General features: G+C 50.6%; 114 protein-coding genes, 1 tRNA gene and 1 pseudogene (2 of these 116 cut by a window edge). 48 read left to right on the forward strand and 68 right to left on the reverse strand.

Features of this window, described 5'->3' with window-relative positions; all coding sequences use genetic code 11:
- From rplF to AB1E22_RS07655, 19 genes are all read right to left on the reverse strand, one after another.
- A protein-coding gene (gene rplF, locus AB1E22_RS07565; protein WP_367594781.1) for a 50S ribosomal protein L6 crosses the window boundary here: on the reverse strand, nt 1-284 show its 5' portion. It extends 250 nt beyond the left edge of the window; only the first 284 of its 534 coding nucleotides appear in the window; the start codon lies at nt 282-284; the stop codon falls past the left edge of the window.
- Nucleotides 285-297: 13 nt separating this feature from the next.
- Entirely contained in the window at nt 298-690 is a 393-nt protein-coding gene (gene rpsH, locus AB1E22_RS07570; protein WP_034461770.1) for a 30S ribosomal protein S8, read from the reverse strand.
- 30 nt (nt 691-720) lie between these two features.
- Nucleotides 721-1,026 carry a 30S ribosomal protein S14 gene (gene rpsN / locus AB1E22_RS07575; RefSeq protein WP_034499021.1) on the reverse strand — a complete coding sequence of 102 codons (306 nt, stop codon included), beginning with the start codon at nt 1,024-1,026 and terminating at the stop codon, nt 721-723.
- A gap of 13 nt (nt 1,027-1,039) precedes the next feature.
- Entirely contained in the window at nt 1,040-1,579 is a 540-nt protein-coding gene (rplE, locus tag AB1E22_RS07580) for a 50S ribosomal protein L5 (protein WP_064561109.1), read from the reverse strand.
- Between the two features lie 14 nt (nt 1,580-1,593).
- The gene (gene rplX / locus AB1E22_RS07585) at nt 1,594-1,908 is read right to left on the reverse strand and encodes a 50S ribosomal protein L24 (protein ID WP_367594782.1); all 315 of its coding nucleotides are present in this window, start codon (nt 1,906-1,908) and stop codon (nt 1,594-1,596) included.
- A 10-nt stretch (nt 1,909-1,918) separates the two neighbouring features.
- Nucleotides 1,919-2,290 (reverse strand): 50S ribosomal protein L14, encoded by a 372-nt coding sequence (gene rplN, locus AB1E22_RS07590; RefSeq protein ID WP_008457164.1) that lies wholly within the window; start codon nt 2,288-2,290, stop codon nt 1,919-1,921.
- A gap of 166 nt (nt 2,291-2,456) precedes the next feature.
- Nucleotides 2,457-2,711: a 30S ribosomal protein S17 gene (gene rpsQ, locus AB1E22_RS07595; RefSeq protein WP_367594783.1), complete on the reverse strand. Its 255-nt coding sequence runs from the start codon at nt 2,709-2,711 to the stop codon at nt 2,457-2,459.
- Nucleotides 2,711-2,902, reverse strand: a complete 192-nt coding sequence (rpmC, locus tag AB1E22_RS07600) for a 50S ribosomal protein L29 (RefSeq protein WP_008457158.1) — start codon at nt 2,900-2,902, stop codon at nt 2,711-2,713. Before rpmC ends, rpsQ begins: the two co-directional genes overlap by 1 nt.
- On the reverse strand, nt 2,902-3,312 hold the full coding sequence (gene rplP / locus AB1E22_RS07605) for a 50S ribosomal protein L16 (protein WP_008927134.1): 411 nt from the start codon (nt 3,310-3,312) through the stop codon (nt 2,902-2,904). The genes rpmC and rplP overlap by 1 nt, the downstream gene beginning before the upstream one ends.
- Nucleotides 3,313-3,324: 12 nt before the next feature.
- Entirely contained in the window at nt 3,325-4,026 is a 702-nt protein-coding gene (gene rpsC, locus AB1E22_RS07610; protein ID WP_000529945.1) for a 30S ribosomal protein S3, read from the reverse strand.
- A gap of 17 nt (nt 4,027-4,043) precedes the next feature.
- Nucleotides 4,044-4,376: a 50S ribosomal protein L22 gene (gene rplV, locus AB1E22_RS07615; protein WP_183273267.1), complete on the reverse strand. Its 333-nt coding sequence runs from the start codon at nt 4,374-4,376 to the stop codon at nt 4,044-4,046.
- A 13-nt stretch (nt 4,377-4,389) separates the two neighbouring features.
- The gene (rpsS, locus tag AB1E22_RS07620) at nt 4,390-4,668 is read right to left on the reverse strand and encodes a 30S ribosomal protein S19 (protein ID WP_001138115.1); all 279 of its coding nucleotides are present in this window, start codon (nt 4,666-4,668) and stop codon (nt 4,390-4,392) included.
- Nucleotides 4,669-4,684: 16 nt separating this feature from the next.
- Nucleotides 4,685-5,506 (reverse strand): 50S ribosomal protein L2, encoded by an 822-nt coding sequence (rplB, locus tag AB1E22_RS07625; protein ID WP_000301869.1) that lies wholly within the window; start codon nt 5,504-5,506, stop codon nt 4,685-4,687.
- A 17-nt stretch (nt 5,507-5,523) separates the two neighbouring features.
- Nucleotides 5,524-5,826, reverse strand: a complete 303-nt coding sequence (gene rplW, locus AB1E22_RS07630; protein WP_367594784.1) for a 50S ribosomal protein L23 — start codon at nt 5,824-5,826, stop codon at nt 5,524-5,526.
- Complete coding sequence (rplD, locus tag AB1E22_RS07635; RefSeq protein ID WP_034461782.1) at nt 5,823-6,428, reverse strand: 50S ribosomal protein L4; 606 nt, start codon at nt 6,426-6,428, stop codon at nt 5,823-5,825. Before rplD ends, rplW begins: the two co-directional genes overlap by 4 nt.
- Nucleotides 6,429-6,438: 10 nt before the next feature.
- On the reverse strand, nt 6,439-7,068 hold the full coding sequence (gene rplC / locus AB1E22_RS07640) for a 50S ribosomal protein L3 (RefSeq protein ID WP_034461783.1): 630 nt from the start codon (nt 7,066-7,068) through the stop codon (nt 6,439-6,441).
- Between the two features lie 31 nt (nt 7,069-7,099).
- Nucleotides 7,100-7,411, reverse strand: coding sequence for a 30S ribosomal protein S10 (gene rpsJ, locus AB1E22_RS07645; RefSeq protein ID WP_034461784.1), 312 nt, complete (start codon nt 7,409-7,411; stop codon nt 7,100-7,102).
- A 245-nt stretch (nt 7,412-7,656) separates the two neighbouring features.
- Nucleotides 7,657-8,031: a hypothetical protein gene (locus AB1E22_RS07650; RefSeq protein ID WP_367594785.1), complete on the reverse strand. Its 375-nt coding sequence runs from the start codon at nt 8,029-8,031 to the stop codon at nt 7,657-7,659.
- Between the two features lie 4 nt (nt 8,032-8,035).
- Nucleotides 8,036-9,586: an AAA family ATPase gene (locus AB1E22_RS07655; RefSeq protein ID WP_367594786.1), complete on the reverse strand. Its 1,551-nt coding sequence runs from the start codon at nt 9,584-9,586 to the stop codon at nt 8,036-8,038.
- Nucleotides 9,587-9,772: 186 nt separating this feature from the next.
- Here AB1E22_RS07655 and AB1E22_RS07660 point away from each other — a divergent pair, with 186 nt between their 5' ends.
- From AB1E22_RS07660 to AB1E22_RS07715, 12 genes are read left to right on the forward strand one after another with little or no spacing between them, the layout of a single operon-like run.
- Nucleotides 9,773-10,588 carry a type II secretion system protein N gene (locus tag AB1E22_RS07660; protein WP_367594787.1) on the forward strand — a complete coding sequence of 272 codons (816 nt, stop codon included), beginning with the start codon at nt 9,773-9,775 and terminating at the stop codon, nt 10,586-10,588.
- A 1-nt stretch (nt 10,589) separates the two neighbouring features.
- Nucleotides 10,590-12,581, forward strand: coding sequence for a type II secretion system secretin GspD (gspD, locus tag AB1E22_RS07665; protein ID WP_367594788.1), 1,992 nt, complete (start codon nt 10,590-10,592; stop codon nt 12,579-12,581).
- A gap of 15 nt (nt 12,582-12,596) precedes the next feature.
- Nucleotides 12,597-14,105: a type II secretion system ATPase GspE gene (gene gspE, locus AB1E22_RS07670; protein WP_367594789.1), complete on the forward strand. Its 1,509-nt coding sequence runs from the start codon at nt 12,597-12,599 to the stop codon at nt 14,103-14,105.
- Nucleotides 14,102-15,313, forward strand: a complete 1,212-nt coding sequence (gene gspF / locus AB1E22_RS07675; protein WP_367594790.1) for a type II secretion system inner membrane protein GspF — start codon at nt 14,102-14,104, stop codon at nt 15,311-15,313. Before gspE ends, gspF begins: the two co-directional genes overlap by 4 nt.
- An 11-nt stretch (nt 15,314-15,324) precedes the next feature.
- Complete coding sequence (gspG, locus tag AB1E22_RS07680; protein WP_367594791.1) at nt 15,325-15,768, forward strand: type II secretion system major pseudopilin GspG; 444 nt, start codon at nt 15,325-15,327, stop codon at nt 15,766-15,768.
- Between the two features lie 4 nt (nt 15,769-15,772).
- The gene (gspH, locus tag AB1E22_RS07685) at nt 15,773-16,279 is read left to right on the forward strand and encodes a type II secretion system minor pseudopilin GspH (protein ID WP_367594792.1); all 507 of its coding nucleotides are present in this window, start codon (nt 15,773-15,775) and stop codon (nt 16,277-16,279) included.
- The gene (gspI, locus tag AB1E22_RS07690; protein WP_367594793.1) at nt 16,279-16,659 is read left to right on the forward strand and encodes a type II secretion system minor pseudopilin GspI; all 381 of its coding nucleotides are present in this window, start codon (nt 16,279-16,281) and stop codon (nt 16,657-16,659) included. Before gspH ends, gspI begins: the two co-directional genes overlap by 1 nt.
- The gene (gene gspJ, locus AB1E22_RS07695; protein ID WP_367594794.1) at nt 16,656-17,264 is read left to right on the forward strand and encodes a type II secretion system minor pseudopilin GspJ; all 609 of its coding nucleotides are present in this window, start codon (nt 16,656-16,658) and stop codon (nt 17,262-17,264) included. Before gspI ends, gspJ begins: the two co-directional genes overlap by 4 nt.
- A complete protein-coding gene (gspK, locus tag AB1E22_RS07700) occupies nt 17,261-18,265 on the forward strand; it encodes a type II secretion system minor pseudopilin GspK (protein WP_367594795.1) in 1,005 nt (334 codons plus the stop codon). The genes gspJ and gspK overlap by 4 nt, the downstream gene beginning before the upstream one ends.
- Nucleotides 18,266-19,393, forward strand: a complete 1,128-nt coding sequence (gene gspL / locus AB1E22_RS07705; protein ID WP_367594796.1) for a type II secretion system protein GspL — start codon at nt 18,266-18,268, stop codon at nt 19,391-19,393.
- The gene (gspM, locus tag AB1E22_RS07710) at nt 19,386-19,862 is read left to right on the forward strand and encodes a type II secretion system protein GspM (RefSeq protein WP_367594797.1); all 477 of its coding nucleotides are present in this window, start codon (nt 19,386-19,388) and stop codon (nt 19,860-19,862) included. The genes gspL and gspM overlap by 8 nt, the downstream gene beginning before the upstream one ends.
- On the forward strand, nt 19,855-20,643 hold the full coding sequence (locus tag AB1E22_RS07715) for a prepilin peptidase (protein ID WP_367594798.1): 789 nt from the start codon (nt 19,855-19,857) through the stop codon (nt 20,641-20,643). The genes gspM and AB1E22_RS07715 overlap by 8 nt, the downstream gene beginning before the upstream one ends.
- Before the next feature lie 39 nt (nt 20,644-20,682).
- Here AB1E22_RS07715 and bfr read toward each other — a convergent pair whose 3' ends face one another.
- The 11 genes from bfr to fkpA form a co-directional block, all read right to left on the reverse strand.
- Nucleotides 20,683-21,156 carry a bacterioferritin gene (bfr, locus tag AB1E22_RS07720; protein ID WP_367594799.1) on the reverse strand — a complete coding sequence of 158 codons (474 nt, stop codon included), beginning with the start codon at nt 21,154-21,156 and terminating at the stop codon, nt 20,683-20,685.
- A gap of 71 nt (nt 21,157-21,227) precedes the next feature.
- On the reverse strand, nt 21,228-21,422 hold the full coding sequence (gene bfd, locus AB1E22_RS07725) for a bacterioferritin-associated ferredoxin (protein WP_183273264.1): 195 nt from the start codon (nt 21,420-21,422) through the stop codon (nt 21,228-21,230).
- Nucleotides 21,423-21,571: 149 nt separating this feature from the next.
- Complete coding sequence (tuf, locus tag AB1E22_RS07730) at nt 21,572-22,756, reverse strand: elongation factor Tu (protein WP_367594800.1); 1,185 nt, start codon at nt 22,754-22,756, stop codon at nt 21,572-21,574.
- 73 nt (nt 22,757-22,829) lie between these two features.
- Nucleotides 22,830-24,944, reverse strand: a complete 2,115-nt coding sequence (gene fusA / locus AB1E22_RS07735) for an elongation factor G (protein WP_367594801.1) — start codon at nt 24,942-24,944, stop codon at nt 22,830-22,832.
- Between the two features lie 93 nt (nt 24,945-25,037).
- The gene (rpsG, locus tag AB1E22_RS07740; protein WP_008457106.1) at nt 25,038-25,508 is read right to left on the reverse strand and encodes a 30S ribosomal protein S7; all 471 of its coding nucleotides are present in this window, start codon (nt 25,506-25,508) and stop codon (nt 25,038-25,040) included.
- 91 nt (nt 25,509-25,599) lie between these two features.
- Complete coding sequence (gene rpsL, locus AB1E22_RS07745) at nt 25,600-25,974, reverse strand: 30S ribosomal protein S12 (RefSeq protein ID WP_003023654.1); 375 nt, start codon at nt 25,972-25,974, stop codon at nt 25,600-25,602.
- Nucleotides 25,975-26,099: 125 nt separating this feature from the next.
- The gene (gene tusB, locus AB1E22_RS07750; RefSeq protein WP_367594802.1) at nt 26,100-26,387 is read right to left on the reverse strand and encodes a sulfurtransferase complex subunit TusB; all 288 of its coding nucleotides are present in this window, start codon (nt 26,385-26,387) and stop codon (nt 26,100-26,102) included.
- A 6-nt stretch (nt 26,388-26,393) separates the two neighbouring features.
- Nucleotides 26,394-26,753, reverse strand: coding sequence for a sulfurtransferase complex subunit TusC (tusC, locus tag AB1E22_RS07755; RefSeq protein ID WP_367594803.1), 360 nt, complete (start codon nt 26,751-26,753; stop codon nt 26,394-26,396).
- Entirely contained in the window at nt 26,753-27,139 is a 387-nt protein-coding gene (gene tusD, locus AB1E22_RS07760) for a sulfurtransferase complex subunit TusD (protein ID WP_367594804.1), read from the reverse strand. The genes tusC and tusD overlap by 1 nt, the downstream gene beginning before the upstream one ends.
- On the reverse strand, nt 27,139-27,861 hold the full coding sequence (locus AB1E22_RS07765) for a helix-turn-helix transcriptional regulator (RefSeq protein ID WP_034460202.1): 723 nt from the start codon (nt 27,859-27,861) through the stop codon (nt 27,139-27,141). Before AB1E22_RS07765 ends, tusD begins: the two co-directional genes overlap by 1 nt.
- A 178-nt stretch (nt 27,862-28,039) precedes the next feature.
- A complete protein-coding gene (fkpA, locus tag AB1E22_RS07770; protein ID WP_367594805.1) occupies nt 28,040-28,858 on the reverse strand; it encodes an FKBP-type peptidyl-prolyl cis-trans isomerase in 819 nt (272 codons plus the stop codon).
- A 227-nt stretch (nt 28,859-29,085) separates the two neighbouring features.
- Between fkpA and AB1E22_RS07775 the strand changes: the two genes are divergently transcribed.
- The gene (locus AB1E22_RS07775; protein WP_183272346.1) at nt 29,086-29,304 is read left to right on the forward strand and encodes a protein SlyX; all 219 of its coding nucleotides are present in this window, start codon (nt 29,086-29,088) and stop codon (nt 29,302-29,304) included.
- Nucleotides 29,305-29,385: 81 nt separating this feature from the next.
- Here AB1E22_RS07775 and slyD read toward each other — a convergent pair whose 3' ends face one another.
- The 4 genes from slyD to kefG form a co-directional block, all read right to left on the reverse strand.
- The gene (gene slyD, locus AB1E22_RS07780) at nt 29,386-29,970 is read right to left on the reverse strand and encodes a peptidylprolyl isomerase (protein ID WP_367594806.1); all 585 of its coding nucleotides are present in this window, start codon (nt 29,968-29,970) and stop codon (nt 29,386-29,388) included.
- A 99-nt stretch (nt 29,971-30,069) separates the two neighbouring features.
- Nucleotides 30,070-30,270: a YheV family putative zinc ribbon protein gene (locus tag AB1E22_RS07785; RefSeq protein WP_367594807.1), complete on the reverse strand. Its 201-nt coding sequence runs from the start codon at nt 30,268-30,270 to the stop codon at nt 30,070-30,072.
- A gap of 14 nt (nt 30,271-30,284) precedes the next feature.
- On the reverse strand, nt 30,285-32,093 hold the full coding sequence (gene kefB / locus AB1E22_RS07790) for a glutathione-regulated potassium-efflux system protein KefB (RefSeq protein ID WP_367594808.1): 1,809 nt from the start codon (nt 32,091-32,093) through the stop codon (nt 30,285-30,287).
- Nucleotides 32,093-32,647: a glutathione-regulated potassium-efflux system ancillary protein KefG gene (kefG, locus tag AB1E22_RS07795; protein WP_367594809.1), complete on the reverse strand. Its 555-nt coding sequence runs from the start codon at nt 32,645-32,647 to the stop codon at nt 32,093-32,095. Before kefG ends, kefB begins: the two co-directional genes overlap by 1 nt.
- A gap of 122 nt (nt 32,648-32,769) precedes the next feature.
- Here kefG and AB1E22_RS07800 point away from each other — a divergent pair, with 122 nt between their 5' ends.
- Nucleotides 32,770-34,674: an ABC transporter ATP-binding protein gene (locus AB1E22_RS07800; protein ID WP_367594810.1), complete on the forward strand. Its 1,905-nt coding sequence runs from the start codon at nt 32,770-32,772 to the stop codon at nt 34,672-34,674.
- Nucleotides 34,675-34,718: 44 nt separating this feature from the next.
- On the opposite strand, the gene AB1E22_RS07805 is transcribed toward AB1E22_RS07800, so the two are convergent.
- Nucleotides 34,719-35,318, reverse strand: a complete 600-nt coding sequence (locus AB1E22_RS07805; protein WP_367594811.1) for a LysE family translocator — start codon at nt 35,316-35,318, stop codon at nt 34,719-34,721.
- A gap of 62 nt (nt 35,319-35,380) precedes the next feature.
- On the opposite strand from AB1E22_RS07805, the gene AB1E22_RS07810 reads away from it, so the two are divergent.
- The 3 genes from AB1E22_RS07810 (at nt 35,381) to AB1E22_RS07820 (ending at nt 37,639) form a co-directional block, all read left to right on the forward strand.
- On the forward strand, nt 35,381-36,397 hold the full coding sequence (locus AB1E22_RS07810; RefSeq protein WP_367594812.1) for a hydrolase: 1,017 nt from the start codon (nt 35,381-35,383) through the stop codon (nt 36,395-36,397).
- Nucleotide 36,398: 1 nt separating this feature from the next.
- The gene (locus tag AB1E22_RS07815) at nt 36,399-36,617 is read left to right on the forward strand and encodes a YheU family protein (protein WP_034460225.1); all 219 of its coding nucleotides are present in this window, start codon (nt 36,399-36,401) and stop codon (nt 36,615-36,617) included.
- Nucleotides 36,618-36,757: 140 nt separating this feature from the next.
- Nucleotides 36,758-37,639: a phosphoribulokinase gene (locus AB1E22_RS07820; RefSeq protein ID WP_367594813.1), complete on the forward strand. Its 882-nt coding sequence runs from the start codon at nt 36,758-36,760 to the stop codon at nt 37,637-37,639.
- Between the two features lie 21 nt (nt 37,640-37,660).
- Here the strand turns inward: AB1E22_RS07820 and AB1E22_RS07825 are convergent, their stop codons facing one another.
- Nucleotides 37,661-38,065, reverse strand: coding sequence for an OsmC family protein (locus tag AB1E22_RS07825; protein ID WP_367594814.1), 405 nt, complete (start codon nt 38,063-38,065; stop codon nt 37,661-37,663).
- 314 nt (nt 38,066-38,379) lie between these two features.
- Here AB1E22_RS07825 and crp point away from each other — a divergent pair, with 314 nt between their 5' ends.
- Together crp and AB1E22_RS07835 are read left to right on the forward strand one after the other, a co-directional pair.
- On the forward strand, nt 38,380-39,012 hold the full coding sequence (gene crp / locus AB1E22_RS07830) for a cAMP-activated global transcriptional regulator CRP (RefSeq protein WP_003852956.1): 633 nt from the start codon (nt 38,380-38,382) through the stop codon (nt 39,010-39,012).
- 188 nt (nt 39,013-39,200) lie between these two features.
- On the forward strand, nt 39,201-41,285 hold the full coding sequence (locus tag AB1E22_RS07835; protein WP_367594815.1) for a YccS/YhfK family putative transporter: 2,085 nt from the start codon (nt 39,201-39,203) through the stop codon (nt 41,283-41,285).
- Nucleotides 41,286-41,382: 97 nt separating this feature from the next.
- On the opposite strand, the gene argD is transcribed toward AB1E22_RS07835, so the two are convergent.
- From argD to ppiA, 4 genes are all read right to left on the reverse strand, one after another.
- On the reverse strand, nt 41,383-42,603 hold the full coding sequence (gene argD, locus AB1E22_RS07840; protein WP_367594816.1) for a bifunctional acetylornithine/succinyldiaminopimelate transaminase: 1,221 nt from the start codon (nt 42,601-42,603) through the stop codon (nt 41,383-41,385).
- Nucleotides 42,604-42,692: 89 nt separating this feature from the next.
- Nucleotides 42,693-43,256, reverse strand: coding sequence for an aminodeoxychorismate synthase component 2 (pabA, locus tag AB1E22_RS07845; RefSeq protein ID WP_367594817.1), 564 nt, complete (start codon nt 43,254-43,256; stop codon nt 42,693-42,695).
- Between the two features lie 33 nt (nt 43,257-43,289).
- Nucleotides 43,290-43,892, reverse strand: a complete 603-nt coding sequence (locus AB1E22_RS07850; protein ID WP_367594818.1) for a putative adenosine monophosphate-protein transferase Fic — start codon at nt 43,890-43,892, stop codon at nt 43,290-43,292.
- Between the two features lie 107 nt (nt 43,893-43,999).
- Entirely contained in the window at nt 44,000-44,572 is a 573-nt protein-coding gene (gene ppiA / locus AB1E22_RS07855) for a peptidylprolyl isomerase A (protein WP_367594819.1), read from the reverse strand.
- A 279-nt stretch (nt 44,573-44,851) separates the two neighbouring features.
- Here ppiA and tsgA point away from each other — a divergent pair, with 279 nt between their 5' ends.
- A complete protein-coding gene (gene tsgA / locus AB1E22_RS07860; protein ID WP_367594820.1) occupies nt 44,852-46,036 on the forward strand; it encodes an MFS transporter TsgA in 1,185 nt (394 codons plus the stop codon).
- A 77-nt stretch (nt 46,037-46,113) separates the two neighbouring features.
- Here the strand turns inward: tsgA and AB1E22_RS07865 are convergent, their stop codons facing one another.
- A complete protein-coding gene (locus tag AB1E22_RS07865; protein WP_367594821.1) occupies nt 46,114-47,394 on the reverse strand; it encodes a cytosine deaminase in 1,281 nt (426 codons plus the stop codon).
- 230 nt (nt 47,395-47,624) lie between these two features.
- Here AB1E22_RS07865 and nirB point away from each other — a divergent pair, with 230 nt between their 5' ends.
- From nirB to AB1E22_RS07890, 5 genes are all read left to right on the forward strand, one after another.
- On the forward strand, nt 47,625-50,177 hold the full coding sequence (nirB, locus tag AB1E22_RS07870) for a nitrite reductase large subunit NirB (protein WP_367594822.1): 2,553 nt from the start codon (nt 47,625-47,627) through the stop codon (nt 50,175-50,177).
- Nucleotides 50,174-50,500, forward strand: coding sequence for a nitrite reductase small subunit NirD (gene nirD, locus AB1E22_RS07875; RefSeq protein WP_367594823.1), 327 nt, complete (start codon nt 50,174-50,176; stop codon nt 50,498-50,500). Before nirB ends, nirD begins: the two co-directional genes overlap by 4 nt.
- A gap of 161 nt (nt 50,501-50,661) precedes the next feature.
- Complete coding sequence (gene nirC, locus AB1E22_RS07880) at nt 50,662-51,468, forward strand: nitrite transporter NirC (protein ID WP_367594824.1); 807 nt, start codon at nt 50,662-50,664, stop codon at nt 51,466-51,468.
- 19 nt (nt 51,469-51,487) lie between these two features.
- Nucleotides 51,488-52,861, forward strand: coding sequence for a siroheme synthase CysG (gene cysG / locus AB1E22_RS07885; RefSeq protein WP_367594825.1), 1,374 nt, complete (start codon nt 51,488-51,490; stop codon nt 52,859-52,861).
- A gap of 194 nt (nt 52,862-53,055) precedes the next feature.
- Nucleotides 53,056-53,235 (forward strand): YhfL family protein, encoded by a 180-nt coding sequence (locus AB1E22_RS07890; RefSeq protein WP_367594826.1) that lies wholly within the window; start codon nt 53,056-53,058, stop codon nt 53,233-53,235.
- A 102-nt stretch (nt 53,236-53,337) separates the two neighbouring features.
- Here AB1E22_RS07890 and trpS read toward each other — a convergent pair whose 3' ends face one another.
- The 12 genes from trpS to pilM form a co-directional block, all read right to left on the reverse strand.
- Nucleotides 53,338-54,342 (reverse strand): tryptophan--tRNA ligase, encoded by a 1,005-nt coding sequence (trpS, locus tag AB1E22_RS07895; RefSeq protein ID WP_367594827.1) that lies wholly within the window; start codon nt 54,340-54,342, stop codon nt 53,338-53,340.
- Entirely contained in the window at nt 54,335-55,048 is a 714-nt protein-coding gene (locus tag AB1E22_RS07900; protein ID WP_367594828.1) for a phosphoglycolate phosphatase, read from the reverse strand. The genes trpS and AB1E22_RS07900 overlap by 8 nt, the downstream gene beginning before the upstream one ends.
- Nucleotides 55,041-55,718, reverse strand: coding sequence for a ribulose-phosphate 3-epimerase (gene rpe, locus AB1E22_RS07905; RefSeq protein WP_367594829.1), 678 nt, complete (start codon nt 55,716-55,718; stop codon nt 55,041-55,043). The genes AB1E22_RS07900 and rpe overlap by 8 nt, the downstream gene beginning before the upstream one ends.
- 45 nt (nt 55,719-55,763) lie before the next feature.
- The gene (dam, locus tag AB1E22_RS07910) at nt 55,764-56,582 is read right to left on the reverse strand and encodes an adenine-specific DNA-methyltransferase (protein ID WP_367594830.1); all 819 of its coding nucleotides are present in this window, start codon (nt 56,580-56,582) and stop codon (nt 55,764-55,766) included.
- Between the two features lie 64 nt (nt 56,583-56,646).
- On the reverse strand, nt 56,647-57,984 hold the full coding sequence (gene damX, locus AB1E22_RS07915; protein ID WP_367594831.1) for a cell division protein DamX: 1,338 nt from the start codon (nt 57,982-57,984) through the stop codon (nt 56,647-56,649).
- A gap of 97 nt (nt 57,985-58,081) precedes the next feature.
- Nucleotides 58,082-59,170 carry a 3-dehydroquinate synthase gene (gene aroB, locus AB1E22_RS07920; RefSeq protein ID WP_367594832.1) on the reverse strand — a complete coding sequence of 363 codons (1,089 nt, stop codon included), beginning with the start codon at nt 59,168-59,170 and terminating at the stop codon, nt 58,082-58,084.
- A 59-nt stretch (nt 59,171-59,229) separates the two neighbouring features.
- A complete protein-coding gene (gene aroK / locus AB1E22_RS07925) occupies nt 59,230-59,751 on the reverse strand; it encodes a shikimate kinase AroK (protein ID WP_064542836.1) in 522 nt (173 codons plus the stop codon).
- Between the two features lie 319 nt (nt 59,752-60,070).
- Nucleotides 60,071-61,336: a type IV pilus secretin PilQ gene (gene pilQ, locus AB1E22_RS07930; protein ID WP_367594833.1), complete on the reverse strand. Its 1,266-nt coding sequence runs from the start codon at nt 61,334-61,336 to the stop codon at nt 60,071-60,073.
- Nucleotides 61,257-61,661 (reverse strand): HofP DNA utilization family protein, encoded by a 405-nt coding sequence (locus AB1E22_RS07935; RefSeq protein WP_367594834.1) that lies wholly within the window; start codon nt 61,659-61,661, stop codon nt 61,257-61,259. The genes pilQ and AB1E22_RS07935 overlap by 80 nt, the downstream gene beginning before the upstream one ends.
- Nucleotides 61,651-62,118 carry a hypothetical protein gene (locus tag AB1E22_RS07940; protein WP_367594835.1) on the reverse strand — a complete coding sequence of 156 codons (468 nt, stop codon included), beginning with the start codon at nt 62,116-62,118 and terminating at the stop codon, nt 61,651-61,653. Before AB1E22_RS07940 ends, AB1E22_RS07935 begins: the two co-directional genes overlap by 11 nt.
- Nucleotides 62,102-62,656 (reverse strand): PilN domain-containing protein, encoded by a 555-nt coding sequence (locus tag AB1E22_RS07945; RefSeq protein WP_367594836.1) that lies wholly within the window; start codon nt 62,654-62,656, stop codon nt 62,102-62,104. Before AB1E22_RS07945 ends, AB1E22_RS07940 begins: the two co-directional genes overlap by 17 nt.
- Nucleotides 62,653-63,477, reverse strand: coding sequence for a type IV pilus biogenesis protein PilM (gene pilM / locus AB1E22_RS07950; protein WP_367594837.1), 825 nt, complete (start codon nt 63,475-63,477; stop codon nt 62,653-62,655). Before pilM ends, AB1E22_RS07945 begins: the two co-directional genes overlap by 4 nt.
- 119 nt (nt 63,478-63,596) lie before the next feature.
- Here pilM and mrcA point away from each other — a divergent pair, with 119 nt between their 5' ends.
- On the forward strand, nt 63,597-66,149 hold the full coding sequence (mrcA, locus tag AB1E22_RS07955; RefSeq protein WP_367594838.1) for a peptidoglycan glycosyltransferase/peptidoglycan DD-transpeptidase MrcA: 2,553 nt from the start codon (nt 63,597-63,599) through the stop codon (nt 66,147-66,149).
- Nucleotides 66,150-66,196: 47 nt separating this feature from the next.
- On the opposite strand, the gene nudE is transcribed toward mrcA, so the two are convergent.
- Nucleotides 66,197-66,757 (reverse strand): ADP compounds hydrolase NudE, encoded by a 561-nt coding sequence (gene nudE, locus AB1E22_RS07960; RefSeq protein ID WP_367594839.1) that lies wholly within the window; start codon nt 66,755-66,757, stop codon nt 66,197-66,199.
- A 328-nt stretch (nt 66,758-67,085) separates the two neighbouring features.
- On the opposite strand from nudE, the gene AB1E22_RS07965 reads away from it, so the two are divergent.
- From AB1E22_RS07965 to AB1E22_RS08000, 8 genes are all read left to right on the forward strand, one after another.
- Nucleotides 67,086-69,227 (forward strand): intracellular growth attenuator family protein, encoded by a 2,142-nt coding sequence (locus tag AB1E22_RS07965; RefSeq protein WP_367594840.1) that lies wholly within the window; start codon nt 67,086-67,088, stop codon nt 69,225-69,227.
- 60 nt (nt 69,228-69,287) lie between these two features.
- Entirely contained in the window at nt 69,288-69,968 is a 681-nt protein-coding gene (gene yrfG, locus AB1E22_RS07970) for a GMP/IMP nucleotidase (protein ID WP_367594841.1), read from the forward strand.
- Nucleotides 69,968-70,369, forward strand: coding sequence for a ribosome-associated heat shock protein Hsp15 (gene hslR, locus AB1E22_RS07975; protein ID WP_367594842.1), 402 nt, complete (start codon nt 69,968-69,970; stop codon nt 70,367-70,369). The genes yrfG and hslR overlap by 1 nt, the downstream gene beginning before the upstream one ends.
- A 149-nt stretch (nt 70,370-70,518) precedes the next feature.
- On the forward strand, nt 70,519-71,397 hold the full coding sequence (hslO, locus tag AB1E22_RS07980) for an Hsp33 family molecular chaperone HslO (protein ID WP_367594843.1): 879 nt from the start codon (nt 70,519-70,521) through the stop codon (nt 71,395-71,397).
- Nucleotides 71,398-71,680: 283 nt separating this feature from the next.
- The gene (gene pckA, locus AB1E22_RS07985) at nt 71,681-73,300 is read left to right on the forward strand and encodes a phosphoenolpyruvate carboxykinase (ATP) (RefSeq protein ID WP_367594844.1); all 1,620 of its coding nucleotides are present in this window, start codon (nt 71,681-71,683) and stop codon (nt 73,298-73,300) included.
- 508 nt (nt 73,301-73,808) lie between these two features.
- Nucleotides 73,809-74,186: a hypothetical protein gene (locus tag AB1E22_RS07990; RefSeq protein WP_367594845.1), complete on the forward strand. Its 378-nt coding sequence runs from the start codon at nt 73,809-73,811 to the stop codon at nt 74,184-74,186.
- A gap of 24 nt (nt 74,187-74,210) precedes the next feature.
- A complete protein-coding gene (locus AB1E22_RS07995) occupies nt 74,211-74,399 on the forward strand; it encodes a hypothetical protein (protein ID WP_367594846.1) in 189 nt (62 codons plus the stop codon).
- 17 nt (nt 74,400-74,416) lie between these two features.
- A complete protein-coding gene (locus tag AB1E22_RS08000) occupies nt 74,417-75,301 on the forward strand; it encodes a hypothetical protein (protein ID WP_367594847.1) in 885 nt (294 codons plus the stop codon).
- Between the two features lie 66 nt (nt 75,302-75,367).
- Here the strand turns inward: AB1E22_RS08000 and envZ are convergent, their stop codons facing one another.
- Complete coding sequence (gene envZ / locus AB1E22_RS08005; RefSeq protein ID WP_367594848.1) at nt 75,368-76,720, reverse strand: two-component system sensor histidine kinase EnvZ; 1,353 nt, start codon at nt 76,718-76,720, stop codon at nt 75,368-75,370.
- Entirely contained in the window at nt 76,717-77,436 is a 720-nt protein-coding gene (ompR, locus tag AB1E22_RS08010; protein WP_001157751.1) for an osmolarity response regulator transcription factor OmpR, read from the reverse strand. The genes envZ and ompR overlap by 4 nt, the downstream gene beginning before the upstream one ends.
- A gap of 236 nt (nt 77,437-77,672) precedes the next feature.
- On the opposite strand from ompR, the gene greB reads away from it, so the two are divergent.
- The 5 genes from greB (at nt 77,673) to feoC (ending at nt 83,927) form a co-directional block, all read left to right on the forward strand.
- Nucleotides 77,673-78,146, forward strand: a complete 474-nt coding sequence (gene greB, locus AB1E22_RS08015; protein ID WP_034499154.1) for a transcription elongation factor GreB — start codon at nt 77,673-77,675, stop codon at nt 78,144-78,146.
- Nucleotides 78,147-78,267: 121 nt separating this feature from the next.
- A complete protein-coding gene (locus AB1E22_RS08020) occupies nt 78,268-80,598 on the forward strand; it encodes a Tex family protein (RefSeq protein ID WP_367594849.1) in 2,331 nt (776 codons plus the stop codon).
- Between the two features lie 474 nt (nt 80,599-81,072).
- Nucleotides 81,073-81,297 (forward strand): ferrous iron transporter A, encoded by a 225-nt coding sequence (gene feoA, locus AB1E22_RS08025; protein WP_367594850.1) that lies wholly within the window; start codon nt 81,073-81,075, stop codon nt 81,295-81,297.
- A 57-nt stretch (nt 81,298-81,354) separates the two neighbouring features.
- Nucleotides 81,355-83,676, forward strand: a complete 2,322-nt coding sequence (gene feoB, locus AB1E22_RS08030; protein ID WP_367594851.1) for a Fe(2+) transporter permease subunit FeoB — start codon at nt 81,355-81,357, stop codon at nt 83,674-83,676.
- Nucleotides 83,677-83,684: 8 nt separating this feature from the next.
- Complete coding sequence (feoC, locus tag AB1E22_RS08035) at nt 83,685-83,927, forward strand: [Fe-S]-dependent transcriptional repressor FeoC (protein ID WP_367594852.1); 243 nt, start codon at nt 83,685-83,687, stop codon at nt 83,925-83,927.
- Between the two features lie 85 nt (nt 83,928-84,012).
- Here the strand turns inward: feoC and bioH are convergent, their stop codons facing one another.
- The gene (bioH, locus tag AB1E22_RS08040) at nt 84,013-84,789 is read right to left on the reverse strand and encodes a pimeloyl-ACP methyl ester esterase BioH (RefSeq protein WP_367594853.1); all 777 of its coding nucleotides are present in this window, start codon (nt 84,787-84,789) and stop codon (nt 84,013-84,015) included.
- A gap of 38 nt (nt 84,790-84,827) precedes the next feature.
- On the opposite strand from bioH, the gene gntX reads away from it, so the two are divergent.
- A complete protein-coding gene (gene gntX, locus AB1E22_RS08045; RefSeq protein ID WP_367594854.1) occupies nt 84,828-85,511 on the forward strand; it encodes a DNA utilization protein GntX in 684 nt (227 codons plus the stop codon).
- 58 nt (nt 85,512-85,569) lie between these two features.
- Complete coding sequence (gene nfuA / locus AB1E22_RS08050; RefSeq protein ID WP_124025182.1) at nt 85,570-86,145, forward strand: Fe-S biogenesis protein NfuA; 576 nt, start codon at nt 85,570-85,572, stop codon at nt 86,143-86,145.
- A 167-nt stretch (nt 86,146-86,312) separates the two neighbouring features.
- Here nfuA and malQ read toward each other — a convergent pair whose 3' ends face one another.
- Nucleotides 86,313-88,394, reverse strand: coding sequence for a 4-alpha-glucanotransferase (gene malQ, locus AB1E22_RS08055; RefSeq protein WP_367594855.1), 2,082 nt, complete (start codon nt 88,392-88,394; stop codon nt 86,313-86,315).
- Nucleotides 88,395-88,403: 9 nt separating this feature from the next.
- Complete coding sequence (gene malP / locus AB1E22_RS08060; protein WP_367594856.1) at nt 88,404-90,806, reverse strand: maltodextrin phosphorylase; 2,403 nt, start codon at nt 90,804-90,806, stop codon at nt 88,404-88,406.
- 378 nt (nt 90,807-91,184) lie between these two features.
- Between malP and malT the strand changes: the two genes are divergently transcribed.
- The gene (gene malT, locus AB1E22_RS08065) at nt 91,185-93,893 is read left to right on the forward strand and encodes an HTH-type transcriptional regulator MalT (protein ID WP_367594857.1); all 2,709 of its coding nucleotides are present in this window, start codon (nt 91,185-91,187) and stop codon (nt 93,891-93,893) included.
- 42 nt (nt 93,894-93,935) lie between these two features.
- On the opposite strand, the pseudogene AB1E22_RS08070 reads toward malT, so the two are convergent.
- Nucleotides 93,936-95,131: pseudogene (locus AB1E22_RS08070) on the reverse strand (IS481 family transposase).
- A gap of 209 nt (nt 95,132-95,340) precedes the next feature.
- Entirely contained in the window at nt 95,341-96,849 is a 1,509-nt protein-coding gene (gene glpD / locus AB1E22_RS08075) for a glycerol-3-phosphate dehydrogenase (protein ID WP_367594858.1), read from the reverse strand.
- Nucleotides 96,850-97,043: 194 nt separating this feature from the next.
- On the opposite strand from glpD, the gene glpE reads away from it, so the two are divergent.
- Genes glpE through AB1E22_RS08090 form a run of 3 tightly spaced genes read left to right on the forward strand, consistent with a single transcriptional unit; the run spans nt 97,044 to nt 99,039 of the window.
- A complete protein-coding gene (gene glpE / locus AB1E22_RS08080) occupies nt 97,044-97,373 on the forward strand; it encodes a thiosulfate sulfurtransferase GlpE (protein WP_367594859.1) in 330 nt (109 codons plus the stop codon).
- A 54-nt stretch (nt 97,374-97,427) separates the two neighbouring features.
- Nucleotides 97,428-98,258: a rhomboid family intramembrane serine protease GlpG gene (glpG, locus tag AB1E22_RS08085; protein WP_367594860.1), complete on the forward strand. Its 831-nt coding sequence runs from the start codon at nt 97,428-97,430 to the stop codon at nt 98,256-98,258.
- A 22-nt stretch (nt 98,259-98,280) separates the two neighbouring features.
- Nucleotides 98,281-99,039, forward strand: coding sequence for a DeoR/GlpR family transcriptional regulator (locus tag AB1E22_RS08090; RefSeq protein WP_367594861.1), 759 nt, complete (start codon nt 98,281-98,283; stop codon nt 99,037-99,039).
- A 522-nt stretch (nt 99,040-99,561) separates the two neighbouring features.
- On the opposite strand, the gene glgP is transcribed toward AB1E22_RS08090, so the two are convergent.
- The 6 genes from glgP to asd all read right to left on the reverse strand — a co-directional run bounded on the left by glgP (nt 99,562) and on the right by asd (nt 110,367).
- A complete protein-coding gene (gene glgP, locus AB1E22_RS08095) occupies nt 99,562-102,009 on the reverse strand; it encodes a glycogen phosphorylase (protein WP_367594862.1) in 2,448 nt (815 codons plus the stop codon).
- A 22-nt stretch (nt 102,010-102,031) separates the two neighbouring features.
- The gene (glgA, locus tag AB1E22_RS08100; protein ID WP_367594863.1) at nt 102,032-103,465 is read right to left on the reverse strand and encodes a glycogen synthase GlgA; all 1,434 of its coding nucleotides are present in this window, start codon (nt 103,463-103,465) and stop codon (nt 102,032-102,034) included.
- 107 nt (nt 103,466-103,572) lie between these two features.
- A complete protein-coding gene (gene glgC / locus AB1E22_RS08105) occupies nt 103,573-104,856 on the reverse strand; it encodes a glucose-1-phosphate adenylyltransferase (protein ID WP_367594864.1) in 1,284 nt (427 codons plus the stop codon).
- Nucleotides 104,857-104,870: 14 nt separating this feature from the next.
- Nucleotides 104,871-106,853 (reverse strand): glycogen debranching protein GlgX, encoded by a 1,983-nt coding sequence (gene glgX / locus AB1E22_RS08110; RefSeq protein ID WP_367594865.1) that lies wholly within the window; start codon nt 106,851-106,853, stop codon nt 104,871-104,873.
- Nucleotides 106,850-109,039: a 1,4-alpha-glucan branching enzyme gene (gene glgB, locus AB1E22_RS08115; protein WP_367594866.1), complete on the reverse strand. Its 2,190-nt coding sequence runs from the start codon at nt 109,037-109,039 to the stop codon at nt 106,850-106,852. The genes glgX and glgB overlap by 4 nt, the downstream gene beginning before the upstream one ends.
- A 221-nt stretch (nt 109,040-109,260) precedes the next feature.
- Nucleotides 109,261-110,367 (reverse strand): aspartate-semialdehyde dehydrogenase, encoded by a 1,107-nt coding sequence (asd, locus tag AB1E22_RS08120; protein ID WP_367594867.1) that lies wholly within the window; start codon nt 110,365-110,367, stop codon nt 109,261-109,263.
- Nucleotides 110,368-110,509: 142 nt separating this feature from the next.
- Here asd and AB1E22_RS08125 point away from each other — a divergent pair, with 142 nt between their 5' ends.
- Nucleotides 110,510-111,103 (forward strand): YhgN family NAAT transporter, encoded by a 594-nt coding sequence (locus AB1E22_RS08125; RefSeq protein ID WP_367594868.1) that lies wholly within the window; start codon nt 110,510-110,512, stop codon nt 111,101-111,103.
- A 77-nt stretch (nt 111,104-111,180) separates the two neighbouring features.
- On the opposite strand, the gene yicI is transcribed toward AB1E22_RS08125, so the two are convergent.
- The gene (yicI, locus tag AB1E22_RS08130; protein WP_367594869.1) at nt 111,181-113,505 is read right to left on the reverse strand and encodes an alpha-xylosidase; all 2,325 of its coding nucleotides are present in this window, start codon (nt 113,503-113,505) and stop codon (nt 111,181-111,183) included.
- A gap of 282 nt (nt 113,506-113,787) precedes the next feature.
- Here yicI and AB1E22_RS08135 point away from each other — a divergent pair.
- Both AB1E22_RS08135 and AB1E22_RS08140 read left to right on the forward strand, forming a co-directional pair.
- Nucleotides 113,788-113,882, forward strand: a tRNA-Sec gene (locus AB1E22_RS08135).
- A 121-nt stretch (nt 113,883-114,003) separates the two neighbouring features.
- Nucleotides 114,004-115,343: the 5' portion of an AAA family ATPase gene (locus AB1E22_RS08140; protein WP_367594870.1), read on the forward strand. It continues 22 nt past the right edge of the window; 1,340 of the gene's 1,362 nt are visible here — the first part of the coding sequence; the start codon lies at nt 114,004-114,006; the stop codon falls past the right edge of the window.

The following is a 115,343-nucleotide window of genomic DNA, read 5'->3' on the forward strand; positions in this document are numbered from 1 at the left end:
CGATAACCTACACCAACCAGCTGCAGCTTCTTAGTGAAGCCTTCGGTAACACCGATAACCATTGCATTCAACAGCGCACGAGTGGTACCCGCTTGGGCCCACGCGTTTGCAAAACCTTCGCGCGGAGCGAAAGTAAGTGCATTATCAGCGTGTTTAACTTCAACAGCATCGTTGATTGTACGAGTCAGCTCGCCGTTTTTACCTTTGATCGAAATAACCTGACCGTTGAGTTTTACCTCTACGCCAGCAGGAATAACGACCGGTGCTTTAGCAACACGAGACATTTTATTCCTCCAATTAGGCTACGTAGCAGATAATTTCGCCACCAAGACCAGCTTGGCGCGCTGCACGATCAGTCATAACACCTTTAGAGGTAGAAACGACAGCAATACCCATACCGGCCATAACTTTAGGCAGCTCATCTTTTTTCTTATAGATGCGCAGACCTGGGCGGCTGACTCGCTGAATGCTCTCTACCACAGCCTTGCCCTGGAAATACTTAAGAGTCAGTTCCAGTTCAGGCTTGATGTCGCCTTCAATTTTAAAATCTTCAATATAGCCTTCTTCTTTCAGCACGTTGGCAATTGCCAATTTCAGCTTGGAGGAAGGCATGGTGACCGCAACTTTATTCGCGGCTTGACCGTTACGGATACGGGTCAGCATATCCGCGATCGGATCTTGCATGCTCATCTGTCTTTACTCCCGTGATTCAATTGGATATTACCAGCTAGCCTTTTTCAAGCCAGGTACTTCACCGCGCATAGCGGCTTCACGAAGCTTAATACGGCTCAACCCGAATTTGCCCACATAACCATGCGGACGACCAGTTTGGCGGCAGCGGTTACGCTGACGGGACGGGCTGGAATCACGCGGCAGAGACTGCAGCTTAAGAACCGCATCCCAACGATCTTCGTCGGATGAGTTCACACCAGAGATGATAGCTTTCAATTCCTCGCGTTTAGCGCGGTATTTGTCGGCCAGTTTCACGCGAACGACTTCGCGTGCTTTCATCGATTGCTTAGCCATTAGTAACCCTACCTTACTTACGGAATGGGAAGTTAAAGGCAGCCAGCAGAGCACGGCCTTCATCATCAGATTTCGCAGTAGTGGTAATGGTAATATCCAAACCACGAACGCGATCGACTTTGTCATAATCGATTTCTGGGAAGATGATCTGCTCACGGACACCCATGCTGTAGTTACCACGGCCATCGAATGACTTAGCGGACAAGCCACGGAAGTCACGGATACGTGGTACAGCAATGGTGATCAGGCGCTCAAAGAACTCCCACATGCGTTCGCCACGCAGAGTTACTTTACAGCCGATCGGATAGCCCTGACGGATTTTGAAGCCTGCAACTGATTTGCGTGCTTTGGTGATCAACGGCTTTTGACCGGAGATTGCTGTCAGATCAGCTGCTGCGTTATCCAGCAGTTTCTTGTCAGCGATCGCTTCACCAACACCCATGTTCAGGGTGATCTTCTCGACCCGAGGGACTTGCATGACAGAATTGTAGTTAAACTCAGTCATGAGTTTTTTAACTACTTCGTCTTTGTAGTAATCATGCAGTTTCGCCATCGTACTACTCCAAATTACTTGATAGTTTCGCTGTTAGATTTGAAGAAACGGACTTTTTTGCCCTCTTCGAATCTAAAGCCTACACGGTCAGCCTTGCCGGTTGCCGCATTGAAGATTGCAACGTTAGAAACTTGAATAGCAGCTTCTTTTTCAACGATGCCACCTGGTTGGTTCAGGGCCGGAACCGGCTTCTGATGTTTCTTAACCAGGTTGATACCTTCAACAATGAGCTTGCCGGAAGACAAGACATTCTTAACTTTACCGCGCTTACCTTTATCTTTACCGGTTAACACGATAACTTCGTCATCACGACGGATTTTAGCTGCCATGATTCGCTCCTTAGAGTACTTCTGGTGCCAGAGAGATAATTTTCATGAACTTCTCATTACGCAGTTCACGAGTTACCGGCCCAAAAATACGCGTGCCGATTGGCTGCTCGCTGTTATTGTTTAAAATAACGCATGCATTACCATCGAAGCGAATGACAGAACCGTCCGGGCGACGAACACCCTTCTTGGTGCGCACCACTACCGCTTTCAGGACATCGCCTTTCTTCACCTTACCACGTGGAATTGCTTCCTTGATGGTAATTTTGATGATGTCGCCGACGCCTGCGTAGCGACGGTGCGAGCCACCCAGAACCTTGATACACATTACGCGACGTGCGCCGGAGTTGTCGGCCACGGTCAGCATAGTCTGTTCTTGGATCATTTCAGTGCTCCGCTAATGTCAACTACTACTTCGGGACCCATAATTAGGTCGTTAAAAAGCCCCATAAACGAGGGCGCGGCATTATAACACCGGTTCCTGAATATGGGTAGAAAAAATAAACGGCTCATTTACTGAGCCGTTTATTCGTTAGAGAAAGCTTACTGTATTACAGAACCGCTTTCACTACAACGCGAACAAGCGTCCAGGACTTAGTCTTGGACAGTGGACGGCATTCGCGGATTTCAACCACGTCACCGATACCACATTCGTTGTTCTCGTCATGTACGTGCAGTTTGGTCGTACGTTTGATGAACTTACCGTAAATCGGGTGTTTCACCACGCGTTCGATGGCAACAACAATGGATTTCTCCATTTTATCGCTGACAACGCGACCTTGCAGAGTACGGATTTTATCGGTCATTACGCACCCGCCTTCTGAGTCAATAAAGTCTTAACACGAGCAACATCACGACGCACTTGCTTCAGCAGGTGAGTCTGTTGCAGTTGGCCACTTGCCGCTTGCATGCGCAGGTTGAACTGCTCACGCAGCAGGTTCAGCAGCTCGGTGTTCAGCTCTTCAACACTCTTTTCACGCAGCTCTTTTGCTTTCATTACATCACCGTCTTAGTTACAAAGGTGGTTTTGATCGGCAGTTTCGCTGCTGCCAGCTTGAATGCTTCACGGGCCAGCTCTTCTGGTACGCCGTCCATTTCATACAGGACTTTGCCAGGCTGAATCAAGGCAACCCAATACTCTACGTTGCCTTTACCTTTACCCATACGCACTTCAAGCGGCTTTTCGGTGATCGGTTTGTCCGGGAATACACGGATCCAGATCTTACCCTGACGCTTAACTGCACGGGTCATTGCACGACGTGCTGCTTCGATCTGACGTGCAGTCAGACGACCACGGCCAACAGCTTTCAGACCGAAAGTGCCGAAGCTAACATCCGTACCGGCAGCCAGACCACGGTTGCGGCCTTTGTGCACTTTACGGAATTTTGTACGCTTTGGTTGTAACATCAGCGACTCTCCTTACTTACGGCCTTTACGCTGCTGCTTTTTAGGTTGAGCAGCCGGTTTTTCCGGTTGTTCAACAGCAGCCATCCCACCCAGGATCTCACCTTTGAAGATCCACACTTTAACGCCGATTACACCATAAGTGGTGTGCGCTTCAGAGGTGTTGTAGTCAATGTCAGCACGCAGAGTGTGCAACGGCACGCGACCTTCACGGTACCATTCGGTACGTGCGATCTCGGCGCCGCCCAGACGGCCGCTAACTTCAACTTTGATACCTTTAGCGCCCAGACGCATGGCGTTCTGTACAGCACGCTTCATAGCACGACGGAACATAACGCGACGTTCCAGCTGAGAAGTGATGCTGTCAGCAACCAGTTTTGCGTCCAGTTCAGGCTTACGAACTTCGGCGATATTGATCTGTGCAGGAACGCCAGCGATATCCGCTACGACCTTGCGCAGTTTTTCTACGTCTTCGCCTTTCTTACCGATAACGATGCCAGGGCGAGCAGTGTGAATAGTCACACGGATGCTCTTAGCTGGACGCTCGATTACGATACGAGATACAGACGCCTTCGCCAGTTCCTTAGTCAGGTACTGACGAACTTTAAAATCGCTGTCCAGGTTGTCAGCGAATTCTTTGGTGTTCGCAAACCAAGTAGAGTTCCATGGTTTTACAATACCCAGGCGAATACCATTAGGATGTACTTTCTGACCCATTGCTAGTCTCCAGAGTCTCAGCGATCGGACACAACCACAGTAATGTGGCTGGTGCGCTTCAGGATGCGATCTGCACGACCTTTTGCACGCGGCATAATGCGCTTCATGCTTGGGCCTGCGTCTACGAAGATTTTCGCGACTTTCAGATCGTCAATGTCAGCGCCATCGTTGTGTTCAGCGTTAGCAATGGCAGATTCCAGAACTTTCTTGACCAATACAGCCGCTTTCTTGTTGGTGTAGGTCAAAATTTCCAGTGCCTGCGACACTTTCTTACCGCGAATAAGGTCAGCAACAAGGCGAACCTTTTGAGCAGAAGAACGAGCGTGGCGATGTTGAGCTAAAGTTTCCATCTCTTCCTCCTACTTATTTCTTCTTGGCTTTTTTATCAGCAGCGTGACCGCGATAAGTACGTGTCGGTGCAAATTCACCCAGTTTGTGACCGACCATTTCGTCGGAAACAAATACCGGAACATGCTGACGACCATTATGGACAGCGATGGTCAAACCGATCATGTTAGGAAAGATCGTTGAACGACGGGACCAAGTGCGCAGGGGCTTCTTGTCACCGCTTTCCACCGCTTTCTCTACCTTCTTCAGCAAGTGCAGGTCAATAAAAGGACCTTTCTTGAGAGAACGTGGCATGGCTTATCCTCTAAAATTATTTGCTACGGCGACGTACGATGAATTTATCAGTACGCTTGTTGCTGCGGGTCTTCTTACCTTTGGTCTGAACGCCCCACGGAGTTACCGGGTGCTTACCAAAGTTACGACCTTCACCACCACCGTGTGGGTGGTCGACTGGGTTCATCGCAGTACCGCGAACGGTAGGACGAACACCACGCCAGCGAGCAGCACCCGCTTTACCCAGAACGCGCAGCATATGCTCAGCATTGCCAACTTCGCCCAGTGTTGCGCGGCAGTCAGCTTCAACTTTACGCATTTCACCAGAACGCAGACGCAGGGTAACGTAAGCACCATCACGTGCAACGATCTGCACATAGGTACCAGCGGAACGTGCCAGCTGACCGCCTTTACCTGGTTTCATTTCTACGTTATGAACAGTAGAACCAACCGGGATGTTGCGCATCGGCAGGGTGTTACCAGCTTTGATTGCAGCATCAACGCCAGATTGAATCTGGTCGCCAGCTTTCAGGCCTTTAGGGGCCAGGATGTAACGGCGTTCGCCATCTTTGTACAGAACCAGCGCGATGTTCGCGGAACGGTTCGGATCGTACTCAAGACGCTCAACAACAGCTGGGATACCGTCTTTGTTGCGTTTAAAGTCAACAATACGATAAGCCTGCTTGTGACCACCACCAATGTGACGAGTGGTGATACGGCCATTGTTGTTACGGCCACCGGATTTGCTGTTTTTTTCAACCAGCGGAGCAAAAGGTTTGCCCTTATGCAGCTCAGGGTTGACCACTTTAACTACGTGGCGACGACCCGGAGATGTCGGTTTACATTTAACAACTGCCATTGTTTTTCTCCTCCGACTTACTCAGCGCCGCCGACGAAGTCCAGATTCTGGCCTTCCTTCAGGGTGACGTAAGCTTTTTTCCAGTCGCTACGACGACCGATACGCTGTCCATGACGCTTAGTTTTACCTTTAACTACCAAGGTATTAACGTCTTTAACTTCAACTTCGAACAGTTTCTCAACAGCAGCTACGATCTCTGCTTTGGTCGCGTCTTTTGCAACTTTGAGAACGATGGTGTTAGTTTTTTCCATCGCCATAGATGCTTTTTCAGATACGTGCGGCGCGCGCAGTACTTTCAGCAGACGTTCTTCACGGATCATGCCAGCATCTCCTCAACTTGCTTAACTGCATCAGCAGTCATAACGACTTTGTCGAAGGCGATCAGGCTAACTGGGTCGATTGTTGCTGCATCGCGCACGTCAACCTTATGCAGGTTACGCGCAGCCAGGAACAGATTCTCATCCAGTTCGCCAGTTACGATCAGCACATCTTCCAGAGCCATGTCTTTCAGTTTCTGAGCAAGCAGCTTAGTTTTAGGCGCTTCAACAGAGAACTGTTCGACAACGATCAGACGATCCTGACGTACCAGTTCGGACAGAATGCTTTTCAGCGCTCCGCGGTACATCTTTTTGTTAACTTTTTGACTGTGGTCCTGCGGGCGAGCAGCGAAGGTTACGCCACCGGAACGCCAGATCGGGCTCTTAATAGAACCTGAACGCGCACGGCCGGTACCTTTCTGGCGCCACGGCTTTTTACCGGAACCAGTTACTTCAGCACGGGTCTTCTGAGCACGAGTACCTTGACGGGCACCAGCTGCATAAGCAACTACAACCTGGTGTACCAGCGCTTCGTTGAAATCACGACCGAAGGTAGTTTCGGAAACAGTCAGCGCGCTTTGCGCGTCTTTCAATACTAATTCCATTGCTATCTCCTCACGCCTTCACAGCTGGTTTAACGATAAGGTCGCTACCGGTTGCACCCGGAACAGCACCCTTAACCAGCAGCAGGTTGCGCTCAGCGTCAACGCGTACTACGTCCAGGCTCTGAACGGTTACACGTTCGTTGCCCAGTTGGCCTGCCATTTTCTTGCCTTTGAACACTTTGCCCGGAGTCTGGTTCTGACCGATAGAACCCGGAACGCGGTGAGACAAGGAGTTACCGTGGGTAGCGTCCTGGGTACGGAAGTTCCAGCGCTTAACGGTACCTGCGAAACCTTTACCTTTAGAGGTGCCAGTTACGTCAACTTTTTTGACTTCAGCAAACAGCTCAACGCTAATGTCTTGACCTACAGTGAACTCTTCGCCTTCAGCAAGACGGAATTCCCACAGGCCACGGCCAGCTTCTACGCCAGCTTTAGCGAAGTGACCAGCTTCCGGCTTAGTTACACGGCTAGCTTTTTTAGCGCCAGTGGTAACTTGAACAGCACGGTAGCCGTCGTTAGCCAGGTCTTTAACCTGAGTAACACGGTTTGCTTCTACTTCGATCACGGTTACTGGGATAGAAACGCCGTCTTCTGTGAAGATACGGGTCATACCCACTTTTTTACCGACTAAACCAATCATTGTTTCAACCTCTCAATCGTCAATGACCTGATTAACCCAGGCTGATCTGCACGTCTACACCAGCAGCCAGATCCAGACGCATCAGAGCATCAACGGTTTTCTCAGTTGGCTCAACGATGTCAACCAGACGCTTATGAGTGCGAATTTCGTACTGATCACGCGCGTCTTTGTTGACGTGCGGAGAGATCAGAACGGTAAAGCGCTCTTTGCGGGTCGGCAGCGGGATCGGACCACGTACTTGCGCACCAGTGCGCTTAGCAGTCTCGACGATTTCCGCAGTTGATTGATCGATCAGACGATGATCAAACGCTTTAAGGCGGATACGGATTCTTTGGCTCTGCATGAGACCATAGCTCCAATTATTTTATAGACGAAAAAAATCACTACTCACACCCATTACGATTGATGGGGGAGTGTAATCGTTCATACATAGTTCCCCAATTGGGAACATTGTCGACAGTAACTTCACTGTCAGGTTCATATCGAACCAGCCGTCAATTAAGACAGGCCCGCGCATTATACGTATTTGGTACGTTGATGCAAGCTAAATGCCACGTTTAAGTAGCTTCAATACTGTTTACGGAGAGATTATTTGTCTTTCATTTCGTCAAGCGCTCTCTGTACATTTAACCGCAGGGCTTCATTCTCTGCTGTTCCGGATTCATTCGTGCTTTCTACTGGCGCATCTGCAGTGTCATCGGGAATTTCTTCTGACGGTAAAGAGGCATCATCAGACTCACCTGGGTTTTCTACTTCAACCTCTGCTACCGGTAGCGGCTGCTTTCTGAATACATAGCGCTGGTTTGAAATTTTAAAATCACTTTCTTTCACAACGTCTGGCTCTTCTTTTATAGAGGCGAAACGTTGCAGCCAGTAGTAATGCCCATAATACCCACCAGCCAGACCAGCGATGAGTGCGCAAATACTCAGTGAAAAAGCAGCGATATTAAATAAACGATTCATACTGTTACCTTACTAACGATGCAGGAATAGTATTGTTGCCCTCTGCTGTATTTTGAGCGGGAATATTTTGCATAACCACAGGGCTTTGTTTCGATACCTGCATTAATTTTATCAAGGTTGATTTCCCCGCTACGCCATCGGCATAGAGGTGGTTTTGTTTCTGAAAAAGTTTTACTTTCTCCGTGACCACAGGCGTCCACTCTCCTTTTGTCGAGAGGGGCACATTAAGCACGCGACTTAATAGAGTATCTAGCCACATCACCGTTTCCTGCTCGCTTTTGGAATTGATTAAATTTGTCATACCAGGCGCAGGTTTCCACAGCAGCGTGTACTCCCCTTTCCACATGGTTTCAAACCAACTACGTTTTACAGTCCAGGTGGACTGATGAATCAAAAGATCCAACGTATTTTCGTTTGCACTGATCACCACCGCATACACAGACTGAGTTCCTGCCGTTAACCTGGCTATCCAAGGTAAGTCCTGCTGTTCCAGATTTTTTAATGATGACTTACCTGACACGCATTCCAGTTCAGCCCTTGAAGCCTGATCACACCATGCTTCTTCCACGGAGACGTCATACCCCCAAACGTTAAAAAGTTTGATTAGCCCGTCTTGACTCGTAGTTTGTTGCGCAAAAATATCGGGTTCTTTTACAACCGCTTTAGCCGCAGGAAGTGGCTTAAGAAGCCAGGAAGGGATAGGTAGCGCTGGCTCTATTACACCGAATAAAGACCACCCCAACCCAGAGCCAAGCATTGCATAGATCAATAACACCCCACTACAGCGCAGGCCTTTACGCCACCTACCCATCACCTCTGAGATGATTGTCTTTTCCTGTTGCTGACTAAGGGGGCCATTGCTTCCTTCACCAATGAGTTCTTTCACCCTATCAGCTACTCGCTGCATCCCTCTTAGATTACCGTTTGTCAGTTTGAGTATCCGCTCGGTAAACGCAATGCTAAATACAGATAGTTTGTTTTCTTCAAAGGCGAGACATGAGGACATAAAGAGATGACATTCTTCAACAGTCGGAACCGGCATTTTGACGTGAGCTAGTTTAAGGCCAAGGAGATTCTTATCGCGTCTAAGTTCTTCATCTCCAACCAAAAGCAATGCAATTTCTGCCTCAGTACAGGATATAACCTGCATAAATTGAGCCACAAAGCTCACAAGACTTTTGCCCATTAAATGTGCGTTTTCGAGTACCAGTAAAACAGGACTCGCTGATTTCATACAGAGAGAAAGGGTCTCACCCCATTCAGATGAATGGTTAAAATGTCGAAATGGCAAAGTCTGTGTCCACTTATTGTTATTTGCTAAAGACAAACTTGCAGAACCCTTACCCCAACTTGCCACAATAAAAATCGCTGCATTACCTGGATAATTCTCAATAAGTTGACGAACAAGCGTGGACTTCCCCCCTCCAGCAACACCGCTGATAAAAGCGATTCTTTCCCTAAAAAGCTTTTGAATTAAATAAGTAATGGTGTTTTTATTATCTAATTCAATCCTATATATATTTGTAGAAGTAATTTTTTTGGATTCCGATTCCATAAGAAGTATACCACAGACATTATTTGTTAAAAATTCCAGGTGAAGTTATTACTAGCTAAAATTGGGGTTTGGCAATTACCTTAACACCATTAAAAAACATTGAATAGATAACATGAGAATTATATTATGCCATAGTCTATGTTCATGACAACGATTTCCAAATGTTAATAATGGGTAATATCTATCGTGCCAGCAGGGCTGCTTTCTAATCTATACAAGTATAGAATTTATTTATTATACACATGGTTAATAGCTGCTTGCATTTTTATAGCAGGCATCAATTTCACAACCTACATCAATAATATTCACACAATGAATGCAATACAGGAAATAATAAACAAAGCGAATAAAAAAAACTCGCCAATTGATAATCCCATATTCCCGCTTGCAGAAAAAATCACGGTACCTATTAAGGAAATAGAAAACACTCATTCACAAAACACCAATTTAAACATCACACTCAATGCTATTATCATGAGTAGTTCCACAGCAAAATCTCTGGCAACAATTACCAGTCCTCAGGGGCAAAAAAACTACCATGAAAATGATAAACTTGATGGATTTAATTCAGCTATCATTCGTAAAATATCTTCGAACAGTGTAACAATTGAAAATGAAAACCATTTAGAAGAATTAGTGCTATTAGCAGAAACCAAAGAACATGTCATATTGCACGAAAAAATGGATTTTCCAGAAAAACAGGTAAAAAAAACATTATCAGATTTTTTCGTGATCAATAGTATTTATGAAAATGGAGAGATCATTGGCCTACGCATCCGTCCCAAAAAGGATGGAGAACAATTAATAAAATCAAAGTTACTACCGAGCGACATTGTTATAAAAATAAATAACACCTTGTTAAATAATGAGAATGCCGTTGCACTAGCTACCCAGGAGCTCGAAACTTCAGACACAGCCCAGTTCACAGTGTCTCGGAACAATCAGGACATGCTGATTAAAATATCAGTACAAGAATTAATTGCTATGACGGATCAAAATTAAAATGAAATTTCCCGCCCTACGCCTGGCTTATACCCTGGCTACTGCATTATTCATTTATGGCCAATCGACTTCACCTGTATCAGCAGAGCAATATACGGCCAATTTCAAAGACGCGAACATCCGTGAGTTTGTTGATGCCGTGAGTCAAAACACCGGGAAAACAATTCTTATTGACCCTGCGGTAAATGGAACAATTTCTGTTCGCAGCTACGATATTTTCAATGAAGATGAATACTATCAATTTTTCCTGAGCGTATTGGATTTATACGGTTTTTCAGTTGTTACCCTTGATAATGGATTAATAAAGGTAGTGCCATCCGCCTCGCTAAAAACATCACCAGGATCTATCAGAGACAATTCACGCCCGGGTATTGGCGATGAAATCGTCACCCGTGTGGTTACCCTTCAAAATGTTCCTGCCAGAGAACTTGCCCCTTTGTTACGCCAAATGGCCGATGGTGGCTCTGTGGGAAATGTAGTGAATTACGATCCCTCCAACGTCCTGATTATTACCGGTAGAGCCTCACTGGTTAATCGATTGCTGGAAGTCGTCAAACGTGTTGATGTTATGGGTAGCCAGCAGCAACAAGTCATTCATCTGAAATATGCATCTGCGGTGGATCTTGCGGATGTCATCAATGATTTGGTCCGCGAAGAATCGAAAGAGCAACCTGCTCAAATCTTACTACCTAAATTGGTTGCAGATAAACGAACCAACTCACTCATTGTCAGTGGACCAGATAAAGTCCGCCAACGTGCAATAACGCTTATCGACAAATTGGACCGCGAACAACCTAACGAGGGGAATACACGCGTTTTCTACCTAAAGTATGCAAAAGCAGAAAAACTGGTTGAAGCTTTAACCGGCATTTCGGAAAAACTTAAAGACGATAAGAAACCGACCCAACAAACCACCACACCCGAAAATGACTTGTCTATTACGGCTGATGAGCAAACCAACTCGCTGATCATCACGGCCGATCAGAACATCATGCAGCAGCTAGAAGATGTCATTGGTAAATTAGATATACGTCGCGCTCAGGTACTCGTAGAAGCCATTATTGTCGAGGTCCAGGACGGCAACGGGATGAACCTTGGTGTGCAATGGGCAAATAGTCAGGTGGGCGGCCAACAGTTTACCTCGACCGGATTACCGATCTTTAACGCAGCCCAGGGCAGGAAGCAATATGAAAAAGAGGGTGGAATAACCAGCAACAACCCAATTTACAGCGCGCTTGGCAGCTTCAATGGGCTTGCTGCTGGCTTTTTTGATGGCGACTGGAGTGTTCTACTCACTGCACTTTCCAGTAACAGTAAGAACGATATTCTCTCCACACCCAGCATTGTGACGCTGGATAACAAAGAGGCGTCGTTCAATGTCGGCCAGGATGTACCAGTGTTATCTGGTTCCCAAACAACGTCAGGGGATAACGTATTTAATACTGTGGATCGTAAGACCGTGGGTACCAAGCTGAAAGTAACCCCACAAATCAACGAAGGTGATGCGGTGCTAATGGAGATTGAGCAAGAAGTTTCCAGTGTAGATAACACATCCACCTCATCGACCCTTGGCCCAACCTTTAACACACGAACAATTCAGAATGCCGTGCTGGTAAAAAGCGGTGAAACTGTTGTTTTAGGTGGTTTAATTGACGACGCAACAAAAGAGCAGGTTTCCAAAGTGCCATTGCTGGGTGATATCCCCCTCATTGGCCAACTGTTCCGCTACACCTCAACCGATAAAAATAAACGCAACCTAATGGTGTTTATTCGCCCAACCATTATCAGAAATGACGACGTCTATCGCTCGCTATCTAAAGATAAATACACTCGTTTCCAGTCTCTTCAGAAGGAGCGCATTGAGAAACACACCACTGGCGTTGTCGATGCCGAAAGTCGCCCGGTTTTGAACGATATTGATTTCAAGTCCCCATCCTCTGGCTCAACAGCACCGGTTAAAACTTCCGGGCCGCGTAACCCATTTAGTGGCTGAATAAAGGATCAGAACATGCGACCGGAAGTCGAATCAGCCAGGAGCGAAAACGCACTGTTTTCCTATATAACAGCACGCAAACATGGCGTTACCGTTGAAAATGGAGAGTTATTCTATCTACGAGGTACACCACTCGACATCCTGCTTGAAGCAAGAACATTAGCGCAGCAATGTCATCGCTTTACGGCGCTGGATACTGAAGCATTCGAGGCAAAAATCGAACAACTGTTCCATCAAAGCTCAGGGGAGTCGCAACAAATTGCCCAGGATATCGATCAGGATATTGACTTGATGTCCCTGACGGAGGAGATCCCTGACAACGAAGACCTGCTTTCTGACGATAATAACGCCCCGGTAATCCGGCTTATCAACGCCATCCTGAGCGAAGCGGTGAAAGAAGGCGCATCGGATATTCACGTCGAAACCTTCGAAAAGACCCTGTCAATCCGCTTCAGGATTGACGGCGTTCTACGCTCGATTTTACAGCCCAGTAAAAAACTGGCCCCGCTACTACTCTCCCGTATAAAAGTAATGGCAAAGCTGGATATAGCGGAAAAACGGCTCCCACAAGATGGTCGAATAACGCTACGTCTTGGGCGGCGTAACATTGACGTGCGTGTCTCAACGCTCCCCTCTCAATATGGAGAGCGCGCTGTTTTACGTTTGCTGGATAAAAGTAATTTGCGCCTGTCTTTAAATAGCCTCGGGCTGTCGGCTCATGATGAGCAAAATCTGGCACAACTAATCAACCAGCCACACGGCATTCTTCTTGTTACCGGGCCGACGGGTTCAGGGAAAAGTACCACTTTATATGCCCTTCTTTCCGCGCTTAATAGCCCGGAACGCAACATTCTAACCGTTGAAGATCCTATTGAGTACGAACTCGAAGGTGTAGGGCAAACGCAGGTGAACAGTCGGGTGGACATGTCTTTCGCCCGAGGATTAAGAGCGATTTTGCGCCAGGATCCTGACATCGTTATGGTGGGGGAAATTCGAGATAATGAAACGGCACAAATTGCCGTACAGGCCTCATTAACCGGCCATCTGGTGCTTTCAACTTTACACACTAATAGCGCCAGTGGAGCGGTGACGCGTCTGCGAGATATGGGCGTTGAACCCTTCCTGCTCTCGTCTTCGCTAATAGGTGTTATCGCTCAGCGCCTTGTTCGCAGGCTCTGCCCGGAATGCCGTATGCAAAAAACGATTGCAGACCATCAACTTTCTGCATTCCAGAACAGAATCCCACAGCCAAAGCTAATCTGGTCAGCTCAGGGCTGCCCGACCTGTCGTCACACCGGTTACCAGGGGCGAATGGGCATTCATGAAATTATGGTTGTGACACCGGAAATCAGAGCTGCCATTCATAACAACACCGACGAACAAAGTATCGAAACGCTTCTGCGCCAGCAATGTCATAGCCTGCTCGATAATGGCCTCGATAAAGTCATTGCGGGTGAAACCAGCCTGGAAGAGGTCATGCGCGTGACTGCGCAGCGCCAGCAGCAAGAGATACAAAGCGAATGAGATTCTCATGGCAAGCACAGGATGCTGAAGGAAAAACCAGCAAAGGAATGCTGGAGGCAGAGAATGCACGTGAAGTTCGTCAGTGGCTACGATCGCAAGGACTGTTTCCTCAGTCAATTAACGAAAAGAAGTCATTGTCTTACGGTAATCCTCTGGTGACTAAACGGCGCGTCAAAATAAGCGGCGGCGAACTAGCCTTATTTACGAGGCAGCTCGCCACGCTCACCAGTGCAGCCCTGCCACTGGAAGAGTCCCTTGCGGTGATCGCCCGGCAAAACAGTAATGCCAGGTTCGCAACCATCATTCGCGACATTCGTGAACGTGTAACCGAAGGACATTCTCTTTCGCATGCCTTGATGGGTTACTCAAAAATCTTCGATACGATTTACTGCACACTCGTCAAGGCCGGTGAACAAAGTGGTCTGCTCGGTACCGTGCTCGAAAAGCTCGCTGACTACAACGAAATCCGCCAGCAAATGCGCAGCAAGCTGACACAAGCATTGATCTATCCCGTCATGCTTTCGTCCGTTGCGATTATCGTCGTGACCATTCTCTTGACCACCGTCGTGCCTAAAGTTGTTGAGCAATTTATCCATATGAAACAACAACTCCCACTTTCAACACGCACGCTTCTGGCTATCAGCGATGCTTTGCGGAATCAGGGGCCATGGGCCCTGGCATTGGTTGCACTACTTTCAACCGCCTATGTTTTCTGGCTGAAAAAACCCTCAAACCGCCACCTGATACATAAAAAGTTAATGAGCGTATTTCCGGGACATATCCTGATTTGCACGATTAATAGTGCGCGATACGTGCGAACGCTGAGCATCCTGCAATCCAGCGGTGTTCCACTCCTGGACAGCATGACCATTGCAGCAGAAGGGATTACCAACCTCGAAATACGTCAGCGTTTATTTGACGCGGCGGACAGGGTGCGCCAGGGCAGCGGTTTTCACGCCTCGCTTGAAAGAGCAAACCTCTTCCCGCCGATGATGCTTTACATGATCGCATCAGGGGAAAAAAGCGGCCAGCTCAGCGCACTGATGGAACGAGCCGCAGACAACCAGGACAAGCTTCTGCAAAACCGCATCGCAATAGCCCTGGCGCTGTTCGAACCGGCGCTCATTATTACCATGGCCTGTGTCGTGCTGTTCATCGTCGTCTCAGTCCTGCAACCCATTCTTCAACTCAATACTCTTGTTAGTTAAGGACAACACAAATGCAAAATCCTCGTACCCACGCCCAACGCGGTTTCACTCTGTTAGAACTGATGGTGGTCATTGTCATTTTAGGCGTGCTGGCAAGTCTCGTGGTACCCAATCTGATGGGTAACAAAGAACGCGCTGATAAGCAAAAAGCCGTCAGCGATATTGTGGCATTAGAGAACGCTCTGGATATGTACAAACTTGACAACCATCGCTACCCAACCACTTCGCAGGGTCTGGACGCACTGGTGACCAAGCCCACCACCAACCCATTACCGGCAAACTATAACAACGAAGGTTACATCAAGCGTTTGCCAACCGATCCATGGGGAAATGCCTATTTGCTGGTAAGCCCTGGTGAGCATGGGCAAATTGACGTGCTTTCTTCCGGCCCGGATGGTGAAGCGGGTACCGAGGACGATCTCAATAACTGGCAGTTGGATAAAACCAAAAAATAGCCCTATGAAAGCGGTCAAGGGATTCACGTTACTGGAAGTGATGCTGGTACTGGTTATTCTGGCGGCCACGGCCAGCCTCGTCATGATGTCATCCGGTTTCAGCCAGGGAGAACAGCGCTCGGCTGCAAATACAGCAGAGCGATTTAATACCCAACTGGAATACGCCTGGGACTGGACAACTTATCAGGGAAAACCTGTAGGTATCTTAATGACGGAACAGGGTTGGCAGGTGTTAACCATGGAAACGAACGGCAAAGGTAAAATCCATTGGGAGCCATTAGCTAACGCCAGAAAACAGATATTAAATGGGGAGTGGCATGATTCATGGCTCGTTACTTTGCAACCCCAGGGCGTTGCTGGCAACTCATCTCCGCAAATAATCCTTTTGCCCGATGGGGAGATAACACCTTTTACTCTCAAGATTGTCGAACGTGAAGAGCGCACCCCGCTGGTTACCATCCAGTCCAGCGGTGTATTGCCGCTGGCTATCAGCAATGGAGAAGCCCCCTGATGGCCACCAAACAATCCGGAATGACGCTTCTTGAAGTTCTGCTGGCACTGAGTATTTTTGCCGCCGCCTCAATGGCACTGATGTCGGCAATCGGCGGCCAGACTAATGCGACAATGCGTATTTCAGAACGCGCTCTCGCAGGCTGGATTGCAGATAACTACCTTAGCGAACAGGAATTATTATCTCTTCCTGTCAGCGCTGAAAACGATAAACAGCAAGGAGCTGTGGAAATGGCAAGCCAGTCATGGAATTGGGCAAGCGCCGTTTCACTTGATGAGAGAACAGGGATGCATCAGCAGACCATTCAGGTTTTTCAGAGTAATGGACAATTCTACACTCTGAGCCGCTATAGCCCCGTCGTTGTCTCGAGCAATAAATGAAAAAATCAGCACAGAGCGGGTTTACTCTGCTGGAAGTGATAGTCGCTCTGATAATCTTTTCTTTACTCAGCTTTGCGGCATGGCAGTTACTCTCCGTTGCGCTCAAAAGTAATACGCAGAATAAAGCGTATACGCAACGATTCAGCCGCTTACAACGTGCTGTCAGCATCTTTAGTAATGATGCTATTCAAGCAATCCCCCGACGCTCAAGAAGTACTGGGCAGGCACTGTTCGCGGCTGAAAACAGCTTAATATTCACCACGCAAAACTGGAGTAATACTTTCAACGGCTGTTGTACCCCGGATATCCAGACGGTGCACTGGTATCTGCAGGACGGCACGCTCTACCGCGCAGTGCGCACCAGCCCTGACACAGATGAAGAACCGAACCAGGTCGCCCTGCTGAACAACGTCAGCGCCTTTTCTCTCCGTACATTTTCTGGCGGAGTCTGGAGTGAAGCCATCACCAGCAGCAATCTACCTGATGCCATAGAGTTGTCATTAACGCTGACTGACTACGGAACAGTGCGCCGCGTTTATCTATTTCCAGCCCCCTGGCCGGTCTTTGACAACAGTAAACCTCAAACCGAGGCGAGCAAATCATGACGGCAAAACAAAAAGGCATGGCGCTGCTAATTGTATTGATGATTCTGGCCATCATGGCAGCACTCGCTGCTGAAATGACACTGCGTTTTCAAACGGACATGCAGCGCAGCGAGTTGCAGACGGTACGGCTGGAGCAACAGTGGGCTTTGCGCGCAGCCGAAGAGAGCGCCGCCGCGATCCTGAAACAAGATCTCGCTGATAACCCTCATATGACGTCCGACGAGCAATACTGGGCTCAGCCACAAATGCTGAACTTTGATACAGGTGTTACGGTAAATGCGCAGCTCAGGGACGATCAGACTTGTTATAACCTCAATGCGTTAGCGGATGTTCCTCAAGAACCTCAAACACCCACCCCCTACAACGTTAAAGTGTTTGAAGAGCTACTCAAATCGGAAGGTGTTAATAATGCACAAGCCGCTGCATTAATTGACGCCATCGCCGACTTTATTGACGAAGATAATCATTCGCGGCGCTTCGGCGCTGAGGACGAATACTACCGCAATGCCAAAACCGCTCATCGCACTGCGGGGCAACCGCTGTTTTCAATTTCAGAGTTGAAGCAAATTAAGGGCATGACACCCGAACTTTATCGCCAACTCGCACCTGTACTGTGTGTATTACCCGGTAAAGAGATCCAAATTAACCCCAATAATCTGACAGAGGTTCAGGCCCCGTTGCTGGCCGCATTATTTATCGATCAGCTCAGTGTCGAGAATGCCAAAGAGCTTATCTCGGAGCGCCCAAAGGGTGGTTGGCGCGCTCCCGCACATCTTTTCCAACAGATGGAAAAACAGTTCCCGACAGCCGGAAAAGAATATGCCGAAGTCAAAACACTATTGGTAATGCATAGCAAATTCTTCTCTCTCAATAGCACTGCAATCGTCGGGGACTACTCACAATCAATGCAAAGCCGTTTTTATTACGATCGGGAAACGTCGAAATTGAGCCTCTTTTCACGTCGTTTTTTTATTATGGATGAATCAGGAAGGATGCCATAAATGGCAGAAATAATGGTAATTCGCGCTCTTTTCAACGCAGGGGAATACGAGCAGTTATCCCATGAAAACACTCAGACACTGCGATTTAAGTCCGATATGCTTTCTGAACTGAATGGGCTGCCGGGGGCTGATAACCTAACGCTTTTTATCTCGCCGTCGCAAATTCTGTTCAGAAAGCTTATTTTGCCCAATGCTGGTTACAAAATAACTAACCAGTCCATTGCCTGGCTCGCAGAAGAATCAATGATAGCCGACAGTGAATCACTGCACTGGACAGTGCTTGCGCATAGCAAAGAGGCCGTTCACGTCGCGGGCATTAATATTGCTGAACTTGAGAAAATAATGCTCCCCCTAACTGCTGCGGGCTTACAGATAACATCGGTTTTACCCAATGGGTTACACCTGCCCTATGAAGAAAATTGCTGGAGCGCCGAAAAAGATAATGAAGGTTGGTTAGTCAGGTTTAACGAATATCAGCTAGCCCATATTGATGAAGCCTGGTTCATACACCTGATAAACGAGCACGCACCCGAAACCATAATTACCAGCGAATTGTTACCCACAGCCTTCGATAGTATTAAATCTATTGATGGGCAGCATTGCTACGATATTGCGACAATGTCGCACATCAATCTTCTTAGTGGAGCGCTAAAGCCTAAGCCCCCAGCCAGGCGAGTAAGTAAAAAACTAAGCCTCATTTTGTGGAGCGCTCTTGGCCTGGCGCTGTTGTGTTTTTTCTCTTTAAAGGCTCTAACGATAGGGCAATTATCGAACCAGGCCCATGAAATTAATGCACGAATTCAGACCACCTGGCAGCAATACTTCCCCAATGACAAACACAATAACAACTACAAGTTCTATCTGAATCAGAAAATTAAAGACAGTTATCCAGATGCGATGACCCAGCTCAGCCATCTGCATGCTGCCATAAAACTCTCTCCAGGCATCCGCATTGTCAGCATGGATTACAATCTCAGAAAACGCTCTTTTGACCTTGAAGTGCAAGCGGATTCACTTTCTGCACTCGATGTATTAATGCGCAATAGCGAGGCTGATTTTATGTTCACACAGCGCACCGACGATACAGCTCCGGGCGTCTACCACCTAAGGAGTGAAAAACATGATTAAGACCTGGTGGCTAAGCAAAAATCAGCGTGAACAACGACTGCTTCTCGCCGGAGGTGTGTTTTTTGCGTTGGTTTTTTTCTGGTATGGCGTGGTAGTCCCGCTCAACAACACCATCAGTAGACAACTGCAAGAAAATCGAAAGCTCTCTGAAAGTCTGGTGTGGATAACAACAGAAACAGAAAGCCAAGGATTGGTCAAAATAAAAGTACTTCCTACAGACATGGAAAAAGTGGTGATGGATAGCGCCCTCAAAGCTCAATTAACCATCACGATTCAGGCCCATGATGATGACCAACTCACCGTGACACCCTTTTCCCTTCCCACCGACAAGCTTGTGTTGTGGCTTGACGATCTCAAAACAAACTGGGGGTTACAGCCATGCGAAATGCAACTGGCTGCAGAGCCAGAAAATAACAGCAACCTGGCTGTAAAAAAACTGGTTTTGCAAAAGGCAGGAAGCAATGGATAGCTTAGTATTATCTGGATGGGGCTTTTCGCTGTGGATGGGGCTGCTCGGGTTAATCTCAGGTAGCTTTATGAATGTCGTGATTTACCGCTTACCCATAATGCTTGACACAAAAGAGACATCCAGCGGTGATATCAATTTGTGGCTACCCAATTCTTTTTGTCCCGAATGTCATCATTCGCTACGCTGGTTTGACAACATCCCGCTTCTGAGCTGGCTACTTCTTCGTGGGCGCTGCCGATATTGCAACGCAACAATCTCCTGGCGTTATTCTGTCATTGAGTTCGTGTGTGCGCTAGGTTTTGCTATGTTAGCCATATTATTCCCCTCACCAACAACCGCTTTATCCTTAGCTATATTCTTCTGGTTTGTACTCGCACTCAGTGCGATTGATCTCAAGGTACTCTTGCTACCCGATCTACTCACTCTGCCACTGCTATGGTTAGGATTAATTTACAACAGTCTTTATGGAACCATTCCCCTTGAAGATGGCGTATACGGAGTCGTTGCTGGGTATCTGGCGCTCTGGATAATTTACTGGGGCTTTCGGCTCACTACGGGTAGGGAAGGCATGGGGTATGGAGATTTCAAAATGCTCGCAGCTATCGGTGCATGGTGTGGCTGGCAAGCGTTACCGCCGGTAGTATTGATAGCGGCCTTCGTTGGGATCTTCATTTCTTTGATACGAATCTTGATGCACAAAGCAGCAGATAAAACACTCCCTTTTGGCCCCTGTCTGGCCTGTGCGGGCATGATTGTTTTAGGCTGGCTGAATCTCACATGAGAGCAAAAAAGAGAGGCCAGGCCTCTCTTTGCCTGAATATTACTCTTCTTTGATTTGTGACTGAATATAGTTCTGCAAACCAATTTTAGAGATCAGATCCAGTTCTGTTTCCAACCAGTCGATGTGATGCTCTTCTTCAGCAAGGATTTGGATCATCATGTCCCGACTGACATAGTCATGAACGGTATCCGCGTAAGCAATCGCTTCACGCAAATCTTTAGCGCCTTCCAGTTCTAGTCTAAGGTCGGACTGAAGCATTTCTTCGACATCTTCGCCAATCTGAAGTCTGCCTAAATCTTGCAGGTTAGGAATGCCTTCAAGGAATAAAATACGCTCGATATACTTATCGGCGTGTTTCATTTCATCAATGGATTCGTGGTATTCAACGTCGTTGAGGCGCATTAAGCCCCAGTTTTTGAACATTCTCGCATGGAGAAAATACTGATTGATCGCGACAAGCTCGTTTCCCAATAATTTATTGAGATAATTTATTATCTTAATATCACCTTTCATTTTTACTCCCTCCGCTTCCACTACATGAAGCGTAGATGTAGCACGGAGTAAGTCAAAAAAAAGTGACTGTATTAAGCAATCTCTTTAAATTCTGGGATCTGCAATAGCTCTTCTTGCATGATTTCTCTCGCCGCGCGAACGCACTTACCACATTGGTTTCCCACTGGCACAAACTTGCGAAGCTGCTGGAAAGATTGTGGATGGAACTGGCGCACTGCCTGCCGAATTTTTTTATCACTTACACCATTACACAGACAAACGTACATATGCACTCCCGTTCAAATTACGCGCAAAGTGTAAATGAGAATAGTTATGATTACAATAGCACAGACATGTTGGTTCAGGTTGTAAGCGGTAAAAATTACAAAAAAAAAGAGCGCCGAAGCGCTCTTTTTTCATACTAAGGTATCAGCGATTAAGCGATAACTTTAGCAACAACGCCCGCACCTACAGTACGGCCGCCTTCACGGATTGCGAAACGCAGACCGTCGTCCATCGCGATTGGGTGGATCAGGGTTACAACCATCTGGATGTTGTCGCCCGGCATTACCATCTCTACGCCTTCTGGCAGTTCGATGGTGCCAGTCACGTCAGTTGTACGGAAGTAGAACTGTGGACGGTAGCCTTTGAAGAACGGAGTATGACGGCCGCCTTCATCTTTGGACAGGATATAAACTTCAGATTCGAACTTGGTGTGTGGCTTGATTGAGCCCGGCTTAGCCAGTACCTGACCACGTTCGATTTCTTCACGTTTGATACCACGCAGCAGAACACCTACGTTCTCACCAGCACGGCCTTCGTCCAGCAGTTTGCGGAACATTTCAACGCCAGTACAGGTTGATTTCGCTGTATCTTTGATACCAACGATTTCAACTTCTTCGCCAACTTTAACGATACCGCGCTCTACACGACCGGTAACAACGGTACCACGACCGGAGATGGAGAATACGTCTTCGATTGGCAGCAGGAATGGCTTATCAATCGCACGCTCTGGCTCAGGGATGTAAGAATCCAGGTGACCTGCCAGTTCGATGATTTTCGCTTCCCACTCTGCTTCGCCTTCCAGCGCTTTCAGAGCTGAACCACGAACGATTGGCGTATCGTCGCCCGGGAAGTCGTACTGAGACAGAAGTTCACGAACTTCCATTTCAACCAGTTCCAGCAGCTCTTCGTCATCAACCATGTCACATTTGTTCAGGAACACGATGATGAAAGGAACGCCAACCTGACGACCCAGCAGGATGTGCTCACGGGTCTGTGGCATCGGGCCATCAGTCGCAGCAACAACCAGGATAGCGCCGTCCATCTGAGCAGCACCGGTGATCATGTTTTTAACGTAGTCGGCGTGCCCTGGGCAGTCAACGTGCGCGTAGTGGCGAGTCGGGGTGTCATATTCAACGTGGGAAGTGTTGATGGTGATACCACGAGCTTTTTCTTCTGGCGCGTTATCGATCTGGTCGAATGCACGAGCAGAACCACCGTAGGTTTTAGCCAGAACGGTAGTGATTGCTGCAGTCAGGGTAGTTTTACCATGGTCAACGTGGCCGATAGTACCGACGTTGACGTGCGGTTTTGTACGTTCAAATTTTTCTTTAGACACGGCTATATTCCTTACTGTTGTGCTCTCACCGCAAGGAGAGAGCACGGGATCAATGTTTTTTAAAACCCTGGGCTTATTTACCGCGGGCTTCGATTACGGCCTGAGCAACGTTGTTAGGCGCATCATCATACTTCAGGAATTCCATGGAGTAAGATGCACGACCTTTGGTCAGGGAACGCAGTTGGGTTGCGTAACCGAACATTTCAGACAACGGAACTTCAGCGTGAATCTGAACGCCAGTAGCGTTAGATTCCTGGCCTTTCAGCTGACCACGACGACGGCTAAGGTCACCGATAACGTCACCAGTGTTCTCTTCCGGAGTTTCAACTTCAACCTTCATGATAGGCTCAAGCAGAACTGGTTTTGCTTTCTTAAAGCCATCTTTGAAGGCAATAGAAGCGGCCAGTTTAAACGCCAGTTCGGAGGAGTCAACGTCGTGGTAAGAACCGAAGTGCAGACGCACACCGAGATCTACTACTGGGTAACCCGCCAGAGGACCAGACTTCAGCTGCTCCTGGATGCCTTTATCAACGGCAGGGATGTATTCGCCAGGAATTACACCACCTTTGATGTCGTTGATGAACTCGTAACCTTTCGGATTTGAGCCCGGCTCCAGTGGGTACATGTCGATAACAACATGACCGTACTGACCACGACCACCAGACTGCTTAGCGTGTTTACCTTCAACATCAGTAACTTTCGCGCGAATCGCTTCACGGTAAGCAACCTGAGGTTTACCAACGTTAGCTTCAACGTTGAATTCACGTTTCATACGGTCAACGATGATGTCGAGGTGCAGTTCACCCATACCAGCGATGATGGTCTGGTTAGATTCTTCATCAGTCCATACGCGGAATGATGGATCTTCTTTAGCCAGACGCCCCAGAGCCAGACCCATTTTTTCTTGGTCAGCTTTGGTTTTTGGTTCTACAGCGATGGAGATTACCGGTTCAGGGAATTCCATACGCTCCAGAATGATCACGTTGTCCGGATCACAGATGGTGTCACCTGTAGTCACGTCTTTCAGACCGATTGCCGCTGCGATATCGCCCGCGCGAACTTCTTTGATCTCTTCACGTTTGTTAGCGTGCATCTGAACGATACGACCAAAACGCTCACGAGCCGATTTCACTGGGTTATAAACGGTATCACCGGAGTTAACCACGCCAGAGTACACGCGGAAGAACGTCAGGTTACCAACGAACGGGTCGGTTGCAATTTTGAATGCCAGAGCAGCAAACGGCTCTTCATCACTTGCATGACGCTCAGATGGAGTGTCTTTACCGTCGTCCAGCATACCGTTAATTGCAGGTACGTCTGTTGGTGCTGGCAGGTAATCAATTACCGCATCCAGCATTGCCTGTACGCCTTTGTTCTTGAACGCAGAACCACAGGTAACCAGAATGATTTCGTTGTTCAGAACGCGTTGACGCAGAGCTGTTTTAACTTCTTCCTCGGTCAGCTCTTCGCCGCCCAAGTATTTTTCCATCAGCTCTTCAGATGCTTCTGCTGCAGACTCAATCAGGTTCTGGTGCCATTCTTCAGCCAGGTCGACCATATCAGCAGGGATATCTTCGTATTCGAAGGTAACGCCCTGATCTGCATCGTTCCAGTTGATAGCTTTCATTTTCACCAGGTCAACAACACCGGTGAAACCTTCTTCAGCACCAATCGCCAACTGAAGCGGAACAGCGTTCGCGCCCAGGCGGGATTTAATCTGGCCTACAACTTTCAGGAAGTTAGCACCCATGCGGTCCATTTTGTTAACGAACGCGATGCGTGGAACTTTGTATTTGTTAGCCTGACGCCATACGGTTTCAGACTGTGGCTGAACACCACCAACTGCGCAGTAAACCATTACCGCACCGTCAAGAACACGCATGGAACGTTCAACTTCGATGGTGAAGTCAACGTGCCCTGGGGTGTCGATGATGTTTACGCGATGCGGTTCATACTGCTTAGCCATACCTGACCAGAATGCAGTAGTTGCAGCGGAGGTAATGGTGATACCACGTTCCTGCTCCTGCTCCATCCAGTCCATGGTAGCTGCGCCGTCATGAACTTCACCGATTTTGTGGTTTACACCGGTGTAGAACAGAATACGTTCGGTAGTAGTGGTTTTACCGGCGTCGATGTGTGCACTGATACCGATATTGCGGTAGCGTGCAATGGGTGTTGTACGAGCCATTTGATTCCTCTATATCCTGGGACGTTCATTTAAGTAACCCAAAGCGGGCAGCCTACATGAAGCGCCCGCTTGGTGACTAACACTCCGAAGGGATTACCAACGGTAGTGAGCGAACGCCTTGTTGGCTTCAGCCATACGGTGAACGTCTTCACGTTTCTTAACTGCAGTACCTTTGTTCTCTGCAGCATCAGAAAGTTCGTTCGCCAGGCGAAGAGCCATGGATTTATCACCGCGTTTACGAGCAGCTTCTACGATCCAACGCATTGCCAGAGCATTACGACGAACCGGACGTACTTCTACTGGAACCTGATAAGTAGAACCACCAACACGGCGGGACTTAACTTCGACAGTCGGACGAACGTTGTCCAGAGCGACTTCGAAAGCTTCCAGTTCGTTTTTACCAGAACGCTGAGCCAGGGTCTCCAGCGCGGTATAGACGATAGATTCTGCAGTAGATTTCTTACCATCTACCATCAGAATGTTTACAAATTTGGCCAGCAACTCTGATCCGAACTTAGGATCTGGAAGAATTTTACGTTGACCAATGACGCGACGACGTGGCATGGGAATACTCCGTTGTTAATTCAGGGTTGTCCAAAACTCTATTGAGTTTGACATTTATTTAAAACGTTTGGCCTTACTTAACGGAGAACCATTAAGCCTTAGGACGCTTCACGCCGTACTTGGAACGAGATTGCTTACGGTCTTTAACGCCGGAGCAGTCAAGTGCACCACGAACGGTGTGGTAACGAACACCTGGCAAGTCTTTTACACGACCACCACGGATCAGGATCACGGAGTGTTCCTGCAGGTTGTGACCTTCACCGCCGATGTAGGAGGTAACTTCAAAACCGTTAGTCAAACGCACACGGCATACTTTACGCAGTGCGGAGTTTGGTTTCTTAGGAGTGGTAGTATATACACGAGTACATACGCCACGTTTCTGCGGGCAGGCTTCCAGCGCAGGCACGTTGCTTTTTGCAACTTTGCGAGCGCGTGGTTTGCGAACCAGCTGGTTAACTGTTGCCATTAAATAGCTCCTGGTTTTAGCTTTTGCTTCGTAAACACGTAATAAAACGACCTCATATAATATGAGGACGCAGAATTTTAGGGCTGAGCCGAAAAGGTGTCAAGAAATATACAACAATCCTGGAATTACCAGGTTATCTGTCGTTCGTGTTTAACCGTCATTCTGACGAAGTCAGTATAGCTGACCTTGCCTATACTGGTTGAAATTTGAGCAGTTAATCCGCGAGCCTCGATATCTTCCTGCAGAGCATAGATAGAAATGGGGGCGGCCAGCAGTAAATCAAGGGCACGAGTCCCGGATAGCGCCGCAATAACCGCATCTTGTAGCAATAGCAGTTCATCGCCAGGCTTTATACAGCGCAGCAACGACTCAAGATCGGTATGAAAAGGTGAGTGTTGTAAAATATGCAGCATGCAGCCTCAGAAAGTTAGCACGACATTAAACTGATGCAGCATGTCGCGCAATGCATCAGGTTCGAGAGGTTTGGCATCAAGCACCCAGTCGCTCTCAATCGGTAAACCCCGCTCGCGAACGGATGCCGCGCAGAGATAACACTGATCAATGTCATATAACGGCAGTACACGGAACGTGGCGATGTAATCCCTTGCGAGGATAAGAGCAGGCTGCTGGCTTGGGACCAGTTGAAACACCCCATCACCTATGAAGAACACACCAATATCTTCGGTTAATGCCGAAGTGGCCAGTAACGCATCCAGCCCTTCCCTACCCGCAGCACTTCCGTGAGGGGCTGATTTAAATACAAATGCGACACGCTTCATCAGAATTGCACCGTCCGATCGCACGTCAGCGACGCTTGAGCCAATGCCCCGAGCCCACTGAGAATGAAACCAGGCTGCATATTATAAGACGGCAAACCAAATTGAGTCGCTTGCTCTTCGTCCGTCACACCGCGACGCAAAGAAGCGGCGACACAAATATGCAATGCCACGCCATGTTGCTCGTTAAGCTGTTGCCAGGCACGAACGATATCGAATTCATCGCTCGCGGGTGACGTCAATTGGTTGGCGTTGTAGACCCCTTCACGATAGAAAAAGACGCTTTCTAACGTATGTCCCTGCTCGATGACTGCCTGAGAAAATTGCAACGCACTGCTCGCCTGCTGCGTACCATAAGCCGGGCCAGTCACCAGGATAGCAAAACGCATTACTTATCCTGCCCCTGGAAATCACCGTTTTTGAATTGACGGATGTAGAGATAAACCGTGTGCTTAGAAATATTCAAACGATCGGCAACCTGGTTGATTGCATCTTTGATATCAAAAATACCTTTTTCATAAAGGTTGAGCACAATCTGTCGATTTTTAGCATTGTTAGACACATTGCGATCGGCATTCACTTCTTCAATGGTAAATTCCAGCGCCTGCATAACCAAGTCTTCAACAGACGAGGCAAAGTTCACCGAAGATGCCACTTCAGGCGTTTCCGGTGGAATAAAGGTCGACATAATTTGTGAGAATGGCACATCGAGGTTGATATTAATGCACAGCAGGCCGATGACGCGTTCATCACGGTTACGAATGGCGATCGTCTCTGACTTCATCAGGACGCCGCTTTTTGCCCGGGTAAAATAACATTTAGAAACGCTGCTATCTGCACCCGTCATATCATGCAGCATTCGCAGTGCCAGATCGGTAATTGGCGAGCCGATTTTACGGCCGGTATGTTCACCATTTGCGATACGAATGGCAGAACATTTCAGATCTTGCAGCGAGTGCAGCACAATTTCACAATGAGAACCAATCAGCATTGCTAACCCGTCCACTACCGCTTCGTAGGATTTTAATATTTCAAAGTCGGTTTGTTCAAAAGGACGCTGGTCCAGTAAGTCGAGCTCACTGGTTTCATTGGTTAAAAGCGAATTGGACATTTAAAGATACCACCCTCTACAGAGAGCCTGTCGCGCTTGAAAGGTGTCAGGGCAGACTCATACTCAGTTGAAACGCCGTCTGCTAAGGTAATACAGCGTTAGACGCGCTTTCCAGTTTTTATTATATCCTGCCTCAAATAAAAAACCGCCGCCTCTAAGGGCGGCGGTTAATAATGCCTTATTTGCTCTTCGCAGCGTCTGCTTCTGGAGCGGCATCTGGTTTAGCGTCTGCTTTAGGCGCGGGTTTGATATCCAGCAGCTCGACGTCAAATACCAGCGTAGAGTTAGCTGGAATTCCTGGTACGCCAGTTTTGCCGTAAGCCAGTTCTGGTGGAATAACCAGTTTGATTTTCCCGCCTTTCTTGATGTTTTTCAGGCCTTCGGTCCAGCCAGGGATAACACCGTCAAGACGGAAAGAGAGTGGCTCGCCACGGGTGTAAGAGTTATCGAACTCTTTACCGTCGATCAACGTACCTTTGTAGTTCACAACAACAGTGTCGCTGTCTTTTGGCGCTTCACCGGTACCGGCTTTGTCGATTTTGTACATCAGGCCAGTAGAGGAAGTTTTAACACCTTTCTCTTTTGCGAAAGTGTCACGGAAGGCTTTGCCTTTATCCGCATTTTCTTTAGCGTCTTTTTCCATTTTCGCTTGAGCGGAAGATTTCACGCGCGCTTCGAAAGCTTGCAGAGTCTGCTCGATTTCCTGGTCAGTTAATTTGCTCTTATCGGCAAACGCATCCTGAACACCGGCGATAAGCTGGTTTTTATCCAGAGTAATACCCAGCTTTTCTTGTTCTTTCAGAGAGTTTTCCATATAACGGCCCAGCGAAGCACCCAATGCATACGCAGATTTCTGGTCGTCATTTTTGAATGCCGCGTTGCTGGCAGCAGGAGCCGCAGCATCTTTAGCGGCAGCAGCTGGGGCCGCGAACGCAGGAGCGCTCAGGGCAACGGCCATCGTGGTCGCCAGTAGCGTTACTTTAAACAGTGATTTCATCCATTTCTCCAGGGCCGGGGCCTCTAACCCCAAGGTTATTATCAACTAAGAGACGTACTATAACGTCGTGGAAGAAATCTACACAATCTCTCCGCGTCTTATCGAGACAAATTCAGACTCTTTTTGTGTACAGAAGTTTCGTCCTGAGCAAAACGACGCTGTAACGTGCGGAATTTTTCAGTAGAATCGCCGGAAATTGTCCATCCGCAGGCCAGGAGAGATCAGCCATGCAACAAAAATCGACCGAACAACGGCTGGAAGAACTTGAGAGTCGTCTCGCTTTCCAGGAGATTACGATTGAAGAGTTAAATCAGACAGTAACGGCGCACGAATTAGAGATGGTCAAACTACGCGAACATTTCCGTTTGCTGGTTGAAAAGTTAAAAGCCAGCCAGCCTTCAATGGTGGCCTCAGAATCAGAAGAAACTCCACCGCCACATTATTAACAGCACCCGCAATACAAAGAGAAAAGGCGTGTCAGTGACACGCCTTTTTTATCTTTAAAAGCTTTGTTTAGCTTTTAAGACTTAGTGGCAACCGCAACCGCCGTTACCGCCACAACCGCCTTTACCATGCTCGTGATCATGGTCGTGACCGTGGCCACCACAGCAACCACCTTCGTGGTCATGGTCGTGGTGATGATCGTGCTCACCGTGAACGTGGCCATGAGCCAGTTCTTCAGCGGTAGCTTCACGGATTGCGATAACTTCTACGTTGAAGCTCAGGTTTTGGCCTGCCAGCATATGGTTGCCATCGACAACAACGTGCTCATCTTCAACAGCGGTGATTTCAACAGGAACTGGACCCTGATCGGTGTCAGCCATAAAACGCATGCCAACTTCCAGCTCGTCAACGCCCATGAAGACGTCTTTTGGTACGCGCTGCACCAGGTTTTCGTCATACTGACCGTAAGCGTCATTTGCACCAACAGATACGTCAAACTTATCGCCAACAACGTGACCTTCCAGCGCTGTTTCCAGGCCAGAAATCAGAGAGCCGTGACCATGCAGATAGTCCAGCGGCGCACTCACCGGAGACTCATCAACCAACACACCGTCTTCTGTACGTACCTGATAGGCCAGGCTGACCACCAGGTCTTTTGCTACTTTCATGATATCTCCTGAGCGAGCGTGGGGAAAAAAACTGGCGCCGATTGTAGCGGAATTTGACGCCGGTGTACCCCTAAGCTTAAAAAAAGCTGCGCCATCTCGCTAGTCCGGATGAAAAATCCCGATAACTTGCTCTTGTTCGCGAACGTGCTCGCGAACTTGTTTATCCGCCTCACGCATTTGATGGCCGCACTTAACACACTCAACAATATCGACATTATTCTCGCGCCACATCGCGAGAGAATCCCGCGCCTGGCATTCGGGACAAACAGCCCCGGCAATAAAACGTTTACGCACCGACATTGGCTTCACCTTAATTATTCAAAATCATCCCAACCATCGAACTGGCGACGCTCTTGCTGCATCTCGCGTTCGAAGATCTCTTCCAGTTCACGACGAGCCTCACGCACCCTGGAAATTTGTGCGTTATCGGTATGAATCGGCATTAATTCACGCAGCATACTCATATCCAGACGCCTGAAATGAAGCTGTGCGCGGTGCGCCTGATGCGGGTGCATACCCAATGTCATCAGCGCCTTACGCCCTAACTCCAGCGCACTGGAAAACGTTTCGCGTGAAAACTGCGTAACACCAGCTTGCAACAATTCATGCGCTTCTACACGGCCCCTGGCGCGCGCCAGAATCGCCAGATGTGGAAAGTGTTGTTGACACAAATGAACGACTTTCATCGTGTCTTCCGGCTCATTACAGGTAATCACAATTGATTTGGCCGTTTCGGCCCCCGCAGAGCGTAGCAACTCAAGTTCCGTGGCGTCGCCGTAATAAACTTTGTAGCCGTATTTACGCATCAGGCTAACGGAACTGATATCTCTCTCCAGAACCGTAATGCGCATTTTGTTCGCCATCAGCAAACGCCCGATAACCTGCCCGAAGCGCCCAAAACCCACAATAATGACTTGCGGCTGATCGTCTTCCACGTAAGGTTTTTCATCATTTTCATCATCCGCAACGTTAAAGCGCCGCGCAAGAATCGCATCCACACCTTTCATCAGCAGCGGTGTTGTCATCATAGAGAGCGTAACGGTCACCAACAGGAGCGGCATCTGGTCGCCGCTAAATATTTTCTGCGAGGAAGCCGTAGAAAACAGCACGAAGGCAAACTCACCGCCCTGGCTTAATACGCCTGAAAACTGTAGCCGCTCGGAACTGCGCAAACCAAAGTACCAGGATAAGCCATATAGCACCGCCGCTTTTACCGCGACCAGAACCACAACACCTAACACCACCCAGAAAATATGGGTATAGAGCACGCCCAGATTTAACGCCATCCCCACGGAAATAAAGAACAGGCCGAGCAGTAATCCTTTAAAAGGATCGATAGCAATTTCCAGTTCGTGTCGGTATTCACTCTCAGCCAACAGCACGCCCGCGATAAACGTTCCTAACGCCATGGATAAACCCAGCGCATCCATGAATAACGCCGAACCCAATACCAGTAAAAGTGCTGCAGCGGTAAAAACTTCACGCACACCGGAGCCAGCAATAAACCGGAAAACAGGTTTTAACAGGTAACGCCCGCCAATCAACATGCCCGCGAAGGCCAGTACTTTGAACCCGACTTTTATCCAGTCAGGGCTATCATCCCCGTTTCCGGCGAGCAAAGGCACCAGAGCTATCGCCGGGATAACGGCTAAATCCTGAAACAGCAACACAGAAAAGCCGAGCTGCCCGGCCTCATTCCGATTCATGCCTTTATCACGCATCAGTTGAAGCGCCATCGCGGTGGATGACATCGCAAGGCCAATACCGCCGATCACCGCTGCCTGCCAGGAAAACTGCGTCAACATCAGCAACCCCGCCAGCACAACCGCGCTCAATAACACTTGCGCGGCCCCGACGCCAAATATAGAGCGCCGAAGCTGCCAGAGTTTTGAGGGATTAAGCTCCAGACCGATGATAAACATCAGGAACACCACGCCCAGCTCGGAGAAGTGGAGAATTTCATCCACATCGCTGATAAAGCCCAAACCCCACGGCCCTATAGCGATCCCTGCGAGCAAATAGCCAAGCACCGCGCCAATGCCCAAACGGGCGGCAATGGGTACCGCAACCACCGCCGCAAATAAAAACAGCACGCCAGCCAGTAATACGTCAGAACCTTCCATCAGCGGCCTCCCGGTAATATCGGTGAAACCAGCCACTCACCATAGGCTTTCGCATGGCTGGCTAACTCCTGAGGAGACTGGCGACGCGCCCAGTAAACAATCATGGGGTTCATCCAATGCATGCGGCACATCGCGGCGGTGAGTTCAAAAGGACGGAGAATATCGGTCAGCGGGAAACGATTAAAACCATCGTGGCGATAAGCACCTTCCGGCTCGCCAGTGGTAATCACACTGCGCCAATACTTTCCCGCCAGCGCGTTACCCCCAACGCCACTTGCAAAACCGCGGCTCAACACACGGTCCAGCCACTCTTTGAGCAACGCAGGGCAACTGTAGGTATAAAGAGGGTGTTGGAAGACGATGACATCATGCTCTTGTAGCAATGCCTGCTCGCGGTAGATATCGATAAAAAAGTCAGGATAGTGCGCATAAAGGTCATGCACAGTCACATTTTCAAGCTTCTGCGCCGACTGGAGTAAGACCCGGTTTGCAACCGAGTCTTGTGACTCCGGATGGGCATATAGCAGCAAAACTTTCGGCGGCTGCAACATCATTACCCTCCAGGGCGTCGTCATAGTGATATTTTTGGGCTACCATGCAGCCCGACGCGGTGCCGATAGCATCACGTTACCTTAATATAATGACAATTTAACATACTCTGAACATACGGCGCTTTATGATTGTTTTCTCCTCGTTACAAATTCGTCGCGGCACCCGCGTTCTGCTGGATAACGCCACCGCCACCATCAATCCGGGCCAAAAAGTGGGTCTGGTGGGTAAAAACGGCTGCGGTAAATCCACGCTGCTGGCGCTACTGAAGAACGAGATCAGCGCCGATGGTGGCAGCATGACCTATCCTGGCAACTGGGCGCTGGCCTGGGTTAATCAGGAAACGCCTGCGCTGGCGATGCCTGCCATTGAATATGTTATTGATGGTGACCGTGAGTTCCGCCAGCTTGAAGCGGAGCTGGCAAAAGCCAATGAACGCAACGATGGCCATGCGATTGCATTGGTTCACGGCAAACTTGATGCAGTTGATGCCTGGACTATTCGCTCCCGCGCCTCAAGTTTGTTGCACGGTTTAGGCTTCAGTAATGAACAACTTGAGCGCCCGGTGAGCGATTTTTCCGGTGGCTGGCGTATGCGTCTGAACCTGGCGCAGGCGCTGATTTGCCGCTCCGATTTACTGCTGCTCGATGAACCGACTAACCACCTGGATTTAGACGCCGTTATCTGGCTGGAGCGCTGGCTGAAAAGTTATCAGGGCACATTGATTCTGATTTCCCATGACCGCGACTTCCTCGATCCTGTCGTAGGTAAAATTATTCATATCGAACAAGAGTCGATGTTTGAATACACCGGCAACTATTCATCGTTTGAAGGCCAGCGTGCTACCCGCCTTGCGCAGCAGCAGTCGATGTATGAAAGCCAGCAAGAGCGAGTCGCGCATCTGCAAAGCTTTATCGACCGTTTCAAAGCTAAAGCCAGTAAAGCAAAGCAAGCGCAAAGCCGCGTGAAAATGCTGGAACGCATGGAATTGATTGCTCCGGCACACGTCGATAACCCGTTCCATTTCAGTTTCCGTATGCCAGAAAGTTTGCCAAACCCGCTGCTGCGCATGGAAAAAGTCAGTGCGGGTTATGGCGACCGCGTGATTCTCGATTCCATCAAACTGAATCTTGTTCCTGGCTCGCGCATTGGTCTGCTTGGCCGCAACGGTGCCGGTAAATCGACGCTGATCAAACTGCTGGCGGAAGAGATCAAACCTTTGCAGGGCGATATTGGCCTCGCAAAAGGCATCAAACTGGGGTATTTCGCGCAGCACCAGCTGGAATACTTACGCGCAGACGAATCGCCGCTGCAACATTTGGCGCGCATCGCGCCAAAAGAGCTTGAGCAACAATTGCGTGACTACCTGGGCGGTTTCGGCTTCCGGGGCGATAAAGTCACCGAGCAGACGGCGCGTTTCTCCGGCGGCGAAAAAGCGCGTCTGGTATTAGCCCTGGTTGTCTGGCAGCGTCCTAACCTGCTGCTGCTCGATGAACCAACTAACCACCTTGATCTCGACATGCGCCAGGCGTTGACCGAAGCGTTGATTGATTTCGAAGGCGCGCTGGTTGTGGTTTCGCACGACCGTCACTTACTGCGCTCGACTACTGACGATTTGTACCTGGTGCACGACGGTAAAGTTGAAGCGTTTGATGGCGATCTTGAAGATTACCAGCAGTGGCTTGTGGATCTGCAAAAGCAGGAAAACCAGCCGCTTGATTCAACCAAAGATAACGGCAACAGCGCTCAGGCACGTAAAGACCAAAAGCGCCGTGAAGCTGAATTACGCACACAAACTCAACCTTTGCGTAAGCAAATCACCCAGCTTGAGAAGCAGATGGAAAAGCTCAATGTGCAGCTTGCGGAAGTCGAAGCTAAGCTTGCGGACAGCGCTATCTACGACCAAAGTCGTAAAGCGGAGATGACCGAATGCCTACAAACTCAGGTGAAAGTGAAATCAGCGCTGGAGGAGTGTGAGATGGAATGGCTGGACGCGCACGACCAGTTAGAACAGATCATGCAGGCCGAGTAATCGACTTATACAGCCCTCTCCTGTGAGAGGGCTGTCGAAAAGAATTAGTGCCAAATCAGCAGCACACACGCGGCGGTCAGCAATCCCATAAAGACATTAAAGATTGCCCAGGCGCGTCGGCTACGAAGCAGCTTGCCAATCATGCTGCCAAATGCAATCCAGATGATTCCCGCGACGATGTTAACCAGGGCGATGCCAATACTGATTAACACCACAGAATGCAAATACTGAGAACCGGCAAGACTAAAACTTGCGACGGCACCCAGCGCCATCAGCCAGGCTTTTGGGTTGATAACCTGAAGTAAACCGCCCTGCCAGAAGGGAATAGGAGCCGGAGGGGGAGCATCGGTTTCCAGTTTTTCATAGGTTGCGGTGCCGATTTTCCATGCCAGCCATAATAGGTAAGCACTCCCGGCGATCTTCAGGATAAGGTGCAAAGCAGGATACAAAAGGATTAAGCTACCGACACCAAACGCCACCAGCAACAGGATGCACTGCATCCCAAGCATGATGCCTATCATCAGCGGTATGGTGCGCATAAAGCCATAATTGGCGCCGGAAGATGTCAGTAGCATATTGTTTGGGCCGGGTGTAATAGCAGCGACCCATAGAAAACCAAGCATTGAGAAAAAAAGCGTTTCCATGAAATGGGTGTTCCACACCCGGTAAAGTTAATTAGCAAACTAAATGAAACTAACAGTGTGATATGGCTACGACAAGTCCCGCAGCATTGAATTTTAATCAAGAAGACGATGAGCAATTTCGTCCGTTAAAAGGTGTCAGTAATCCGCACCTGCAAACCATGCTTCCGCGCTTAATTCGCCGTCGCCTTAATTTCAAACCTCACTGGCAGCGTCTGGATATGCCGGATGGAGATTTTGTCGATCTTGCCTGGAGCGAAGATCCGCGCCAGGCGACGCATAAACCACGGTTAGTTGTTTTTCATGGACTTGAAGGCAGCCTCCACAGCCCGTACGCGCACGGTTTAATTGATGCCGCACGCAAGCAAGGCTGGTTGGGCGTAGTCATGCACTTCAGGGGTTGCAGCGGCGTACCTAACCGCATGAAGCGCATCTATCATTCCGGTGAAACGGAAGATGGTAGCTACTTCCTCAACTGGCTCAGCACGCGTTATGGCAAAGCGCCGACGGCGGCTGTAGGGTTTTCACTCGGCGGAAATATGCTCGCCTGTTTACTGGCTAAACAGGGGGCTGACTGTACGCTCCAGGCGGGTGTCGTGGTTTCCGCGCCATTAATGCTTGAGCATTGCAGCAAGCATATTGAGAAAGGTTTCTCGCGCGTCTATCAGCACTATCTTTTGAATCTGCTGAAGAAAAATGCGGCGCGTAAGCTCAGGAGTTATCCGGGCTCGCTTCCTGTCGATATGCGCCAGCTCAAAGGGATGCGCCGTCTGCGTGAATTTGACGATTTGATTACCTCAAAGATTCACGGTTTTGCTGATGCTATCGACTATTACCGTCAGTGCAGCGCGATGCCGTTGCTGCCACAAATCAAAACGCCAACGCTCATCATCCACGCCAAAGATGATCCTTTTATGGATCATAATGTGATTCCTGACACGGCGATTTTACCTGCCAATATTGAATATCAACTCACGCGCTACGGCGGGCATGTCGGGTTTGTTGGCGGCACGTTGCGCCGTCCTGAAATGTGGCTGGAACAACGCATCCCACAATGGCTATCTCAATTCCTGGACCAGTAATATGATGATTCCATGGCAAGATCTCCCTCCCGAAACGCTTGATAATCTGATTGAATCCTTTGTATTACGGGAAGGTACAGATTATGGTGAACAAGAGCGCTCGCTGGAGCAAAAGGTGGCGGATGTTAAGCGCCAACTGCAAAGCGGTGAGGCTGTGCTGGTATGGTCGGAGCTGCACGAAACGGTGAATATCATGGCTCGCGGGCAATTTCGCGGCTAGGTGTTAATCTTCTATAAGGCTGCTCATCTATCACCCTCACCCCTGCCCTTTCCAGCTCAATCCCCCTCTCCCGGGGAGAGGGTTAGGGTGAGGGTCATCAGCTAAAACACGTTTGCTTTTACCCATGGAGTTGTTGCCTTATGTCAGCCAAACATCCGGTTATTGCCGTAACAGGTTCCAGCGGTGCAGGAACGACAACCACCAGCCTTGCGTTCCGTAAAATCTTCCAACAACTCAATCTCCGTGCAGCCGAAGTTGAAGGTGACAGCTTCCATCGTTTCACGCGCCCTGAAATGGATATGGCGATTCGTAAAGCCCGCGACCTGGGGCGCCATATCAGTTACTTCGGCCCGGAAGCCAACGACTTCGGTTTACTTGAGCAAACGTTCATTGAATACGGGAAAAGCGGGCAAGGTAAATCGCGCAAGTATCTGCATACTTATGATGAAGCCGTTCCCTGGAACCAAATCCCCGGCACCTTTACGCCGTGGCAGCCCCTCCCTGAACCTACCGATGTGCTGTTTTATGAAGGTTTGCATGGCGGAGTGGTAACGCCTCAGCACGACGTGGCCAATGCCGTCGATTTACTGGTAGGCGTGGTGCCGATCGTAAACCTGGAGTGGATACAAAAACTGGTGCGTGACACCAGCGAGCGTGGGCATTCTCGAGAAGCGGTAATGGACTCCGTAGTACGCTCGATGGACGATTACATCAACTACATCACCCCGCAGTTTTCCCGCACGCATATAAACTTCCAGCGCGTTCCAACGGTTGATACCTCTAACCCATTTGCAGCTCGTGGCATTCCATCGCTGGATGAGAGTTTTGTTGTGATTCATTTCCGCGGTCTGGATGACATCGACTTTCCGTATCTGCTCGCTATGTTGCAGGGCTCATTTATTTCACACATCAATACATTAGTGGTGCCGGGCGGCAAAATGGGGCTGGCAATGGAATTGATTATGACGCCGTTGGTTAAGCGTCTGGCAGAAGGTCGAAATATCAATAATCAGGGCGGCTAAGTACCGCCCCGCAATCACCGACTAGCCTTCAATGACTTCATAGCTGTGGGTGATGCTTACTGCTTTCTCCAGCATCAATGCAACAGAGCAGTATTTCTCAGCAGACAAATCCACCGCGCGGGAAACCGCGTTATCTTTCAAATCGATGCCCGTCACGATGAAATGCAGATTGATATGCGTAAACAGACGCGGTGCCTCTTCGCGGCGCTCGGAGGTCAGTTTAACTTCGCAATCCGTCACGTTATAACGACCTTTTTGCAAAATAGAAACCACGTCGATTGCGCTACAGCCCCCCGCGGCCATCAGCACCATTTCCATCGGACTCGGCGCTTTATCGCCAGAATTACCGTCCATCAAAATCTGGTGTCCTGAAGCGGACTCTCCAAGAAAGGTTAACCCTTCAACCCACTTCACACGTGCTTGCATGTTGCTTCCCCCGTTGAAAAAATTACCTTCCAGAGTACGCGGAAGGAGCAAAACTGGCAACGGAAGGCGACCTGCGTCAAGCTGAAACGAGACAATAGGAGACACTTGCCAAAAGCTATGCTAAAACAATCCAGATGCTACATCGATACATTGACGTTATGTATGTATGCAGAGGACATCACTAATTACAGGCAGCAAGAATGACTTGCATGCCATCTCCCCAAGGTGGGGAATATTCTAATACTTGCAACGCCAGACAGGATGTTTAGCGTCTTGTCGTTGGTAGCCAGTTATAAAACAGAGGATAACCGCGCATGGTGCTTGGCAAACCGCAAACAGACCCGACTCTCGAATGGTTCTTGTCTCATTGCCATATTCATAAGTATCCATCGAAGAGCACACTGATTCACCAGGGTGAAAAAGCAGAGACGCTGTATTACATCGTCAAGGGCTCTGTGGCTGTTCTGATTAAAGATGAAGAGGGCAAGGAGATGATCCTCTCTTATCTGAATCAGGGCGATTTCATCGGCGAGTTAGGGCTGTTCGAAGAAGGTCAGGAGCGTAGTGCCTGGGTTCGTGCTAAGAGCGCTTGTGAAGTGGCTGAAATTTCATATAAAAAATTCCGCCAGCTGATTCAGGTCAACCCAGACATTCTGATGCGCCTGTCTTCGCAGATGGCACGCCGTCTGCAAGTGACATCTGAGAAAGTCGGTAATCTGGCGTTCCTGGATGTGACGGGCCGTATCGCGCAGACACTGCTGAACCTCGCAAAACAACCTGATGCAATGACCCACCCGGACGGTATGCAGATTAAAATTACCCGTCAGGAAATTGGTCAGATCGTCGGTTGCTCACGTGAGACCGTAGGCCGTATCCTAAAAATGCTGGAAGATCAAAACCTGATCTCCGCTCACGGTAAAACGATCGTCGTTTACGGCACTCGTTAATCTCCTGCTTGAAAAATGGCGTATCGCTTCGGTAATACGCCTTTTTTATTTTTAAAATTCACTTATACCCGAGTAATTGAAGCTGCAGCAAGGCAGCAAGTGAGTTCATCCCGATGAGCTTACTAAAGTAAGTGATTCGGGTGAATGAACGCAGCTAACGCCGCTGCAGCTTCAAGTAAGAAGGGTATATGTGGCGCAGACTGATCTACCATCCCGAAGTCAACTATGCACTGCGACAAACGCTGGTGTTATGTCTTCCCGTGGCGGTAGGTTTGCTCTTTGGCGATTTGCAATCTGGGCTGCTTTTCTCGTTAGTCCCCGCCTGCTGTAATATTGCCGGTCTGGATACACCCCATAAACGCTTCTTCAAACGCCTGATTATTGGCGGCAGCCTTTTTGCTTTCAGCAGTTTGATCATGCAGCTTTTACTGCTGTATACCGCCGTACCGCTGCCTCTGATTCTTATGGTGATGGCGCTCCTGTTGGGCGTCACGGCTGAAATCAGTGCGCTTCACGCACGTCTGCTTCCCGCCTCGCTGATTGCCGCTATCTTTACCCTCAGCATGGCCGGGAACATGCCAATCTGGAAGCCGATGCTGCTGTATGTCTCCGGCACAATTTGGTACGGCGTATTTAACTGGGTTTGGTTCTGGATGTGGCGCGAACAGCCACTGCGGGAATCGCTTAGCCTGCTCTATCGCCAGCTTGCGGATTATTGCGAAGCCAAATACGGCATGCTAACTCAGCACACCGATCCTGAAAAAACACTCCCGCCCTTACTGGCTCGCCAACAAAAAGCGGTCGACCTCATCACCGTGTGCTATCAACAACTGCACATGCTGGCGGCGAATCAGCAAAATGGTTACAAGCGTTTGTTACGCGCCTTTCAGGTGGCTTTGGATTTACAAGAACACATCTCCGTGAGTCTGCACCAACCTTCCGAAGTACAAAAGCTGGTTGAAAAAAGCCACGCCGAAGCGGTAATTCGCTGGAATGCACAGACTACTGCCGCACGTTTACGTGTGCTGGCTGATGACATTCTTTACCATCGTTTTCCCCGCCGCTTCACAATGGAAAAACAGATTGATGCGCTTGAGAAAATCGCCCGTCAGAATCCAGACAACCCAGTTGGGCAATTTTGTCATTATCACTTCAGCCGTATCGCGCGCGTGCTGCGGACTCAACGCCCGCTCTATATCCGTGATTTGATGGAAGACAGGCAGCGCCGGTTGCCATTGTGGGCCGCACTGAAAAGCTATTTGTCTTTGAAATCGGCAGCGCTGCGCAACGCCGCAAGGCTGGGTGTCATGCTCACTATCGCGAGCATTTTGGGCGCGTTCTTACATCTGCCCAAACCTTACTGGATTTTGATGACGGTCATGTTCGTCACGCAAAACGGCTACGGCGCCACACGCGTTCGTATCCTCCACCGTTCGGCGGGCACCATGGCGGGCCTGGCAATCGCCGGTGTGGCGCTACACTTCCATTTCCCACAGAGCATTGCGCTGACGGCGATGCTGGTGATAACCCTGGTCAGCTATTTATTCATTCGTAAAAGCTACGGTTGGGCAACGATTGGCTTCACGGTCACGGCGGTCTACACACTGCAACTGATCACCCTGAGCGCCGAGCAGTACATCGTTCCTCGCCTGATAGATACCCTGCTGGGCTGCCTGATTGCCTTCGGTGGCATGTTGTGGCTGTGGCCGCAGTGGCAGAGCGGCTTATTGCGCCAGAACGCCCACGATGCGCTTGAGAAAGACCAGGACGCTATTCGCCTGATCCTGAGTAGCGACCCGGAACCTACGCCTCTCGCCTATCAACGCATGAAAGTAAACCAGGCGCATAACGCCCTGTTTAACTCCCTCAACCAGGCGATGCAAGAGCCCGGCTTTAATTCCGACTATCTGGCCGACATGAAATTGTGGGTCACACACAGTCAGTTTATCGTCGAACACATTAATGCGATGACGACCCTGGCGCGTGAGCACAACATGCTGACGCCGGATTTAGCCCAGCGCTATTTGCAGTCGTGTGAAATTGCACTGCAACGCTGTCAGCAGCGGCTGCAATATGATGGGCCGGGGGAAACCAATGACGCCAATATTCTGGATCCGCTGGAAGGGCTACCGAGCGGGCCATTAAGCACGATGGAACAACATTTACAGCGGATATTGGGCCATCTCAGCACCATGCACACCATTTCTTCGGTGGCATGGCGTCAGCGTCCCCATCATGGGATTTGGCTGAACCGCCGCTTAGGCCGGTCGTAAGGTGGAATTGTCGGGTGTCGCGACGCTAATCCGACCTACAACGGCCTTTAGTAGGGTGGATTAGCGTCCAGCACCACCCACCGAATGACGCGAATATTTAACCTTTAACGATACTTGCGACCGCGCTCGCAAAACGCTGCATACCCTCTGCAATATCCGCCTCTTCAACGATAAGCGATGGCGCAAAACGCATCACATCCGGCCCCGCGTTTAGAACCATCACGCCCTCTTGTGCTGCAGCATAAAGGAATTCGCGCGCGCGGCCTTTGTATTGCGGCTTCAGCTCAGCACCAATCAGCAGACCCATGCCGCGAATATCGCTGAACAGATCAAACTGCTCGTCAATGTGCTGCAGGTGATTCACAAACTGCTCGCGCTTCACCGAGACGCCTTTCAACACCTCAGGCGTATTGATGATATCGAATGCTGCACCGGCTACGGCACAGGCCAGCGGGTTTCCACCGTAGGTTGAGCCATGTGTGCCGACGTGAAATGCCGAGGCGATTTCCTGAGTGGTCAGCATCACGCTCACCGGGAATCCACCACCGAGGGCTTTAGCGCTGGTCAAAATATCTGGCGTCACGCCGTAATGCATATACGCAAACAGCTCCCCGATGCGCCCCATACCGCACTGGACTTCATCGAACACCAGCAGGGCTTTATGTTCATCGCACAGCGCGCGCAGACCGTGTAAAAATTCCGGCGTTGCCGCCGTGACACCGCCCTCGCCCTGAATAGGTTCCACCACCACCGCGCAAGTGTGATCGTCCATCACCGCTTTTACCGCATGCAAATCGTTAAACGGCACATGAATAATATCCGCAGGCTTCGGGCCAAAACCATCGGAATACTTCGGCTGGCCGCCAACAGAAACGGTAAACAATGAACGCCCGTGGAAGGCATTATGGAAGGCGATAATCTTGGTTTTATACGGGCTATGGCGCGTGGATGCGTAGTAACGTGCCAGTTTAAAAGCGGTTTCGTTTGCTTCAGTGCCGGAGTTCATAAACAGCACGCGTTCTGCAAAAGTGGCATCAATCAGCTTACGGCCCAGGCGCAGCGCAGGTTCGTTAGTGAAAACATTACTGGTATGCCATAACGTTTCACCCTGGCTTTTCAAGGCCTCCACTAACGCGGGATGGCAGTGGCCCAACGCGGTAACCGCGATTCCCCCCGCGAAATCAACGTACTCTTTGCCCTGTTGGTCCCATACACGGCTGCCTTTTCCTTTTACCGGAATAAACTCAGCCGGTGCATAAATCGGCAGAATGACTTCATCGAAAGTTGCGCGGGTAATTGCTGATTGTTCAGTTGCCATTTATTGCCCATCCCCTTTTTACGCATAAAACACAATTGAAAATATAATCATGAAATATGCATAAAAAATCATTATCTGGCAATAAAAAATCAACGCGTAAGGAAATTGGCTAACAGTTGGTGCCCCTGTTCGCTAAGAATACTTTCCGGGTGGAATTGCACCCCTTCCAGGTCAAGCTCACGATGGCGGATGCCCATAATCTCTTGCTTGTCCGTCAATGCCGTAACCTCAAAACAGGCGGGTAACGTGGCAGGGTCGATAACCAAAGAGTGATAACGCGTAACGGTAAGAGGATTGTTCAGGCCGCAAAATACGCCGCTATTATTATGCGAAATAACAGACGTTTTGCCGTGCATCACTTTTTCTGCACGCACAATCGTTGCGCCGAAGGCTTGCGCAATGGCCTGATGCCCAAGGCAAACGCCAAGAATCGGCAGTTGTCCGGCAAAATGTTGAATCGCCATAAGGGAAATGCCCGCTTCATTGGGTGTGCATGGGCCGGGTGAGATAACCAATTTTTCAGGAGCCAGGGCGCTGATGTCAGAAAGGGTCAGCTCATCGTTACGTTTCACCACTACCTCTGCGCCTAATTCGCAAAAGTACTGATAAAGGTTCCAGGTGAATGAGTCGTAATTGTCGATAAGCAGTAGCATCGCGGCTCCAGGGTAAAAAAGAACCGCGGTATTCTATTCGCTTTCGCCCGCTTCACTCACCACTTTAGTGAAAATCTCCGTAAGCGGCCCTAAATCACCCAGCGCACCGGCCTGATTCGCCGTCCGCCATTGGTCAGGATCCACGCCACTCCAGTCCAGAACGTAACCTGCATGAATCGCCAGTTGCTCGAAGAAGACGCGCTGCGCACGGCCGCTGCCAACAAAGAAGGGATGAAGCACATTAATTTCACAGTAGTAATGCGCCAGGCGATGAACAAATTCGGTTCTGGCAAGCCCTGTCAAATAATGCTCGTTCTCCATCTCCTGCATCAGATCGTTGCCTTCGTTTTCGATGTACTCGAAATGGCAGAAGCGAGTCTCCCCTTTGGAAATATCCACATCACGCAGCTCACCCGCCCAGTCAAAAACATCCTGAAAAAGTTGCTGATGAATGGCGCACAACCAGGGTAATCCGCGATGTAACGGGCCCAGCTCGATCGTCGCTACGCGCTGAGCGATAGACTCATCTTGCGCATGAGGCTCAAGCACATCAAGCAAAGTGCTGGCCTGAAAAGAACGGCTACGCTGTTGCTCCCAAAGGCGGGACTTTTGTTTATCGGTAAGTTTCTTTGCCATGATGCCTCCCTCACATAAGCCATTCTTGCCACAAGTATAAGCAGCAATTGGGGGAAGTGCAGGAAGGTGAATTTTGCGCGGGACGCAATGCCCCGCGCAGGCGATTTTTATGGCAGGACTTTCGCAGAGAGGATAACTACCGGTTTTGACGGAACATTTTGGTATGGACCGACATCATGAGTCTGTACCTGAGAGATCTTATCGGCCACTTCCATCCCTTTCACAACTTTACCAAACACCGCGTAACCGAAGTCACGTTGGCCGTGATCGAGGAAAGCGTTGTCAGCCACGTTGATAAAGAACTGGCTGGTGGCGCTGTCTTTATCCGCCGTACGCGCCATAGAAATCGTGCCGCGAGTATTACGTAGGCCGTTATCGGCTTCGTTTTTGATCGGTGGATTTGGCTGCTTCTGATTCATGTCTTCAGTAAAACCACCGCCCTGAAGCATAAAGCCCGGGATCACGCGGTGGAAAATGGTGTTGTTGTAGAAACCGTTGTTAACGTAGTCCACAAAGTTTTTCACAGAAATCGGGGCTTTTTGGCTGTTTAACTCAAGCTCAATTTCACCTGCTGAAGTGGTCAACAGGACGTGTGGGTCACCTTTAGCAGCAAGTACCGCAGGAGAGAATGCGGTGAGAGCAAATACTGTTGCTACAGCCGCCAGAGTCGATTTGAGCATGAATAATTCCTTACGAAAGCAGTGAATGAAGCAGTTGCTAGATTGTAAAGAGGCACTCAACTGTGCGCCAGCCATTTACGGTTTTTTACTTTCACACAAATCAATAAGTTAAATGAATGAATAATTAGGTCGCGTCAATTTTCGTGACTTAAATCACTTAAAACCCACTGTATTGCTGCAAATGAATTATAAATTGTATGAATGAATCACATTTATGACTAAAATCCATCCTTCTCGAATGCTGTCAAAGCACTTTACATTTCTATTCACAGGCTTCTCATGACTAACAGCAACCGCATTAAGCTCACATGGATCAGCTTTTTCTCCTACGCCCTGACAGGTGCGTTGGTGATCGTCACCGGGATGGTGATGGGTAATATTGCCGAATACTTCCACGTTCCCGTTTCCAGCATGAGTAATACTTTTACTTTCTTGAATGCGGGCATTTTGATCTCTATTTTCCTGAATGCCTGGTTAATGGAAATCGTGCCACTGAAAACTCAGTTGCGCTTTGGTTTCATCTTGATGGTTCTGGCCGTTGCCGGACTCATCTTCGGTGATAACCTGACCGTTTTCTCAGCCGCAATGTTTGTGCTGGGCCTGGTCAGCGGGATTACCATGTCGATTGGTACTTTCCTGATTACACATATGTATGAAGGCCGTCAGCGTGGTTCACGTCTGCTGTTTACTGATTCTTTCTTCAGCATGGCAGGGATGATTTTCCCGATGGTCGCGGCGATTTTGCTGGCTCGTAGCATCAACTGGTATTGGGTTTATGTTTGCATCGGCCTGGTTTACGTCGCCATCTTCTTGCTAACTATCGGCTGTGAGTTCCCGGCTCTGGGTAAACATGCGCCGCAGACTGAGAAAGTTGTTGAAAAAGAAAAATGGGGCGTGGGCGTGCTGTTCCTGTCCATTGCGGCTCTGTGCTACATCCTCGGCCAATTGGGCTTCATCTCTTGGGTGCCGGAATACGCTAAAAGCCTGGGCATGAATCTGAATGATGCAGGCCAACTGGTGAGCGACTTCTGGATGTCTTATATGTTCGGGATGTGGGCTTTCAGCTTCATTTTGCGTTTCTTCGATCTGCAACGCATTCTGACCGTTCTGGCTGGTGTTGCTACCGTTCTGATGTATCTGTTCAACAAAAGCGAACCAGCACATCTGGCGTGGTTTATTTTGGCGCTTGGCTTCTTCTCCAGCGCGATTTACACCTCAATCATCACGCTCGGTTCTTTGCAGACCAAAGTGGCGTCACCGAAACTGGTTAACTTCGTACTGACCTGCGGCACCATCGGCACCATGCTGACCTTCGTGGTTACCGGCCCGATTGTGGCTCATAGCGGCCCACATGCTGCGCTACACACCGCAAACGGTCTGTATGCCGTAGTCTTTGTGATGTGTGTCGTGCTCGGTCTGGTGACCAAACACCGCCAGCATAACGCGGCGGCTGCAGCTCACTAAGTTCCTGTTATGTAGGGCGGGTGGCGCGATGCTCACTCGCCCTACAAATTTGGTGGTGGCGTCATCCACCAGACAGACTATCGATACTGAATCTCTTCTGCTTTATCCAGCATCACCCACGTTTGTGCCAGTTGCGTCGTCGCAATCACCTTCCCTTCCCGCACAGACCAACGTACAGGCACCTGACGCCGCACCGCATCAAAACCATTCTCTGCCGGAAGAATAATTAAGTTCGCCGTATTCCCCTCAACAATGCCGTAATCCTGCACCCCGAAAGTACGGGCGCTATTATCGGTGATAAGTTTTAACCCTTCATTAATTTGCTGGTAGCCCATCATCTGGCAGACATGCAGCCCCATATGCAGCACCTGCAACATATTCGCAGTGCCCAACGGGTACCACGGGTCAAATACATCGTCATGACCAAAGCAGACGTTAATGCCCGCCTCCATTAACTCTTTCACACGCGTAATGCCGCGACGCTTCGGATAGTCGTCAAAGCGCCCTTGCAGATGAATATTGACCAGAGGATTCGCGACAAAGTTAATCCCTGAAAGCTTGAGCAGACGGAACAGACGTGAGGTATATGCCCCGTTGTAAGAGTGCATGGCCGTGGTGTGGCTGGCCGTTACGCGCGCACCAATCCCATCACGTAGCGCCAGAGCGGCAACCGTTTCAACAAAACGCGATTGCTCATCATCAATTTCATCGCAGTGAATATCTAAGGGACGGTCATATTTCCTGGCGAGGGCAAAGGCTTTATGCAGCGATTCAACGCCATATTCGCGCGTAAATTCAAAATGGGGAATTGCCCCAACAACATCTGCCCCAAGTCTCAGAGCCTCTTCGAGCAGCGCTTCCCCGTCGGGATACGACAAAATGCCCTCTTGTGGAAAAGCGACAATTTGCACGTCAATCCACGGCGCGGCTTCCTGCTTCACCTCCAGCATCGCTTTTAGCGCGGTGAGCGTGGGGTCAGAAACATCAACATGGGTGCGCACATACTGAATGCCATTGGCAATTTGCCACTTCAGCGTCTGCCAGGCGCGTTGCTTTACGTCTTGGTGCGTGAGTACCGCTTTGCGTTCAGCCCAGCGTTCAATACCCTCAAACAGCGTGCCTGACTGATTCCAGTGCGGCTGCCCGGCGGTCTGCGTGGTATCCAGGTGAATATGAGGTTCAATAAACGGCGGGATGGCAAGCCCTCCTCCGCCATCGAGAGTATGCTGGTTTTCGGGTAAGGTTTCGCTCATCGGTTTAATAGCATCGATGCGCCCGTTTTCGATGCTGATCTGCCACAAACCTTCTCGCCCCACCAGCCGCACATTTTGGATAACTGCTAATTCTACATTACTCATAACTGCTCCCTCCTGGTTAACCGCGCCTCTATTTCATAGCACGACCGGGTCATTTGGGACATCTATTGTCTGGTTAACGAATAACCAAGCATTTCCATAACTTAGAAAAACTCACCAAAATCATATACATACCCATTAAGAGGTATATAAGGGCGGATTTGATTTGTATCAATAATCGCCATTGCTGAATCGTTAAGGTAGGCGGTAATAGAAAAGAAATTGAGGCAATTATGAGCAAAGTCAGAATCGCAATCATCGGTAATGGCATGGTCGGCCATCGCTTTATCGAAGACTTACTTGATAAAGCCCTGCCAGGCCAATTCGAAATCACTGTTTTCTGCGAAGAACCGCGCAAAGCCTACGATCGCGTGCACCTCTCTTCCTATTTTTCTCACCACACTGCTGAAGAATTATCTCTGGTTCGTGACGGCTACTATGAGAAGCATGGCGTACAAGTGCTGGTGGGCGAACGCGCCATCACCATCAACCGCCAGGAAAAAGTGATTCATTCGAATACTGGTCGCACCGTCTATTACGACAAACTGGTGATGGCAACGGGTTCTTATCCATGGATCCCGCCAATTAAAGGTTCTGAAACACAAGACTGTTTTGTTTACCGCACCATTGAAGATTTAAACGCTATCGAATCCTGTGCCCGTCGTAGTAAACGTGGCGCGGTTGTCGGTGGCGGTTTGCTGGGTCTTGAAGCTGCAGGCGCATTGAAAAATCTTGGCGTAGAAACTCACGTTATCGAATTCGCTCCAATGCTGATGGCCGAGCAGCTCGACCGTATGGGTGGCGAGCAGCTTCGCAACAAAATTGAAAGCATGGGCGTGCGGGTTCATACCAGCAAAAACACCCAGGAAATCGTTCAGGAAGGTAAAGAAGCCCGTAAAACCATGCGCTTTGCCGATGGTTCCGAGCTTGAAGTCGACTTTATCGTCTTCTCCACCGGTATTCGTCCACGCGACAAACTGGCGATCCAGTGCGGCCTGGAAACAGGGCAACGCGGCGGTATCGTTATCAATGACAGTTGCCAGACTTCTGACCCGGATATCTACGCTATCGGGGAATGTGCTAGCTGGAATAATCGTACATTCGGCCTGGTAGCCCCTGGCTACAAAATGGCTCAGGTTACTGCTGACCACCTACTCGGTACTGAAAACGCCTTTGAAGGCGCAGACATGAGCGCCAAGCTGAAGCTGCTGGGCGTTGACGTTGGCGGTATCGGTGATGCGCACGGCCGCACACCAAATGCGCGCAGCTACGTTTATCTCGACGAAAGCAAAGAAGTTTATAAGCGTCTGATTGTCAGCGCTGATAACAAAACGCTGCTCGGTGCGGTTCTGGTAGGTGATACCAGCGATTACGGCAACCTGCTGCAACTGGTTCTGAACGCTATTGAACTGCCGGAAAACCCAGACGCGCTGATTCTGCCTGCACACGCAAGCTCCGGTAAGCCAGCGATTGGTGTCGATAAACTGCCAGACAGCGCGCAAATCTGCTCCTGCTTTGATGTCACCAAAGGGCATCTGATCAAAGCCATCAATAATGGCTGCCATACCGTTGCTGCGCTGAAAGCGGAAACCAAAGCGGGTACCGGCTGTGGCGGTTGTATCCCGTTGATCACTCAGGTATTGAACGCTGAGCTGAGCAAACAAGGTATCGAAGTTAACAATAACCTGTGCGAGCACTTCGCGTTTTCTCGCCAGGAGCTGTATCACCTGATTCGCGTTGAAGGCATCAAAACTTTCGATGAGCTGCTGGAAAAATACGGCAAAGGCTACGGCTGTGAAGTCTGTAAACCGACGGTCGGTTCTTTGCTGGCGTCTTGCTGGAACGATTATGTGCTGGCGCCTAAGCACACGCCGCTTCAGGACACCAACGACAACTTCCTGGGCAATATTCAGAAAGACGGTACCTACTCTGTTATCCCACGTTCAGCAGGCGGGGAAATTACCCCAGAAGGTCTGATGGTCGTTGGTCGTATCGCACGCGAATACAACCTGTATACCAAAATCACCGGCTCTCAGCGTATCGGCCTGTTTGGCGTACAGAAAGATGATTTACCAGAAATCTGGCGTCAACTGATTGATGCTGGTTTTGAAACCGGCCACGCCTACGCGAAAGCACTGCGTATGGCGAAAACCTGCGTAGGCAGCACCTGGTGCCGTTACGGCGTGGGCGATAGCGTGGGCTTCGGCGTTGAGCTGGAAAACCGTTACAAAGGCCTGCGTACTCCGCACAAAATGAAGTTTGGTGTTTCTGGCTGTACCCGTGAATGTGCGGAAGCGCAGGGTAAAGACGTGGGTATTATCGCCACTGAAAAAGGCTGGAACCTGTACGTGTGTGGTAACGGCGGGATGAAACCGCGTCACGCAGATTTGCTGGCGGCAGATTTAGACCGTGAAACGCTGATCAAATATCTCGACCGTTTCATGATGTTCTACATCCGTACCGCTGACAAACTGACGCGTACCGCTCCGTGGCTTGAGAGCCTGGAAGGCGGTATCGACTACCTCAAGCAAGTCATCATCGACGACAAGCTGGGCCTGAACGCTCAACTGGAATCTGAACTGGAACGTCTGCGCGAGAAAGTAATCTGCGAGTGGGCTGAAACGGTTAACACCCCAGAAGCTCAGGTTCGCTTCAAACACTTTATCAACAGCCCACAGCGCGATCCGAACGTCCAGGTCGTGCCTGAGCGTGAACAACATCGTCCGGCTACGCCTTACGAACGTATCCCGGTTACTCTAGTAGAAGCAGTGGAGGAAAATGTATGAGCCAGTGGACTACCGTTTGCCAGTTAAACGACATCCTGCCTGCTACCGGTGTTTGTGCATTAGTGGGTGACGCGCAGATTGCTATTTTCCGTCCGCGCAACGATGAGCAGGTTTTCGCAATCAGCAATATCGACCCGTTTTTTGAGGCGAGCGTTCTGTCTCGCGGGCTGATCGCTGAGCACCAGAATGAACTGTGGGTTGCCAGCCCGTTGAAAAAGCAGCGTTTCAGACTGCGTGACGGCCTGTGCATGGAAGATGAGAGCTATTCTGTGGCGCACTACCCAGCGCGCGTTAAGGATGGCCAGGTTCAGATCAAAGCATAAGACTTAAAAAGCCCTCACCCCGGCCCTCTCCTCAGGAGAGGGAGAAAGTCAAAAAGGCTTCTCCGGATAATACCTCTCCTCCAGGGAGAGGATTAGGGTGAGGGTCGCTTTCCAAATTTTTTAAATTTCTACTTTTCTTTCACTTTGTTGGGATAACAAAAATGTTCACCGATACCATTAATAAATGTGCGGCGAATGCCGCTCGCATTGCACGATTATCAAAAAACAGTCCGCTCGGATTCTGGATAAGCTCCGCTATGGCGGGTGCTTATGTAGGCCTTGCGATCATCCTTATCTTCACACTCGGTAATCTGGTTGATCCTTCGTTGCGACCACTGGTGATGGGCGCGACCTTTGGCATCGCCCTGACCCTGGTCATTATCGCAGGTTCTGAACTGTTTACCGGCCACACCATGTTTCTGACGTTTGGTGTTAAAGCTGGCACGATCACCCACGGTCAAATGTGGAGCATTTTGCCAAAAACCTGGCTGGGCAACCTGATCGGTTCCGTGTTTGTCGCCCTGCTTTATCACTGGGGTGGCGGTAGCCTGTTACCGGTCGATAAAAGCCTGATTCACACCGTTGCGCTGGCAAAAACCACCGCACCGGCAATGGTGCTGTTCTTTAAAGGTGCTTTGTGTAACTGGCTGGTTTGTCTTGCTATCTGGATGGCCGTTCGTACCGAAGGTGCCGCGAAGTTCATCGCTATCTGGTGGTGTCTGCTGGCGTTTATCGCATCCGGTTATGAGCACTCAGTCGCTAACATGACGTTGTTCGCCCTGTCCTGGTTTGGCAATCATAGCGACGCTTATACGCTGGCTGGCATCGGCCACAACCTGCTGTGGGTAACGCTTGGGAATACCCTGTCTGGTGTAGTATTCATGGGCCTGGGTTATTGGTATGCTACGCCGAAAGCCGAGCGTCCACAGCCTGAGCGAATCGCTAAGCCGGAGACTGTTCGCAACTAATTTCTTTTGAGGATTGACCGTGGATCACCTGCCTATATTTTGTCAATTGCAAGGTCGTGCCTGCTTACTTGTTGGTGGTGGCGATGTTGCAGAACGTAAAGCGCGTTTATTGATGGAGGCAGGTGCACAGGTCACTGTCAATGCCCTGGACTTCTCCCCGCAGTTCCATGCGTGGGCTGAACAGGGCATGATCGCTCTGGTTCAGGGCGAATTTGACCCCGCACTGCTTGATGTTTGCTGGCTGGCGATTGCCGCCACAGATAACGATGCCGTGAATCAACACGTCAGCGATGCGGCGGAATCCCGCCGTATTTTCTGTAATGTGGTCGATGCCCCTAAGCAAGCCAGCTTTATCATGCCATCGATTATCGACCGTTCACCGTTGATGGTGGCGGTATCGTCCGGTGGCACCTCCCCTGTTTTATCCCGCCTGTTACGTGAAAAACTTGAAGCGTTTCTGCCGCTGCATCTGGGCAAAATCGCCTCTTATGCCGGAACGCTGCGTGGCCGGGTAAAAGCCAATTTCAAAACCATGGGCGAGCGTCGCCGCTTCTGGGAAAAATTCTTCTCTAACGATCGTCTGGCGCAATATCTGGCGAACGAAGACCAACTGGCGATCGATAAAGAAACAGATGCGATGTTTACCACACCGCTGGATCATCGCGGCGAAGTCGTGCTGGTCGGTGCAGGGCCTGGGGATGCAGGTTTATTGACGCTGAAAGGTTTACAGCAAATCCAGCAGGCTGATGTAGTGGTTTATGACCGTCTGGTATCCGATGACATCATGAACCTGGTGCGCCGCGATGCTGACCGCATATTTGTTGGTAAACGTGCGGGCTATCACTGCGTTCCACAGGAAGAGATTAACCAGATTCTGCTGCGTGAAGCGCAGAGCGGAAAACGAGTGGTGCGTCTGAAAGGCGGCGATCCGTTTATCTTTGGCCGTGGTGGTGAAGAGTTAGAAACGCTGTGCGAAGGTGGGATTCCGTTTTCCGTCGTCCCAGGCATTACAGCCGCATCGGGCTGCTCTGCCTATTCGGGTATTCCGTTAACTCACCGCGACTATGCACAGAGCGTGCGCCTGGTGACTGGCCACCTGAAAACAGGTGGTGAACTGGATTGGGAAAACCTGGCTGCAGAAAAGCAAACGCTGGTGTTTTACATGGGCCTGAACCAGGCTCCAGCGATTCAGGAAAAACTGATCGAGCATGGAATGTCTGCGGATATGCCGGTTGCGCTGGTGGAAAATGGCACTGCCGTTAACCAGCGTGTTGTCAGCGGAGCGCTAAGTGAACTGAGCGGATTATCGACCCAAGTCAAAAGCCCGGCGCTAATTATTGTTGGCAGAGTGGTTGCATTGCGAGATAAGCTGAACTGGTTCTCGAATCACTAAAAAAGTCATCTTTTGAAAAAGGCTCGTTATATATTATGGCGAGCCTTTTTTATTTATGTTTTTTTAATAAGCAAAGGAAATCGTGTATTCAGGCAGTAAGATTCCGGACTTAGCAATGTCATTAGTAGCTCCTATACTGAGCAGCCTTTTTTATATGTAAATATCGTTTCTATTACTAATGACATGGAATCAAAATGATTAAATTCGTGAAAGTCGCCGTCCTCTTTACCGCAGTAGCAACTCTTACCGCATGCTCTGGCCACGTTGAAAATAAAGACAAAAGCTGTGGATATGATTATTTCCTGCATCCAGCTATCTCTATATCTAAAATCATTGGCGGTTGCGGACCCGCGGTGGAACAACCTGTTAAATAGTTCGCAAAAATACATCACCCTTTCACAAGGGTGATGTATTTAATGTTCGCAGAATCAACAGAAATACTCCCCAGACAGGAAGAGTATATTAGCGGTGGGTTATTAAGGCTGGGCCACAAACCCAATCACGTCATAAACTTTCTTCAACGTAGCGCTCGCATGTGCACGCGCTTTCTCTGCCCCGTCTTTCATCACTTGCTGCAAGTAGGCTTCATCGTTACGGAAACGGTAAAAACGTTCCTGCAACTCGGTCAACATGCCGGATACCGCCTCAGCAACTTCACCTTTCAGATGGCCATACATTTTGCCTTCAAACTGCTGTTCGAGTTCCGGGATAGATTTACCCGTTACGCCCGCCAGGATGTCCAACATGTTGGAGACACCCGCTTTGTTAGCGGTGTCGTAGCGCACAACAGGCGGCTCGTCTGAGTCAGTTACCGCACGTTTGATTTTCTTCACTACCGCTTTCGGGTCTTCCAGCAGGCCGATAACGTTGTTGCGGTTATCATCTGACTTAGACATTTTCTTGGTTGGCTCAAGCAGAGACATCACACGCGCGCCGGATTTCGGGATAAACGGCTCTGGTACTTTGAACACATCGCCATACAGCGCATTGAAACGCGCAGCGATGTCGCGACTCAGTTCCAGGTGCTGTTTCTGATCTTCGCCCACCGGCACCAGGTTGGTCTGGTACAGCAGAATGTCGGCGGCCATCAATACCGGGTAGTCAAACAAACCGGCGTTGATATTCTCGGAATAGCGGGAAGACTTGTCTTTAAACTGAGTCATGCGGCTCAGTTCGCCGAAATAGGTGTAGCAGTTCAGCACCCAGCCCAACTGTGCATGTTCTGGCACATGGGACTGTACGAAGATGGTGCTTTTAGCCGGATCAATACCACAAGCCAGATACAGCGCCAGCGTATCGAGTGTACGCTTACGCAATTGTGCCGCATCCTGACGTGCGGTAATCGCATGCTGGTCTACGATGCAGTAAATGCATTCGTAATCGTCTTGCATATGGACCCACTGACGCAGCGCACCCATGTAGTTACCGATGGTCAATTCACCTGATGGCTGTGCGCCACTAAAGACGATGGGCTTACTCATGTTCTGATTCCTGATGTTCTTTGTTAGAGAGCCCTAATGCGGGCAATAACTCGTTGAAATGGTTAAATACGTAATCGGGCTTGCTCAACTCGATGGATTCACCGTAGTTGTAGCCGTAGGTCAGGCCGATGGAACAACATCCTGCCGCCTGTGCTGCAAGAATATCGTTGCGGGAATCGCCCACAAACAGCAATTCTTCTGCGCTCAAATTCAACTGTTCCATCACTTTGTGTAGCGCTTCAGGATGCGGCTTTTTATTTTCCACATCGTCGCCACCAATAATGACCTTGAAGTAATGCGCGATGCCTAATCTTTCCAGCATCGGTAAGACAAACGGAGTCGGCTTGTTAGTTACCAGCCCCATTGGAAGACCTTTTTCCGCCAAAACCGCCAGGGTATTAGCCACTTCCGGGAACAGGAAGCTGCCTTCTTCCGTGGTTTGTGCGTAGAAGGTATCAAATAATTTGCGTGCCATACGGCATTTATCGGCTTCGGGTTCTTCGCCTTTTAACGCCCATGTGAGCGCGCGCTGAACCAGCACATCGGCACCGTTGCCAATCCACTTTTCGACTTTATCTTCACCCGCAGTCGGCAACTCCAGCGCATAGAGCGCCTGGTCCAGGGCCTCGGTCAGACCCAGCGCGGTGTCAACCAACGTACCGTCTAAATCAAAGGCGATACCGCGAATTTTATTTAACTTATCCATGACTTACCTTTGCCAACTCACTACGCATATGATCAATAACGGCTTTGTAATCTGGCTGATTGAAAATGGCTGAACCCGCGACAAACATATCCGCGCCTGCTGCAGCAATTTCAGCAATATTGTCAGCCTTAACGCCACCGTCCACTTCCAGACGAATGTCATAGCCAGAAGCATCAATACGCTCACGCACCTGGCGCAATTTTTCCAGCGTATGAGGAATAAATGACTGACCGCCAAACCCTGGGTTTACGGACATCAGCAAAATAACATCCAGCTTATCCATCACATGATCAAGCCAACTAAGCGATGTAGCCGGGTTAAACACCAGGCCCGCTTTGCAGCCATGCTCTTTAATCAGTTGGAGGGAACGGTCGACGTGCTCAGAGGCTTCGGGGTGGAAAGTGATGATGTTGGCACCCGCCGCGGCAAAATCCGGAATAATACGGTCAACGGGTTTTACCATCAGATGCACGTCAATAGGGGCAGTAATACCGTAATCGCGCAAGGCTTTTAACACCATCGGGCCGATGGTGAGGTTAGGTACATAATGGTTATCCATAACATCGAAATGGACGACATCCGCACCAGCAGCCAGCACCGCCGCCGTGTCTTCACCCAGGCGGGCAAAATCGGCTGAGAGGATTGAGGGGGCAATCAAAAACTGTTTCATCCGCTTCTCCAATAGCAAATCATTAACGACTGCGGACGAAACGGCTCAGGCATTCACTTTATAAAGTGCCAGCAGTTCGTCCACCTTGTTACGCGTTCCGCCATTTCGGCTAATACTGCGTCGCACTTGCACCACATGCAGTTTTGCCTGTTGGTACCATAACCGAGTGAGTTCCGTGTCATGGTTAGAAATCAGCACCGGAATGCGATTTTCCTGCAAATCTTCGGCTAGCTGCGCGAGGTGTTGCTGCTGCACAGCGTTAAAGCTGTCGGTGTGATACGCAGTAAAATTAGCCGTTGCAGACAAAGGCGCGTAAGGCGGATCGCAATAGACCACCGATCCCGGGGCAACATCTGCCATGCTGACATCATACGACTGACACAAGAATGTGGCGTTTTGTGCTCGTTCGGCAAAATGATACAACTCTTCTTCAGGGAAGTAGGGTCTGATGTAGCGGCCAAACGGGACATTGAATTCACCACGTAGGTTATAACGACAAAGGCCGTTGTAACAATGGCGATTCAGATATAAAAACAGCAGCGCGCGACGAAACTCATCTTTGCACTGATTAAATTCGGTACGATTCAGATAGAACGCCTGCTCATCGTTTTGCGCGGCGCTAAAGAGTTTTCGAGACTCCTGAACGTACTCATCCGTGCGAGTTTTGACGATATTGTAGAGGTTTATCAGATCGCTATTAATATCTGCGAGGATATAACGGGAGTAATCAGTATTCAGAAAGACTGAGCCGGCGCCGACAAACGGCTCAATCAGACAATCACCTTTCGGCAGATACCTTTTAATGTCTTCGAGCAGGGGGTATTTCCCCCCCGCCCATTTCAGAAAAGCGCGATTTTTTTTCATGCTGCCTAACTATTTACACCTTTTCCTGCTGTGGAAAGGTTCCAACAGCGGCTGCGCTTGTTCATCACTTCAGATCAGACTGAACCTGATGGATAGGTTTTGCCCATGGGTTCTTGGCCTGTACATCTGCTGGCAATGTTGCAACGGCACGTTTAGCTTCATCTTTGTTGGCATAGATGCCGCTAACCAACACATACCATGGCTGACCATTACGTACAGTCTGGTAGACCATATAGTGTTGCAGATTCTCTTTCTTAGCCCATGCATTCAAGTTTGCTGAGTTAGAAGAAGAGCTGAGCTGCAAGGTGTAATGGCTACCTGGCGCGCCTTTAAGTGCGCTTACATCGCCAGAAACCGCGCCGCCTGCCGCAGCTGCAACAGGTGCTGTTGCAGTTGCTTTTGGTGCTTGAGCAGTTGCTGCTGGTGTAGTAGTGGTTGCTTTAGGTGCCACGGCGGTAGCGGGTGCTTTAACCGGAGCGGTTGAAGTCGCCGCTGGTGCAGTAACTGGCTCGCTACGTTTCGCGGTCGCTACCGGTTTTGATTCCGTTTCGGTACTTTTCGCGGCAGGCTGTTGCTTCGCAGGCTGAGCTTTATGCTGCGGCTCAATCACCGTTGTTTTACGTTCCTGACGAGGAGCTGCTTGCTTCGCAGGCTCTGATTTCGCTACCTGGCGCGGAGCCGTTGTTGCACCATTGCTACCGGCAACGGCCGCAACAGTTGCAGGCGCCGTTGGTAAAGTAGAGCTGGTTACCGCGTTATCAATCTGGCCTGATTGTTGAGTCAGAGCATTATTCAGATCGCCCGGGACTTCAACACGCTGCTGCCCCTGAGGTGCAGGCTGAGTTTGTGCATCAGTTGGGGTAGAAGAGATAGCAGGAAGCGTCACTTCTTGTGGGTTACCTGCATTTTCTGTCTGATTAACCGCAGACGTCGAACCCGGTTGAGGTTGTGCACCATTAGCCTGATCGGCAGTATTGCCATTCGCACCAGACAAATCGATATTTTTCTCAGCACCCGGTTGCTGCTGTGCAGTTTCAGTGGTGTCTGAAGGAGCTTTCAGGGCCGAGCCGATGCCGATGATCAACAGCAGCAGGACAAGAATACCAATGCCCATCATGATGTGTTGGCGGGAGACCGGAACTTTCTGTTTAGCGGATTTTTTACGAGCACGTGCCGGACGACGTTCTGAGGATTCTACCTGAAGTTCCTCATCATCATTTTCATACTCTTCTTCGTCACGAGAACGGCGAGAACGCGCAGGACGAGGTTCCTCGGCGTCTAACTCAACATCATCGACATTGATTTGCGGCTCATTGTCGCGCTCATCAGCTTTACGGGAACGGTTTGAACGACGATCGCTAGGATCGGGTTTCAGCTCGTCTTCCGGTTTAAACTCATCCATTTAACACCCCACTCAAAGGCATGTGCCAGTGATTCGAACTCAGCACATAACCCGAAGTTAAAAATCGCCTGATTTCAGCGACCGAAATTTCTAATAATTAAGCCTGCTGACAATCAGCAATAGCGGACAAAACGACATCGTGTGGCACTCCGCCACGCACTTCACTCTTCCCGATTGCCAGTGGCAACACTAAGCGCAGCTCACCAGCCAAAACTTTCTTATCACGCAACATGTGGGGCATATACGCGTCTGCTGACATTTCTTTCGGCCCGGTAACCGGTAGCCCGGCTCGTTGCAGCAGTTTAATGATTCGCTGCACATCTGCCTCACTGAAGTTCCCGAGACGCTGTGCTGTACGTGCGGCCATTACCATACCTGCAGCAACAGCTTCACCATGCAGCCAGTTGCCATAGCCCATCTCAGCTTCTATAGCGTGACCAAAGGTGTGACCCAAATTCAGTAAAGCACGTAAGCCGCTTTCGCGCTCGTCAGCGGCAACAACTTCTGCTTTCAGCTCACAACAACGGCGAATACACCAGGACATCGCTTTACCATCGAGGGCAAGCAACGCATCCAGGTTTTCCTCAAGCCAGTTGAAGAATTCACCGTCGAGGATAATGCCGTACTTAATCACTTCCGCCAGGCCAGACGCCAACTCCCGCGCCGGTAAAGTATTGAGACAGTCAAGATCCACCACTACCGAAGCAGGCTGGTAGAACGCGCCAATCATATTTTTACCGAGGGGATGGTTAACGGCTGTTTTACCGCCAACAGAAGAATCCACTTGCGAAAGCAATGTGGTTGGAACTTGAATAAAACGTACGCCGCGTTGATAACTCGCCGCAGCAAAGCCAGTCAGGTCACCGATGACACCACCGCCGAGGGCAATAAGTGTCGTGTCACGACCGTGTGGCTTTTCAAGCAACGCAGTAAAGACAGTGTCTAATACAGCGAGGCTTTTAAATTGTTCGCCATCCGGAAGGATGACGGAATCGACTTTAACGCCCGCTTGCTCCAGCACGCCACGCACCTTTTCCAGGTAGAGCGGCGCCAGGGTTTCATTGGTCACCAGCATCGTCTGGTCGCCAGCTTTCAGCGGCCCAAAAGATGCCGAGTCACTAAATAACCCAGCAGCAATGGTGATAGGGTAACTACGTTCCCCGAGAGTGACTGTTAACCTCTCCATAACGCGAAGTCCACCTTGATGTTGCTTAGCCCGCAGGCGTTAATTCGATTAAGCCAGAATCAGTTGCTTTCCAACATATGAATAATCTGGTTAGCAACCACTTTGGCACTTTGGTCGTCGGTGCGAATCGTCACATCAGCAATCTCTTCATAAAGAGGATTGCGTTCCTGAGCTAACGCTTCAAGAACTTCACGCGGTGGAGTCTCAACTTGCAGCAGTGGGCGTTTTTTATCACGCTGTGTACGAGCAAGCTGTTTTTCAATTGTGGTTTCAAGATACACCACAACTCCACGGGCGGAGAGACGGTTACGGGTCTCACGAGACTTCACAGAGCCGCCGCCAGTTGCCAGCACAATGCCCTGTTTTTCAGTGAGTTCGTTGATGATTTTTTCTTCGCGATCGCGGAAGCCGTCTTCGCCTTCAACGTCGAATACCCAGCCCACATCAGCTCCGGTACGTTTCTCAATCTCTTGATCAGAATCGAAAAATTCCATATTGAGTTGCTGAGCTAACTGACGCCCAATAGTGCTTTTGCCGGCACCCATAGGCCCAACCAGAAAGATATTGCGTTTCTCTGCCATTTTTTCGGTACTACTAAGACAATTCGTTGATGATAAACCCGCCCTGTTACAACCAGGTGCAGCGGGACATGAACTGAAACCTCATAAGCGATAGTGCGAGAGTCAGACTGAAAATTATCTCAATACTCAAGGTAGTTTGGCAACCGATTATATTCCCCCGCGTCGCTATGGAGTCGAAAACGCATAAATCAGGGTTATCTGTCACAAGACTTGAGCAACCAGCCTCTCGAAACGGTACACCTTGTAAGCTAATTCCTCTCTGGCGTCAAACACCTGGGCACCGTTTCACAGAAAAACTCCACAATGATGAAACAAAACGCTACGGAACAGGGATAAGTCGTGGCGTAATAAATACCACTAACTCGCGACGTTGATGGTTCTTTGCATCATGGCGAAGCAGGCTCCCGACCAGTGGTAACGAGCCTAGAACAGGAACGATATCGCTGCTGTCTTTATTGTGTTGCTGGAAGATTCCACCCAAAGCAAGGGTTTCACCATTTTTTACCGCGACGACGGTTTCAATCTCCTGCTTATCAATCGCCAGCACTTCGCCATCGGCTTGCTGGATGCTTCGGCCCGGCATATTTTGGCTAATACGCAGCTTTAAGTGGATATTGCCGTGGGGCTGAATCGTCGGCGTAACTTCCATCCCTAAAACCGCCTCTTTAAATTCAATGGCTGTAGCCCCGCTTTCGCCGCTGGAAACCTGGTAAGGAATTTCAGTGCCTTGTTTAATGCTGGCAGGTTGTTGATGCGCGGCCATCAGGCGCGGGCTGGCGATAATCTCCAGTTGCTGCTGTTGCTCCAGAGCCGATAACTCCATTTCCAGCAGCCGCCCATCGATGCGGGCAATGTTGAAACCTACTTTTGTGCTGGCGGTACTGACGGAAAGATCCGCCGAAATGCCCGTCGGCTGATAGAGTTTGCTTTCACCCGCCGATTCTGCCGCAGACCACTTCACACCCAGCTCACGGAGCTTATCCTTATTAATAGTGACGATATGCGCCTCGATTTCCACCTGCCCGATGGGTAAATCCATCTCCTTAACCCAATCTGCAAGCTGTTTGAGCACCATTTTATTATCACTAACAATCAATCGATTAGTCCGTTTATCGACGATAAGATTTCCCTGAGGGCTTAACAGCTTATTACCCGTCGATTTTAATGCCGCTGCAAGTTCAGCAACATCAGCATGATGTGGGGCAAAAACCTGGTGCAACATCGGCTGGTCAAGCTGCTGCTGTTTACGTTGTTCTGCGGCAGAGGCTTGTTGTTCCCGCAGGCGGGCTTTGGGCAAAATCTGAATAACATTTCCTTCCCGTTGCTGGCTCAGTTCCGCTGTGTTCAACACCAACTGGAACGCCTGTTTCCACGGGACGTTAATCAAATTGAGGGACAGTACGCCTTCCACGCCGGGTGCGATCATCAGGTTGATATTTTGGCTTTCAGCCATTGCCTGTAAAACCTGTGCAACTGGCGCGTTATCTAGCACCATTGAAATACCTTTATCTACCTGATTTGTCTGATTCGCCTGGCTTGCGAATGGCAGAGCCAGAGTCAGAAGTAATACCCGAATCCATGGCATATGTTTTTCCTTTTAGTTCCCAACGGTAAGAAGAGGGTTGGCAGGCAAGCTCAAGCCTGGCGTTTACAAAACCCGTTCCGATACTTTCAATTTTCGCCCCTGGTATAAGCTCCATATCAACCTTCATTCGCCGCCATGCACCTTGCGGGCTAAGCATTAACGCCGTATTTGTCCTCGGCGAACTGATCACCCCCTGCAGTACCCAGGTGGAAAGTTGCCCGGTCAGTTTTTCACAAGGGGAGATTTGCGGCTGAAAAGGGTTGGGTGGCATCGCCCACACGGGTGCCATCGCTATGAAAAATCCCCAACAAAGGCTACGGTTCATGAGGAAACTCCATCGTCAGTGCAAGTTTCAGCCAGTCACCTTCAGGCGTGACAGTGAATGAATGTCCAGCCACAACGCGATATGCCGCAAGCCTGGCAAATAAGCCGGGTAATTTTTCCCATGGAACGCGCATTTCCAGAGCGCCCTGCTTTTCATCAGGTTGCCACTTCACCAGTTGCCCATTTGCCAGCGCAACAAACTCCGTAACGGAAAACACCGGAGACTTGGGCTCCATAAGCGGCTGTTCTTCTGACGTAAGCTGACGGATTTTTCTTCGCAACTCAGAGATTCGCTGGCCCGTTTGCTCGTTTTCAGCGGTTAGCTGCAGCCCCCGCAAATGCTGCGGGCGAATAAGGGACAACCATGCCACAAGAGCGATTGAGAGGATGACGCCAACAAACAACGCCAGGCGCAGCCAGCTTGGGCCACTCAACCAACGTTCAATTAGCCACGGCATTTGCCACCTCAGATAGCGTTAACGTAAAAGTAAACCCAAACCCGCCTGCGGCTTCGTGCTGGAGCGCTCCGGCTTTCACACCAGAAATGCCTTCGAGCTGCGCGAGCCCCTCCTCCAGACGAAGCATATCGTCCAGAACAGGTGCGTGGCCTTTCACAACGCATTGTCCTTTTTGCAGCGTTAAGGATGATAGCCATGCCCCTGCCGGTAAAATTTCAGCTATCCGTAATAATCGCCTTTCCCACAACTGAATTGCACGCTGCTGTACATCGCGAATTTGCTGTAAAAGCCGCTCTTTTTGGTGTTTTTCAGCAACGACCTGCCGCTGCTGAAACACGCGTTGCAAAGCGGAATGGGTATTCACCAGGTAGGCGTTTTGCGCCTGTCGCACGTTGTTCTCCCCGGCCGATAACAATCGCGCGTAGAGGATCCCAAAAAGCACAATGAATAAAACCAGAGCCAGCAGCACAACCCAACGATGTGCTCGCTGCTGGCGCAATGCCTGACGCCAGGGGAGTAAATTAATCAACGGCGTCATCTGGATACCCTGCAAATAGCCAGACCGATAGCAACGGTAAAAATTCCTCCATGACGCGGTAATGGCGGTTGCAGACGTGAAAACGTGCGCCATGCGTCCAACGGTAATACCCCCTCGGGAAGCGGGGCGGGCAGCGCATCACTTAACGCAATAAGCTCAGGCCCTGTTTTCAACTGCTGGCATAAGTCGAAAATCGTCGGTGTGGCCTGAGTATCGGCCCATCCCCAGCGGGGAGGAGTATCGGTGGAAGCCCACAGCCAGTGATTACCTTCGTGGTGAACCAAATACTGGCATTTCTCCAATTGGCACGGCGTAACCAAAGCCGGTAATGCACAGGCTCCTGGGGTCAACGCTGCTGGATAAAGCCTTATCGCGGCCAGGCTTTTTAGCAACGCAGCGACATCTGTCTGACGTGCAGCTACTATCAAATGCGGGGCAGCTACATCTTGTGACGGTAAATAATCCCAACACAATTGCCCCAGAGACATTTGCAACTGCCTCGCCGTTGCGGAGGAGATATAAGCCTCACATGCCGGTTCAGCCAGGCGCATATCCGGGGCGGGTACCGAACGTTGCAAGGTGCGCTGTGTAGGAAAAGAGACGCGAAGCTGGTGGCGTACAGGTAACTCTTTTCGCCAGTCTGCCAGGGTTTTAGTGAAAGCCTCCGCGTTCATTAATAAACCATCGCGAAAGGTTCCTTCGGGTAATGAAATCTGCCACCAGTGCCTGAGCTGCCAGCCTTGCCGCTGCCGTTGAACAGCTACGGCACGAATACTTTCATGCTGAATATCCAGGCCTATTTGCCAGGTTGCGAACATCATGATTACGACCTCCTTATCTCCGTACGAGGAAAATGCCATACCAATGCCACTGGCTTGCCTTTATACTACCGCGCGGTTGTTTATAAACTGCCCAATGGAAACGTAATGGGAAATTTAAGGTGAAGTTCGTAAAGTATTTATTAATCCTTGCAGTGTGTTGCATTCTGCTGGGAGCAGGCTCGATCTTCGGGCTCTACAAATTTATTGAGCCGCAGTTGCCTGACGTCGCCACGCTGAAAGATGTGCGACTCCAGATTCCTATGCAGGTTTATAGCGCCGATGGCGAGTTAATCGCCCAATACGGTGAAAAACGCCGTATTCCCGTCACGCTCAATCAAATCCCGCCGGTCATGGTGAAAGCCTTTATTGCGACCGAGGACAGCCGTTTCTACGAACACCACGGCGTTGACCCCGTCGGGATTTTCCGCGCTGCAAGCGTGGCGCTGTTTTCCGGCCATGCTTCTCAGGGTGCAAGCACCATTACGCAGCAGTTAGCGCGTAACTTCTTTTTGAGCCCTGAACGCACATTGATGCGTAAGATAAAAGAAGTGTTCCTGGCGATTCGCATTGAACAGCTGCTGACTAAAGATGAAATTCTCGAGCTTTATCTCAACAAGATTTATCTCGGCTACCGCGCTTATGGCGTCGGTGCCGCCGCTCATGTCTATTTTGGTAAATCAGTCGACCAGCTTTCGCTGAGTGAAATGGCAGTGATTGCCGGTTTGCCAAAAGCGCCTTCTACTTTTAACCCACTTTATTCACTCGATCGTGCCACTTCGCGTCGCAATGTGGTGTTATCACGTATGTTGAGCGAAAACTACATTACGCAAGCGCAATACGACGAAGCGCGTAATCAGGCGATTGATGCCAACTACCACGCACCAGAAATCGCGTTTGCAGCACCTTACCTTTCTGAACTGGTGCGCCAGGATATGGTCGCGCGTTACGGTGAAAAAGCTTACGAAGATGGTTATAAGGTTTACACCACCATCACCCGTAAAACCCAGCAGGCCGCGCAGCAAGCCGTTCGCAACAACGTAATGGCTTACGATATGCGTCATGGTTACCGTGGCCCATCAAATGTGCTGTGGAAAGTGGGTGAAACACCGTGGGATAAAACGAAGATTGTCGATTCGTTAAAAAACCTGCCGGTCTACGGCCCGCTTTTCCCGGCGGTAGTCACGGAAACGTCAACTAACGAAGCTACAGCGTTAATGGCTGACGGCAGCGCCGTTTCCATCAGCATGGATGGCATGCGCTGGGCGCGCCCTTATCGATCTGATACTGCCCAAGGCCCAACGCCGCGTAAAGTGACGGACGTGGTCCAGTCGGGTCAACAAATTTGGGTGCGTAAAGTCGATGAAAGCTGGTGGCTTGGGCAAGTCCCGGACGTGAACTCCGCTCTGGTGTCGATTAATCCGAACAACGGCGCGGTCGTCGCTCTGGTGGGCGGGTTTGATTTCAATCAGAGCAAGTTCAACCGTGCAACGCAGGCGTTACGTCAGGTTGGCTCTAACATCAAACCCTTCCTCTACACGGCGGCAATGGATAAAGGTCTAACGCTTGCGAGCGTGCTGAACGATGTGCCTATTTCTCGCTGGGATGCAGGTGCGGGTTCCGACTGGCGTCCGAAAAACTCCCCGCCTGAATACGCAGGCCCAATTCGATTACGTCAGGGTCTGGGGCAGTCGAAAAACGTAGTGATGGTGCGGGCAATGCGTGCGATGGGCGTAGACTACGCCGCCGAATATCTGCAACGCTTTGGCTTCCCTGCTGAAAACATTGTGCATACCGAATCCCTCGCATTAGGTTCAGCCTCATTTACCCCGATGCAAGTGGCGCGCGGCTACTCCGTGATGGCTAACGGTGGCTTCCTGGTTGATCCGTACTATATCTCTAAAATTGAGAATGAAATCGGTGGGACTATATTTGAAGCAAACCCAAAAGTGGCCTGCCCTGACTGTGATATTCCGGTGATTTACGGCGAAACGCCGAAATCTAACGTTCTGGAAAATCAGGATGTAGAAGACGTCGCGCAATCTGAAGAGAAGCAAAACGCCAGCGTTCCCATGCCAAAACTTGAGCAAGCGAATAGCGAACTGGTCGCTCAGAGCAGCCCGCCTGAATATGCGCCCCACGTCATTAATACGCCGTTGGCGTTCCTGATTAAAAGTGCGCTTAACTCGAATATCTTCGGAGAACCAGGCTGGCAAGGCACTGGCTGGCGCGCAGGTCGCGATCTTAAACGTAATGATATCGGCGGTAAAACGGGCACCACAAACAGTTCCAAAGACGCCTGGTTCTCAGGTTACGGCCCTGGTGTGGTCACTTCGGTCTGGATTGGTTTTGACGATCATCGCCGCGATCTTGGACGGACATCTGCTTCAGGGGCCATCAAAGATCAGATCTCAGGCTATGAAGGTGGGGCAAAAAGTGCCCAGCCAGCATGGGATGAGTTTATGAAAGCGGCGCTGGAAGGTGTGCCGGAAGAGCCATTAACGCCGCCGCCGGGTGTCGTCACCGTGAATATTGACCGTTACACCGGGCAATTAGCAAATGGCGGAAGTAGTCGCCCAGAATTCTTTATTGAGGGTACCCAACCGACGCAGCAAGCGCTGCATGAGGTAGGGACAACGATCATTGATAACGGCGAAAGCCACGAACTGTTCTGATTATTTGTGGTAGCCCGTCTCAAGGTGAGGCGGGCTACAAAAGAAAGCTATAAACGTCCCTGCTCTTTCAGCCATTCCCGTACCAGGAAAAGCGCACTCACATTTCGCGCCTCGCTAAAATCTTCTTCATCAAGCAAATCAAGTAACGATTCCAGCGGCCAGCGTACCTGCGGCAACTCTTCTGGTTCGTCACCCTCCAGAGATTCTGGATAGAGATCTTCAGCAATCACAATATTCATTTTGCTGGAGAAATAGGACGGAGCCATAGTCAGCTTTTTCAAAAACGTGAGCTGATTTGCGCCGAAGCCCACCTCTTCTTTAAGCTCACGGTTTGCCGCTTCAAAGACGGTTTCACCCGGGTCAATCAGCCCCTTAGAAAAACCAAGCTCATAGGATTCCGTGCCAACCGCGTATTCCCGGATCAAAATCAAATGGTTATCAACGATAGGGACTATCATTACAGCTTCGCGGGCAGACGGCCGCATACGCTCATAAACACGGCGCACACCGTTGCTGAATTCCAGGTCCACCGTTTCGACATTGAACAGCCGTGAACGGGCCACGGTTTCAACATGTAAGATGGTCGGTTTTTGTAATGGTTTACTCATCGTGGCTGGGCTAACAGTGAATGCAGGTATCTCATTGTGCGTTATGCCCCATATCTCGCGCAACGGACATTGGTTATTATTTACATTTTTGCAACTTTAAGTAAATTTTCAAAGCCTCTGAAACTTGTCAATAGGTCGAAAATGAAATAGGAATTTGCTGATATTTCTCGTAAAGTCGCTTTGCTAACATTATGTTACAGCAGGCTATACAGATAAAAATGTCTCAAGATTGAGGCCATGCCTGCCGATAATGTTTTTACACCCGCATGCTGTAAGGGGTGCAACTTGCTGCGTTTTAATAAGAAAACCAGTGTTTGATGGGGAAGGCATGAGCACCTTATTACTTCTTTTAGCTGCTATGCTGGCCTGCATCTTAATTGCGGGGTGGCTCATCTGGCGCAGCCTGCGACTACGCGCTCGAGTTTCACAAACTCAATCCTTTAGTGGTGCAACGTCGCGCAAGCTAACCGCTGATGAACGCGCCGCAGTTGAAAACTACATTGAATCGTTAGACCGCACGCAGAATATTGTTGGCCCTTCTGGGGCCAGCGCAGGCCCAACTAAACTGGTCCTTAATGCGTTGAGCAACACCGCGCTTTCACTGACCCGCTCCATCACCCGCTATGGTTTATCAACAGACGACCCTAATAAGTGGCGCTATTACCTTGATTCTGTAGAGGTTCACCTTCCACCCTTCTGGGAACAGTACATCACCAACGATAACTACGTTGAATTGATTCGCACTGAAACCATGCCGTTGGTTATCTCCCTTAACGGGCACACGCTTATTGATTACAGCAGCGAATACCGCGGTTTCGCGCTGGAACAAAATCCTCATAGCCAGGCCTCTATTCGTGGTGAAGAAAGCGAACAAATTGAACTGCTGAATATTCGCCAGGAAACCCCCGAAGAGTACGCGTTAAGCCGCCCCGATGGGCTGCGCGAAGCCGCACTTATTTGCGTCGCCTTTATCATGCTGTTTTTGTGCCTGGTGACGCCTCCTGTCGTTTTGCCGTGGTTGATTGGCGGGGCTTTCATGCTGCTGGCTGCAAGTTTGTGGGGTTTGTTTGCTCCACCGGCTAAAAACGCACTGCGTGAAATTCACTGTTTGCGAGGAACACCCAAGCGCTGGGGGCTTTTTGGCGAGTCAAATCAGGATCAGATAAACAATATCTCTTTGGGAATCATTGATCTGATCTACCCTCCTCATTGGCAACCGTATGTGGCGCAAGATCTCGGGCAAAAAACCGATATTGATATTTATCTCGACCGCCATGTTCTGCGCCAGGGGCGCTTTCTGTCATTGCATGACGAAGTCCGTAATTTCCCTATCCAACACTGGGTACGCAATCTGGTGATTGCCGCCGGAAGTCTGATAGTTCTGATGATGCTCACCCTTTGGGTGCCGCTGGAGATGCCGCTGAAATTGAGCCTGTCATGGCTAAAGGGCGCGCAGACCATAGAAGCCACCACAGTTACCGATCTGGATAAAACCTCCCTGCGCGTTGGCGATACGTTGAAAGTAAACGGCACGGGTATGTGTAATATCCACACGCCAGGCAACTACCTCACGCGGCAAGGGTATCCGTTTACACCGTTCGACTGTTCACAAATTATCTGGAATAACGCGCAGGCTTTACCGCTTCCTGAGTCCGACATTATGGATAAAGCCACCGCTTTGACGCAGGCAGTTAGCGGGCAAATCCATCCGCAAACCAGCGAAGATTCCAAAGTGAATCCGCAATTGCGCAGCGCTATCCAAAAATCGGGCATGGTATTGCTGGATGATTTCGCGAGTATCGTCCTGAAAACGCAGGCGCTTTGCACCGCAGAAGATGAATGTGTGCGCCTTAAAAATGCGTTGGTAAACCTTGGCAATACTAAGGACTGGAACACGCTGACCAAAAAAGCCGATTCTGGAAAACTTACCGGGGTGAATGTCCTGCTTCGCCCGGTCAGCGCTGAGTCGCTCGATAATCTGGTCACCACCTCTACAGCCCCGTTCTTTATTCGTGAAACCGCGCGTGCGGCTCAGGGGCTTAATAGCCCGGCACCGGGCGGGTATGTGATTATAAATGACGAGGGCAGCGACTTGGTTGACCAGCCTTTGCCGCCGGTTCCGCTGTATGACATTCCCGCACAGGAACAATGGAGCGAATTCCAGCGCCTGGCTGAAATGCTGCTCAAAACCCCGTTTAGTGCTGAAGGAATTATTACCGGTATCCATCAGGATGCTAACGGAACACAGCACATCACCCTGCACAAAATCCCGGATACCAGCAGCTTGTGGCGTTACATCAGCACCGCATTACTGCTTATCAGTATGATTGCCTGTCTGGTGATTAACGGTGTGCTGGCGATTCGCCGCTACCGCCGCAGCCGCAGCCGCCTTGCGCAAATCCAGCAGTATTACGATAACTGCATGAATCCATCGTTAACCACAATCTCAGCCGTCCGTCCGCTGTTCTAAACTTCACGCGACAGGTTGTGCTAACCTGTCGCGCAGATTCTCTTAATCAGGCCTGAACCTATGCATATTGATATTGCCTGGCAGGATGTTGATACCGTATTGCTGGATATGGACGGTACGCTGCTGGATCTCGCGTTCGATAATCACTTCTGGCAAAAACTGGTGCCAGAAACGGTCAGTGAACTAAGATCTCTGCCACTGGATGAAGCCCATCAGCTGATCGCCCGCGAATATCACGCCGTGCAACATACGCTAAACTGGTACTGTCTGGATTACTGGAGTGAACGTCTGGGGTTGGATATTTGTGCCATGACCACGGCGCAGGGGCCAAACGCGGTGCTACGTGAAGATACCGTCCCGTTTCTTGATGCCCTGAAAGCCTGCGGCAAGCGTCGCATTTTACTGACGAACGCCCATCCCCATAATCTGGCCGTCAAACTTGAACATACCGGTTTGGCACAGCACCTTGATTTATTACTTTCCACCCACACATTTGGTTATCCGAAAGAAGATCAGCGGTTGTGGCAAGCCGTTGCCGAACACACGGGGCTGGAACCTGCGAGAACGCTATTTATTGATGATAGCGAACCAATTCTGGATTCCGCCGCGAAATTTGGCATTCGTTATTGCCTGGGTGTCACCAATCCAGATTCAGGCCAGGCCGACAAAACGTATCAACGTCATCCGGCATTGAACGACTATCGCCGACTACTCCCGAAGTTGATGTCTAAGGAGTCGTGATGAAAGAAAAAGCGTCTGACGGTGTGCGTCTCGACAAATGGCTGTGGGCGGCGCGTTTTTATAAAACCCGTGCCATTGCCCGAGAAATGGTGGAAGGCGGCAAAGTGCATTACAACGGGCAACGCAGCAAGCCGAGTAAAATCGTCGAACTGAATGCCATGCTGACACTGCGCCAGGGCAATGATGAGAAAACTGTCAAAGTGCTGGCGGTTACTGAGCAGCGTCGTCCGGCCTCTGATGCCTCACAGCTCTATGAAGAGACGCCCGAAAGCATTGCTAAGCGGGAAAAAGTGGCGCTGGCACGCAAGATGAATGCGCTGACTATGCCCCATCCCGATCGACGCCCGGATAAAAAAGAGCGTCGCGACTTGATGAAATTTAAACACGGTGGCAACGAATAGACCCAATAGATTTCGAGATGCAGGAAGGCAGCAAACGAGCGAATCCCGATGACCTTACTCAAGTAAGTGAGTCGGGTGAGCAAGAGCAGCTAACGCATCTGCAACTTGAAAGACGAAGGGTATAGCTGCCATCTGAATGAGAGAAAATTATGACCCAACACGACCAACTGCACCGTTACTTGTTTGAAAACTTCGCCGTGCGCGGTGAACTGGTAACGGTTTCTGATACCTGGCAGCAAATCATGGAAAACCATGATTACCCAGCACCGGTGAAAACTATTCTCGGTGAATTACTGGTCGCAACCAGTTTGCTGACGGCAACCCTGAAATTTGATGGCGACATTACCGTGCAATTGCAGGGTGATGGCCCAATGAGCCTCGCGGTAATTAACGGCAACAACAACCAGCAAATGCGTGGCGTTGCACGCTTTAAAGGTGAGATCCCTGCCGATGCAGATTTGAAAACGCTGGTAGGCAATGGCTATCTGGTTATCACCATCACACCGGCTGAAGGCGAGCGCTATCAAGGTGTTGTTGGCCTGGAAGGCGATACATTAGCGGCCTGCCTGGAGGATTACTTCCTGCGTTCCGAACAGCTACCAACGCGCCTGTTTATCCGTACCGGTGACGTAGAAGGAAAACCTGCGGCTGGCGGTATGCTGCTGCAAGTTCTGCCAGCGCAAGACGCACAGGCTGATGATTTCAATCACCTGGCCGCGCTGACCGAAACCATTAAAGCGGAAGAGCTGTTGACCCTCCCGGCTAACGACGTGCTGTGGCGTTTGTACCACGAAGAAGAAGTGACGCTTTACGATCCGCAAAACGTTGAGTTTAAGTGCACATGTTCGCGCGAACGCTGTGCCGATGCGCTGAAAACCCTGCCGGATGAAGAAGTGAATAGCATCATTGCTGATGAAGGCGAAATCGATATGAACTGCGATTACTGCGGTAATCACTACGTGTTCACTGCCATGGATATCGCTGAAATTCGCAACAACGCCTCTCCGGCTGACCCGCAATTACATTGATCCCTTTTGCCCTTTCATGAGAGAGGGCAACTCACCTTTCATTTAAAACGCGCGCTCGCTCACACCTCGTCCGTTTATCGCACTATTTTTTAACATATTCAGAATATTTTCCCTGCCTTGCCAGCATTTCCTGCCATACTCTCACCCCGTTGTGACTCGCTTCACAGCGTTTTCCGCTATATGGATGTGAGTGGATACTCAAATCTATGATAGGTGTCGCGGTTAACAACCAATAAACAACCCTACAATATTCAGCAGTACAAATTGGCTAAGGAGCAGTGAAATGCGAGTTAAAGGCATAACCCCGCAAGATCTCAAGGCTTATGGCATTCATGATGCAAGTGAAGTGATTTATAACCCTGATTACGACACCCTATATCATGAAGAGTTAAACCCCAATCTGGAAGGTTTTGAGCGCGGCGTAGAAACAACTCTCGGTGCGATTGCTGTTGATACCGGTATTTTTACCGGTCGTTCCCCGAAAGATAAATACATTGTTCGCGACGAAACCACCCGTGACACCTTGTGGTGGGCCGATAACGGCAAAGGCAAAAACGATAATAAACCGCTCAGCGAAGAAACCTGGCAGCACCTGAAAGGCATCGTCACCAACCAACTCTCCGGCAAACGCCTCTTTATTATCGATGCTTATTGCGGCGCGAATGCAGACACCCGTCTCTCCGTACGTTTTATTACCGAAGTGGCCTGGCAGGCTCATTTCGTTAAGAATATGTTCATCCGCCCAACTGACGAAGAGTTAGAAACCTTTGAAGCTGACTTTGTGGTGATGAATGGTGCGAAGTGCACCAACCCACAATGGCAAGAACAGGGACTAAACTCTGAAAACTTCATCGCATTTAACCTGACCGAACGTGTACAACTGATTGGCGGCACCTGGTACGGCGGAGAAATGAAGAAAGGGATGTTCTCTATCATGAACTACCTGTTGCCGCTCAAAGGCATTGCTTCAATGCACTGTTCGGCAAACGTCGGTGAAAAAGGTGATGTTGCGGTATTCTTTGGCCTGTCCGGCACCGGCAAAACGACACTCTCCACCGATCCGAAACGCCGTCTCATTGGCGATGACGAACACGGTTGGGACGATGACGGCGTGTTTAACTTCGAAGGCGGTTGCTACGCGAAAACCATTCGCCTGTCGAAAGAAGCAGAGCCGGAAATCTATAATGCGATTCGTCGTGATGCGCTACTGGAAAACGTCACCGTACGCGATGACGGCTCAATCGATTTTGACGATGGCTCAAAAACCGAAAACACCCGCGTGTCCTACCCGATTTACCACATCGACAATATCGTTAAGCCAGTTTCTAAAGCAGGCCACGCCAATAAAGTTATCTTCCTGACCGCTGATGCCTTCGGTGTGCTGCCTCCGGTTTCACGCCTGACGGCAAACCAAACCCAGTACCATTTCTTGTCTGGTTTTACCGCCAAACTGGCCGGTACCGAGCGCGGCGTGACCGAACCGACGCCGACCTTCTCGGCCTGTTTCGGAGCGGCATTCTTGTCTCTGCATCCGACACAATACGCAGAAGTATTGGTGAAACGTATGCAGGCTTCTGGCGCGCAGGCTTATCTGGTTAACACTGGCTGGAACGGTACCGGGAAACGAATCTCTATCAAAGATACGCGCGCGATTATCGACGCAATCCTTGATGGTTCCCTGGATGATACCGAAACCTTCACACTGCCAATCTTTGGTCTTGCGGTTCCAACCGCGCTTGAAGGCGTAGACGGTAATATTCTGGATCCACGTAAAACCTATGCGTCACCTGAACAGTGGCATGAAAAATCAGAGCTGCTGGCTAAGTTGTTTATCGAGAACTTCGATAAATATACCGACACCCCAGCAGGCGCAGCGCTAGTGAGCGCAGGGCCGAAGATCTAATCACGAGCGGCTTTTAGTTTCAGCCATTACCGTAAAACCCCTGACAAATACGTCAGGGGTTTTTGTTATGTATGGGCCACAACCACTTCATTTACTTTTCTCTCGCTTCTCCGTATTCGTTTTCCTACTTTCTGATACGTGACTTCCATCACAGTCTCTGCCCGAGCCTACCCCTACCCTTAAATCAATTATCACATTGATTTAGTTATATTTATCAGAATTATAGTTCAGCAGTGGCTGTTAATTCTGGTCAATACATCCACGGACAGGAAAGGAATAACAAAATGGCCTCAGACGGCACCCGCTTCACCTTTACCGCCGGACGGGGAAATTAAACGCCGCCTGCGCGGTATTGTGACCTTCAGTGAGCAGGGTAACAGCGATATTAGGATTAAACGCTGATATAGAATTACGTATCGGAAAATACGAGACACATGAAGAAAAATCAAAAAAGATGCAAGGAATAATATTATTTGGTTTACCAACTGTTATCATTGGAGGATGACAATTGTCTAAATTATTGAAAGCAATTGCGGCATTTAAGCCAATCGCAAATAATCCAGTAGTCAAGTTTCTGGTTGGTTGCCCGTTAGCAGTTTGCGTCATGCAAAGTTCAGAATATTTTTATAATAATGGATTAATTTTTCTAGGGAAAACATCACTCACTTTAAGCATATTTATAGTTTATTACTTTATATATCTTTCTATAATCAATCAAATGTCCGATAAAATATATTCCTTTCATAAAGAAAAAAATTCTGCCAACCTTCATAAAAACCCAGTTAAATTTGCATTTAAACATAAAAATAAAATAAACCTATTCTATAAATCATTTTTCTTTATTGCTGCTTTATATATACTTATTGTTATATGGATTATTAAATAAATCCAAAATTTGAGGACGTCATACATGAGCAAGGAAATGGAAAATCACAATCCACAAACATACCCCTTCCCAGATGAAGTGTCTTATTCAATCGAATATCAAAAGGAACACTTCTGGCGCTGTGTCTATACATCAACGCCTAACGAATCGCTGCACTACAAGATTGTGCTCCCTATGCAGGTAAAACCCGCAGCCGTTAAACCTAAAAAATAGAAGGACTGGGAATAACAATGATTGGTTTGTACCGAACGTCTGAAGATGCAGATCGTTACCTCGAAGTTGTCGTTGCTTATGAAACGCTGACTAAAGAGATCAATGGCAGTGACTGGTTGTATCACATCCTGGAATTAATGGGTGAAACCATTATTGATAAACAGGAATCCTTTTTTGAGTCAGGCAATTACACGGATGTTCTAACTAAAAAAACATTCGGTGATGAAACCATGATTTCCCGCTTTAAAGTCATAAAAGACTCTGATGAGGAAAGCGGTGGCGCGAATTTATTTCTCATAAAAGCCACCTGTCATGAGAAAAATTATATTGCGTTACATGAAGATATGCTGCAAAGCATTTCCTGGCTATTTATTATTAATGGTAATGAGTGGAAGTTAGCTGAAATTCTTAAAAGCATTACCATTAAAATCCCCGACAACCTATATTTTTATTATCCTGGTTCATGGAGTGTTCGCAAAATAGATATACAGATGGAGAATTTCAGCCATTATGTATTATCTCGAGAAATAGAAAGAAAACCAAAAACCATGATGAATCTATTTTTCATGATTTTGAATAAGGATGATACTGTACAGTTTGTATTTGAAACAATGTATAAGCGGATTGCAAAGATAGCATCAACAACTATCCCCACTCTAGTAAAAGTTGATAATGTATTTAATAAACATATAGATGAACTCTGGCATGGAGAGGCTCAAGCTACTACGGAAGACAATCTCAGCCACACAGTATTAAACGTTTATGTAGGAAAAACAGGAGGGGTTTGGTTTTATGCCGAAGCTATATCCCCACGTCAGGAAGATAGTTTTTATATCTGGGCTGTAAATAAACGAGCGCTTGAAATTGTAGTTAACTCTCTCAATAACAGCGATTTGATTTAGAAAGTGAGAAATAATATTTCCGCCCAGAGCATAGTTCTAAACAACTATACCCTGGTACGGAAAACATCAATCTTTAAGAACAACCTGAACCGTTCTATTCACCGGCAACGGCAAATAAGCCCGTATCCGCAAACCGCCCCGCTCGCTCACACCAATATCCAGCAAGCCGTTATGGTTATCGATAATACGTTGCACAATCGCCAGCCCTAATCCGGTACCGCTGGTGGTGCGTGCGCTATCGCCTCGTACAAACGGCTGGAACAGATGCTTCAGTTGCTCCGGTTTGATTCCTGGGCCGTCATCTTCCACCTGGAACCAGGCGCGATTGACTTCACCGCCGCTGCTGACTTTGATCCAGCCATTGCCATATCGGGCAGCATTCACCACCATATTGGCTACCGCACGCTTGATCGACAGCGGATGGATATTCACCAACAGCTCACCGGCTTGCAGATCGGTATCGATTTCACGCTCATAGCCACTTTCCGCAGCCACAACTTCGCCTAACACATTATTGAGATCGGCGGTTTCCAACGGCATCTCTTGCCCGGTACGCAGGTAATCAATGAACTGCTCGATTATCGCGTTGCACTCTTCGATATCTTTATTAATCGATTCAGAGAGATAACCGTCTTCTTCGCTCATCATCTCTGTTGCCAGACGAATGCGCGTGAGTGGCGTACGTAAATCGTGACTCACCCCCGCCATCAGAAGCGTTCGGTCATCCGCCAATTGCTTCACACCGGCGGCCATATGGTTGAACGCTCTGGTTACAGAACGCACCTCAGAAGCGCCATATTCACGCAGCGGCGGCGGAATAATGCCTTTACCCACCTGCAAAGCGGCATGCTCAAGGTCAACCAAGGGTCGGTTCTGAATACGGATAAACAGCCACGCCCCACCTATCGCCAGCAGCATTATTGCCAGCGTATAACGGAACAGCGGCGAAAAATCGCCCTGATGAATCTCAGTAAGAGGGACACGAACCCAGATATTTGGCGACAACCATGTCTTCAGCCAGACAACAGGCGAGCTTTTGTTAACCTCAACGCGAACTTCCGTTGGGCCGCCCAGTTGCTGCGCCATTTGGTGACTAAGGAACTCGTAATGCTGCGCCCAGCGCAAACCCGCGTCTTCCGCCGCTTCATTGGAATAAAGAGAAATGCCCAACTCACGGTAGATTTCACGCCGAAACGCAGGCGGAACCACCAGTTGCGTACCATCTTCGAGTTGGAGTTTGTCAGTCATCAGCATACGGACTTCGTAAGCCAGGACCTTATTAAACTGCTGCAAACTCGGCAGAATGGCGAAGTTCAACACCACAAGGTAAGTCGTCACCAGGCTGACGAACAGCAAGGTGACGATCAATAACAGCGTGCGGGCAAACGAGCTTCTGGGGGAGAAGCGGACTCGCCTCATGCTTTGGAACCGTCCGGCACGAATACGTAGCCCAGGCCCCAAACGGTCTGGATATAGCGTGGATGCGCAGGGTCTTCTTCAACCATGCGGCGCAGGCGAGAAATTTGCACGTCGATAGAGCGTTCCATCGCACTGTATTCACGGCCACGCGCCAGGTTCATCAGTTTATCGCGTGATAGCGGTTCGCGCGGGTGGCTCACCAGCGCTTTCAGCACCGCGAATTCGCCGCTGGTTAATGGCATAGGCTCATCTTCACGGAACATCTCACGGGTACCGAGGTTCAGCTTAAACTTACCAAAAGCAATGACCGCTTCTTCCTGCGAAGGCGCGCCCGGCAGTTCGTTAGCCTGGCGGCGCAGAACAGCACGGATACGAGCTAACAGTTCGCGCGGGTTAAACGGTTTTGGAATATAGTCATCGGCACCAATTTCCAGGCCAACGATACGGTCAACCTCTTCGCCTTTCGCGGTAACCATAATGATTGGCATTGGGTTGCTTTGGCTGCGCAGACGGCGGCAAATCGACAGGCCGTCTTCGCCAGGCAACATCAAATCAAGCACCATCAGGTGGAAGGACTCGCGAGTGAGCAGGCGATCCATCTGTTCTGCGTTAGCTACGCTACGGACCTGGAAGCCTTGTTCGGTGAGATAACGTTCTAACAGCGCACGCAGGCGCATGTCGTCATCCACGACCAGGATTTTATAATTCTCTTGCATTCTTATACTCCCAAAGGCTCGAACAGTGAGTGCGTATTCTTAAAAAACTGCGCCGTTACGACCAGTCAAATCTGGTATATATTCTAGTCGAAATTGTTACAAAGCATATTAAACAGATGGTTATAGGCACTTTTTAACACAGAATAATGACTTACTTCGCAAATCGACGGGATTGCCATCACCCTGATATTTCGGTTTAAATCACCCTAATCGTTTTACCCATTCAAGGCTTGATGATGAAAACGCCATTAATTACCCGCGAAGGCTATGAAAAGCTCAAACAAGAAAAGGACACCTTGTGGCGCGAAGAGCGACCAGAGGTGACAAAAAAGGTCACCTGGGCTGCAAGCCTTGGCGATCGCAGTGAAAATGCCGACTACCAGTACAACAAAAAACGGCTGCGAGAAATAGATCGTAGAGTGCGTTATCTCACGAAATGCCTCGAACAGTTGAAAATTGTCGACTATTCGCCGCAGCAAGAAGGCAAAGTGTTCTTTGGGGCCTGGGTTGAAATCGAAAATGACGACGGCAACCAGCTGCGTTTTCGCATCGTCGGCTATGACGAAATTTTTGGCCGCAAGGATTACATCTCTATCGATTCCCCCATGGCTCGCGCCCTGCTGAAAAAAGAAGTCGGCGACCTTGCCATCGTGCAAACACCTGCGGGCGAAGCGCAGTGGTACATCAATGAAATCGAGTATGTGAAGTAACCCACGCAGCCAGCAACAGAACTGTCCGATTCACCATCTCTCGGGCGCTGTGGCTGGCATTTTCACCCTCCAATCCGTATAACTATCCCCTGAAATTTCGCCCTGAACAGATGACAAACCCATGATGAATGATTCTCTCTGCCGCATTATTGCAAGTGAACTTCATGCCAGAAACGAACAGGTAGATGCCGCCGTTCGCCTGCTGGATGAAGGGAATACCGTGCCGTTTATTGCACGCTATCGTAAGGAAGTCACCGGCGGTCTGGATGACACGCAACTGCGTCAGTTAGAGACCCGCCTGAGCTATCTGCGTGAATTAGAAGACCGCCGTCAGACGATCCTAAAATCCATTACCGAACAAGGTAAATTGAGTGACGAACTCGCCGCGGCCATCAACGGCACGCTGAGCAAAACCGAGCTCGAAGATCTCTATTTGCCGTACAAGCAAAAGCGCCGCACGCGCGGGCAAATTGCTATCGAAGCCGGTCTTGAGCCATTGGCCGAGTTGCTTTGGAACGATCCATCGCATACGCCTGAAGAAGCCGCAGCCCGTTACGTTGATGCCGATAAAGGTGTGGCCGATACCAAAGCCGCGCTGGATGGCGCACGCTACATTCTGATGGAGCGCTTCGCGGAAGACGCCCAGCTTCTGGCAAAAGTGCGTAATTATCTTTGGAAAAACGCGCATCTGGCTGCCACCGTAGTGAGTGGCAAAGAAGAGGAAGGTGCGAAATTCCGTGACTATTTCGACCATCACGAGCCGATTGCCACCGCCCCTTCTCACCGTGCGCTCGCCATGTTCCGTGGCCGCAACGAAGGTATTTTACAACTGGCGCTGAATGCCGATCCGCAGCACGACGAACCACCGCGTGAAAGCTACTGTGAACAGTTGATTATCGAACACCTCGGCTTGCGTCTTAATAACGCACCCGCCGATGCCTGGCGCCGTGCCGTTGTAAGCTGGACGTGGCGCATCAAAGTGCTGATGCACCTCGAAACCGAACTAATGGGCACCGTGCGCGAACGTGCCGAAGACGAAGCTATCAACGTTTTCGCCCGTAACCTGCATGATTTGCTGATGGCGGCACCTGCTGGCCTGCGCGCAACCATGGGCCTCGATCCAGGTCTGCGTACCGGCGTAAAAGTCGCGGTGATTGATGCCACCGGCAAAGTCGTCGCCACCGACACCATTTATCCCCACACCGGGCAAGCTGCAAAAGCCGCTGTTGCGGTTGCAGCCCTGTGCGAAAAACACAATGTTGAATTGGTCGCTATCGGCAACGGCACTGCATCGCGTGAAACCGAGCGTTTCTTCCTCGATGTGCAGCAGCAGTTCCCGAAAGTTACCGCGCAGAAAGTGATTGTCAGCGAAGCGGGCGCATCCGTGTATTCTGCTTCCGAACTGGCAGCGCTGGAATTCCCCGACTTAGACGTTTCGATTCGCGGCGCAGTATCTATCGCCCGCCGTCTGCAAGACCCGCTTGCCGAGCTGGTTAAAATTGACCCGAAATCCATCGGTGTCGGCCAGTATCAGCACGATGTTAGCCAGTCACAACTGGCGAAAAAGCTGGATGCGGTGGTAGAAGACTGCGTCAACGCCGTAGGTGTGGATCTGAATACCGCATCGGTACCGCTGCTCACTCGCGTAGCGGGTTTAACGCGCATGATGGCGCAGAACATCGTCAACTGGCGCGATGAAAATGGCCGTTTCCAGAACCGCCAGCAGTTGCTGAAAGTCAGCCGTTTAGGGCCAAAAGCCTTTGAGCAATGCGCGGGCTTCCTGCGTATTAACAACGGTGAAAACCCGCTCGATGCCTCGACCGTTCACCCGGAAGCGTATCCGGTGGTTGAACGCATTCTGGCCGCAACCGAACAAGCGCTTGCGGATTTGATGGGTAACGGTGAAGCGCTGCGTGGCCTAAGCGCGCGTGAATTTACCGACGAACGCTTCGGTGTGCCGACCGTTACCGACATCATCAAAGAGCTGGAAAAACCAGGCCGTGACCCACGCCCTGAGTTTAAAACCGCGAAGTTTGCGGACGGCGTGGAAACCATGAACGACCTGCAGCCGGGCATGGTGCTGGAAGGCGCGGTCACCAACGTGACCAACTTCGGCGCATTTGTGGATATTGGCGTACATCAGGATGGTTTAGTGCACATCTCTTCGCTTTCCGACAAATTCATCGACGATCCGCACAAAGTGGTGAAAGCCGGTGATATCGTTAAAGTGAAAGTGATGGAAGTCGATTTGTCGCGTAAACGAATTGCGTTAACGATGCGTCTGGACGAGCAACCTGGCGAATCCAACCGCCGTAGCAGCGCCCCGCGTGAGCAAAACGAGCGCCGCCCTGCTCCAGCCCAAAAACCTCGCGGGCGTGATAATGCCAGCAGTAGCGCAGGTAACAGCGCGATGAGTGATGCGTTGGCTGCGGCACTCGGTAAGAAGCGTTAGAGCCACACCCTCTCCCCCGGGAGAGGCGACGGATCGGTCTTCTCCCTCTCCTGAGGGAGAGGACATTCCCACCCAATAATTATTTCACCCTCCCTCTTATTTATAAAAAAACAGAATGAATTTGCGATAGATCAATTTATCTCACGAATATAAAACCACACCAATATTTATCAAACACGTAACACATGAAATATTCAGACAACATTAACAGAGATAAAATAATATATTTATCATTTTAAAATAAATACAACACATTGTTATTTATATGATTTCAATTAAATCCACGCTTCAGGCACGTCAGGTAAATTAAACAACCTATCTTCGTTAAATAAGAAAACAGGCGTTATTCATCACAAAAATAATTATTGATGACGGAAACCATTCTCATTATCATTGATTTGTTCGTTATTTCTCCTCTACTCACAGATAACTTTCGTTCGAGTAAATATCAGAGCCCAGCTCTAAGTAGGTCCTATGCGATTCTTACCAAGTAGTGCGTGGAAAATTACTGGTTTTGCTAAAGAAATTAGCCCGTCATATCGCCAAAAACTTTTATCGCTCGGTATGTTGCCCGGCTCATCATTTAACGTTGTGCGCGTTGCGCCTTTAGGCGACCCGATTCACATCGAAACACGTCGCGTCAGTTTGGTATTACGTAAAAAAGATCTCGAATTACTGCACGTTGAATCGATCGCCTGATTGGTGGGGTGGGCGCTTGCGCTCGTTGTTCTTTTCTTCTTTAAGTTCACGAATAAAATGAAAAAATTAACTATCGGCTTAATCGGTAACCCTAATTCCGGAAAGACTACGTTATTTAACCAGCTCACCGGCTCTCGTCAGCGAGTCGGCAACTGGGCGGGCGTTACCGTAGAACGTAAAGAAGGTCAGTTTTCAACGATTGCGCATCAGGTCACGCTTGTCGACTTGCCAGGCACCTACTCCCTGACCACCATTTCATCGCAAACCTCTCTCGATGAACAAATCGCCTGCCACTATATTTTGAGTGGCGATGCAGACCTGCTGATTAACGTCGTCGATGCCTCAAACCTTGAGCGCAATCTGTATCTGACATTGCAACTTCTCGAGCTGGGCATTCCGTGCGTAGTCGCACTCAACATGCTCGACATCGCCGAGAAGCAAGATATCCGTATTGATATCGATGCCCTTGCCGCACGCCTTGGCTGCCCGGTAGTGCCGTTGGTTTCAACGCGTGGCCGTGGTATGGAAGGCCTGAAACTGGCTATCGACCGCCGCCAGCCAAACGCGCATACCGATTTAGTCCTTTACCCACCCAAACTGCTTGAAGAAGCCAACACCCTGGCCGCTGAAATGCCTGGCGAAATGCCTGCACAACAGCGTCGCTGGCTGGCGCTGCAAATGCTGGAAGGCGACATCTACAGCCGCGAATATGCCGGTCATGCAACGGAAAAACTGGATGCCATTCGCGCCCAACTGGCGCAAGAAAATGAAGATCCCGCACTGCTGATTGCCGATGCCCGCTACCAAACGATTGCCGCTATTTGCGATTCCATCAGTAACAGTCTGACGGCTGAACCGCACCGTTTAACGGCGATGATGGATAAAATCATCCTTAACCGTTTTCTCGGCCTGCCTGTGTTCTTGCTGGTGATGTACCTGATGTTCTTGCTGGCGATTAACATCGGCGGCGCTTTACAGCCCATTTTCGACGGCGGCTCAGCGGCCATCTTCATCCACGGCATTCAGTGGATTGGCGCTACCCTGCACTTCCCAGGCTGGCTGACAATTTTCCTCGCCCAGGGTATCGGCGGCGGTATCAACACCGTGCTGCCATTGGTACCGCAAATTGGCATGATGTACCTGTTCCTGTCGTTCCTTGAAGACTCAGGTTATATGGCTCGTGCGGCTTTCGTGATGGATCGCCTGATGCAATCCCTCGGTTTGCCGGGTAAATCATTTGTACCGCTGATCGTCGGATTCGGCTGTAACGTGCCGTCCGTAATGGGCGCGCGTACTCTGGATGCCCCGCGTGAACGCCTGATGACCATCATGATGGCACCGTTTATGTCCTGCGGCGCACGACTGGCGATTTTTGCGGTATTTGCCGCAGCTTTCTTCGGTCAGCAAGGCGCACTGGTTGTCTTCTCGCTCTACATTCTCGGCATCGTGATGGCGATTCTGACCGGCCTGATGCTCAAACACACCATTATGCGTGGCGAAGCAACGCCATTTGTGATGGAACTGCCGGTGTATCACGTGCCGCATCTGAAAAGCCTGCTGCTGCAAACCTGGCAGCGCCTGAAGGGCTTCGTGCTGCGTGCCGGTAAAGTGATCGTTATCGTCAGTATTTTCATCGGCGCACTGAACAGCTTCTCGTTTAGCGGCAAAGAAGTGGACAACATCAACGACTCCGCGCTGGCGTCCGTCAGCCGTGTGCTGACCCCGCTGCTGAAACCGATTGGCGTACATGAAGACAACTGGCAAGCAACGGTTGGCCTGTTCACTGGCGCCATGGCGAAAGAAGTGGTTGTGGGTACGCTGAACACTCTCTACACCGCAGAAGATATGCACGAAGAAGCGTTTGATGCAGCGAACTTCAATTTGCTCGATGAGCTGAGTGGTGCGGCGGGCGAAACCTGGCAAAGCCTGAAAGATACTTTCAGCCTGAGCGTACTGGCGAACCCAATCGAAGCCAGCAAAGGCGACGGTGAAATGGCAAGCGGCGCGATGGGCGTGATGAGCAGCAAATTTGGCAGTGCGGCTGCGGCCTACAGCTACCTGATTTTCGTTCTGCTCTACATCCCATGCATTTCGGTAATGGGTGCCGTTGCCCGCGAATCAAGCCGTGGCTGGATGATGTTCTCCGTCTTATGGGGGCTGAACATCGCTTACTCACTTTCCACGGTTTACTACCAGACCGTAACGTTTAGCGCCCACCCGCAATTCAGCCTGGTCTGTATCCTTGCGGTGGTGCTGTTCAACGTACTGTTGATCGGCGGTTTACGCAGGGCACGTAGCCGTGTAGACGTAAGCCTGATGACATCGCGTAAAACCGTAGCGGCAGCCTGCTGTAAAAGCACCGCTGGCGATTGCCACTAGGAGGGCGTATGGCAGCGAGCTTAATCGAAATTCGTAATGCCCTGGCGCTGCAAGGCCGGCTGGAAGCAACGCAAATTAGCCAACAGCTCGCCACGCCTCTGCCGTTGGTCAACGCCATGCTAAGTCGCCTTGAAGCGATGGGCAAAGCGATGCGTATCACCGAAGATCCGAGCGATTGCCTGACAGGCAGCTGTAAAAGTTGCCCGGAAGGGAAGAAATGCGCCCGTGAATTATGGGCGCTGCGGGCATAAAAAGTATACGGCGGGTGCGCTTCGCTTACCCGCCGTTCCACCGCTTTCGTAGGTCGGATTAGCGTTAGCGTCATCCGACATTAACCTAATCCGCAATCTGCTTTTGAAATTCTACAAGAACCTGGCACACATCCTGCGGATGCGAAATAAACGGCGCATGAGCCGCCTTCGGGAAAATCACCGTTTTACTCTGCGGCCATTGCTCATCCAACAAGCCAGCGATTTTACGCGGCACTAACCCATCCAGATGCCCGTAAAGCCGTAAGAACGGCACGGTGAGGTTGCTCAGCGAATTACGCAAATCTGCCGTTTTCAGGATTTCCAGGCCGCCATTTAATACTTCAACGCTCGGCATCGGCTGCTCAAGCACCACTGATTTCAGGCGGCGAGCATCCTGGCGTGCGGTTTCCGTGCCGAGAGTTTGCAGCGACAAAAAACGCTCAACGGTACGCTGAAAATCTTCGCTCAACTGTTGTTGGAAGTTCGCCAGCACTTCAGGTTTGATGCCCGGCCAGTCTCCGTGTGCAGCGAAGCAAGGAGAAGATGCGACGGTGACCAGGCCTTTCACGCGCTGCGGATGTTGCAATGCAATCTGGCTCGCCACCAACCCGCCTAAACTCCAGCCCAGCCAAATCGCTTTTTCAGGCGCTTGCGCCAGGACTAACTCAGCCATTTCCTCAAGCGTCAGCGCGCCAAAACCCTGGCTGCGGCCATATCCCGGTAAATCGACAAGATGAAGCCGAAAATGCGAGCTCAATTCCTCACAAATGCAATGCCACACTTCCGCATTCAGTCCCCATCCGTGCAGCAGCACAAGATCGTCTTTTCCTTCACCTTTTGTCTGCCACCAAAGCGTGCTCATCAGTTACTGTTCTCATTTTTCTGCGTAAGGAAGCGAATATGCTAACAATCCCGGGCCTGTGTTGGCTATGCCGGATGCCACTCGCGTGCGCACACTGGGGAATTTGCTCAAGGTGCTCCCGGGCACTACCTGCTCCACCGCCCTGCTGCCCGCGCTGCGGATTGCCCAGCGCAAACACCCATTTGCCTTGCGGCCGCTGCCTGCAAAAACCACCCGTGTGGGATTCACTGGTTTTCGTTACGGATTACAGCCTGCCACTAAAGCGCCTGGTTCATCAGTTTAAATTTAATGCCACCATAGCGCTCGCTCCGGCGCTGGCGCGTTTACTGCTGTTGAGCGTGCTTGAAGTAAGACGACGTACCCGGTCGCCAAAACCCGATTGTATCGTGAGCGTCCCACTGCATTCGCGCCGTGCCTGGCATCGGGGATTTAACCAAAGCGCACTGCTGGCAAGCCATCTTTCACGCTGGCTGCAATGTGATTATTTCCCGCAGGGGATCAGGCGGATACGCGCCGCGCAAACGCAGCATCAGCTCAACGCCCGGATGCGCCGCAACAACCTTAAAGGTGCTTTCAGGGTTGATTTTCCGGTGGCGGGCCGCCATATAATTATTGTGGATGATGTCGTCACGACGGGCAGTACGGTGGCGGAAATTGCGCGGCTGCTGAAAAAGCAGGGCGCGGCGACTATCCAGGTGTGGTGCCTTTGTCGAACCTTGTAGACCCTCGATGATGGGCGTATTATAACCGACTAAAATAGTCAACTATTGAGCAATCGTTATGATCCGTATTTCCGATACAGCACAATCCCACTTTGCCAAACTTCTGGCAGGTCAGGAAGAAGGGACGCAAATTCGCGTATTCGTCATCAATCCTGGTACTCCAAATGCGGAGTGCGGGGTTTCTTACTGTCCGCCGGATGCGGTAGAAGCGTCAGATACTGCCCTTAAATTTGAGCAGTTGACCGCGTATGTCGATGAGTTAAGCGCGCCTTACCTTGAAGATGCTGAAATTGATTTTGTTACCGACCAGCTCGGTTCACAGCTGACGCTGAAAGCACCAAACGCCAAAATGCGTAAAGTGTCTGACGATGCGCCACTGATGGAGCGCGTTGAATACATGCTGCAAGCGACGGTAAACCCGCAACTGGCAGGCCACGGCGGTCGCGTTACGCTGATGGAAATCACCGATGAAGGTTATGCCATTCTGCAATTCGGCGGCGGCTGTAACGGCTGTTCAATGGTTGATGTGACTCTGAAAGAAGGCATCGAGAAACAACTGCTGGCAGAGTTCCCGGAACTGAAAGGCGTGCGTGATTTGACCGAGCACCAGCGCGGCGAGCACTCTTACTACTGATGCAAAATAGCGGTGGATGGCGCTTGCGCTTATCCACCCTACAACACCCTATTGTACCTCGGGTGGCGCTCACCCGCCCTACGACAACCCGTGTGTCGCAATACGCATAACGTTTTGTATTTTGTAGGTCGGGTAAGCGCCAGCGCCACCCGACATATCAAAAACGTCTATCTCTTTTTCCGCCGCTTATCCAAATCCTTCAGCAGCTTATTAACGTCCTGGTCAGCAAACATCTTCTCCAGCGATGTCGATAGCTTGCGCCGCCAGTTTTTATACTGGTAGCTGGTGCCCGGAATATTCACCGGCTCCGCCATACCCAACCAGTCTTCCGGTTGCAGGCCCAATAAGGCGCTGTTGCTGTCGGCAATATAACGCTGCATTCCGCGATTTAGCGTGGAAGTCATCGCCATCAGCGAAGCTTTGTGGCCCGCGCGTTTTGGTAAGCAGCCGTACTCATGCAAGCTATTCAGCAAACCTTGTTTAGCCCGTTCGCGATCCTGATACAGCTCAGTCAGCATCTCTTCATCAGGATAAAGGCCAAGCGTTTTTCCCAGCGTTAAATCGCCGCTCTCCCAGTAACCGCGCAGCGTCGGGAGATCGTGAGTGGTGGCGACCGCCATTGACTGCCTCGGCCATGCTTTAGGTGCGCGAAATTGCTTCTCATCGTCATGCTCGAAATAGAGCACTTTGTAAGAATAAACCCCGCTATCCCGCAGCTTACCGACGATCTCAACCGGCACCGTCCCGAGATCTTCGCCGATCACCATGCATCTGTGACGCTTACTTTCCAGCGCCAGGATCGAGAGCAGATCGTCGACCGGGTAATGTACGTAAGCGCCTTTGTCTGCGGTTTCGCCGTAAGGGATCCACCACAAACGCAGCATCGACATAACGTGGTCGATGCGTAGTGCGCCGCAACTGGTCATATTCGAGCGCAATAGTTCGATAAATGGCTGATAGGCGCGCGCGGTAATCACATGCGGGTCCATCGGCGGTAAGCCCCAGTTCTGGCCGAGCGGGCCAAGAATATCCGGAGGCGCACCGACCGAGGCTTTCAGACAGTAGAGTTCACGGTCACACCAGGTTTCCGAGCCCCCTTCTGCCACGCCAACCGCCAGGTCGCGATAGAGGCCGACAGGCATTTTGAAGCTCTGGCTGGTTTGCCAGCACATCTCAAACTGGACGTGAGCCAAATATTGCAGCCACAAATAGAAATTCACTTCGTCACTGTGTTCCGTGCAGAAGGCTTTTACTTCCGGATTATGTGCATCGCGGAAACCTTCCGGCCACACGGGCCAGCCCCAACGCATTTCATCTTCTTTGACCTGGTATGCGTGCAGCGCATCGAATGCCGCCTGGTAATAGAGGCTATCGCCGCCTTCTTGCACAAATGCCTGGAAGGCAACAACGTGTTCGTCACGGGCACCGCGCATGGAGAACTGCTTCCACGCCATGCGCAACGCCGCCATTTTCAGCACCGTGACGGTGGCATAATCGACCCATTCCGCATCACGCACGTCTTGCAGCATATGCTGTGTGGTGGGCATTTTCCACCACGTCTGCGCTTCATCGCTCAGTAAAAAATCATCGACCGCGTTCACGTCGATATAAATCACGTTCAGCCAACGGCGGGACGAAGGGCTATACGGGCTGGCGCTTTCAGGATTGGCAGGATACAACGCGTGAATCGGATTCAGGCCGATAAACGAACCGCCGCGTTTTGCCACATCCACCAGCATGCGCTGCAAATCACCGAAATCACCGATCCCCCAGTTATTGGCGGAACGTAAGGTGTAAAGCTGCACACAGGCGCCCCACAGTTTTTCATCCTGCAAAAGTGCCGCGGGTTCATAGCAACGCTTCGGCGCTACAATCACGCGGCACTGCCAGTGATGCTCATTCTGGCTGACGGTGAGGTCGTGGTAGCCTTCCGGCAACAAGGCAGGCAGCGTCAGTTTTTTGCCCGCCAGCGCGTGGCCTTTGTGCTGCTTCCCGTCCTCGGTAATTAACTGCCAGGTGTAATCGCCGTTCCCTTCCAGCACCGTCGCCATGCGCGTGCCTGACGTAAACACCAGCACATTTGCCACCGGAGTGACAGCCACCTTTTTCAAGGTGGTGGTGCGGCTCATGGCCTCCAGCAAACGCTGCTTGGTATCCACAGGAATAGCCTGCGGTTTGCCGTGGGCGTTAATGTAGTTTGGGCTAATTCCCGCCTCCAGGGCGGCGTTATCAAGACGTTTGCTGTCCATCGCGTTCCCTTAGCGTTTTGCCTGCCAGATACGTTGCTGATAATCACGAATAGAGCGATCGGAGCTAAACATACCGCAGCGTGCCGTGTTCAGAATCGCGGCGCGAGTCCAGGCTTCCTGGTCGAGATACAACGCATCCGCAAGTTTTTGCGCTTCTGCGTACGCGGTGAAATCTGCCATCACCAAATACGGGTCGCCGCCTTGTTTGCCGATGCTGTTCAGCATCTGGTCAAACGCGTATTTGTCGCCGTCGCTATAAACGCCCTTCTCCAGCTCTTTGAGCACCGCATCCAGGGCTTTATCTTTCTTACGCCATTTCACCGGGTCGTAGCCTTTAGCTTTCAACGCCTTCACTTCTTCCACAGTATGACCAAAGATAAAGATGTTTTCTTCACCCACTTTCTCGGCGATCTCAACGTTTGCCCCGTCCAGCGTGCCGACGGTCAGCGCACCGTTGAGCGCCAGTTTCATGTTACCGGTGCCGGACGCTTCTTTGCCTGCGGTGGATATTTGCTCAGAAATATCCGCCGCCGGAATCATCACTTCAGCCGCAGAAACGCAATAATCCGGCAGGAAAACGACTTTCAGTTGGTCGCCAACAACCGGATCGTTGTTGATGGCGTGGGCAACTTTGTTGATGGCGAAGATAATGTTTTTCGCCAGGTAATAACCCGGTGCCGCTTTCGCACCAAATAGATACACACGTGGCACGCGGGCAGCCGTTGGGTTTTCACGAATTTCTTTGTACTGCGCCAAAATGTGCAGCAGGTTCAGGTGCTGACGTTTGTACTCGTGCAGGCGTTTGATTTGCACATCAAACAGCGCGTCAGGGCTGATAACAATCCCGGTGCGCACTTTCACAAACGCAGCCAGCTTCACTTTGTTCTGGTATTTAATGTCGCGATATTCTTTGCGGAATTTCCCATCGTCGGCGTATTTTTCCAGGCCTTCCAGCACGTCGAGATCGTTCGCCCACTCTTTCTTGAGCTTTTTGTCGAGCAGCGCCGCAAGCGCCGGGTTGCACTGTTTGATCCAGCGGCGCGGCGTGATGCCGTTGGTGACGTTATGGAATTTGTTCGGCCATAGCTGGTGGTATTCAGGGAACAGATCTTTCACTACCAGATCTGAGTGCAGCGCCGCGACGCCGTTGACCGCAAAACCGCTGACTACGCACATGTTCGCCATACGAACTTGTTTATCGTAAACCACCGCCAGTTTGGCCCACACGGCTTCATCGCCCGGCCAGGTTTTATCCACGAGTTTTTTAAAGCGGGCATTGATCTCATTGATAATTTGCATATGGCGCGGCAACAGCGCTTTCACCAGTTTTTCGTCCCAGCACTCCAGCGCTTCAGGCATCAGGGTGTGGTTGGTGTAGGCGAACGTTTTGCTGGTGATGGCCCAGGCTTCGTCCCAGCCCAATTGATGCTCGTCGATCAGCACGCGCAGCAGTTCAGGAATGGCGATTGTCGGGTGGGTGTCGTTAAGCTGAATCACTTCATAATCAGCCAGTTCGGCCAGCTTTCGGCCCGCCAGATGGTGGCGGCGTAAAATATCCCCCACGGAACACGCGCACTGGAAATACTGCTGCATCAGGCGCAGTTTTTTACCGTTCAGATGGTTGTCGTTCGGGTAGAGAACTTTCGTCAGTTTTTCCGCGTCGATACCCTGCTGTTCTGCTTTCAGGAAATCGCCGTCGTTGAATTTGGTTAAATCAAATGGATGGGCGTGTTTTGCCTGCCACAAACGTAGCGGCTGTGCTACGCCATTACGGTAGCCGATAACCGGCAAATCCCAGGCTTCGCCGTGGAAGATAAACGCGGGCTCCCAACGTACGTTTTTACCGTCTTTAATCACTTTGCCGCCGACGCCCACCTGCACGTCGAGCGCTGAATTATGCTGGAACCACGGGTAGCTGCCGCGATGCCAGTCGTCTGGCGCTTCCATTTGCTGCCCGTCTTTGAAGGACTGGCGGAAAAGGCCGTATTGATAATTCAGACCGTAACCAATCGCCGACTGGCCAACCGTCGCCATTGAGTCCAGGAAGCACGCTGCAAGACGCCCCAGGCCACCGTTGCCCAGCGCCGGGTCCGTTTCTTCTTCCAGCAAATCTGTCAGATTAATATCAAACGCTTTTAGCTCATCGGCCACGGCCTGATACCAGCCGAGGTTTAGCAAGTTGTTGCCGGTCAGGCGGCCAATCAAAAACTCCATTGAGATGTAGTTTACGTGGCGCTGATTTTTCTCAGGTTTGGCAACGGGCTGCGCCGCCAGCAGTTCTGCCAGCGCACCGCTGACCGCATTCCACCACTGCTGCTGGGTCATTTCGGAGGCTGACTGTAGGCCATAACGCTGCCACTGACGGGTCAGTGCAGCCTGAAATTGTGCTTTATCGAAGGTCGTCTGTGACATAGGGGCTCGGGTCCTGTGATGTTCTAATTTTCATTACCCGCTAGTGTGCCTGGTGGTCTGGTCTAATTCCTCCTCCTGAGGGGGATTAGGGAGGGAGGAGTAGCGGGGAGTAGCTAAAAATGTGATCGCCGACACTTAACTGTAGAGGTATTATGTCTCAAACACCCGCCAGCTCTGGCTTTGCTTATCCAGCCGTGACTATTTCAGTTTGCATTTATCTAATGAATGGATTTGTGACCAGTAGCAACTTAATACTCCTCAAACTCTCAACAATCTTGCAATAACCTGCAATCTGACCGACCTTGTAGTAAGCATTAATTACGAAGCGTAAAAAAAATCACATTCGTACATAAATCATACACAGTGAAGTGAAAGACCATGCTGATCCCCTCCAAATTGAGTCGTCCAGTACGTCTGGAAAATACAGTGGTCCGCGACCGTCTGTTGATGAAATTATCAACAGCGAATAACTATCGACTGGCACTGATAACCAGCCCGGCGGGTTATGGGAAAACAACACTGGTTTCTCAGTGGGCGGCAGGGAAAAATGAATTAGGTTGGTACTCTTTGGATGAGAGTGACAACCAGCAGGAACGTTTTGCCAGTTATTTGATTGCGGCAATTCAACAAGCCACTTCGGGTCACTGCGTGACCAGTGAAGTGATGGTGCAAAAACGTCAGTACTCGAGCCTGACGGCCTTATTCGCCCAGCTTTTTATCGAAATGGTGGAATGGCATCGTCCGCTATTTTTGGTCATTGATGATTACCATCTGATTACCAATCCCGTGATTCACGAAGCGATGCGTTTCTTCATTCGCCACCAGCCAGAAAACCTGACGCTAATCGTGTTATCACGCAATTTACCGCAGTTGGGCATAGCCAATTTACGCGTACGCGATCAACTTCTGGAAATTGGCAGCCAACAACTGGCCTTTACCCATCCGGAAGCAAAACAGTTTTTCGACCATCGCCTGAACTCACCGCTTGAACATACCGAAAGCAATAGCCTGTGTGATGATGTCGCCGGTTGGGCGACCGCCCTGCAATTAATCGCACTATCTGCCCGGCAGAATAGCAACTCTTCGGCGCACCATTCGGCACGTCGGCTTTCAGGCATTAACGCCAGCCACTTGTCAGACTATCTGGCTGATGAAGTGCTGGATAATGTTGATGTCCAGACGCGTAACTTCTTATTGCGCAGTTCGATTCTGCGTTCGATGAATGATGCTCTGATTGTGCGCATTACCGGCGAAGAAAACGGCCAGATGCGCCTGGAAGAGACCGAACGCCAGGGGCTGTTTATTCAGCGCATGGATGACAGCGGCGAATGGTTCCGTTTTCATCCCCTGTTTGGCAACTTTTTACGCCAGCGCTGCCAGTGGGAACTGGCGACAGAGCTTCCGGAAATTCATCGCGCCGCGGCGGAAAGCTGGATGGCGCAAGGTTTCCCAAGCGAGGCAATTCACCACGCGCTGGCCGCAGGTGACGCCAGCCTGCTGCGCGACATTTTGCTGCATCACGCTTGGGCGCTGTTTAATCACAGTGAATTGGCGCTGCTGGAAGAGTCATTAAAAGCGCTGCCGTGGGAAAGTTTGCTGGAAAATCCAAAACTGGTCTTGCTGCAAGCGTGGCTGATGCAAAGCCAGCACCGCTATAGCGAAGTGAATACATTGCTGGCTCGCGCCGAGCAGGAAATGAACGTCGTGATGGACGATACCATGCACGGCGAATTTAACGCGTTACGCGCCCAGGTTGCTATCAATGACGGCAACCCGGATGAAGCAGAACGCCTGGCCATGATCGCCCTTGATATGCTGCCGCTCGCCAGCTTTTACAGCCGTATTGTCGCAACGTCTGTACACGGAGAAGTACTGCACTGCAAAGGCGAGCTCACCAAATCGCTTTCCGTGATGCAGCAAACCGAACAGATGGCGCGCCGTCATGACATGTGGCATTACGCGTTATGGGGTTTATGCCAGCAGAGTGAAATTTTACTGGCGCAGGGTTTCCTTCAATCAGCCTGGGAAGCGCAAGAAAAAGCGTTTGCACTTATCGAAGAGCAGCACCTCGAACAACTCCCGTTGCATGAGTTTTTGCTGCGCATCCGGGCCCAATTACTCTGGGCGTGGTCGCGGCTTGATGAAGCAGAAGCGACGACGCGCATGGGTCTGGAAGTGCTTTCAGAATATCAGCCCCAACAGCAATTACAGTGCATGGCGTTGTTAGTGCAATGTTCGCTGGCGAGAGGCGATCTGGATAATGCGCGTAATCACCTCAACCGCCTGGAAAACTTGCTCGGCAATGGTTCGTTCCACAGCGACTGGGTTTCTAACGCCGATAAAGTGCGGGTCATTTACTGGCAAATGACAGGAGATAAACAGTCCGCCGCCAACTGGCTGCGCCTGACGCCGAAACCTGAATTTGCCAATAACCACTTCCTGCAGAGCCAGTGGCGCAACATCGCCCGCGCGCAAATTTTGTTGGGCGATTTTGAGCCCGCTGAAATCGTGCTGGAAGAGTTAAATGAAAATGCGCGCAGTCTGCGCTTGATGAGCGATCTCAACCGCAATCTGCTGCTGCTCAACCAGCTTTACTGGCAGGCCGGGCGTAAGAGCGATGCTCAACGGGTGTTGCTGGAGGCGCTCGCGCTGGCAAACCGCACCGGGTTTATTAGCCATTTCGTTATTGAAGGTGAAGCGATGGCGCAGCAACTGCGTCAGTTGATTCAACTCAATACGCTACCGGAACTGGATCAGCACCGTGCCCAACGCATTTTGCGTGAGATTAACCAGCATCACCGTCACAAGTTCGCGCACTTTGATGAGAACTTTGTGAACCGTTTGCTGACGCACCCGGAAGTGCCGGAGTTAATTCGCACCAGCCCGCTTACGCAGCGCGAATGGCAGGTGTTGGGGCTGATTTATTCAGGCTACAGCAATGAGCAGATCGCCGGTGAGCTGGACGTAGCCGCCACGACGATTAAAACACATATTCGTAATTTGTATCAAAAGCTGGGTGTGGCACATCGTCAGGATGCGGTGCAGCACGCGCAGAATTTGCTGAAGATGATGGGGTACGGGGTTTAAAACCCTCCTTACCGTGGCTCGGACCCCACCCCAGCCCTCCCCTTATGTACAGTCCGGGGACATGGTAGACAGGTGTTCGGACACATGGTGAACACTTTTTAACATCCTTTACCCATCGTGATCGACCTGTTTTTCAGGTCGATCACGCCCACTCTTGTGCTGTACCACCACACTTCATATTGTCCCTCTCCTGTCTCCCTCAACCCGACATGCTCGCCGATAAACGCCTTACCCGCCTTCAGTTGCATCCCCTTAATACTGAGTTTTCCGCTTATATCCACCTTCCTGACCATCATCCCGGCATCATACTCTGCCGCCGCCGGACGGGCCTGATACTGCCGCGATGAGGGCTGGTAGCGTGATGCCGGCACCTGCATTCCCAGGGCCTCATGAGGCCGTTCCAGGTTGTATCTGTCCCGCCAGCTGTCGAACGTCTGCTGCAGCTGCTCGCTGTTGAGGAACCAGCGCCCCTGCAGCAGTTCAGCCTTCAGGCTGCGGTGAAACCGCTCCAGCTTGCCCTGGGTCTGCGGGTGATAAGGCCGTGAGTGCCCGACGCAGATACCCTGGCGCATCAGCCACAGCTCCAGCGCTGTCCACGTTCCGGTGGTATCTCCCCAGGGCGCGCCGTTGTCCATGGTCATCCGCTCCGGCAAACCGTAGCGTTCGAAGACCTGCCGCAACTGAGCCTGTACGGTCCCGCGGCGCTCGTCGGCACAATGGGCCAGGCACAGGGAGAAACGGGAGTGGTCATCGAGCAGGGTGAGTGGATGGCAGCGACCGGCGGCAAACGGAAAATGCCCTTTAAAATCCATCTGCCAGAGCTGGTTAGGGGCAGCATGTTCGAAACGCCCGGTGGCAGGAATGCCGGACGGGAGGCCGGGCAACAGCCCATGGCGTGCCATCAGGTTATGGACGGTGCTGAAGGCAGGCAGGGTGTGGCCCTGGCGCTCGAGTGCGACCTTTATCTTGCGGGCGCCCCATGCCGGATAGCGTGCGTGAGCCTGGCGTAACAGGTCGACAACAGTCTCAGGCGTGCAGTGGGGAGAATGACGGGGTGTTCGCGGGCGCTCAGTGAGGCCCGCGTGGCCTTCAGCCAGCCAGCGGCGCAGCCACTTGTAACCTGTGGCAGGCGCAATGTTAAAGCGACGACAGAGCGCCCGGATGTTGGCCCCGTCCTGCGAGGCAAAGTGAACGAACTCGGTACGTAATGACATGGTATCTCTCGCATCCCACGGCATAAGCGGCTCCTGAAAGAAGTACTCATGCCTTAGTTGTAAGTGTCTACCATGTCCCCGAACAAGTGTTCACGATGTCCCCGGACTGTACACCTTACCCAGGGGAGGGAGCGTTAACTCCTCCACCTGGCAAGGGAGAGGGAGCAGAAGAGGTTAATATCTTTTAGCTCCTCCCCCTGGCAAGGGGGAGGTTGGGAGGGGGTCGGGCTAACTCAAGACGCCAGCGACAATTGCGCCTTACCGCCCCGCTTTGCCAGCCACTGCGCCACACGCGCCTGCTGCTCTTCACTCAACCACATTCCTAATTTGGTACGGCGCCAGATGGCATCGTCCACGCCACGCACCCACTCATGCTCGACCAGGTAGCGCAGCTCGGCTTCATAAAACTCATGCCCGAAGTCTTCACCCAATTCACTCACGCTACTCTTGCCCGCCAGAATCAAATCACTGTTGCTGCCGTAAGTACGTGAGAAACGGCGCGCCAGGCTTTCACTCAGGAAGGTATAGCGGCGGCGCAGTTGTGCTGCGTAATCGTCACGGTCGCCGTTGATTTCACCGCCCGGCAACGTGCTGCCTTTGGTCCAGGCTGGCCCCATTTTCGGGTAATAGCCTTTCAGCTTATCCAGCGCGTGCTCGGCGAGCTTACGGTAGGTCGTGAGTTTGCCACCAAACACGGAAAGCAACGGCGCTTTGCCCTGCTCGTCATGAATATCCAGCGTGTAATCGCGAGTAATCGCCTGCGGAGAATCAGATTCATCGTCACACAGCGGACGCACGCCGGAGTAAGTCCAGACAATATCTTCGCGGCTCAGCGTCTTTTTAAAGTGCGCGTTGTAGGCACTCAGCAGATAGTTAATTTCTTTATCATCGATGTGAACGTCTTTCGGGTCGCCCTTATATTCCACGTCGGTGGTGCCAATAATTGAGAAATCATCCATCCACGGGATCACGAACACAATTCGCTTATCTTCATTTTGCAGAATGTAAGCCTGTTTCTGGTTGTGCACGCGCGGCACGACAATATGGCTGCCTTTAATCAGGCGAATGCCGTATGGCGAAGGTAATTTCAAACCATCGTCGAAGAAGTTTTTCACCCATGGGCCGGTCGCATTGACCAGGCCACGCGCACGCCAGGTGAACGTTTCACCGGTATCAATATCCTGTGCTTCGACAATCCAGTAGCCATTTTCACGGCGGGCGCGGGTTGCGCGGGTGCGCGTTTTCACTTCACCGCCTTCACGCGTCACCATTTGCGCATTCGCCAGCACCAGACGCGCATCGTCTACCCAACAGTCAGAATATTCGAAACCGCGCACAATATTTGATTTGAGAACGGAATCTGCGCCAAAACGCAAACCGGTGGAAGCAGGCAAACTAGTACGCTTACCGAGGTGGTCGTACATAAACAGACCAATACGAATCATCCATGCAGGGCGAAGATGTGGGCGATGTGGCAGACGGAAACGCATCGGGAAAGCAATGTGCGGAGCCATATTCAGCAGCACTTCACGTTCGGCTAACGCCTCACTCACCAGCCGGAACTCGTAATGTTCAAGGTAGCGCAGGCCACCGTGAATCAGTTTCGAACTCGCTGAAGAAGTTGCGCTTGCCAGGTCTTGTGCTTCAAGCATCAACACGGATAAACCACGGCCTGCGGCGTCAGCGGCGATACCAGCCCCGTTAATCCCTCCGCCAATCACAATCAGATCTTTAGTTTCCATGTTGCCCTCACACGCTTTCGTTAAAGTTCAAATATGTTCGTTATCGCTCATATTAGCAAGCTCACGCGCGCTTTGTAACGAAAAAAAAACATTACTGCGTGATATGGATAACATAATGACGTTAATATCAGCGGCGAAAGGGCAGATTCCCTTAATATGGCGCAAGCCGATTCAATAAAGTGATGAGCAAATCCATGGAAACTTTTGAGTGTATTGGTGTGGAAGAAGCGCACCAGAAGTTGCAGCAAAAACGTGCTGTGTTAGTTGATATCCGCGATCCGCAGAGCTTTGCGATGGGTCACACCCCGGGCGCGTTTCATCTGACCAACGATCGCCTGGTGGCCTTTATGCAACAGACCGATTTTGAAACGCCGGTCATGGTGATGTGCTATCACGGCAATAGCAGCAAAGGGGCCGCGCAATACCTGCTGCAACAAGGTTACGATGAGGTGTATAGCGTCGATGGCGGCTTTGATGCGTGGCATCGCCACTTCCCGGCGGAAGTCGCACACGGCGCGTCTTAAATTGCTGCATTAAAGGTATACTGATTTCTTTTGTACGGATTTAGTTGAAACCTTATGATCATGATTACCTCGTTTGCCAACCCGCGAGTAGCGCAGGCATTTGTCGACTATATGGCGACGCAGGGTATTATCCTCACGATTCAACAGCATGAACAAAGTGATATCTGGCTTGCCAATGACAGCCAGGAATCCCGCGTGCGTGCCGAACTTGAGCAATTCCTCGCAAATCCTGGCGATTCTCGTTATCTGGCGGCAAGCTGGAATACCGGCCATACCGGCAGCGGTTTGCGCTACCAGCGCTACCCCTTCCTCGCCACTATCACGCAGAAAGCGGGGCCATTCACGATGGTTATCATGGCCGCCTGTGTGCTGGTATTCATACTGATGCAAGCCGTGGGCGATCGCGCAGTTATGGTCTGGTTAGCCTGGCCGTATAAAGACAGTTTGCACTATGAACTGTGGCGCTATTTCAGCCATGCCTTAATGCACTTCTCGATATTGCATATCACCTTCAACCTGCTGTGGTGGTGGTATCTCGGCGGCCCGGTTGAAAAACGGCTTGGCAGCGGCAAACTCATCACGCTCACCCTGGTTTCTGCCCTGCTGAGCGGCTTCGTGCAGTATAAATTCGGCGGCCCGCTTTTCGGCGGTTTATCAGGCGTGGTGTATGCGCTAATGGGCTATGTCTGGCTGCGCGGCGAACGAGATCCTGAGAGCGGCATCTACATGCAACGCGGTCTGATGGTCTTTGCGGTGCTGTGGATTGTGATAGGATTTTTCGATGTTTTAGGAATGTCGATCGCCAACGCCGCACACATTTCCGGCCTGGTGGTTGGGCTTGCGATGGCGCTGGTTGATACAATGCATGCGCGAAAACGAACATAGCATTTCAGGAGAATAAAACAGCGTGAAGCAAACACAACGTCATGATGCGATTGTCGAACTGGTAAAAAAACAGGGTTATGTCAGCACGGAAGAGTTGGTGGAAGAGTTTGCCGTCAGCCCGCAAACCATCCGCCGCGATCTGAACGATCTGGCAGACCAGAACCTGATCATGCGCCATCACGGCGGTGCCGCGCTGCCTTCAAGTTCAGTGAATACGCCGTGGCATGACCGCAAAGCGACACAAACCGCAGAAAAGGAGCGCATCGCGCAAAAGGTGGCGAGCCAAATCCCCAACGGTGCCACGCTGTTTATTGATATCGGGACCACGCCGGAAGCGGTCGCTCATGCATTGTTAAATCACAGCAATTTACGCGTGGTCACTAACAATCTAAACGTGGCAAACACGCTCAAGGTTAAAGAAGATTTCCGCATTATTCTGGCGGGCGGTGAATTACGCAGCCGTGACGGCGGAATTATCGGCGAAGCAACGCTCGATTTTATCTCTCAGTTCAGGCTGGATTTCGGCATTCTGGGGATCAGCGGCATCGACGGCGACGGTTCATTGCTGGAGTTCGATTACCACGAAGTGCGTACCAAACGTGCAATTATCGAAAACTCACGCTGCGTGATGCTGGTTGTCGATCACTCTAAATTTGGCCGTAATGCGATGGTGAATCTTGGCAGTATCGGCCTGGTGGATCAGGTTTACACCGATATCTTGCCCCCTGCGGGCGTGATGCAGGTGATTGCGGAGAATAATGTGCAGTTGGAGCTGTGCTGAGCTCGAGAATAGCCAAATGTAGAAAATAAAAAAACCGCCATGAATGGCGGTTTTTTTATTTTTGCTGGTCCGGTAAGCGGCCTTTCCAGCGATTTTCTTGTATTGCAATAGCAATGCAGGCACAACCTAGTGGGTAAAAACTACCCGAACCAAGTCTTTCTGTCAAGATAATAGCCATACATACTTAATGGTTTCTAATATATAAACCAACCGGCCCTTTCCGCCGCCATAAGCAAGCGGGCACTGGTTTTCAGGAAAGGCTGTTTAACGGCCGTAGCAGCAGGCACAACCTAGTGTGCTTGCTATCACGGCTATGTCGCCAGTGGTGTGGTCGTGATGCGGTCTGATGCAGGGACCGCACGATGAAACGATACTTATGTATCGTGCTCATTGTCACCGGTATGTTAGCGTCGCCTGGAAAAGAAGGCTGGGTCGTTTCCAGCAACTCTATTCAGTTGATCATTAACGTTTCGGGCAAGTGAGCCTGGATGCCGCCCCTCGGGGCGGCTTTCCTTTGTTGAACTACAATCTCACCGGCTTAATATGCCAAATCTCATCGGCGTATTCCTGAATCGTCCTGTCAGACGAGAAATAGCCCATATTGGCAATATTATGCATGGTACGAATGGTCCACTCTTCCGGCTGGCGATACAGCTCATCCACTTTGTCCTGACAATCTACATAGCTCCGGTAATCTGCCAGCACCTGATAATGGTCACCAAAGTTAATCAATGAATCCAGCAGGTCGCGGTAGCGCGTTGGCTCGCCAGGGCTGAAGGTGCCGGTACCGATTTGCGTTAGCACCTGATGCAACTCTTCATCATTTTCGTAATATTCACGCGGTTTATAGCCTTTGCGCCGCAGCTCCTCGACCTCTTCCGCCGTATTACCAAAGATAAAGATATTCTCTGCCCCAACGTGCTCCAGCATTTCAACATTTGCCCCGTCGAGAGTGCCAATAGTCAGCGCCCCGTTCAGGCCAAATTTCATATTACTGGTGCCTGATGCCTCGGTACCCGCCAGAGAAATCTGCTCGGAGAGATCCGCCGCCGGGATAATGATCTGCGCAAGGCTGACGCTGTAGTTTGGAATGAACACCACTTTCAGACGATCTTTAACATCCGGATCGTTGTTGATCACCGCCGCCACATCATTGATGAGGTGAATGATGTGTTTTGCCATGTAATACGCTGACGCCGCTTTACCCGCGAAAATATTCACACGCGGCACCCAATCGGCTGTCGGGTCGGCTTTAATGCGGTTATAACGCGTAATCACATGCAGCACATTCATTAGCTGGCGCTTGTACTCGTGAATACGCTTAATCTGCACATCAAACAGCGCGTTCGGGTTCACCACCACATTCAGTTGCTGGCCGATATAACTTGCCAGCCGCTTTTTGTTCGCAAGTTTCGCCTTGCGCACATCCTGATGCACCGTCGGGTAATCAATATGCTGCTTCAGGTCGTTTAGCTGGCTGAGATCGGTACGCCAGGTGCGGCCAATGTTTTCATCCAGCACTTCGGAAAGCGGTGGATTCGCCAGTGCCAGCCAGCGGCGCGGCGTCACGCCATTGGTTTTATTGCAAAAACGCATCGGGAAAATGGCGGCAAAATCGGCAAACAGCGACTGTACCATCAGGTTGGAGTGCAGTTCAGAAACACCGTTCACTTTATGGCTGGCAACCACGGCAAGCCACGCCATACGCACTTTTCGACCGTTCGATTCATCGATAATCGAGGTGCGCCCGAGCAGCTCGGTATCGTTCGGATACTGTTCCTGCAAGGTTTTCAAGAAGTAGTCGTTAATCTCAAAGATTATCTGCAAATGGCGCGGCAAGATTTTGCCCAGCATGTCTACCGGCCAAGTTTCCAGCGCTTCGCTCATCAGCGTATGGTTGGTGTAGGAGAACACCTGGCAGGTCACTTCAAACGCATCTTCCCAACTGAACTTATGTTCGTCGATCAGCAAACGCATCAGTTCAGGAATCGCCAGCACCGGGTGCGTGTCGTTGAGGTGAATGGCGATTTTATCCGCCAGGTTACTGTACGTTTTATGCAGTTGATAATGGCGGCTGAGAATATCCTGCACGGTGGAGGAGACGAGGAAATATTCCTGGCGCAGGCGCAGTTCGCGGCCTGAATAAGTTGAGTCATCCGGGTAAAGTACGCGTGAAACGTTTTCCGAATGGTTTTTATCTTCTACCGCCGCAAAGTAATCACCCTGGTTAAATTTACCCAGATTGATTTCGCTGCTGGCCTGCGCATTCCACAGGCGTAGCGTGTTGGTTGCATCGGTGTCGTAGCCGGGAATTATCTGGTCATACGCAACCGCTAAAATCTCTTCGGTTTCTACCCAGCGGAATTTTTTACCCTCCAACTGCACACGCCCGCCGAACCGCACTTTGTAGCGCGTGTTGTGGCGCTTAAACTCCCATGGATTGCCGTATTCAAGCCAGTAGTCCGGAGACTCTTTCTGACGCCCATCAACAATATTTTGTTTGAACATCCCGTAATCGTAGCGAATACCGTAACCACGCCCAGGTAAGCCAAGTGTTGCCAGTGAATCGAGGAAACAGGCGGCGAGACGACCGAGCCCGCCATTGCCAAGGCCGGGGTCGTTCTCTTCGTCAATCAACTCTTCGAGATCCAGGCCCATCTCTTCCAGCGCGTTTTTGACATCTTCATAAATGCCTAATGAAAGCAGGGCGTTAGAAAGAGTGCGGCCAATCAGAAACTCCATCGACAGATAGTAAACCTGGCGAACCTCCTGGGAAAGCTGGGCACGATTAGAGCGCAGCCAGCGCTCCACCAGCCGGTCACGAACGGCAAATAGCGTGGCGTTCAGCCACTCATGTTTGTTTGCAATGGCAGGGTCTTTCCCAACCGTAAACATCAGTTTATAGGCGATTGAGTGCTTTAGCGCCTCAATACTGAGCGTCGGTGATGCATAGGAAAAGGGTGCGTTCATATCAGTGATTCCTGGTGGATGTCTACAGCAAACGTTGGTACAGATCGCGGTAGGAGTGCGCCGCTACCTGCCAGCTAAAATCCATGCCCATGGCCTGACGCTGAACAAATCGCCACAGCGAAGGGCGAGACCACAACACGAAGGCACGCCGAATCGCTCTTAACAGCGACCAGGCATTACTGTCTTCAAACACAAATCCACTGGCGATACCGTCAGCCAGGTTTTCCAGCGAGCTATCAGAAACCGTATCCGCAAGCCCACCCGTGCGCCGCACCAGCGGCAACGTGCCATACTTCAGACCGTATAATTGCGTTAAACCACAGGGTTCAAATCGGCTCGGCACCAGAATCACATCCGCCCCGCCCATAATGCGGTGCGAGAAGGCTTCGTGATACCCGATTTGCACGCCCACCTGGCCCGGGTGCTCTGCCGCTGCTGCCAGGAAACCTTCCTGCAATACGGGGTCGCCCGCCCCAAGCAACGCTAACTGCCCGCCTTGCTCGAGCAGCCCCGGCAGCGCTTCCAACACTAAATCCAACCCTTTCTGGCTGGTTAAACGGCTCACCACCGCAAACAGCGGGACTTTGTCGTTAACTTTTAAGCCCATCGCCACCTGCAACTGGCGCTTATTCTCAGCCTTCTCTTCCAGCGTATCGCGGGTGTAACGGGCGGCCAGAAGCAGGTCGTGCGCCGGGTCCCAGATTTTTTCATCCACGCCATTAAGGATGCCGGACAAGCGCCCTTCGCGATGGCGCTGGCGCAAAAGCCCTTCCATGCCATAGGCAAACTGCGGCTCGGTTATCTCACGCGCATAGGTCGGGCTGACCGCCGTAATATGATCAGCATAGTAAAGGCCCGCTTTCAAGTACGAAATTTGACCGTTAAACTCCAGGCCGTTTATGTCGTAGAACGACCAGGGCAGATCAATTTCATTCATATGATGGGCGTAAAACAGCCCCTGATAAGCCAGGTTGTGGACGGTAAAAACTGACTTTGCTGGCCGACCACGCGCTGCCAGATACGCCGGAACCAGGCCCGCGTGCCAGTCGTGAGCATGCACAATATCCGGATGCCAGAAGGGATCCAGGCCACATGCCATTTCAGCGCCCACCCAACCCAACAGCGCAAAACGGTGCACATTATCGGTGTAAGCAAACTGGTTAGTGTCGTGATACGGGCTGCCCGGGCGGTCGTACAAATGCGGTGCGTCAATGAGGTAAATTCCCACGCCGTTGAAATGACCATATAACAAAGTCATATGACCCGCGAAGGTGTCGCGATGCGCCACAACCTGCGCATCGACGATCCCGCGACGAATGTCAGGGAAAGCGGGCAGTAAAACTCGCGTCTCAACACCGTCTGCAATTTGTGCCGCCGGAAGCGCGCCAAGGACATCCGCCAGGCCACCCGTTTTCAACAATGGAAAAATTTCAGAACATACATGTAAGACCTGCATTATCGCTCCCGTGTGGAAAGTCGTCGCACGCTCTTGAATTAAACGTCAGGCGCGCCAAACGATAAAATGACACGCGCAGCATCCGCCGCGCGGAGGTCAATCAATTGTTAACCCGGCAGTTTGGCCAGCATTTCCCTTGTAACCAGCACAATGCCTTCTTCAGAACGATAGAAACGGCGCGCATCCTCTTCGGCATTTTCTCCCACCACCATGCCTTCAGGAATGACGCAGGCGCGGTCGATAATGCAACGACGCAAACGGCAAGAGCGCCCAACTTTGACATCAGGCAGCAGGACCGAAGAGTCAATGTTGCAGAACGAGTTGATGCGTACGCGCGGGAACAGCACCGACTGCACGACAACCGAGCCGGAAATAATGCAGCCACCTGAAACCAACGAGTTCAGCGTCATGCCGTGGCTGCCGGAGCGGTCTTGCACAAATTTCGCGGGCGGCAGCGGTTCCATATGGGTGCGGATAGGCCATTCCTGGTCGTACATATCCAGCTCAGGTGTGACCGAGGCAAGGTCGAGATTCGCCTTCCAGTAGGCTTCCAGCGTCCCGACATCACGCCAGTACGGCTCAGCATCCGGGTCAGACTGCACGCAAGAAAGTGGGAATGGGTGGGCAAACGCCTCGCCGGATTTCATGACGTACGGAATAATATCTTTCCCGAAATCATGGCTTGAGGCGTCGTCTTTGTCGTCGGCTTCTAGCAGCTCATACAGGTAATCTGCATCGAAAACGTAGATCCCCATGCTGGCGAGCGCTTTAGTGTCGTCACCCGGCATGGACGGGGGATTAGCCGGTTTCTCAACGAATTCGATAATTTTCTCTTCGCTATCAACCGCCATTACGCCAAATGCCGAGGCTTCATGGAGCGGCACAGGCATACATGCCACCGTGCAACGCGCGCCTTTTTCCACATGGTCAATCAACATGCGCGAGTAATCTTGCTTATAGATATGGTCACCCGCGAGGATCACCACATACTCCGCTTTGTAGCGACGGATAATATCGAGGTTTTGCGTGACCGCATCCGCCGTGCCGCGATACCAGTTTTCACCGTGTACACGCTGCTGCGCCGGGAGCAAATCAACAAACTCGTTCATCTCTTCGCTGAAAAATGACCAGCCACGCTGGATATGCTGCACCAGAGTATGGGATTGATATTGGGTGATTACGCCGATACGGCGTATACCCGAGTTAATACAGTTCGACAGCGCAAAATCAATGATACGAAACTTGCCACCGAAGTGAACGGCGGGCTTAGCGCGCGTTGAAGTTAAATCTTTCAATCGAGTACCACGCCCACCAGCCAGAATCAGGGCTACAGATTTATTTGGCAGTTGTCTTGCCAACATCAGAGGATCGTTCTTCTCAAACCTAACCATGACTGACTCCTTTTTTATGACTTCTGGAATACGCATACTCCGTGCGCTGGACCATGCCATACAGCCATCACCACCGGGTTGTCCTCACCGGCAAACGGAGGAATAGCACGCCATTCCCCTTCAGGTAGTACGATGTCAGCCAATTCTTCGGTGGCGTTAATCGTAATAAGCCAACGTTCTGAAAGCTGGATTTGCAGGCGGTGAATCCCGTTCTGCCACTCGTCAGCACTCAGAGGCTGTGCCTCTTTATTCCACCAACGAACATTGTCATCACCTTCCTTCCACCAGCTATTCCGGGTAAGGGCCGGAATCGTCTTGCGGAGATGAATCAATGCCGCGGTAAATGTGGTTAAGCCATCGTTACAATGTTCCCAGTCAAGCCATGTCAGTTGGTTATCCTGGCAATAGGCATTGTTGTTACCGTGCTGGCTATGACCGTGTTCGTCCCCGGCCAGAAGCATCGGCGTCCCCTGAGAAAGCAGTAACGATGTGAGCAAGGCGTGAACGCTGTCGCGCCGCCGTTCTTTGATATTTAGCGAGGCTTCCAGCCCCTCAAATCCATAGTTATTGCTGTAATTATTATTGGTTCCGTCGCGGTTATCTTCGCCGTTGGCTTCATTGTGTTTTTGATTGAAGCTGACACAATCGCGCAGCGTGAAACCGTCATGGGCAGTGATCAAATTGATGCTGGTCGAAGGGCGACGATCGCCATGCTGGTAAACATCGCTTGATCCCGCAAAACGGCACGCAAATCCCCCTAACGATAAATCTTGTCGCAACCAGAAACGGCGCATACCGTCACGAAAATGATCGTTCCACTCCGCAAATAGCGGCGGATAATTCCCCACCTGGTACCCACCGGCGCCGATATCCCACGGTTCAGCGATCAATTTTATTTGCGACAACACAGGATCGTTTTTGATCGCCTCAAACAGCGGCGCATCCTGCCGAAACTCCGGTGTGCGCCCCATAACGGAAGCCAGATCGAAGCGGAAACCATCCACATGGCAGCTATCGACCCAATAGCGCAGGCAATCCACAACCTGCGCAACCACACCTGGCGTGCTCAAATTCAACGTGTTACCGCAGCCCGTCCAGTTCTGGTAATCACCATTGTCCATTAACCAATAATAGCTACGGTTATCGATTCCGCTCAGTGAGAGGGTCGGCCCGTCGCGATCAAGTTCGGCGCTGTGGTTAAGAACGATATCCAGGATCACTTCGATACCCGCGGCGTGCAGGGCTTTCACGGCCCCGCGCAGCTCGTTAGCCGCTGCCAGCGGATCGTGATTTATTGCGTAATAACCTTCGGCGGCGTAAAACGAGCGCGGGTTATAGCCCCAATAATTACTGAGCCCCAAATGCGCGACACGCGGCTCGGTAATAAAATGCGCCACCGGCAGCAGCTCCAGCGCGGTAATCCCCAGCCGCTTGAAATAGTTAATCATGACCGGATGGCCGAGCGCGGCATAGGTTCCCCGCAGCTCTTGCGGGATTTCGGGATGCAGCAGAGTCAGGCCACGCACATGCGCTTCGTAAATAACGGTATCACCCCACGGCGTGCGCGGGTGCTCGTCAGCTTCCCAGTCGAATTTGTCCTGCACCACCACGCATTTCGCCATGTGCGGCGCACTGTCTTCCAGGTTCGGCTCGTCATAACCCCCGTGCAGATGGGGATGGTTATCCACGCCTCCCACCACGACCCGCGCGCAGGGGTCGAGCAACAGTTTTGCCGGGTTAAAACGATGGCCGTTTTGCGGCTCCCACGGGCCGTGAACGCGGTAGCCGTACTTCAGGCCTGGTTTTGCATTGGGCAGATAACCGTGCCAGATATCACCGGTACGCATCGGTAAGTCGTACCGGAGTTCGTGGCCGTTTTCATCAAAAACACACAGCTCAACTTTATGCGCATTGGCGGAGAACAGCGTGAAATTCACCCCTCGCCCGTCATAATGCGAGCCATACGGCGCGGAGTTTCCGGCGTGCAATAGCGTCATTCCCCTCCCTCCCGTACCAGCCAAATCGTGGCGAGCGGCGGCAGCGTCAGATTCAGGGAATGTTCGCGCCCGTGGCTTGGAATAGCGTCGCTATGCACCGCCCCGCTATTCCCGGTATTACTGCCGTGATAATGCATGGAGTCAGTATTTAACTCTTCGCGCCAGCGGCCCGGCTGGTTAATGCCAAAGCGATAGTTGTAGCGCGGCACCGGCGTAAAGTTACTGGCAACGATAATTTCATTGCCCTTCGAATCGCGGCGCACAAAAATAAATACCGAGTTAACGTGGTCTTCAACCACCAGCCATTCAAAACCGTAGCTGTCAAAATCCAGCTCATGCATCGGGGCATGGTGACGGTAAGTATGGTTCAAATCGCGCACCAGGCGCTGCACACCGTGGTGCCAGTTGTCGCCGCCTTCCAGCAGATGCCAGTCGAGGCTGCTGTCGTGATTCCACTCCCGCCCCTGGGCGAACTCATTTCCCATAAAGAGTAATTTCTTGCCGGGGAAAGCCCACATCCAGCCGTAGTAGGCGCGCAGGTTGGCGAATTTCTGCCAGGCGTCGCCCGGCATGCGATCGAGAATGGATTTTTTACCGTGCACCACTTCGTCGTGTGACAGCGGCAAAACGAAGTTTTCGGTGCTGTTGTAGAGCATGCCGAAGGTCATTTTGTCGTGATGGTACTGGCGGTGAATAGGGTCGAGTTTCATGTAATCGAGGGTGTCGTGCATCCAGCCGAGGTTCCATTTAAACCAGAAACCCAGGCCTCCCATCGACGGTGGGCGCGACACGCCCGTAAAATCGGTCGACTCTTCCGCCATGGTGACCGCACCCGGCGTTTGCTCGCCGATAATCCGGTTGGTGTTTCGCAGGAACTCGATCGCTTCAAGGTTTTCACGCCCGCCTTTATCGTTCGGGATCCACTCCCCAGGCAGGCGGCTGTAGTCGCGGTAAATCATCGACGCCACCGCATCAACGCGTAAACCGTCAATGCCGAAGCGCTCAATCCAGTAGAGCGCATTGCCCACCAGATAGTTGCTCACTTCACGCCGCCCGTAGTTATAAATCAGCGTGTTCCAGTCCTGGTGATAGCCTTCGCGCGGGTCGCCGTGTTCGTACAGCGAGGTGCCGTCGAATTTCGCCAGACCCGCATCGTCCGTCGGGAAGTGGCCAGGCACCCAATCAAGCAGCACATTCAGGCCCGCAGCGTGCGCGGCGTTAATAAAGTAGCGGAAGTCTTCACGCGTGCCGAAACGGCGTGTCGGGGCGTACAGGCCCTGTGGCTGGTAGCCCCAGCTCCCATCAAACGGGTGTTCGTTAATTGGCAGCAGTTCGAGGTGCGTAAAACCCATTTCTTTGACATACGGCACCAGTTGATCCGCCAATTCGCGGTAGCTGAGCCAGAAATTGTTGTCGGCATGGCGACGCCATGACCCGAGATGCACTTCATAAATTGAAATCGGTTGGTCAAAACCGTTGGCACGCTGGCGTGCGGGGCTAAGCGTGGTTTTCTCCGGTAGCCCGCAAATCAGCGATGCAGTTTCCGGGCGCATCTGCGATTCAAACGCGTACGGGTCAGCCTTCAGGCGCAGATGCCCATCGGTATCAATCAGCTCGAATTTGTATAACTGCCCAGGATGAGCGCCGGGAATAAAGAGTTCCCAGATGCCGCTTTCACGACGCAAACGCATCGGGTGGCGACGACCATCCCAATAGTTGAACTGACCCACCACGGAAACGCGACGGGCGTTAGGCGCCCATACAGAAAAGCGCGTTCCGGTTACACCGTCCATCGTATCGGCGTGTGCGCCGAGCGTTTCATAGGGGCGTAAATGCGTGCCTTCGGAGAGCAACCAGCTATCCATTTCCTGAATCAGTGGCCCAAAGCGATACGGATCATCAATCAGATTTTCATGACCGTGCCAGACGACGGCCAATTGGTAACGGAAGAGATTTTTACGACGGGGGATCACCCCACAAAAGAAACCACGTGAATCAATACAATCCAGCTTACCGACCTTCCCACCTGTTTTAGGTTCGATAACCCATACTTCTGTAGCGTCGGGTAACAGGGCGCGAACTTCCAGCCCGGCTTCCGTTTTATGCATTCCCAGTAGCGAAAAAGGATCGGCAAAATGACCCGCAATTAGCGCATTTATCACGTCTTTATCTGGATGAACAGACATGGCATTCGTCCCGTTTTTTTTATGTGACCCCAACAGGCAGCGTAATCATTAACTCCTGTAAGCTGCTCTGCCCAAAAAACCTGGCAAGGCGATTTTCATCGCCCTTGATAAAGCATAGCCAACGCGCTGTTTTGCTCCCGAAAATTAATTAATGACGCATACATTCCTTGTATGAGGCAAAAAAAAAGGGGCTGCAATGCCCCTTGTGTGTGTAAGTGTAATTATGCGAGCAAGCGCAGCATTCTTCGCAATGGCTCTGCGGCACCCCACAGTAACTGGTCGCCAACGGTAAAGGCAGACAGGTACTCAGGGCCCATATTCAGTTTACGCAAACGCCCAACTGGCGTGGTAAGCGTGCCGGTCACCGCCGCAGGCGTTAGCTCGCGCATCGTGATATCACGATCGTTCGGCACCACTTTCACCCAATCGTTATGCCCCGCCAGCATGGATTCGATGGTTGGCAGAGAGACATCTTTTTTCAGTTTGATAGTGAATGCCTGGCTGTGGCAGCGCAGTGCGCCAACGCGAACACACAGGCCATCAACAGGAATCACGGTGCGGGTATTCAGAATTTTGTTCGTCTCAGCCTGGCCTTTCCACTCTTCGCGGGTCTGGCCGTTATCACGCTGTTTGTCGATCCACGGGATCAGGCTGCCGGCCAAAGGCACACCGAAGTTATCCGTTGGCAGGCTGCCGCTACGCGCAAGATCGGTTACTTTGCGTTCGATGCTCAAAATAGCAGACGCCGGGTCGGAGAGTTCGCTGGCAACGTGGCTATGCAGTTGGCCCATCTGGGTCAGCAGTTCACGCATATGACGCGCGCCGCCGCCGGATGCTGCCTGGTAAGTCGCAACGGAAACCCAATCAACGAGGTCGTTAGCAAACAGGCCGCCGAGGGACATCAGCATCAGGCTGACTGTGCAGTTACCGCCCACAAAGGTTTTCACGCCGTTGTTCAGACCTTCCTGAATAACGTGCTGGTTTACCGGGTCGAGGATGATAATCGCGTCATCTTTCATGCGCAGGGAAGAGGCCGCATCAATCCAGTAACCTTGCCAGCCGCTTTCACGAAGCTTTGGATAGATTTCGTTGGTATAATCGCCGCCCTGGCAGGTGATGATAATGTCCAGCGCCTTCAACGCTTCCAGATCATACGCGTCTTGCAGTGTGCCATTGTTCTGGCCTGCAAAAGACGGGGCCGCAAGGCCTAACTGAGAAGTGGAGAAGAAAACCGGACGAATGGCGTCAAAATCACGTTCCTCGACCATGCGTTGCATGAGAACGGAACCGACCATACCGCGCCAACCGATAAAACCAACATTTTTCATAGCGACTAATCCTGCGGGGGTTTGCATTGTGTGCGTTAATTGGAATTACCGTCCACATTACAAAATGCAGCCAAAGTCGCAAGTGAAATTAATCAATGATATGCAAGCTATTAGAAATACAGCTTATTAGAGAAAACCATTCATGACCGAAATCATTTCTGCGGCAGTATTGTTAATCCTGATTATGGACCCGTTGGGAAACCTGCCGATTTTTATGTCAGTGCTCAAGCATACCGAGCCGAAGCGTCGCCGGGCCATCATGATCCGCGAACTGCTTATTGCGCTGATTATCATGCTGATTTTCCTGTTTGCCGGGGAAAAAATTCTCGCATTCCTTAACCTGCGCGCAGAGAGCGTCTCGATTTCCGGCGGGATAATTCTCTTCCTGATTGCGATTAAAATGATCTTCCCAAGCCACGAAGGGAACGCATCGGGCCTGCCTGCGGGTGAAGAGCCGTTTATCGTGCCACTGGCGATCCCCCTCGTTGCCGGGCCAACGCTTCTGGCAACGTTAATGCTGTTATCGCACCAGTATCCGAACCAGATGGGGCATTTAGTCGCAGCTCTGCTGCTGGCCTGGGGCGGCACCGTGGCCATTTTGCTGCAATCGTCTTTGTTCCTGCGCCTGCTGGGCGAGAAAGGCGTGAACGCGCTGGAGCGTTTAATGGGGCTGGTGCTGGTGATGCTGGCGACCCAAATGTTCCTGGACGGCCTGCGGATCTGGATGAAGGGATAATCTGTTGATTCCCTCTCCCTGTGGGAGAGGGCCAACCGTTGTAGGGCGGGCAAGCGCAAGCGCCCCCGCCACAAAAACTAAAGCTCGATAACCAATCCCGCCGCGTGCGAATCCGGCGTAATCACCACGCCCTGCTCGCCCGCCGCACTCTTACCTTGCTTCACACCTTTCACGCTGCTGATATTGCGCAGACACAGCGTCCAGTCTTTTGCCTGGCCGTCGCCCTGAACCGTCAGCGCGTTGCCTTCGCGCTTAACTTTCAGCGTAAAGATAACTGAGCCGTCCGCCGCCGGGACTTCGCAAACCGCTTCACGTCCATCATCCAGGTTAAATAGCTGGAAGGCGGTGCCTTCGTGCCAGGCGTAATCCGGCTTCTGGTCGTTATTGCCGAGCGCTAACAGCGTGTTGTCACGCACATAAACCGGCAGGCTCTGGAAATCGTGTTTCTCTTTATGCCAGCGGCTGCCCTGCGCTTCATGGTTAGAGAACAGATGCGTCCAGCAGCCTTCCGGCAGATAGAACTGCACATCGCCCGCCTCCGAGAACACCGGCGCCACCATCACGGAATCCCCCAGCATGTACTGGCGGTCAAGATAATCGCAGCCCGGATCGTCCGGGAACTCCAGCATCATGGCGCGCATCATCGGCGTACCGAACTCCGCCGCGTAGGCCGCCTGGCGATATAGATACGGCATCATGCGTGATTTCCACTGCGTGAAGTGGCGCACCACATCGCAGGCTTCATCGTCATACGCCCATGGCACACGGTAAGATTTGCTGCCGTGCAGGCGGCTGTGGCTGGAGAGCAACCCGAACGCACACCAGCGTTTGTAGACATGTGCAGGCGCGGTGTTTTCAAAGCCGCCGATGTCGTGGCTCCAGAAGCCGAAGCCGGACATCCCAAGCGACAGCCCGCCGCGCAGGCTTTCCGCCATCGACTCATAGTTGGCGTAGCAGTCACCGCCCCAGTGAACCGGGAACTGTTGTGCCCCCACGGACGCCGAGCGAGCAAACAGCACCGCTTCTTCATCGCCGAGTTCCTGTTTCAGGACGTTCCACACCAGCTCGTTATAGATGAACGCGTAGTGGTTGTGCATTTTTTGCGGGTCGGAACCATCGTGCCACACCACGTCCGTTGGAATACGCTCGCCGAAATCGGTTTTAAAGCAGTCCACACCCATGCGCACCAGGCGTTTCAGGTGGCCCGCATACCAGTCGCACGCCGCCGGATTGGTGAAATCAACAATCGCCTGGCCCGGCTGCCATTTATCCCACTGCCACACCGCGCCGTTCGGGCGTTTGAGGAGATAACCTTTTTCCATGCCTTCGTGGAACAGCGGGGATTTCTGGCCGATGTACGGGTTTATCCAGACGCAGATTTTCAGGCCGCGCGCTTTCAGGCGTTTCAGCATCCCTTCCGGGTCAGGGAACGTCACCGGATCCCACTCAAAATCACACCACTGGAAGGCTTTCATCCAGAAGCAGTCGAAGTGGAAAACATGCAGCGGCAGGTTGCGTTCCGCCATACCGTCGATAAAGCTGTTGACCGTCGCTTCGTCGTAGTTGGTGGTAAATGAAGTGGTGAGCCACAGGCCAAACGACCATGCTGGCGGCAGCGCCGGGCGGCCGGTGAAGCGTGTGTAACGGTCAAGCACCGCTTTCGGCGTTGGGCCGTCGATCACAAAGTATTCGAGGTATTCGCCTTCCACGCTGAACTGCACTTTGGAGACTTTTTCGGAACCGACTTCAAAGGAGACGCATTCGGGATGGTTCACCAGCACGCCGTAGCCACGGTTGGTGAGGTAGAACGGAATGTTTTTGTAGGATTGCTCGGTGCTGGTGCCGCCGTCGCGGTTCCAGGTTTCCACCGTCTGGCCGTTTTTCACCAGCGCAGTGAAGCGTTCGCCCAGGCCATAAACCGTTTCGCCGACGCCCAAATCCAGGCGCTCGAACATATGCGTATTCCCGGTATTGGCATCCTGCACGTAGCCGTTATTTTTCACCGCACTGCCGGTGATGCGCACGCCATCGCGCAGGAAATCCAGCGCCCAGTCGTTGCCTTTGGTGACGCGCACCGCCAGGTTGCCGCTTTTCAACTCGGCAAATTCAGCGGTGTTTTGCATCTCAACTTTTACGTCTTTGAGCACATTAAGCGGATAGTGTGGGCCGTTGTTTAACGCGCCCTGGAAATGTTCGATGCGCACGCCGACCACGCCTTCCTGCGGCGAGAAGAAACGCAGCGTAAACAGCGGCGTATCAAGCTGGTTGCCACGTTCGCGGACGTCCTTCATCCCCGCGTACACCACCATTTCGTTCCCGCGCGGCTCCACGTCGAACACTTGAATCGGGTGAATCAACGCAAGCCCCGGCTGAATAAGCCAGTTACCGTCACTAATTTTCATAATGCAGTCCTTTGAATGCTGGAATGTAGATTTCTACGGTTTTAAAGCATCGGGGACAGGGCGTGAATTCTGTAATCTCGTTATCAGATTACGATTCTTGATAAGTGTGAGCGGAGTCGCTCTCTCAAAGGGATCAGAAATGCTAAACGCGTGGATTGTGAACGATTTAATTGATCAGGCTAATGGTTTCAGTGAAATGATTGGCGAAAGGGAAAACCATTGTTTGGTACCGGCGAGAAACCAGGTATACTGCGCACCGCCTCCATGTAGCAATCGAGGCCAGGAAGATCGTCGTCTCCGGTGAGGCGGCTGGACTTCAACTCCAGTTGGTGCCGCCAGCGGTGCCGGGCAGGTTCGACTCCTGTGATCTTCCGCCAAACTCTTTTTAACAATACCCGAGTTTGCTCATATTAATTGTTCGTCATCTACATCACTATTACGCAACCCAAGATATGATCCGAAAATATTTTTTGTATTTATAATGTATAGGGAGATTGTATGAAAATATCAAAGATAGAGTTTATCAAATTATTCGGTGTTTTTGATCACTCAATAAACCTTAATGAAGAAGGAGGTATAACAATAATAATAGGAGAAAATGGATTAGGAAAAACAGTCATTCTAGAAGCAATTAACGCCCTTTTCAATCGACAGTATAATTTTTTTCATAAAATCACCTTTGAAAAACTCATTATTACTTTCGATACAAAAGATACATGGAGCTTTCGGAAAGGAAAGCAGCAAACAAATGCTTCACAATTATTTATAACAAAGGGTGCAAATGGAAAGAATGAAAGTAAAGAATATTTGATCAAGGATGGATTGCCACCAAATATATCAAAGCATGATTTATTTAAAAGACGAATGATGCAAAGAGAATATTTAAGAAGGAGAAACATTCAATTTGCTGAGAATATATATGATTCGCGCCTTATTGATGGTTCTATCATAAATGAAATGGATATGATTGAAAGAAGCATTTGGAATGAGCATCTAATTAATGAGTATGACTCACATAATGATAAAAATGTTCAAAATCCAAAATGGTTTGAAGAAGCTTTAGATGCGATAAATATTAGGCTAATTGAAACCCAGAGAATAATAGGCCGAAAAGATTTAAATAGCGATGTCATTCTTAATCCGGTGGAATATTACTCGAAAGAGTTGAAAGAGATGATAGTCCAAGCGGTTAAAGAATCATCGAATGTTGCATCTTCTCTTGATAGTACTTATCCAAACAGGCTAATTTCAGAATTAAAAAGAGGTGCTGATGACTCTTTTGAAGAACTCAATGACGCCTTAGCAAAATTAAATGATAGAAGGAAATTATTGTCCTCTGTTGGACTTATTATAGATTCAGAAGATAATGATTTGCTTCAGATTGAAAAAAATCAAGAGGATCTTATAACCATATTAAAAATATATATTGATGATAGCCATAAAAAACTAGCTCCCTTCGAGGAAATTTCTAAAAAAATAAAATTATTTAAAGAAATCATCAACACACGTTTTAAACATAAAAAATTAGAAGTAACACAAGGTGAAGGCATTACATTTAAATCGACTGTAATAACAAACAGGGACAATAAATCAGTTAATATCCCATCAACCGGTTTATCATCAGGAGAACAAAATGAATTAATATTATTTTACAAGCTGATATTTAATTCGCAACCTAATGATATGATCCTCATTGATGAACCTGAACTTTCATTACATATATCCTGGCAGAATAAATTCATAGAAGATATAAAAGATATTATATCAATTAATGACCTATCGGTTATTATTGCAACTCACTCACCAGACATCATCAGCCATAATTGGGAGTTAATGAT

The sequence above is a fragment of the Buttiauxella gaviniae genome (genome assembly GCF_040786275.1).
Lineage (GTDB): Bacteria > Pseudomonadota > Gammaproteobacteria > Enterobacterales > Enterobacteriaceae > Buttiauxella > Buttiauxella gaviniae_A.

Coding starts and splice junctions, on each gene's coding strand:
- rpsH (WP_034461770.1), bottom strand. CDS start 690: ATGAGCATGCAAGATCCGATCGCGGATATGCTGACCCGTATCCGTAAC.
- rpsN (WP_034499021.1), bottom strand. CDS start 1,026: ATGGCTAAGCAATCGATGAAAGCACGCGAAGTCGTTCGCGTGAAACTG.
- rplE (WP_064561109.1), bottom strand. CDS start 1,579: ATGGCGAAACTGCATGATTACTACAAAGACGAAGTAGTTAAAAAACTC.
- rplX (WP_367594782.1), bottom strand. CDS start 1,908: ATGGCAGCTAAAATCCGTCGTGATGACGAAGTTATCGTGTTAACCGGT.
- rplN (WP_008457164.1), bottom strand. CDS start 2,290: ATGATCCAAGAACAGACTATGCTGACCGTGGCCGACAACTCCGGCGCA.
- rpsQ (WP_367594783.1), bottom strand. CDS start 2,711: ATGACCGATAAAATCCGTACTCTGCAAGGTCGCGTTGTCAGCGATAAA.
- rpmC (WP_008457158.1), bottom strand. CDS start 2,902: ATGAAAGCAAAAGAGCTGCGTGAAAAGAGTGTTGAAGAGCTGAACACC.
- rplP (WP_008927134.1), bottom strand. CDS start 3,312: ATGTTACAACCAAAGCGTACAAAATTCCGTAAAGTGCACAAAGGCCGC.
- rpsC (WP_000529945.1), bottom strand. CDS start 4,026: ATGGGTCAGAAAGTACATCCTAATGGTATTCGCCTGGGTATTGTAAAA.
- rplV (WP_183273267.1), bottom strand. CDS start 4,376: ATGGAAACTTTAGCTCAACATCGCCACGCTCGTTCTTCTGCTCAAAAG.
- rpsS (WP_001138115.1), bottom strand. CDS start 4,668: ATGCCACGTTCTCTCAAGAAAGGTCCTTTTATTGACCTGCACTTGCTG.
- rplB (WP_000301869.1), bottom strand. CDS start 5,506: ATGGCAGTTGTTAAATGTAAACCGACATCTCCGGGTCGTCGCCACGTA.
- rplW (WP_367594784.1), bottom strand. CDS start 5,826: ATGATCCGTGAAGAACGTCTGCTGAAAGTACTGCGCGCGCCGCACGTA.
- rplD (WP_034461782.1), bottom strand. CDS start 6,428: ATGGAATTAGTATTGAAAGACGCGCAAAGCGCGCTGACTGTTTCCGAA.
- rplC (WP_034461783.1), bottom strand. CDS start 7,068: ATGATTGGTTTAGTCGGTAAAAAAGTGGGTATGACCCGTATCTTCACA.
- rpsJ (WP_034461784.1), bottom strand. CDS start 7,411: ATGCAGAGCCAAAGAATCCGTATCCGCCTTAAAGCGTTTGATCATCGT.
- AB1E22_RS07650 (WP_367594785.1), bottom strand. CDS start 8,031: ATGAATCGTTTATTTAATATCGCTGCTTTTTCACTGAGTATTTGCGCA.
- AB1E22_RS07655 (WP_367594786.1), bottom strand. CDS start 9,586: ATGGAATCGGAATCCAAAAAAATTACTTCTACAAATATATATAGGATT.
- gspD (WP_367594788.1), top strand. CDS start 10,590: ATGAAATTTCCCGCCCTACGCCTGGCTTATACCCTGGCTACTGCATTA.
- gspE (WP_367594789.1), top strand. CDS start 12,597: ATGCGACCGGAAGTCGAATCAGCCAGGAGCGAAAACGCACTGTTTTCC.
- gspF (WP_367594790.1), top strand. CDS start 14,102: ATGAGATTCTCATGGCAAGCACAGGATGCTGAAGGAAAAACCAGCAAA.
- gspG (WP_367594791.1), top strand. CDS start 15,325: ATGCAAAATCCTCGTACCCACGCCCAACGCGGTTTCACTCTGTTAGAA.
- gspH (WP_367594792.1), top strand. CDS start 15,773: ATGAAAGCGGTCAAGGGATTCACGTTACTGGAAGTGATGCTGGTACTG.
- gspI (WP_367594793.1), top strand. CDS start 16,279: ATGGCCACCAAACAATCCGGAATGACGCTTCTTGAAGTTCTGCTGGCA.
- gspJ (WP_367594794.1), top strand. CDS start 16,656: ATGAAAAAATCAGCACAGAGCGGGTTTACTCTGCTGGAAGTGATAGTC.
- gspK (WP_367594795.1), top strand. CDS start 17,261: ATGACGGCAAAACAAAAAGGCATGGCGCTGCTAATTGTATTGATGATT.
- gspL (WP_367594796.1), top strand. CDS start 18,266: ATGGCAGAAATAATGGTAATTCGCGCTCTTTTCAACGCAGGGGAATAC.
- gspM (WP_367594797.1), top strand. CDS start 19,386: ATGATTAAGACCTGGTGGCTAAGCAAAAATCAGCGTGAACAACGACTG.
- AB1E22_RS07715 (WP_367594798.1), top strand. CDS start 19,855: ATGGATAGCTTAGTATTATCTGGATGGGGCTTTTCGCTGTGGATGGGG.
- bfr (WP_367594799.1), bottom strand. CDS start 21,156: ATGAAAGGTGATATTAAGATAATAAATTATCTCAATAAATTATTGGGA.
- bfd (WP_183273264.1), bottom strand. CDS start 21,422: ATGTACGTTTGTCTGTGTAATGGTGTAAGTGATAAAAAAATTCGGCAG.
- fusA (WP_367594801.1), bottom strand. CDS start 24,944: ATGGCTCGTACAACACCCATTGCACGCTACCGCAATATCGGTATCAGT.
- rpsG (WP_008457106.1), bottom strand. CDS start 25,508: ATGCCACGTCGTCGCGTCATTGGTCAACGTAAAATTCTTCCAGATCCT.
- rpsL (WP_003023654.1), bottom strand. CDS start 25,974: ATGGCAACAGTTAACCAGCTGGTTCGCAAACCACGCGCTCGCAAAGTT.
- tusB (WP_367594802.1), bottom strand. CDS start 26,387: ATGCTGCATATTTTACAACACTCACCTTTTCATACCGATCTTGAGTCG.
- tusC (WP_367594803.1), bottom strand. CDS start 26,753: ATGAAGCGTGTCGCATTTGTATTTAAATCAGCCCCTCACGGAAGTGCT.
- tusD (WP_367594804.1), bottom strand. CDS start 27,139: ATGCGTTTTGCTATCCTGGTGACTGGCCCGGCTTATGGTACGCAGCAG.
- AB1E22_RS07765 (WP_034460202.1), bottom strand. CDS start 27,861: ATGTCCAATTCGCTTTTAACCAATGAAACCAGTGAGCTCGACTTACTG.
- fkpA (WP_367594805.1), bottom strand. CDS start 28,858: ATGAAATCACTGTTTAAAGTAACGCTACTGGCGACCACGATGGCCGTT.
- AB1E22_RS07775 (WP_183272346.1), top strand. CDS start 29,086: ATGCAACAAAAATCGACCGAACAACGGCTGGAAGAACTTGAGAGTCGT.
- slyD (WP_367594806.1), bottom strand. CDS start 29,970: ATGAAAGTAGCAAAAGACCTGGTGGTCAGCCTGGCCTATCAGGTACGT.
- AB1E22_RS07785 (WP_367594807.1), bottom strand. CDS start 30,270: ATGTCGGTGCGTAAACGTTTTATTGCCGGGGCTGTTTGTCCCGAATGC.
- kefB (WP_367594808.1), bottom strand. CDS start 32,093: ATGGAAGGTTCTGACGTATTACTGGCTGGCGTGCTGTTTTTATTTGCG.
- kefG (WP_367594809.1), bottom strand. CDS start 32,647: ATGATGTTGCAGCCGCCGAAAGTTTTGCTGCTATATGCCCATCCGGAG.
- AB1E22_RS07800 (WP_367594810.1), top strand. CDS start 32,770: ATGATTGTTTTCTCCTCGTTACAAATTCGTCGCGGCACCCGCGTTCTG.
- AB1E22_RS07805 (WP_367594811.1), bottom strand. CDS start 35,318: ATGGAAACGCTTTTTTTCTCAATGCTTGGTTTTCTATGGGTCGCTGCT.
- AB1E22_RS07810 (WP_367594812.1), top strand. CDS start 35,381: ATGGCTACGACAAGTCCCGCAGCATTGAATTTTAATCAAGAAGACGAT.
- AB1E22_RS07815 (WP_034460225.1), top strand. CDS start 36,399: ATGATGATTCCATGGCAAGATCTCCCTCCCGAAACGCTTGATAATCTG.
- AB1E22_RS07820 (WP_367594813.1), top strand. CDS start 36,758: ATGTCAGCCAAACATCCGGTTATTGCCGTAACAGGTTCCAGCGGTGCA.
- AB1E22_RS07825 (WP_367594814.1), bottom strand. CDS start 38,065: ATGCAAGCACGTGTGAAGTGGGTTGAAGGGTTAACCTTTCTTGGAGAG.
- crp (WP_003852956.1), top strand. CDS start 38,380: ATGGTGCTTGGCAAACCGCAAACAGACCCGACTCTCGAATGGTTCTTG.
- AB1E22_RS07835 (WP_367594815.1), top strand. CDS start 39,201: ATGTGGCGCAGACTGATCTACCATCCCGAAGTCAACTATGCACTGCGA.
- argD (WP_367594816.1), bottom strand. CDS start 42,603: ATGGCAACTGAACAATCAGCAATTACCCGCGCAACTTTCGATGAAGTC.
- pabA (WP_367594817.1), bottom strand. CDS start 43,256: ATGCTACTGCTTATCGACAATTACGACTCATTCACCTGGAACCTTTAT.
- AB1E22_RS07850 (WP_367594818.1), bottom strand. CDS start 43,892: ATGGCAAAGAAACTTACCGATAAACAAAAGTCCCGCCTTTGGGAGCAA.
- ppiA (WP_367594819.1), bottom strand. CDS start 44,572: ATGCTCAAATCGACTCTGGCGGCTGTAGCAACAGTATTTGCTCTCACC.
- tsgA (WP_367594820.1), top strand. CDS start 44,852: ATGACTAACAGCAACCGCATTAAGCTCACATGGATCAGCTTTTTCTCC.
- AB1E22_RS07865 (WP_367594821.1), bottom strand. CDS start 47,394: ATGAGTAATGTAGAATTAGCAGTTATCCAAAATGTGCGGCTGGTGGGG.
- nirB (WP_367594822.1), top strand. CDS start 47,625: ATGAGCAAAGTCAGAATCGCAATCATCGGTAATGGCATGGTCGGCCAT.
- nirD (WP_367594823.1), top strand. CDS start 50,174: ATGAGCCAGTGGACTACCGTTTGCCAGTTAAACGACATCCTGCCTGCT.
- nirC (WP_367594824.1), top strand. CDS start 50,662: ATGTTCACCGATACCATTAATAAATGTGCGGCGAATGCCGCTCGCATT.
- AB1E22_RS07890 (WP_367594826.1), top strand. CDS start 53,056: ATGATTAAATTCGTGAAAGTCGCCGTCCTCTTTACCGCAGTAGCAACT.
- trpS (WP_367594827.1), bottom strand. CDS start 54,342: ATGAGTAAGCCCATCGTCTTTAGTGGCGCACAGCCATCAGGTGAATTG.
- AB1E22_RS07900 (WP_367594828.1), bottom strand. CDS start 55,048: ATGGATAAGTTAAATAAAATTCGCGGTATCGCCTTTGATTTAGACGGT.
- rpe (WP_367594829.1), bottom strand. CDS start 55,718: ATGAAACAGTTTTTGATTGCCCCCTCAATCCTCTCAGCCGATTTTGCC.
- dam (WP_367594830.1), bottom strand. CDS start 56,582: ATGAAAAAAAATCGCGCTTTTCTGAAATGGGCGGGGGGGAAATACCCC.
- damX (WP_367594831.1), bottom strand. CDS start 57,984: ATGGATGAGTTTAAACCGGAAGACGAGCTGAAACCCGATCCTAGCGAT.
- aroB (WP_367594832.1), bottom strand. CDS start 59,170: ATGGAGAGGTTAACAGTCACTCTCGGGGAACGTAGTTACCCTATCACC.
- aroK (WP_064542836.1), bottom strand. CDS start 59,751: ATGGCAGAGAAACGCAATATCTTTCTGGTTGGGCCTATGGGTGCCGGC.
- pilQ (WP_367594833.1), bottom strand. CDS start 61,336: ATGCCATGGATTCGGGTATTACTTCTGACTCTGGCTCTGCCATTCGCA.
- AB1E22_RS07935 (WP_367594834.1), bottom strand. CDS start 61,661: ATGAACCGTAGCCTTTGTTGGGGATTTTTCATAGCGATGGCACCCGTG.
- AB1E22_RS07940 (WP_367594835.1), bottom strand. CDS start 62,118: ATGCCGTGGCTAATTGAACGTTGGTTGAGTGGCCCAAGCTGGCTGCGC.
- AB1E22_RS07945 (WP_367594836.1), bottom strand. CDS start 62,656: ATGACGCCGTTGATTAATTTACTCCCCTGGCGTCAGGCATTGCGCCAG.
- pilM (WP_367594837.1), bottom strand. CDS start 63,477: ATGATGTTCGCAACCTGGCAAATAGGCCTGGATATTCAGCATGAAAGT.
- nudE (WP_367594839.1), bottom strand. CDS start 66,757: ATGAGTAAACCATTACAAAAACCGACCATCTTACATGTTGAAACCGTG.
- AB1E22_RS07965 (WP_367594840.1), top strand. CDS start 67,086: ATGAGCACCTTATTACTTCTTTTAGCTGCTATGCTGGCCTGCATCTTA.
- yrfG (WP_367594841.1), top strand. CDS start 69,288: ATGCATATTGATATTGCCTGGCAGGATGTTGATACCGTATTGCTGGAT.
- hslR (WP_367594842.1), top strand. CDS start 69,968: ATGAAAGAAAAAGCGTCTGACGGTGTGCGTCTCGACAAATGGCTGTGG.
- hslO (WP_367594843.1), top strand. CDS start 70,519: ATGACCCAACACGACCAACTGCACCGTTACTTGTTTGAAAACTTCGCC.
- pckA (WP_367594844.1), top strand. CDS start 71,681: ATGCGAGTTAAAGGCATAACCCCGCAAGATCTCAAGGCTTATGGCATT.
- AB1E22_RS07995 (WP_367594846.1), top strand. CDS start 74,211: ATGAGCAAGGAAATGGAAAATCACAATCCACAAACATACCCCTTCCCA.
- AB1E22_RS08000 (WP_367594847.1), top strand. CDS start 74,417: ATGATTGGTTTGTACCGAACGTCTGAAGATGCAGATCGTTACCTCGAA.
- envZ (WP_367594848.1), bottom strand. CDS start 76,720: ATGAGGCGAGTCCGCTTCTCCCCCAGAAGCTCGTTTGCCCGCACGCTG.
- ompR (WP_001157751.1), bottom strand. CDS start 77,436: ATGCAAGAGAATTATAAAATCCTGGTCGTGGATGACGACATGCGCCTG.
- greB (WP_034499154.1), top strand. CDS start 77,673: ATGAAAACGCCATTAATTACCCGCGAAGGCTATGAAAAGCTCAAACAA.
- AB1E22_RS08020 (WP_367594849.1), top strand. CDS start 78,268: ATGATGAATGATTCTCTCTGCCGCATTATTGCAAGTGAACTTCATGCC.
- feoA (WP_367594850.1), top strand. CDS start 81,073: ATGCGATTCTTACCAAGTAGTGCGTGGAAAATTACTGGTTTTGCTAAA.
- feoB (WP_367594851.1), top strand. CDS start 81,355: ATGAAAAAATTAACTATCGGCTTAATCGGTAACCCTAATTCCGGAAAG.
- feoC (WP_367594852.1), top strand. CDS start 83,685: ATGGCAGCGAGCTTAATCGAAATTCGTAATGCCCTGGCGCTGCAAGGC.
- bioH (WP_367594853.1), bottom strand. CDS start 84,789: ATGAGCACGCTTTGGTGGCAGACAAAAGGTGAAGGAAAAGACGATCTT.
- gntX (WP_367594854.1), top strand. CDS start 84,828: ATGCTAACAATCCCGGGCCTGTGTTGGCTATGCCGGATGCCACTCGCG.
- nfuA (WP_124025182.1), top strand. CDS start 85,570: ATGATCCGTATTTCCGATACAGCACAATCCCACTTTGCCAAACTTCTG.
- malQ (WP_367594855.1), bottom strand. CDS start 88,394: ATGGACAGCAAACGTCTTGATAACGCCGCCCTGGAGGCGGGAATTAGC.
- malP (WP_367594856.1), bottom strand. CDS start 90,806: ATGTCACAGACGACCTTCGATAAAGCACAATTTCAGGCTGCACTGACC.
- malT (WP_367594857.1), top strand. CDS start 91,185: ATGCTGATCCCCTCCAAATTGAGTCGTCCAGTACGTCTGGAAAATACA.
- glpD (WP_367594858.1), bottom strand. CDS start 96,849: ATGGAAACTAAAGATCTGATTGTGATTGGCGGAGGGATTAACGGGGCT.
- glpE (WP_367594859.1), top strand. CDS start 97,044: ATGGAAACTTTTGAGTGTATTGGTGTGGAAGAAGCGCACCAGAAGTTG.
- glpG (WP_367594860.1), top strand. CDS start 97,428: ATGATCATGATTACCTCGTTTGCCAACCCGCGAGTAGCGCAGGCATTT.
- glgP (WP_367594862.1), bottom strand. CDS start 102,009: ATGAACGCACCCTTTTCCTATGCATCACCGACGCTCAGTATTGAGGCG.
- glgA (WP_367594863.1), bottom strand. CDS start 103,465: ATGCAGGTCTTACATGTATGTTCTGAAATTTTTCCATTGTTGAAAACG.
- glgC (WP_367594864.1), bottom strand. CDS start 104,856: ATGGTTAGGTTTGAGAAGAACGATCCTCTGATGTTGGCAAGACAACTG.
- glgX (WP_367594865.1), bottom strand. CDS start 106,853: ATGACGCTATTGCACGCCGGAAACTCCGCGCCGTATGGCTCGCATTAT.
- glgB (WP_367594866.1), bottom strand. CDS start 109,039: ATGTCTGTTCATCCAGATAAAGACGTGATAAATGCGCTAATTGCGGGT.
- asd (WP_367594867.1), bottom strand. CDS start 110,367: ATGAAAAATGTTGGTTTTATCGGTTGGCGCGGTATGGTCGGTTCCGTT.
- AB1E22_RS08125 (WP_367594868.1), top strand. CDS start 110,510: ATGACCGAAATCATTTCTGCGGCAGTATTGTTAATCCTGATTATGGAC.
- yicI (WP_367594869.1), bottom strand. CDS start 113,505: ATGAAAATTAGTGACGGTAACTGGCTTATTCAGCCGGGGCTTGCGTTG.